Here is a 95749-nt window from a genome sequence, read left to right on the forward strand (position 1 = left end):
TGGACGAGGCGGCGGCGCTGGAGGCGGAGCGCGCCGCCGGGGTGGAGGCGGATGCGGGGCGGCGCCCGGCGCACGACCCGCGCCTGTGAGCGGCGCGTTCCGCCCGCCTTTTGCGCCCCCTGCTCTTTTGCGCCCGTGCTCTTTTGCTTCCCCGCCAGTGTGACTATGTGACCGGACCGTATCAGGAGGGCACCAGATGCAACTCGATCCGCAGGGGGTGGCCCCGGAAGATCTCAGCCATGCCGGGTCCGTGGTGGACAAGGCGATCGAATACATGATCGAGCAGAAGATCGCGCCGATCTCGGTCGCCTCCGCCCTGCTCGGCGGCGCGCTCGGGCTGATGGCGCGCAGCATGCGCGACGAGGCGATCGCCAACGTGCTGCGCAGCGCGCTGGCCTCGGTCGAGGCGGGGGAGCTGGCCGAGATGCGCCAGGGGCCGCCGTCCGGCAACGATCTCTGAAGCCGGCAGGCGCCCGCGCGGCCAGGATTTCCGCCGCCACGGGGCCGTCGAATCCTTGACTCTCGCGGGGGGGCGGGCCATACGCCCCCTCTGTTTTTCACACTGGGTGTGCGGTCTGTGCCGCGACCCCGCTCCGATTGAAGGGTAGCGCCATGGCTCGCCGTTGCGGCATCACCGGCAAGGGCGTGCTGACGGGCAACAACGTCAGCCACGCCAACAACAAGACGCGTCGCCGTTTCCTGCCGAACCTGCAGGAAACCTCGTTCTTCTCCGACGTGCTCGGCACCTCCGTGCAGATCCGCATCTCCACCAACGGCATCCGCACCGTGGAGCACAATGGCGGCCTGGACTCCTTCCTGCTCGGCACCGCCGACCGGAAGCTGCCGGCCGAGGCGCTGACCCTGAAGCGCCGCATCCTGAAGGCGCAGGAGAAGAAGGCCGCCGCCGCGGCCTGACGCGCCTCCCGCGCCCTGCGCGCGGTGCATGGACCGATGATGCGAACGCGCCCCGCCTGAGCGGGGCGCGTTTACTTTTTCTTCGGGTCCGTCGCGCAGCATGAGCGCATGGCGACTTTTTCCCTGATTGTCCTGATGGGCCTGCTTTCCGGCGTGGGCCTGCTGCTCTTCATGGCCGAGCGCGAGCGCCACCGCGCGCAGCGCCGGGTCATCGAGATGGAGCAGGAGGTGGCGCAGCGGACCCGGCATCTCGACCTGTTCGCGCAGGAGCTGCACACGCTCGGCCTGTCCCTGATGGGCCAGAGCCCGCAGCTGGCGCAGGGCGGCGCGGAAGGCCATGCGCGCGCGCTGCTCTGCCTGGCCGCCGACGTGCACGACCTGGCCGCCAGCACCGCCGCTCCTCGCCGGCTGCGGGAGGAGTGCGTCTCCCTGGCGCCGCTGCTGCGCGAGGTGATCGAGCAGGTCTCGCTGGCCATGGCGCCCGGCACGCGGCAATGGCGCGTCGCGCCCGACCTCGCCGCGCTGATCCTGCGGGCCGACCGCCGCGCGCTCCGCGGCGCGCTGCTGCAGGTGCTGACCCGCGCCATCCGCCACACGCGCGAGGGCGACCCGATCATCCTGCAGCTGGTGCAGGCGGAGGAGACGCTGACCATCCTGGTCGAGGATGAGGGGGCGGGGCTGGCCGCCGGGGATCTCGGCCAAAGCGCCGCCGGCGATGGCACGCGGGGGCTGGCCCTGGGGCTGCTGGTGGCCCGCCAGCTCCTGCGCGCCCATGAGGGCGAGCTGACGGTGGAGGCGGTGCAGGGCATCGGGGCCCGCACCTGGATGACCCTGCCACGGCGCTGCTTGCTGCACATCGCGCAGGACGGCCCGCCGGGCACGCCCGCCGTCCTGCTCCCCGCCCCGGCCGGTACCGATGTCGCCCCTGCCGGCAATGCGCCGGAGGCGGTGCAGGCCGGCACCGGGCGGGCGGCCCTGCCCCTCCAGGCCGGAGGCGGCTAGGCGCCGGGAGCGGCGCCGCCGTCGCGGAAGGTGAAGAGCAGCAGCAGCCCCTCCTGGAAGAACAGCTCGTTGTCGTCGGCCAGCAGGGCGACCCAGGTCTGCCCGGCATGGCGGAAGCTGGCCACCCCCTCCCAGTTCTCGCCGGGCAGGGCCGTCTCGGGCAGCAGGGTCTCGGCCTCCAGCACCGTCTTCGCGCGGGCGGTGGCCAGGGCTGCGGCGGGCAGGCGCAGCAGGCGGCCCTGGAAGCCCTGGGGCAGGCCGAAGCGCCGCTCCACCACCAGGGCGCCACCATCGGCCAGGCCGCAGGCACCGGTGGGCACGAAGCCGGGCGTGGGGCGGTAGGCGAGGGGCAGCCACTGCCCGGGCTCGCCCAGCCAGGCGCGCACGTCTCCCCCGTCCTCCGCCCCCGCGCCGCCTGTGGCGGGCAGCGCCTCGGTGATGGCCAGCCATCGCCCGTCGGCCAGCAAAGCCAGGCTTTCCAGCCCGCCATTGTTCGGCGCGAAGCGCAGCGCCGGGGGCATGGCGATCGGCCGGCACGCCTCGCGCAGCGTGTCGTAGGCGCAGACGCGGTGGCGGCGCTCGAACCCCACCAGCCAGCCACCCCCCGGCCGTGGCGCCAGCGATTCGGCATCGCCATCGACGCTGCGGGGCAGGGGGATGGGTAACTCGCCGGCCAGCCGGCCGGTCTCGAGCGCCTCCAGCGCCACCGGCCGCCCTTCCGGCCCGAGCCGGAGACCGGCTCGGAGCCAGCGGCCCAGATCGCTGATGGCGGTCAGCCGCAGGGCCTCATCCACATGCAGGCCGGAGAGGCCGCCGAAGCCGATGACATGCCGGTTCAGCCGCAGCCCGCCGCGCGATTCGAGCGGTGAATCCGGCGGCAGGTCGAGAGGCGGCAGGGGCGTGGCCGGCGCGCCGCCCAGGCGCAGGGCGGCACAGGCCCCGAGCCCGCCCAGCGCGGCCACGGCCAGCAGGCCGCGCCGCCCCGGGCGGTTCACGCGCGCGCCTGCCTGCTCACGCCGCCCGCCGGCTCACGCGAGCAGCGGCGCCCGCTCGGTGGCCGCGCGCTGGAAGGCGGCGGCGGCGTCCTCGTCGAACAGCTCCGCCAGCTTCTTCATCATCGTGCCGCCCAGCTCCTCGGCATCGACGATGGTGACGGCGCGGCGGTAGTAGCGCGTCACGTCATGCCCGATGCCGATGGCGATCAGCTCGACGATGTCGCGGTTCTCGATGTCGCCGATCACCTTGCGCAGGTGGCGCTCCAGGTAGTTGCCCGGATTGACGGAGAGCGTGCTGTCATCGACCGGCGCGCCGTCCGAGATCACCATCAGGATGCGGCGCCGCTCGGGGCGCATCATCAGGCGCTTGTAGGCCCAGTCCAGCGCCTCGCCGTCGATGTTCTCCTTGAGCAGACCCTCGCGCAGCATCAGCCCGAGATTCTTGCGGGCGCGGCGCCAGGGCGCGTCGGCGCTCTTGTAGATGACGTGGCGCAAATCGTTCAGGCGGCCGGGGTTGCGCGGCTTGCCTTCCTGCACCCAGCGCTCGCGGCTCTGCCCGCCCTTCCAGGCGCGGGTGGTGAAGCCCAGGATCTCGACCTTCACCGAGCAGCGCTCCAGCGTGCGCGCCAGGATGTCGCAGCACATGGCGGCCACCGAGATGGGGCGGCCACGCATCGAGCCGGAATTGTCGATCAGCAGGGTGACGACGGTGTCGCGGAAATCCGCCTCCCGCTCCCGCTTGTAGGAGAGGGAGAGCATCGGGTTGACGATGATGCGGGCGAGGCGGGCGGCATCGAGCTGCCCTTCCTCGAGGTCGAACTCCCAGGCGCGCTGTTGCTGCGCCAGCAGGCGGCGCTGCAGCCGGTTGGCCAGCTTGGAGACGACGCCCTGCAGGTGGCTGAGCTGCTGGTCGAGCTGCTGGCGCAGGCGGGCCAGCTCCTCGGCGTCGCAGAGATCCTCGGCCTCGATCTCCTCGTCGAACTTCTTGGTGAAGGCGCGGTAGGCGGAGGCATCGTCGGAGGGGGCCACCTCCTTGCGCTGCTGCGGGCCACCCGGGCGGTCCTCGCCCTCGGCGGCGACGCCTTCCTCCTCCTGGGTCTCGCCCTCCTCCTCGGCGCCCTCGCCCTGCATGGATTCGGGCTGGGCGCCCAGCGTCGGGTCGCTTTCCTGGCTCTGCGCCTCGCCCTCGGCGGAGTTGTCCTGCTGGCTGGAGGTCTCGCTGCCCTCGTCGCCCTGCTCGTCCTCCTCGGCCTCCGCCTCCACCTCGGCCTCGACCAGGTCGAAGGCCGAGAGCAGCTTGCGGGCGGCGCGGGCGAACTTCTCCTGGTCCTCGCTGGCGGTGGCCATCTCGTCGAGCGCGGCCTCGGCCTTGTCGCCCAGCGTGGCACGCCAGAGGTCGAGGATGCGCTGGGCGGCGGCGGGGGCGGCCTGGCCGGAGAGGCGCTCACGCGCCAGCAGGGAGAGCGCGGCGGGCAGCGGCAGCTGGTCCTTCCGCGTCATCCGGTCATAGCCTTCCGACTCGCAGGTCTCGGCCAGCCGGGCATCGAGGTTGGCGGCCACGCCCGGCATCAGCCGGGAGCCGATCACCTCGACGCGGGCCTGCTCCAGCGCGTCGAACACCTCGCGCGCCTCGCGGCGGGCGGGGGTGCGGGCGGCGTGGGCGGCCTCGTCATGGTGGCGCAGGCGCAGCGCGATGGAATCCGCGGCGCCGCGCAGCCGGGCCATCTCGGCCGGCGGCAGGGCGCGGGTCGGCAGCGGCAGCCGCGCCCGCTTGCCGGCGAGGCCGGACGGCCCCGGCTGGTAGGCCACCTGCACCTCGGCGTTGCGCGCGATGGCGCGCAGCGTGCCGGCGGTGGCCCGCTTGAACTCTTCCTGACGTGTCAGGTCCTTGCCGCTACCGCTCATGGCGTACCCCTGCTGGGAGGTCCAGGAACCTCAGGTTCCTGGCGGGGAGGTCCAGGAGGGGCGGCGCCCCTCCTGGCCATGGTTTCAGTTCTTGCGAACCAGCAGCCCGGTGGGAACTTCCTCGTTGAAGCAGCGCTGGTAGTACTCGGCCACGGTGGACCGCTCCGCCTCGTCGCACTTGTTGAGGAAGGAGAGGCGGAAGGCGAAGCCGACATCCCCGAAGATGCGGGTGTTCTCGGCCCAGGTGATGACGGTGCGCGGCGACATGACGGTGGAGATGTCGCCGGCGATGAAGCCGGCGCGGGTCAGGTCGGCCAGCGCCACCATGGCGTCGATGCGCTTCTTGCCCGCCGTGTCGCCTGGCTCGATGCCGAGCTTGGCGGCGACGATGCTGCTCTCCTGCGCGTGCGGCAGGTAGTTCAGCGTGGCCACGATGTTCCAGCGGTCCATCTGGCCCTGATTGATCTGCTGGGTGCCGTGGTAGAGGCCGGTGGTGTCGCCCAGCCCCACCGTGTTGGCGGTGGCGAAGAGGCGGAAGGCCGGGTGCGGGCGGATGACGCGGTTCTGGTCGAGCAGGGTCAGCTTGCCCTCGACCTCCAGCACGCGCTGGATGACGAACATCACGTCCGGCCGGCCGGCGTCGTACTCGTCGAACACCATGGCGCAGGGGTGCTGCAGCGCCCAGGGGAGGATGCCCTCGCGGAACTCCGTCACCTGCTTGCCGTCCTTGAGGACGATGGCGTCCTTGCCGATCAGGTCGATGCGGCTGATGTGGCTGTCGAGGTTGACGCGGATGCAGGGCCAGTTCAGCCGCGCCGCCACCTGCTCGATATGGGTGGACTTGCCGGTGCCGTGGTAGCCCTGGACCATGACGCGCCGGTTGAAGGCGAAGCCGGCCAGGATGGCGAGCGTCGTGTCGCGGTCGAACTTATAGGTGGAGTCGGGCTCCGGCACGTGCTCGGTGCGGACCGAGAAGGCGGGAACCTCCAGGTCGCTGTCGATGCCGAAGACCTCGCGCGCCTTCACGGTGATATCCGGCAGGTTGATCACGGAGGTGGGGCGCGCTTCGGACAATGTTGCGACCTTCGTCATAGGGCTCTCTTCGCTCTCGGCTGTGCGTTCGCGGATCGGGGCGGTGCGGTGTCGGTCTCTCGCGGCTCAGGCTGCCCGGCTGGCGGAGGCCGCGGGCGGCTTCTTCGGCGTCTGCTGTTCCGCCGCCATCATGGCCAGCCGCTTGCGCAGAAGGCTATAGGCTCGGTTGATATCCTTGAGGCGGTCCTCGGCGGATTTGTCGCCGCCGTTGGTGTCGGGGTGGTAGCGCTTGGCGAGCTCCTTGTAGCGGGCGCGCAGCGCATCCTCCTCCAGCGGCCAACCGAGGCCGAGCATGTCGAGCGCGGCACGCAGCTCGGGCGGTGCCTCCTTGGCGCTCTTGCGCGGCGTCGGCGGCGCCTGGCCGAACAGTCCGAGAGGGTCGCGGAACAGCTCGGGGTTCAGCTTGGTGCCGCCGAGCCGGCCCAGGGGCCAGGTCGGGCGCTGCCAGGAGCTGTCCTCGCGCAGGTTCTGCTCGATCTCGTCGGCATTCATGCCTTTATAATAGTCCCATGCCTGGTTGTAGGCGCGGACATGCTCCAGGCAGAAATGGTAATAGTCGCGCAGTCGCGAGCGGTCGCGGGGTGCGCGGAATTCACCCGGAGCCTCACAGCCGGGCGCGTCGCACGGTGTGGTCGGGGTGGATGTGTCGGGTCTGAGACGTTCGCCTCGGCGGGCCATTTGGAGGTTTATGGGCGTCTCGCGGGCATCCCGCAAGGCGGCAGATGCCAAACCTTTCTCTTGGCAGGCGGGTTTCGGCATGGAAAACCTGCCCGTCATGTCAACACGCGAAGAGCGCATGCGGACGATCCTGCTCTCGGCCTTCCCCGGGGCGGATGTCTCGATCCTGGATGAGAGCCACCGCCATGCCGGCCATGCCGGGGCGGCCCCCGGCGGGCAGACCCACTACGCGGTGCGGGTGGTCAGCCCCGCCTTCGCGGGCATGAGCCGCGTCGCCCGCTCGCGCGCCGTGCACGCCGCGCTGGAGCAGGAATTCGGCAGCGGCCTGCACGCCCTCTCGCTGCGCCTGCAAACCCCGGAGGAGGCGGGCCGGGCGGCCTGACGCCACCCGCCCGCAGGATCATGGCCGAGACCCAGCCCGCCGCCACCACCCCGCCGGCCGCTCCGGCGGGCACGATCCTCTACGAAGACGAGCACCTCGTGGTTGTGCACCGGCCCGCCGCCGGCGAGCCCACGCTGATCACCTTCGCCGACCTGACCTTCCGCCCGAAGGGCGACAGCATCTGGGGCCAGGAGGTGGCGCGCAAGCTAAAGGTGAACGCCATCGGCTTCGTGGCCAAGCGGGAGAACTGGTTCCCCGCCGCCTCGGTGGCGGCGGCGGCGGCGGCGGTGCGCGGCGCCCTGCGCGGCCCCGCCGTCACCTACGGCTACAGCATGGGCGGCTATGCCGCGCTGAAATACGCGCGGCTGCTGGGCGCGGCTCATGCCTTCGGCGTCTGCCCGCAGGGCTCGATCGACCCGCGCCAGGTGCCGTGGGACAAGCGCTTCCACCAGCACCACGACGCCGCCCTGCTGCCCGACATGGCGGTGCGGCCGGGCGAGCCGGGCCGCTTCGCCGTGCTGCTGGCCGACCCCTACATGCCGGAGGATGCGCGCCACGCGGCGGCGCTGGCGAAGGGGGCGGGGGTGCACTGGCTGCGCACCCCCTTCATGGACCACGCGCCGGTCTGGCTGCTGGTGGAGAGCGCCTTCCTCCGCCAGATGCTCGACGGCATCCTGGCCGAGGACCTGCCGCGGCTGACGGCGCTGATGCGCGCTCGCCGCCACCAGAGCCCGCACTGGTTCCGCCATGCCGGCAACGCCGCCTTCCGCCGCGGCCATCTGGAGATGGCCAACCGGCTGTGGAAGCGGGCGCTGGAGCTTGGCCTCTCCCCCGGAATCGCCGAGCAGGACATCATGCGCGCCATGCGGCTGCGCATGCGCGCGCTGCGCGATGCCGGCGACCGCGAGGGCGCCATCGCCGTGGCGCTGCGCCAGGCGGCGCTGCGGCCGGAGGATTTCCACAGCCAGGCGCGGGCCGGCCACGCCCTGCTCGGCATGGGCGAGTTCAACGCGGCGGAGGCCCCGTTCCGCGCCGCGCTGGCGCTGCGCAAGAATGTCGGTCACGTCTACCAGGGGCTTTCCCTGGTGCTGGGCAGCCAGAAGCGGATGACGGAGGCGCTGGAGCTGTGCAAGCGCGGCGTGCGCGACGCGCCGGGCGACGGCAAGCTGCATGTGCATTACGGCCACCTGCTGCTGAACAACGGCAAGCTGGACGAGGCCGAGGCGCAGTTCCGCATCGTGCTGCGGCAGAACCCCAGCCATGCCAAGGCGCTGCTCGGCCTCAGCCACGCCCTGGCCGCGCGCGGCGACCGCGCCGAGGCCATCGCCGTCGCCCGCCAGCAGGTGCAGGACGCCGACAAGGACCCGCAGGCCTATCTCTGGCTCGGCCAGCTCCTGCTGTTCGTCGGCGAGCCGGGGGAGGCGGAGCCGGTGTTCCGCGAGGCGCTGCTGCTCGCGCCCGAGCTGGGCGCGGCGCATATCGGGCTGGCCCGCGCGCTGGAGCGGACAGGGCGGCTGGAGCTGGCGCGCCGCACCGCCGCCGAGGCGGCACGCCGCCTGCCCGCCGACGAGAAGGTGCAGGCCCTCTACAGCCGCCTCGGCCCGCCCGACCTCACCGAGGCTGAGGCGGCGGAGCTGGCGCCGCCCGCCTCGCCGCTGCGCCGCTTCCTGCGCGCCTTCTTCAGCCGCGACGAGGACTGACGCCAGCCTTCACTCCGCCGCGCGGTGGCGGCTGGCGGCGTAGTCCGGCCAGTGGCGCGCCACCACGTCGCTGCCCTCGGCATAGGCGAGGCAGGTATCGACCAGGGCGGGGCGGCGGGCGGGCGATGTCTTCGCCTCGGCCTGGCGGCGGGCCTGCCGCGCGTCGTAGGTGGTCTGGAAGGCGACGGTGGCGAGCTGCGCCATCATCTCCCGCAGATGGGTGCAGCCCAGCGTGCCGCCCACCCGCTCCTGCACCGCGCGGTTGAAGCCGGCGCCGATGCGCAGCCCCGCCAGCCGGCCGAAATTCGCCGCCGCGGCGGGGCAGATGGCGTAGGGGCTGAAATCGGTCGAGGCCTCGCAGGCGTGGATCAGCAGCTCGTCATCCACGGTCAGCCGGATCCACATGCCGTGCAGCGGCTCGTCCGGGCCGACGCTGCGGTCCAGCGTCTCGAAGCCATGCGGCTTGGTGTCGACCAGATGGCCCTCGATGTCGAACAGGCCGTCCTCGCGCGCATAGCCGTGCATGTCGATCAGGCGCCGGTGCAGCGGCTGGCGCGCGGCGGGCGGGGAGAGGGGCATGGGCAGGCCTCCCGGCATGATGCGTCGCAACAGAGCCTTCCGCTATGGCATGGCGGCCACGAGGGGGGAAGCCCGGCGCGGGGCATGGCTGCCGCGCGCGGCGGCGCTCAGCCGGTGGCGCCAGCCTCGCGCAGCAGGTCCTCGACCAGGGCCGGCGGCACGTCGCCGCGTGTCAGCGCCTCGCCGGGGCCGCGCAGCAGCACGAAGCGCAGCGCGCCGTCGCGCACCTTCTTGTCCTTGCGCATGCGGCCCATCAGCGCCTCCACGGTGAAGCCGCGCGGCAGGTCGGCGAGGCGCGCGGGCAGGCCAACGGCGGCGATGTGCGCCTCCACCCGCCCCGGCAGCGCCGCGTCGCACAGGCCGAGCCGCGCTGAGAGCCGGGCGGCGAGGCCGAGACCCACCGCCACGCCCTCGCCATGCAGCAGGCTGCCATCGTAGCCGCACTCGGCCTCGATGGCGTGGCCGAAGGTGTGGCCGAGGTTGAGCAGGGCGCGGCCGCCCTCGGGGCTTTCCTCGCGCTCGTCGGCGGCCACCACGGCGGCCTTCAGGCGGCAGCTCTCCAGCACGGCGTGGCGCAGCGCGGCGGCATCGCCCGCCACGGCCTTGGCGCCCTCGGCCTCGCACCAGTCCCAGAGCGGGCCCTGGAGCAGGCCGTGCTTGGCCACCTCGGCATAGCCGGCGCGCAATTCGCGGGCGGGGAGGGTGGCAAGCACCCCGGTATCGGCCAGCACGATGCGCGGCTGGTGGAAGGCGCCGGCCAGGTTCTTGCCCGCCTTCAGGTTAATGCCGGTCTTGCCGCCCACCGAGCTGTCCACCTGCGCCAGCAGGGTGGTGGGCACCTGCACGAAGGGCAGGCCGCGCAGCGCCGCGGCGGCGGCGAAGCCGGCGAGGTCGCCCACCACCCCGCCGCCCAGCGCGACGATGGCGGTGCTGCGGTCGATGCCCGCCGCCAGCAGCGCCTCCATCAGCGTGCCGAACTGGGAGAAACTCTTGCTGGCCTCGCCCGGCGGCACGGAGAGGCTGGCGCGGATCTCGAAGCCCGCCCGCTCCAGCCCGGCGCGCAGCGCCGGCAGGTGCAGCGCCGCCACGCTGGCATCGCTGACGATGGCCACGCGCCGCGCCGGCAGCACCGGGGCGATCAGCCCGCCGGCGCGGGCCAGCAGCCCCTCGCCCACCAGCACCTCGTAGGGGCTGGCGGCGAGCGCCACCGGCAGGCGGTCCGGCATGGCATGGCCCTCCAGCGCGGCCTGCACGCGGTCGGTCGTGGTCTCGGGGGATTCGTCCAGGCAGTTCACCACGATATCGGCCTCGGCATAGAAGGGGTGGCGGGCGGCCATGAGGCGGTTCAGCACCGCCTCCGGGTCCTGGTCGAGGAACATCGGCCGGGTGCTGCGCCCCGCGACGCGCGGCAGCAGCACCGGCACGGTACAGCGCAGCCACAGCGCCACGGCGCCCGAGTCGCGGATGGCGCGGCGCGTCTCGGCATCGGCATAGGCGCCGCCGCCGGTGGCCAGCACGACGGGCGGGCCGGAGAGCAGGCGGGCGATGACCCGCCGCTCCCCCTCGCGGAAATGCGGCTCGCCATAGCGGGCGAAGATCTCGGTGATGGGCTGGCCGGCGGCGGCCTCGATCTCGGCGTCCGCGTCGCAGAAGGGCAGGCCCAGGCGCTGCGCCAGGCGGCGGCCGATGGAGGATTTGCCGGAGCCCGGCATCCCCACCAGCACGACCGAGCGCGGCCGGCCGCCCGGAATGCCCAGGGGAGGCGGCGTGGCCGGTGCCGGCGCGGTCATGGCGGGGCCGGTGGGCTCGGGGGCCGGCGGTGCGGCGGGCGGAATGATGGCGAAGCCGAGGTTGCGTGACACAGGGCCGGACGGTAGCACATCACACTCCGCCGCGCAGGATACCCCCGGCCGCCATGTTCCGCCGTCCCTTGCTTCTCCTCATCCTGATCCTGGTCATCGCCGCCCTGGGCGGGCTGCTGGTGCTGGGCGCCTTCCCGCCGCCCGTGACGCAGCAGCCGGTCGAGCGCACCCTGCCCAACGAGCGCTTCGGCACCCGCTGAGGCCGGCCCCGGCCGTCAGGAACCAGGGATGGACCGCCACCTCGAGGCCTTCCTGGAGATGCTCTCGGCCGAGCGTGGCGCCGCGCGCAACACGCTGACGGCCTACGAGGCGGACCTGACCGATTTCGAGACCTATGCGCGGCGCCGCGGCGAGTCGCTCGCCGCCGCCTCGTCCGAGATGCTGCGCGCCTACCTGGCGCGGCTGACCGATGCCGGTCTCTCGCCGCGCACCGCGGCGCGGCGGCTCTCGGCGCTGCGGCAGTTCTTCCGCTTCCTGGCGCGGGAGAATGTGCGCGCCGACGACCCCACCGAGCTGCTCGACAGCCCCCGCCAGCCGCGCTCCCTGCCCAAGGCGCTGCGCGTGGCGGAGGTGGAGGCGCTGCTGGGCGCCGCCGCGACCATTCCCGGCAAGCGCGGCCCGCTGGCCGTGGCGCTGCTGGAGCTGCTCTACTGCTCTGGCCTGCGCGCCAGCGAGGTGGTCTCGCTGCCGGCGCATGCCCTGGCGCAGGGCAGCGCGCTGATCCGCGTGCGCGGCAAGGGGGGGAAGGACCGGCTGGTGCCGGTCTCGGCCCGGGCGCGCGCCGCCGTGGCCGCGCTGCGGGACCCGAAGAAGCCTTCCAAATGGCTGTTCCCCTCGCATGGCGCGGCCGGGCACCTGACGCGCCAGGGGCTGCTGCTGCTGGTCAAGCAGGCGGCGCTGGCGGCGGGGCTGGACCCGACCAAGGTCAGCCCGCACGTGCTGCGCCATTCCTTCGCCAGCCACCTGCTGGAGGGCGGCGCCGATTTGCGCGCCCTGCAGATGCTGCTCGGCCATGCCGACATCGCCACCACCCAGATCTACACGCGGGTGCTGGAGGAGCGGCTGCGCCAGCTCGTCGAGACGCACCACCCGCTGGCCTGACGGGGCCGGCCATGGCACGCTGCCCCCGCCAGAGGGCGGGGAGGAAGGGCATGACCATGCTGGCCGGGCGCTGCCATTGCGGCGCCGTGCAGTATGCGGTGGCGGCGGCGGATGTGCTGCACCACGCGCTGTGCCACTGCGCCGATTGCCGCCGCCATGCCGGGGCGCCGGTGGTGGGCTGGGCGATGGTGCCGGCCGGGCGGCTCACCGTGCAGGGCACGCCGAAGGTCTATGCCTCCTCCGCCCATGGCCGCCGCAGCTTCTGCGCCGAATGCGGCACCAGCCTGTTCTACGTGAACGAGGCGATGCTGCCCGGCATGGTGGACATCCAGACCGGCACGCTGGACGATGCCGCCCTCCTGCCGCCGGGCGCGCAGATCCAGGTGGCGGAGCGCCTGCCCTGGATGGCCACGCTGCACACCCTGCCGGAATTCCAGCGCTACCCCGGCTGAGGCGGGCGGGATGCGGCGGGCATGCTGGCCTTGACGCCGCATCTGCGCTAGGCCACCCGCTCTCCGCGCCCAGGCCGTGACGGGCGCCGCCAGAGACGGGATCGCGATGCGTCACTTCCTCGACTTCGAAAAGCCCCTCGCCGAACTGGAAGGCAAGATCGAGGAGCTGCGCCGCACCACCGATGCGGGCGGCATCGACGTGGCGGAGGAGGTCGGCCGCCTGTCGGACAAGGCGGAGAAGCTGCTCTCCGCCACCTACGCCAAGCTGACGCCCTGGCAGAAGACCCAGGTGGCCCGCCACCCAGACCGGCCGAAATGCCTCGACTATGTCCGCGCCCTGATCGAGGACTTCACGCCCCTGGCCGGCGACCGCGCCTTCGCCGACGACGCGGCGGTGGTGGGCGGCATGGGCCGCTTCCGCGGCCGCGCCGTGATGGTGCTGGGCACCGAGAAGGGCACCGACACCGAGAGCCGCGTGCGCCACAATTTCGGCATGGCTCGGCCCGAGGGCTACCGCAAGGCCCGCCGCCTGATGGAGCTGGCCGGGCGCTTCGGCCTGCCCGTCCTCTCCTTCGTCGACACCGCCGGCGCCTTCCCCGGCATCGAGGCCGAGGCGCGCGGCCAGGCCGAGGCCATCGCCCGTTCGATCGAGGCCTGCCTGGACGCGCCGGTGCCGATGGTCTCCACCATCATCGGCGAGGGCGGCTCGGGCGGCGCCATCGCCCTCGCCGCGGCCGACCGCGTGCTGATGCTGGAGCACTCCATCTATTCGGTGATCAGCCCCGAGGGCTGCGCCTCGATCCTGTGGCGGGACGCGGCCCAGGCCAGCACCGCCGCCGATGCGCTGAAGCTGACGGCGCAGGACCTCTCGCGCCTGGCGCTGATCGACGCCGTGGTGGCGGAGCCGCTGGGCGGTGCGCACCGCGACGCGGCCGCCGCGATCGCCGCCGTGGGCGACAAGGTGGCGGAATGCCTGGAGCCGCTGCTGGCGCTCGACAGCGGCACGCTGCGCGCCCGCCGCCGCGAGAAGTTCCTGGAGATGGGCCGCAACGGCGTGGCCTGAGGCGCCAGGCGCGGCCCCCCGCCTCAGCGCACCGGCAGGAGCAGGCCGCAGGCGGTGCCGCGCGGCGCCCGTTGCATCTCGAAGCTGGCGCCGAGCTGCGCGGCCAGCGCCCTGACGATGCGCAGGCCGAGGCTCTGCGTGGTCTCCAGGTCGAAATCCGGCGGCAGGCCGGCGCCGTCATCGAGCACGGTGAGCTGTATCGTGGCCGGCTCCAGCTGGCGCAGCTCGATGGCGATCCTCCCCTGGCCCTGGTGCGCGAAGCCATGCTCCAGCGCGTTGGAGACCAGCTCCATCAGGATCAGCGCCATCGGCACCGTCTGCTCGGGCGGCAGCAGCACGCTGTCGGCCTGCAGGTGCACCTTGACGCCCGTGGCGCCGGCGGCATCCAGCAGGTCGTCGCACAGCCGGCCGAGGAAGACGCCGAGTTCCACGCGCTGGCCCGAGGGGTCCTGCAGCCGGCGATGGATGCGGCCGATCAGCTCCAGCCGGGTGGCGGCCTGGTCGATGATGCGGCGGGCCTTCTTGTCCTGCACGGCGCCGCGCTGCAGCGCCATCAGCGCGCCGATCACCTGCAGGTTGTTGGAGATGCGGTGCTGCAGCTCCTGGAACATCACCTCGCGGCTCTCGGCCAGCTGCTGGCTCAGCTCCCGCTCGCGGGACTGGCGGGCGCTCTCGGCGCGCAGGCGCAGCAGCGCCTCCTGCATCAGGTGGATCAGCAGCACGTCCACCGTCACGATCAGGGCGTAGAAGCCCAGCGCCATCGCCGTGGCGCCGTCGAGGGTGAAGCTGTGGAAGGGCTCAATGAAGAAGTACCAGGCGGCGATGCCGGAGGCGGTGGCGGCGGCCACTCCCGGCCACAGGCCGCAGACGAAGGTGGTGACGATCACCGCCGGGAAGAAGGTGAGGTAGGGGAAGCCCGGCGGCAATGCCGGCCCGATCTTCAGCCGGGCCAGAAGCGCCACCAGGAAGACGCCGGCGGCGAAGCTCCAGCGGAACATGGCCGAGCGGGGGCGGATGCTGAACTCCAGCAGCTGGCTCAGGCGGTTCAGCATCGGTGCGTCCGGAGGGGCGGGAGGGGCGGGAGCGGTCTGCGTGCCGGGCCGGCGCCGCCTGGCAGGGCGGGCGACCGGGTCCGTCCCCGGCCCCTTCCGGGAAAAGGCGCCGGGGAGCCGGGTCTCAGCTCCGGTAGGAGCCGTTGATATCGATATAGCCGTGCGTCAGGTCGCAGGTCCAGGCCGTGCCCTTGCCGCGTCCGAGGCCGATATCGACGGCGATCTCGATCTCCCGGCCCTTCATGTGCGCCACCACCGGCGCCTCGTCATAGCCCGGCACCACGCCGCCCTCGCGCGCCATCCAGGTGCCGCCGACGGCGACCGAGAGCCTGTCGCGGTCGGCCGGCTCGCCCGCCTTGCCCACCGCCATGACGATGCGGCCCCAATTGGCGTCCTCGCCGGCGATGGCGGTCTTGACCAGCGGCGAGTTGGCGATGGCCATGGCGATCTTCTGCGCCGAGCGGGCGGTGGTGGCGCCGGTGACGTCGATGCGCACCAGCTTCTGCGCGCCCTCGCCGTCGCGCACCACCTGCAGCGCGAGGTCGAGCAGCAGATCGTGCAGCGCGCGGGCGAAGCCCTTGAGCATCGCGCCGCCCTCGGCCGGCACGCGCGGGTGCTTCGCCTGGCCGGTGGCGAAGACCAGCACCGTGTCGCTGGTCGAGGTGTCGGAATCGACGGTGGTGCGGTTGAAGCTGGCATCCACCCCCTTCTTCAGGATGGCCTGCAGCGCCGCCGCCGGGATCTTGGCGTCGGTGGCGATGAAGCAGAGCATCGTCGCCATGTCCGGCGCCACCATGCCGCTGCCCTTGGCGATGCCGGCGATGGTCACCTCCGTGTCGCCGATCAGCGCGGTGCGGACGCAGGCCTTGGGGAAGGTGTCGGTGGTCATGATGCCGCGCGCGGCACCCTCCCAGCCGTCGGCGGCGAGCTGGCCGTGCAGGGCGGGCAGGGCGGCGGTCAGCTTCTCGTGCGGCAGCGTCTCGCCGATCACGCCGGTGGAGGCGAGGAACACCTCGCGCGGCTTGCAGCCGACCAGGGCGGCGGCGGCGTCGGCCGTGGCCTGCACCGCGTCGCGCCCCGGCTTGCCGGTGAAGACGTTGGCGTTGCCGGCATTCACCACCAGGGCGCGGGCCTTGCCGCCCTTGAGCGCCGCGCGGCACCAGTCCACCGGCGCGCCCGGGCACTTGTTGCGGGTGAACACGCCGGCCACCGTGGTGCCGGGGGCGAACTGCATCAGGGTGAGGTCGTTGCGGCCCTTGTATCGGATGCCCGCCGCCGCCACGCCGAGCGTCACGCCGGCGATGGGCGGCACGGCGGGGAGGGGAACCGCGAGCGGAGAGACGGGCAGAGCCTTAGCGGCCATCAGGGCGCATCCTTGACGTGATCAGGGCGCCGCAGCGTTACCGCAAAGGAAGGGGGCTTGAAAGCAGGCGCGCGGGCCGGCGGCGGCGGAGATCCGCCGCCGCCGGCCCGCGGCAGGATCGCCTCAGCGGCGCGGCTGCCCGGCGGGCGGCGCGGCGCCGTCCAGCAGCGAGGGCGCGGGGGTGCTGGCGCGCGGCGAGCCGTCCATGTTGAAGCGCTCGATCTTGGCCTTGGCCTGCACCTCCTCCACCGCCGCGTTCACCGCCTCCTCGAAGGCGGCCTGGCGCAGCGATTCGGCGCTCTCCTCGAAGCTCGGGGCCGGCGCCATGCGGCGCGCCTCGACCTTGATGACGTGCCAGCCGAAGGGGCTCTTCACCGGCTCGCGGCTGATCTCGCCCGCCTTCAGGCCGAAGGCGGCCTCGGCGAATTCCGGCACCATGTCGGACTTCTTGAAGAAGCCGAGATCACCGCCCTGCTGGGTGCCGGGGCCGGTGGAGCGCTGCTTCGCCACGGCGGCGAAATCGGCGTTCGGCTTGCGCACCTCGGCGAGTGCGGCGCGCGCCTCGGCCTCGGTGGCGGTGAGGATGTGGCGCGCATGCACCTCCTCCTCGCCCGGCTTGCCGGCGATCTCCTTATGGTAGCGGGCGCGCAGCGCCTCCTCCGTCAGGGCGGGGGCGATCTCGCGGCGCAGCAGCGCCTGCTGCAGCTGCTCCTCCTCGGCGCGGCGGATGGCGGCCTGCACCGCCGCGTCCTTGTCGAGCCCCTGGGCGCGGGCGGCGGCGACCAGCGCCTTCTGGGCGATCAGCTGGTCCAGCACGAGGGGGAAGAGCATCGGGCCGGGGGCGCCGCGCAGCTCGGGCGGCAGCTCGCCGATGGCGGCCTGCACGTCGGAGAGGCGGATTTCCTCCTGCTCGACGCGGGCGACCACCGGGTTGCCGGCCGGCTGGCCGGCGGGCGTACCGGGCGCGACCTGGGGCGCGGCCGCGCCGGGCGGTGTTCCCGGCTGTGCCTGACCAGTCTGGGCCTGACCAGTCTGGGCCTGACCGCTCTGGGCCAGGCCAGGCTGGGCCAGGAGGGGCGCCGCGGCGAGCAGCAGGGGAAGAATGAGGGCGGTGGATCGCATTCGGTGCATGTGCCTTCGCGGCTGGACGGTTCAAGATGGCGGATGCCGCCCCACATCACAATCAGGGCAGGCAGGCCAGCCGGGCAGGGCCACCGGGCAGGGCCGCCGCCGCGGCGTGGGCCTGACCTTTCCGCGCTGTCATTCCGGCTTTCGTTGACCCTGAGGCGGGCCGCGCCTATCTGTCTCGGCCAAAGCAGCCTGTTGCCCGCCCCTGTTGCCCGGCCTGGGCGGACCCGGAAGGTCCGGGCCTGGCCTTCCTCCGGACTGGCCCCGTGCCCGGCCGTCGGAGGGGGGGGAGGGGTGCCGGCCGCCCTCGGAGAGTTTCGAAACAGCATGTTCTCCCGCCTCGCCCGCGCCATCTTCGGCACCTCGAACGACCGCGTGCTGAAGCAGTTCAGCGCCCGGCTGCCCGACATCACCGCCTTCGAGCCGAAACTCGCCCCCCTCTCGGACGAGGAGCTGCGGGCGCAGACCCCGAAGCTGAAGGCCCGCCTCGCCGCCGGGGAGAGCCTGGACGATCTGCTGCCCGAGGCCTTCGCCACGGCGCGCGAGGCCTCCAAGCGCGTGCTCGGCATGCGCCATTTCGACGTGCAGATGATCGGCGGCATGGTGCTGCACGCCGGCCGCATCGCCGAGATGAAGACCGGCGAGGGCAAGACCCTCGTCGCCACGCTGGCGGTGTACCTCAACGCCCTCGCCGGCAAGGGCGTGCATGTCGTCACGGTGAACGACTACCTGGCGCAGCGCGACAGCGCCCAGATGGGCCGGCTCTACAACTTCCTCGGCCTCTCCTGCGGCGTCATCGTCCACGGCCTGACGGATGTGGAGCGGCGCGACGCCTATGCCTGCGACATCACCTACGGCACCAACAACGAGTTCGGCTTCGACTACCTGCGCGACAACATGAAGTACCGGCTGGACGAGATGGTCCAGCGCGACTTCAACTTCGCCATCGTCGACGAGGTGGACAGCATCCTCATCGACGAGGCGCGCACGCCGCTGATCATCTCCGGCCCGGCCGAGGACAGCTCCGAGCTGTACCGCCAGGTGGACCTCGTGGTGCGCGAGCTGGTGAAGGACAAGGAGACCTTCGACAAGGACGAGAAGATGCGCACCGCGGCGCTGACCGAGGCCGGCACGGCCACGGTGGAGCGCATGCTGAGCGAGGCCGGGCTGCTCGAGGAAGGCAATCTCTACGACTTCCACAACGTCACGCTGGTGCACCACGTCAACCAGAGCCTGCGCGCGCATGTGCTCTTCGCGCGGGACGTGGACTACATCGTCAACCGCGAGGGCAAGCTCGTCATCATCGACGAGTTCACCGGCCGCATGATGGAAGGCCGCCGCTACTCCGAGGGGCTGCACCAGGCGCTGGAGGCCAAGGAAGGCGTCGAGGTCCAGCCGGAGAACCAGACGCTCGCCTCCATCACCTTCCAGAACTACTTCCGCCTCTACCCGAAGCTCGCCGGCATGACCGGCACGGCCTCGACCGAGGCGGACGAGTTCGCCGAGATCTACAAGCTGGAGGTGGTCGAGATCCCGACCAACCTGCCGGTGGTCCGCCAGGACAGTGACGACGAGGTCTACCGCAGCGCCGCCGAGAAGTACGACGCGGTGGCGAAGCTGGTGAAGGAGGCGCAGGCGCGCCACCAGCCGGTGCTCGTCGGCACCACCAGCATCGAGAAGTCGGAGCTGATCAGCGAGCTGCTGAAGAAGGAAGGCGTGCCGCACAAGGTGCTGAACGCGCGCTACCACGAGCAGGAGGCCGGCATCATCGCCCAGGCCGGCCGCCCGGGCGCCGTCACCATCGCCACCAACATGGCCGGGCGGGGAACCGACATCAAGCTCGGCGGCAATGCCGAGATGCTGGCCGAGGCCGGCTTCCCCGGCCCGAAGGAAGGGCCGGAGTGGGAGGCGCACCTCGCCGCCCTCCGCGCCCAGGTGAAGGCGGATGAGGAGGTGGTGAAGCAGGCGGGCGGCCTCTTCGTCATCGGCACGGAGCGGCATGAGAGCCGACGCATCGACAACCAGCTGCGCGGCCGCTCCGGCCGCCAGGGCGACCCGGGCGCCTCCCGCTTCTTCCTGAGCCTGGAAGACGACCTGATGCGGATCTTCGGATCGGACCGCATGGGCGGGATGCTGCAGAAGCTCGGCCTCAAGGAAGGCGAGGCCATCATCCACCCCTGGATCAACCGGGCGCTGGAGAAGGCGCAGAAGAAGGTCGAGGCGCGGAATTTCGACACCCGCAAGAACCTCCTGAAGTACGACGACGTCATGAACGACCAGCGCAAGGAGGTGTACGCCCAGCGCCGCACCTTCATGACGGCGGCCGACGTCTCGGAGACGGTGGAGGAGATGCGGCGCGAGACGATCGACGCCATGGTCGCCCGCGCCATCCCGGAGAACGCCTATCCGGAGCAGTGGGACATCGCCGGGCTGCAGGAGCGGGTGCGCAACGACCTCGGCCTCGACCTGCCGGTGGAGGAATGGGCGAAGGAGGAGGGCATCGACGAGGTGGCGGTGCGCGAGCGCATCCAGGCCGCCGCCGAGCAGATGGCCGCCAGCCGCGCCGCCAATATCGGCCCCGAGCTGATGCGCATGGTCGAGAAGCAGCTGCTGCTGCAGGTGTTCGATTCGGTGTGGAAGGAGCACCTGCTCTCGCTCGACCACATGCGCCAGGGCATCGGCCTGCGCGCCTATGGCCAGCGCGACCCGCTGAACGAGTACAAGAGCGAGGCCTTCAACCTCTTCAACACCATGCTCGAGGATCTGCGCGAGCGCGTTACCTCGCTGCTGCTGCGCATCGAGCTGAGCCCCGCCTCGCCGCCGCCCCTACCCGAGCCGGTGATGGTGAGCGACATGCGCCACCCGGAGCCGGACATGATGGGCGCGGCCTCCGCGGCGGGGTGGGACCATGCGCCCGCCGAAGGCGGCTTCGCCCCCGCCACGCCGCGCGCGGTGGAGGGTGTCGATCCGCAGGACCCGGCCACCTGGTACCGCACGCCGCGCAACGCCGCCTGCCCCTGCGGCTCGGGGAAGAAGTACAAGCACTGCCACGGCAAGCTGGGCTGACGGCCCGGCAGGCCAGGTAAGGGCGGGGGAAGGAATTCCCCCGCGCCCCCATCTTCTTTCTGTCAGCCGGCGTGGATCATGCCGGCATGGTGCTGGGCCAGCCAGCCATGGATCGCCCGGGTCATCGAGCGGGCGAGCAGGGCGCGGTGCGCGGCGCGGTTCAGCGCCGCCTCGTCCCGCCGGTCCGAGAGGAAGCCCATCTCCACCAGCACGCTCGGCACGTCCGGCGCCTTGAGCACGGCGAAGGAAGCTTGGCGGTGGGTGTTGGGCAGCAGCGTCACGCTGCGGCCGAGCGAATCCACCACGAAGCGCGCCATCCGCGCCGAGCCCACCTTCGTCTCCTGCCGCACCAGCGAATAGAGGATGCGCTCCACCTCGGGCGAGACATCGGGCAGGCGCAGCCCGCCCGCCGCGTCGGCGCGGTTCTGCGTCTGCGCCAGCCGGGCGGAGAGCGCGTCCGAGGCGCGGTCGGAGAGGGTGTAGACGCTGGCGCCGCGCGCCCCCGGCGCGGAATCGGCGTGCAGCGAGACGAACAGCGCCGCCTCCCGCTTGCGGGCGAACTCCACCCGGCCGTCGAGCGAGACGAACGCGTCGCGCCCGCGGGTCAGCGCCACGCGGCAGCGCCCGCCCGCCTCGAGCTGCCGCTTCAGCTCCAGCGCGGCGGCGAGGGTGATGCGCTTCTCCAGCGTGCCGTTGACGCCGATCGTGCCCGGGTCCTTGCCGCCATGGCCGGGGTCCAGCACCACCAGCGGCAGGGAGGAGGCGGCCGCCGCGCCGCCCAGCCGCCCCTCGGCGATGGTGCCGCGCGCCAGCCGCGCGAAGCCGGGCTGGGTGCCGGGCGTGACATGCACCGCGAGCTGCCGCCCGCCCTCCTCCGCCTGCACCGAGACGGGGCCGGCGAGGTCGATCAGCAGCCGCTTGTTGGCGTTGTCCCAGCGCGCGCCGCGCACCAGACCGGCCGCGCCGAGCCGCGCCGGGCCGCGCCAGGTGGTGCCGGGCAGGCTCAGCACCAGCCGGGCGGGGCGGGTGGTGGCGCGCAGCGACCAGCGCGTGGCGCTGTTGACCGCGATGGTCAGGCGGCTGCCGCCATCGGCGCGCGCCAGCCGGGCGGCGGTGACGGCGGCCTCGGCCAGCGCCGGCACCCCGGCGAAGGCGAGCCCCAGCGCCATCTGCAACAATTGCCGGCGGCCGGGTGAATCAGACATGGCGCGGCGAACTCCCCCTCGATGAGCCTGGCGAGGCCGGCGGGCTTTCCCCCTCCCGGCGGCCCCGGCCGGGCGCGGCCCTCCCCAGGGTGCGCGCCCGTCACCGCCGGCGCGGGGCGCGGCGGCGACCGGAAGGCGGGCAGGGGCGCGAAAACGCCGCCACGCCGGCCGGCCCGCGATGGGCCGCACCTTGCCGATACTTCGCCTCTATCATGCCAATGCCGCAGGATCACGGGATTCCTTCATGTAACATGTGAGGAATGCAATGCCTTGTGGAAGGAGCAGCCCCCGCCTATGGTGCCTTGCCCCGGCGGCGAACGCTGTCGGTGGAGGTTCCGGGCACGGCCGCCTGGGCTTTTCCTGGCTCCGCCGCCTTCATGGCGGGCCAGGCCTGAAGCGGCCTGAAGGATCTGGCAAGGGATTGCCCCCTATGATCAGGGGTGCGCGCATCCCGGCTCCGCCAGAGCCCCGTTGTCCGCTCCACCGGCGCGTGCACCATGGCGCGGAGGGATGATGCGGGTTTTCCGCCCGCCATCCTGGCTCGTGCCTGCCGCTGGCCCGTTCGTGCCCGCCCGGCGTCGCTCTGCGATGTGGCGGCACGGTCCCGGGGCCTGCGCGCGGCGCGCCCAACAAGGGCCCCCCCATTCCGGGGCGCGGCCCGCCGAGACGAGAGGTCGAGACCAGAGCCGCATGGCAAGTCCATCGCCACGCCGCCTGCGCGACCCCGCTGCCTCGGGCCTGCCCACCCATTGCCGCCACCGGCAGCGCGACCGCGCCGGTGGCTCGGAGCATCCCGGTTCATGACCAAGCGCATGCTGATCGATGCATCCCACGCCGACGAGACACGCGTGGTGGTGCTGGACGGCAACCGGCTCGAAGAATTCGACATCGAGACCGAGAACAAGCGCCCGCTGAAGGGCAACATCTACCTCGCCAAGGTGGTGCGCGTGGAGCCCAGCCTCCAGGCCGCCTTCGTCGAGTATGGCGGCAACCGCCACGGCTTCCTCGCCTTCGGCGAGATCCACCCCGACTACTACCAGCTGCCCGTCGCCGACCGTGAGCGCCTGCTCGCCCTGCAGGCCGCCGAGGCCGCCGAGGATGAGGCGGACGACGAGGGCGAGGAGGTCAGCGAGGCCGAGGCCGACGCGATGGCCGCCCGCATCGAGCAGATGGCCGATGCCGACCAGGCGCCCCGCGAGACCTCTGGCGAGGCGCTGATCGCCGCCGAGGCCGCTGCCGCCGAGGCCACCGTGCCGCATGAGGGCGTGCCGGTGAGCGAGACCGCCGGCGAGGACGCCGAGGGCGCCGCTCCCGAGACCCCGCCCGAGATGCTCGGCGGCCGTGACAAGGACGAGGAGAACGGCCGCGAGGAGCGCCGCATCCCGCCCCGCTTCCTGCGCCACTACAAGATCCAGGAGGTGATCCGCCGCCGGCAGGTCATGCTGGTGCAGGTCGTCAAGGAGGAGCGCGGCAACAAGGGCGCGGCGCTGACCACCTATATCAGCCTCGCCGGCCGCTTCTCCGTGCTGATGCCGAACAGCCCGCGCGGCGGCGGCATCTCCCGCAAGATCACCTCCATCGCCGACCGCAAGCGCCTGCGCGAGGTGATCGAGGAGCTGAGCATGCCGCGCGGCATGAGCATGATCGTGCGCACCGCCGGCGCCGGCCGGCCGAAGCCCGAGATCCGCCGCGACTGCGAGTACCTGCTGCGTCTGTGGGACGACATCCGCGAGCGCACGCTGGAATCCACCGCGCCGACGCTGGTCTATGAGGAAGCCGACCTCATCAAGCGCTCGATCCGCGACGTGTTCGGCCGCGACATCGAGGAGATCCAGGTGGAGGGCGAGGGCGCCTACCGCCAGGCGCGCGACTTCATGCGGATGCTGATGCCGCAGAACGACCGCAAGATCCGCCTCTACAAGGACCACTCCGTGCCGCTCTTCGCGCGCCACGGCGTGGACCAGCAGCTCGACGCGATGATGTCGCCCACCGTGCAGCTGAAGTCGGGCGGCTACATCGTCATCAACCAGACCGAGGCGCTGGTCGCCATCGACGTGAACTCGGGCCGCGCCACGCGCGACCGGCACATCGAGGACACCGCGCTGCGCACCAACCTGGAGGCCGCCGACGAGGTGGCGCGCCAGCTGCGCCTGCGCGATCTCGCCGGCCTCATCGTCATCGACTTCATCGACATGGAGTCCTCGCGCAACGACGCGCAGGTGGAGCGCCGCCTGAAGGAGGCGCTGAAGCAGGACCGCGCCCGCATCCAGGTCGGCCGCATCAGCCATTTCGGCCTGCTGGAGATGAGCCGCCAGCGGCTGCGCCCCAGCCTTACCGAGCATTCCTTCGCCACCTGCCCGCACTGCCAGGGCCTCGGCATCGTCCGCACGCCGGAGAGCAGCGCGCTGCAGGTGCTGCGCCAGATCGAGGAGGAGGGCGCCCGCCGCCGCGCCGCCGAGATCGTCGTCTCCATCGCGCCGGAACTGGCTCTGCACATCCTCAACCGCCGGCGCGAGCGTCTGGCGGAGATCGAGGCGCGCTACGGCATGGCCGTGCTGTTCGAGCCGGACGCCAAGCTGCTGCCGCCGGCCATCCGCATCGAGCGCACCCGCGCGCAGACCGTGGCCGAGCCGCCCAGCGCCCCCGCCGCGCTGCGCATGGACTACGCCCCCGAGGTGGAGGAGGCCGCGCCGGTGGCCGTGCCGGAGGCGCCCGCCGCCACGGCCGCACCCGCGCCCATGCCTGCCGCCGCCGCCGAGGATGAGGCCGTGGCCGTGCCGGCCGGCGCCGAGGTTCCGCCCGCCGAGGCCGGTGCCGAGGACCGTGGCAACGGCGAGAACCGCCGTCGCCGCCGCCGTCGCCGCCGCCGTGGGGGCCGCCGCGAGGATGGCGCGCCGATGCAGGCCGGCGATCTCGCCGGGCCGGACGACGCCGAGGGCGACAGCGAGGGCGACGAGGCCGAGGCCGAGTCCGAGGGCATGACCCCGGACGAGGCGGTGCCTGAGGCCGCGCCCGCCTCCGCCACGCCGGCGCCCGAGGGCCAGGCCGCCGACGGCGCCGCCTTCGACAGCGAGGAGGAGCAGCGCCGTGGTCGCCGCGGCCGCCGTGGCCGCCGCCGCTTCGGCGAGGGAACGGAGCCGCCGCGCCCGCGTTATGCCGGCCCGACGCCCGCCGACCCCTTCGCCGGCACGCTGGACGACATCTTCGACGCCATGGCGGCGGCCGAGGAAGCCGCGCAGCAGCCGCTGGCGCCGAAGCCCGGTTCCCTGCCGCCGGTGACGCCGGAGGTGGCGCCGGTCGCCGCCATCGACTCGCTGCCGCAGCCGCCGGTGCCGGAGATGCAGGCCGCGCCGCAGCCTGTCGTGGAAAGCGCCGCCCTGCCGGAGCCCGCGCCCCTGCCGCTGACCGAGCCCGCGCCCGTGGTCGAGGCTCCTGTGGAAGCAGCGGTGGAAGCGCCGGTGGAGGCTGCGCCGGCCAAGCCGCGCCGCACGCGCAAGGCGCCGGCCAAGGCCGCCGTGGCCGCGCCGGAGGCGGTGGAAGCCGCGCCGGTGGAGGTGCCTGTGGAGGCGGAAGCCGCGCCGGCCAAGCCGCGCCGCACGCGCAAGGCTCCGGCCAAGGCCGCCGCGGCCGCGCCGGAGGCGGTGGAAGCCGCGCCGGTGGAGGTGCCGGAGGCGGTGGAAGCCGCGCCGGCCAAGCCGCGCCGCACGCGCAAGGCGCCGGCCAAGGCCGCCGCGGCCACGCCGGAGACCGCGGAGGCGGTGCCGGTGGAAGTGCCGGCGGCTGCCCCGGCCAGCGAGGCCGTGGCCGAACCCGCGCCGGCCGTGGAGGCGGCGCCGGCCGCCACGCCGGAAGCCGGCGCACCGGTGCAGCCCGTGCTCGTGGATGCCGTGCCGGATGCGCCGAAGAAGCGCGGCTGGTGGAAGCGCTGAATCCCATGGCCCCGTGGCGCCCTGCGCCACGGGGCCTGGACTTCCCCGCATGAGCGAGCCCGAATTCGCCCCCCTCCGCACCGAGCGGCTGACGCTGCGGCCCCTGCGCGCCGAGGATGCCCCGGCGCTGCACCGCCTGATCAACGACTGGGAGGTGGTGCGCTGGCTCAGCCGCGTGCCCTTCCCCTACTCCCGCGAGCTGGCCGATGAGTGGATCGCCTCCACCCACAAGCGGCTGGCGGAGGGCTCCGCCTGGCACTTGGCCATCGTCGGCCAGGATGGCGACACCGAGGTGCTGGTCGGCTGCGTCGGCCTGACGCGGGAGCCGGATACCCGCCGCGCCGAGCTGGGCTACTGGGTCGGGCGCCGCTTCTGGGGCCATGGCGTGGCCGCCGAGGCGGCCGGGCGGCTGGCCCGCTGGGGCCTCGCCAATCTCGACCTGGACAGCATCTTCGCCCATGCGCTGGAGGAGAATGGCCGCTCCGGCGCCGTGCTGCGGCGCATCGGCCTGCGCGAGACGGGCAAGGGCGAGGTGCCGTTCCTGGCGCGCGGCGCCCGCCTGCCGGTGACGCTGTTCGAGGGCGGGCGCGAGGACCTGACCGCCCCCGTGCCGCTGCCCGAGCCCTTCGTGGCCGAGCCGCCGCCGCCGGATGCCAAGCCCATGCTGCTGGTGGCCGCCTGCGCGCTGATCGACCCCGATGGCCGCGTGCTGCTGGCCCGCCGGCCGGAAGGCAAGCCGATGGCGGGGCTGTGGGAGTTTCCCGGCGGCAAGCTGGACCCCGGCGAGACGCCGGAGCAGGCGCTGATCCGCGAGCTGAAGGAGGAGCTGGATATCGACGTCTCCGCCGCCTGCCTCGCGCCCTTCACCTTCGCCAGCCATGATGCCGGGCGCTTCCACCTGCTGATGCCGCTCTACCTCTGCCGCCGCTGGGAAGGCACGGTCACCGCGCGGGAGGGGCAGGCGCTGGCCTGGGTGAAGCCGCAGAAGCTCTCCGACTACGCCATGCCGCCGGCCGACAGGCCGCTGGTCGCGCTGTTGCGCGATTTCCTGTGAGGCGGGCGGGGGGTAGACTCCCCCCCGACGCCGCCCTTGGGACTCGCACATGACCAACCCCACCGCCTGCCTGCTCATCATCGGCAACGAGGTGCTCTCGGGCCGCACCCAGGATGCCAACCTGAAGTTCATCGCCACAAAGCTCGGCGAGATCGGCATTCCGCTGCGCGAGGTGCGCGTCATCCCCGACGTGCCGGAGACGATCATCGGCACGGTGAACGAGGTGCGGGCGAAGTTCACCTATGTCTTCACCACGGGCGGCATCGGCCCGACGCATGACGACATCACCGCCGAATGCATCGCCGCCGCCTTCGGCTTGCCGTGGGAGCCGCACCCGGAGGCATGGGCGCGGCTGGCCGCGCATTATGCGCGCCAGGACCCGCCGGCCGAGTTCAACGCCGCGCGCCAGCGCATGGCCACCATGCCGCGCGGCGCCGCGCTGATCGACAACCCGGTCTCCGTCGCGCCCGGCTTCATCATCGGCAATGTGCATGTGATGGCGGGGGTGCCGCGCATCATGCAGGCGATGTTCGAGGGGCTGGCGCCGAAGCTGGCCGGCGGCGTGCCGGTGCAGTCCCGCGCGGTGCACGCCGCCGGCATGCTGGAGGGCACCATCGCCGAGGGGCTGGGCGCCATCCAGGCGCGCTACCCCCAGCTCGATATCGGCTCCTACCCGTATTACCGCCCGGAGGGGAACGGCGTGGCGCTGGTGGCCAAGGGCACCGACCTCGCGGAGGTGGAGGCCGCCACGGGCGAGATCACCACCTTCATCACCGAGCTGGGCTACGTGCCAGTGCAGGGCGAGCCGCGCTGAACGAAAGGCCAGGGGAGAAGGAATTCTCCCCTGGAACCCCTCTTCTTTCTTTTGTCAGTCAGGCTTGGCCACGCCGGAAAGCTCGGCCACCAGCTCCCCCAGCGCCGCCGAATCCATGCCCCCCCGCCCGCTGTTGACCAGCGCCTCCATCATCTGCGCGGCCAGCGCGGTGGAAGGCGCGAACACCCCGTGGTCCCGCGCGGCGCCGATCGCCAAGCGCATGTCCTTGCGCATCAGCTCGGCGCGAAAGCCGGGCTGCAGCGCGCCATCGAGGTAGCGCTTGGCATGCGCCTCCAGCACCGCCGAACGGGCGGAGCCGCCGAGCAGCGCCTGGCGCATCGCCTCCGGGTCCAGCCCCGCCTTGCGGCCCAGCGCCAGCGCCTCGAACACCGCCTGCATGGTGGCGGTGATGATGAGCTGGTTGGCCGACTTGCAGACCTGCCCGGCCCCGGCTGGGCCAAGATGCGTGGCGCTGCGCCCCACCGCACCGAACACGGCGGCGGCGGCGTCGAAGGCCGCGCGGTCGCCGCCCACCATGCAGGTGAGGGTGCCGTCCCGCGCCCCGGCGGGGCCGCCGGAGACCGGGCTGTCCAGCAGGTGCGCGCCGCGCTCGGCCAGCAGCCGCGCGGCGAAGCCGGCGGCGGGGGCGGCGGCGATCGAGGAGAAGTCGATCACCACCGCGCCGGGGGCGAGGCCCTCCGCCACGCCGCCGGGGCCGAACAGCACGGCCTCCACATCCGGCGTGTCGGGCACGCAGAGGCCCACGCAGGCGGCGCCGCGCGCCGCCCCGGCGGCATTCTCCGCCCAGTCCGCGCCCTGCGCCTCCAGCGCGGCCGCCTTGGCACGGCTGCGGTTGTGCACCGTGAGGGCGAAGCCGGCGCGGCGCAGGTTGGCGGCCATCGCCGCCCCCATGACGCCGAGCCCAATGAAGGCGACCGGGGCGGGCGGGGTGATCGGGGTCATTCGCGCGTTCTCCTTGCTCAGCTTCGGCGCAGCGCGCCGCGGATGTCGTCCAGCAGCGTGTCCATGGCGCGCTGGAAGTCGGGGCCGCTGGCATAGCCGTCCGCCTCGCGGATGCGCTCCATGAAGCGGATCCAGGCGGGTGCCTTCATGCCCTCGCGGAAGCGGTCGTGGTGGTAGGTCACCATGGCGTCGGTCAGCCCGGCGGGGCCGATCCAGCCCTTCTGGTTGTCGGCCTGCACGTCCCAGCCCAGCTCGCGCAGCGTCGGCACATCGGGCCAGGCGGGGGAGCGCTCGGCGGAGGCGAGGGCGATCGGCACGATGTCGCCCGAGGCGGCGAGCCCGCCCAGCTCGTCGGACGCCTGCACGCCGAGGTCGATCTCGCCCGAGAGCAGGGCCTGCGCCACCGGGCCGCCGCCGGTATAGGGCACGTGCAGGAACTCCACCGCCGCGCGCCGCTCCAGCAGCAGGAACAGCGAGTGGGAGAGGGTGCCGGCGCCGGCCGAGCCGTGCGTGATGCGGCCGGGCTCGGCCTTGGCCGCCGCCATCACCTGCCGCATGTCGGAGAAGCGGCCGCCCTTGCCGCGCACGCAGATGAAATGGCCGTTGCGCGTCAGGCGGATGACGGCGCGGAAGGATGTCTTGGGGTCGTAGGGCACCTCGCGGTGGGCGGGGATGGAGGTGCTCTCGCTGCCGCCGGCCAGCAGCAGGGTGTGGCCGTCCGGCGCCGCGCGGGCGACGAAATCGGCGGCGAGCGCGCCGCCGGCGCCGGGGCGGTTCACCACCACCAGCGGCTGCGGGTAGAGCGGCGCGCAGGCCTCGGCGATGGTGCGGGCGATGATGTCGCTGCCGCCGCCGGGCGCGAAGCCGGCGATGAGCTGCACCGGGCGCGTGGGCTGCCAGCCGGAGGCCTGGGCGGCGGCGGCGCGGGGGCGCAGCAGGGCGGGGGCGGCGAGCAGGCCGGCCATCAGGGCGCGGCGAGGCATCCTGGACATGTGGACATTCTCCCGGTGGTTCTTGCGCAGAGCGGCCGTGTCTTCACGGTCCGCAGCGGGGCGCGGCGGCGGTGCCGCGCCCCGGCAGTGTCAGGCCAGCACGTAACCGGCGCCGCAGCGGGCGCAGATCTCCCGCACATGGCGGTCCAGCGTCTCCGGCACGGGGATGCCGGCGGCGCCGCGAGCGGCGTGCTCGGCATCCTCCGGCTCGCCGGGGATCAGCACGGGGCGCCCCGGCATGGCGGGGGGCGTCGCTCGCATCGTCTCCAGCAGCGTGCCGAGATCGGCCTCGAATTCCTCCGGCGGGCGAAAGGCGGCGGGGTCGATGGCCAGGAAGAAATGGCCGATATTGTCCGGCTCCCCCGGCTTCGCTGTGCGGTTGCGCAGCACGGAGAGGGCGCCGCCGGTCAGCGTGCCGGCCAGGATCTGCACCATCAGCCCCAGGCCGTAGCCCTTGTGGCCGCCGGTGGCCTCGTCGCCGCCGAGCGGGGTCAGGCCGCCCTCGGCCCGCCTGAAGAGATAGGCCATGCCCTCGGCGGCGTCGGTGACGGGGCGACCCTCGCCATCCACCACCCAGCCTTCCGGCATCGGCTTGCCGTTGAGGTCGTAGACCTTGACCTTGTTGCCGGCCACCGTGCTGCTCGACATGTCCAGCACGAAGGCCGGCCGGCCATCGGCCGGCGCGGCGAGGGCGATGGGGTTGGTGCCGAGCATCGGCTGCGCACCGCGCGTCGGTACCACCAGCACGCTGCGCGCCGTGGTCATCACCAGGCCGATGACGCCGCGCTTCGCCGCCAGCCGGGCGTAGTAGCCGGCGGCGCCGAAATGGTGCGAGTTGAACACCCCCACCGCGCCGATGCCGCCCGCCCGCGCCTGCTCCACGGCCAGCTCCATCGCCATGACGGCGACGGGATGGCCGAGCCCGGCGCCGCCATCGACCAGCGCGGTGGCGGCATTGCGCCGCACCACGCGCGGCCGCGCCGCGAGGTCGAGCTGTCCGGCGTTGCGCATCGTCTCGTACATCATCAGCATCGACAGGCCGTGCGAGTCGATGCCCATGAGGTCGGTCTCCACCATGGCCTCGGCCGTGGTGGCGGCCAGCACAGGGTCCATGCCCCAGGCCAGCAGGATGTTCAGGATCTGCCGGTGGACGCGCTCCGCCGGCACCTGCGCCACGGGCGTGGCCATGTTCCCCGTCCTCAGCGCGTGATGGCGAAGCCCTTGGCGGCCAGGGTCTGCTCCACCCAGGCGCGGTCCCAGCCGGCGCCGCGGATGGCGGCGGTGGTGGCCGCCTCCTTCGCCGCATGGCCCTCGGCCGCCGCGATCACCGCCTCCGCCGCCTCGCGGGGCACGACGACGACGCCATCCTCGTCGGCCGCGATCAGGTCGCCGGGGGCGACCACCAGCCCGCCGCAGGCGATGGGGTAGCCGATCTCGCCCGGCCCTTCCTTGTGCGGCCCCGCCGGGGTGGCGCCGAGCGCCCAGACGCCGAGGTCGAGCTGCGCCAGCTCCTTGATGTCGCGCACCGCGCCATCGACCACCAGCGCGCCGACGCGGCGGCTGACAGCGTGGCTGGCCATCAGGTCGCCGGCCACGGCGATGGAGAGGTCGCCGCCGCCGTCGCAGACGATGACATCGCCCGGCTGGGCGAGGTCGATGGCGCGGTGCAGCAGCAGGTTGTCGCCGGGGCGGACGCGCACGGTCAGCGCCGGGCCGACCAGGGCGCGGCGCCCGCCATAGGCCTTGAAGCCGCCGCGCATGGCCTGCATCCGGTTCATGACATCGCCGATATTGGCGACGGGCAGCTTCGCCGCCCGGTCGATCAGCGCGGGCGCGACGCGGGTGAACTGCTCGGCGATGCGCAGGCCAATGGCCATCCTGGAAGTCCTCCGGTGGGGTGTGTCTCTTTGGGCGGGCGGGCGGGGCCTGCCAGCGGGCCGGCAGGGTGGCACGGGCTGTTCACTGTCTGCAATCCCCACTCATCCGATGACCGGCTTGCCGGATGTCCGGCGTGCCGGCCTTTGCGGGGCTTTCAGGCCTCGTCCGGGCCGAGGAAGCGCGCCAGGCGCACGGCGGTGTGGCCGCGCATGGTGCGCGGGCTTGGCATCACCAGCAGGCAGTCATCATGCGGCGTGCGGATCTCGGTCTCGCCATCCAGCGCCAGCAGCGTGTTGCGGTGGGGGATGACGGCGCCGCCCCGGAACGGCGCGACGAAGCTGAAATTGTGCGTGCCGGCGACGACCGTGCGCGTCACCCGCGCCAGGCGTGGCGGGGCGGCAGCGGGCAGGGCGGGGGGCAGGTCCAGCGTGCCGGTCTCGCGCAGCAGGGCGCTGGCGCAGCCCTCCAGCGTGGCCAGCGTCGCCGCCTCCCAGTGCTGGCCGCCTTCCACCAGCAGCGCGGTGCGCTGCCCCTCCGGCGTGCTGAAGCCGCTGTGGTCGATCAGCCGCAGGCCGGTGTTGTGGCCCTGGTCGGCCACCACCAGCGGCGGCACGCCGAGCCGCCGGCCCAGCACCTGCCCGCGCGGCGTGGTGCCGCAGAGGATCAGCGGGTCGGAAGGCCAGAGCATGCTGTGCAGGTCCAGCAGCACATCGACGCTCTCCACCAGCGGCAGCAGCTCCCGCGCGCGCTGCAGCTCGGCGCTCTGGCGCGGGCCGTTCAGCACGCGGCCGCACCAGACGCGGTTCATGTCCTCGTCGATGTAGCGGCTGAGGGTGGGGTCGGCGGGGTCGAAGCGGGCGAAGGCGCGCAGATTGGCGAAGACGAAGGTGAGCCGCCCGCGCGCCGGCCGCAGCCCCCGTGCCAGCCAGCGCGACAGCAGCAGCGCGCCGGCGATCTCGTTGCCATGGATCAGGCTGACCAGCGCCACATGCGGGCCGGGCTCGGCGGCGGTGAAGCTCCACACCCCCGGCAGCAGGTTGCCCGCCAGCCAGGGGCGCAGATCCGGGACCGGCAGCTCCACCGGGAAGTGCGGCAGGAAGGGCCGGTCCGCGCTGCCGCTCACCCTGCGGCACCCCGCGGGGCAGGCGGCGCGACCTCCCAGCCAGGGCACGGCCCCGGCGCCTGCATGGATGCTTGCACCCTCGTCCCCCTGAATCTGTCTCCCGCACGCACTCTATACGCAGGTGCGGGATGGGCAACCGGGCGGGGGCGTGGCGCTTGCGGCGAGGCGGCCCGGCCGGGAGCCGCCCTAGCCGGGGCGGGCCTCCCGCCGCGCCTGGCCGACCAGCTGGCGCAGCGTCGGCAGGTCCACCGCGCCGGGCACCAGCGTGTCGCCGATCACCAGCGCCGGCGTGCCCTGGATCGAGAGCGCCTGCGCCAGCGCCACGTTGCGCTGCAGCCGCGCCTGGATGGCGGGGTCCTCCATGTCGCGCTTCAGCCGGGGCCAGTCCAGGCCCAGCTTCTCGGCCTCCGCCTTCAGCGCCGCCTCGGTGGGCTCGCCGCGCAGCCGCATCAGCGCGTCCTGCAGCGCGGCGTACTTGCCCTGGCGCTGCGCCGCCAGCAGGGCGCGGCTGGCCACCACGCTGGCCGGGCCGAGGATCGGCAGGTCCTTCATCACCACGCGAAGCTGCCGGTCCTCGGCCAGCAGGGCCTGCATCGTCGGGTGCAGCGCCTTGCAGTAGCCGCAGCGCGCGTCGAAGAACTCGACGATGGTGAGGTCGCCCTGCGGGTTGCCCTTCACCGGGTCCGCCGGGTCTCGCAGCAGGGCGGCGGCCTCGGCGCGGATGGCCTCGCGCTGGGCGCCGGCGCGGTCCTGCTGCTCGGCCTGCTCCAGCGCCCCGAAGGCGTCGCGCAGGATGGAGGGGTCGCGCTTCAGCGCCTCGCGCAGGATCTCCACCACCTCGCCGCGCTGCTCGGGGGTGAGGGGCTGCGCCACGGCGGGCGGCGCCATGAGGACCGGCAACAGGGCCAGGGCCAGGAGGCGGGGAGAGAGGCGGGGGGCGAGGCGGGTCGTCAGGGTCACGCGGCTTATCGTCTCCGTCGTTCGTTCTCGCGCTCGGCGGCGCGCTGCTCGGGGGTCAGGTTGTCGCGCCGCGCGGCGTTGCGCAGGTCGGCGGCGCGCAGCCGGGCGGGGCCGGGGGGCAGCGCCTCCTCGGCGCGGCGGGCCAGGAAGCGGGCGGCGGGGAAATCCTCCTCCAGCATCGCCTCCTCCGCCAGGGCCAGGTCGGCCAGCGGCATCTGGCCGAGCCGGCCGCGGGCGATGCCGAGCTGCCGCCAGGTGAAGGCGGAGTCGCGGTCGAGCGCCAGGCTCGCCTCCAGCTCGGCCACGGCGGGCGGCAGTAGGGCCGGGTCGCCCAACTCGATCATCACCCGCGCATGGGCGGTGCGGATCAGCGGCTCGGCGGGAGCGAGGCGGGCGGCGGCGGCGTAGGCGGGCAGCGCCTCGGCGGCGCGGTGGCCCTCGAACAGCACCTGCCCCTTCATCTCGTGCAGCCAGGGATTGCCCGGCTGCGCGGCCAGCAGCGACTCCAGCCCGGCCACGGCCTCGGCGATGCGGCCGGCGCGGAACGCCATGATGGCGCGGGCATAGCGCGCCGGCGCGCCCGAATCCTCCGCCGGGTATTGCCGCAGCACCCGCTGCGGCGGGTCGAGGAAGCCGTGCAGCTTGGCCTTCGCCATGGCGAAGGCACCCTCCAGCGCCGCCGGCATCAGCGCCGGGGTGCTGCGGCTGCGGCGCATCTGCTCGCGCACGAATTCCAGCCGGTCCTGCGAGAGCGGGTGGGTGCGGAAATACGGGTCCTGCCGGCCGACGGCGAGCAGCTCCTGGTCCAGCAGCCGCTCCAGCAGGCGCTCCAGCCCGGCGGCGGACCAGCCCACCGTCTCCAGGTAGTGCAGCCCGGCCTGGTCGGCCGCCTGCTCCTGCCCGCGGGTGAAGGCGAAGAGCCCGCCCATGGCGCTGCTCTGCCCGCCCAGGGCGATGGCACCGAAGGCGCCGCCCTGGCCGGTGGCCACCGCCGCCCCGGCGCCGAGCAGCATGGCGGCGACGGAGCGGATCGTCGCCATCCGCATCTCCTCCGGCAGCCGCGCGAGGTGCCCGCCGGCGATGTGGCCGGTCTCGTGCGCCAGCACCCCGGCCAGCTCGGCGGCCGACCCGGCCTGCAGGATGAGCCCCGTGTGGATGAACATGCGGTTGCCGGTGGTGACGAAGGCGTTTATGGCGCGGTTCTGGATGAGGGTGATGTCCACCCGGCCAGGGTCGATCCCGGCGGCGCGGAACAGGGGGTTGGCGAAGCCGCGGACCATGCGTTCGGTCTCGGCGTCGCGGATCACCACCACGCCCCGCCCGCCCTCTCTTCCGCCCTGGGCCGCAGCGGCCCCGGGAACCAGCACCGGAGTGAAGAACGCCAGCATGAGCAGCAGCGCGCGGAACGGGGCCAGCAGCTTTCCCATGCCGGCCATTCTAGCCCGAGCCGACCGGGAGCGGCCAGCACGGCACGCCCGCCGGGGCGCCCCCGCCACGCTGGCGGCCCTGGGCCTGCTGGCGCTGGCCGGCTGCGGCACCGTGAGCAACGCGGTGAGCGGCCTGACCGGCGGCGGCCCGGCCCCCGGCCAGCCCGGCTATGTCAGCGGCTTCCTCGGCGGCGCGGTGGCCGATGAGCCGCGCGCCGCGCTGGTGGCGCGCGAGGTGCTCTCGGTCGGCGGCACGGCGGCGGATGCGGCGGTGGCGGCGGGCTTCGCCATGGCCGTCACGCTGCCCTCGCGCACCGGGCTCGGCGCCGGCGGCGCCTGCCTCGTCTACACCCACAGCCGCAACATCACCGAGGCGCTGCTGTTCCTGCCGCCCGCCGGCACCGCCGCCGGCGGCGACCGCCCGGCCGCGGTGCCGATGCTGGCGCGCGGCCTGTTCGCCCTGCACACCCGCAACCCGCGCCGGCCTTTCGAGGAATTGATGGCGCCGGCCGAGCAGCTCGCCCGCTTCGGCGCCACCGTCTCGCGCGCCTTCGCGCAGGACCTCGCCGCCGTCTCCGGCCCGCTCTTCGCCGATCCGCGCGCCCGCGCCCTCTACGCCGACGCCGCCGGCCGGCCGCTGGCCGAGGGCGAGCGGATGACCCAGGCCGATCTCGGCGCCACGCTGGGCGCGCTGCGCGTCTCCGGCGTGGGCGACCTGCACCAGGGCGCCCTGGCCCGCCGGCTGGAGGCGGCGAGCCCCGGCATCGGCGGCCCGCTGACCGTGGAGCAGCTCCGCCCGGCCCTGCCCAACGTCACCGCGCCGCTGCAGGTGAGCGTGGGCAGCGACATCCTCTCCTTCCTGCCGGCGCCGGCCGATGGCGGGCTGGCCTCCGCCGCCGCCTTCCAGGCGCTGCAGGCGGGCGAGGGGGTGGACGCCGCCTCGCAGCGCGGCCTCGCCGTCTCCCATGCTTGGCGCCAGGGCGGGGCCGACCCCGCCGCGCTGCTCGCGCGCCCGCCGGCCTTCCCCGCCGCCGCGCCGCTGCTGCCGGCCTCGGCCGGGCTGATGACGCTGGACCGCGACGGCAACGCCGTCTCCTGCGTGTTCACGCTGAACAACCTGTTCGGCACCGGCCGCGTGGTGCCGCAGATGGGCTTCCTGCTGGCCGCCGCCCCCGGCGTCGGGCGCGTCGAGCCGCCTCTGCTGGCGGCCGCCCTGGCGCACAACGCCAATCTCCGCGCCTTCCGCTACGCCGGCACCGGCACCGGGCAGGCGGCGGCGCCGATCGCGCTGGCGCTGCCGGCGGCCCGCCACCTGCTGAACCGCACCGGCATCGACGCCGCCGTGGCCGGGGTGCCGGAGCCGGGGCGGGCCAATGCCATCGGCTGCCCGGCCTACCTGCCGGGCAATTCCGCCCAGTGCGCCGCCGCCACCGACCCGCGCGGGGCGGGGCTGGCCATCGGCGGCGGGCTCTGAGGCCCAGGCCGGGGAGGGTGCCGCCCTCCCCGGGCACCCTCCCGCCGGGGTGACGGCGCCAGGAGTATCGAGACAGATGTTGAAGACGGAATGTTGAAGACGGGCCGCGGGGCGGAAGCGCCGCCCTTCCTGGTGATGGACGTCATCGCCGCCGCCAATGCGCGCGCGGCCGCGCTGCCGCCGGGCGCGCCGGGGGTGCTGCGCATGGAGGTGGGGCAGCCCTCCACCGGCGCCCCGCGCATCGCGGTCGTGGCGGCCCAGCGCGCCCTCTCGGCCGGCGCGCCGATGGGCTACACGGAGGCCTTTGGCCTGCGCAGCCTGCGCGAGCGCATCGCCCGGCACTACGAGGACAAGTACGAGGTCACCGTGGCGCCCGGCCGCGTGGCGGTGACGGTGGGGGCCTCGGGCGCCTTCCCGCTGGCCTTCCTCGCCGCCTTCGACCCGGGCGACAGGGTGGCGATGGCCGCCCCCTTCTACCCGCCCTACGCCAACATCCTCACCGCCCTCGGCATGGTGCCGCAGCTGCTGCCCTGCGACGCCTCCACCCGCTTCCAGCCCAGCATCGCCATGCTGGAGGCGCTGGACCCGCGCCCCGAGGGGCTGATCGTCGCCTCGCCCTGCAACCCGGCGGGCACCATGCTCTCGGCGGAGGAGCTTGGCGCCATCGCCCGCTGGTGCCACGAGAACGGCGTGCGGCTGATCTCGGACGAGATCTACCACGGCCTCTCCTACGGCATGGCCGAGACCACCGCCGCCGCGCTGAGCGACAGCGCCGTGGTGATCAACAGCTTCTCCAAGTATTTCTCGATGACCGGCTGGCGCATCGGCTGGATGGTGCTGCCCGAGGACCTGATCCGCCCCGTCGAGTGCCTGGCGCAGAACATGTTCATCAGTGCCCCGCATGTGGCGCAGGTGGCGGCGGAGGCCGCCTTCGAGGGGGTGGAGGAGCTCGAGGGCAACAAGGCCGCCTATGCCCGCAACCGCGACCGGCTGCTGGCCGGACTGCCGGCGGCGGGGTTCGACCGGCTGGCGGCGGCGGACGGCGCCTTCTACCTCTGGGCCGATATCGGCCACCTGACCAATGACAGCGTGGCCTTCGCCGCCCGCATGCTGGCCGAGGCCGGCATCGCCGCCACGCCGGGGGTGGATTTCGACCCGGCGCGCGGCGGCCGCTTCCTGCGCTTCTCCTATTGCGGCGCCGAGGATGCCATGGCCGAGGCGCCGGGGCGGCTGCGCGCCTGGCTGGGGCGCTGAAGGCGCCGCCTCAGACGACGGCCGCCATCCCGCCCGGCCCCTGCGCCAGCAGCGCCGCCAGGGCGCGCAGCCTCTCCTCCAGCGTCGCCCGGTCCGGCGCCGCGCCGAGGGCGATGCGCAGCCCGCGCCCGCCCTCGCCGAAGGTGCCGCCCGGCACCAGCGCCAGCCCTCCTTCATGCTGCTCACCTGCATTCCGCCCCGGCGGCCGCTGAAGGGGTGGCGGGTGGCCAGCCGGTATTTCTACAAGGCCGAGGAGGCGCGCTTCGGCCAGCGCCGGGCGCCCAACGCCGGCTGAGCGCCGCCCGCCGGGCAACCCGGCCGCCGCTCTGTCCGTTCATTCCCTCGCCGGGCAGATGGAGCCCGGCGGGGATGGAGGGCGACGATGATCATGGGTTCCAGCGGCCGGCGCCTGCCGGGCTTCCTCTCGCGGCGGCTCTTCCTGCGCCAGGCCGGCGCGGAGGCCCCCGCCACGCCGCCCCGGGCGGCCACCCAGGCCGAGGCGCCATCCGGCGCGGCCACACGCCGCCCCCGGCCGACATGGCGCCTGCCCGCCGCTGAGGCGCCGCCCGGGTGCGGGCAGGTCCGCTAGTTCGGCGCGAAGAAGCGCTGCAGCCGCTGCAGCATGTCCCGCAGGTTGAAGGGCGGCGGCGGCTCCTCGGCCTGCTCGGCCGGGGCCTGGGCGCGGAAGGCGGCCAGCGCCGCCGGAGTCTCGGAGAGCGGCAGCTCGCGCGGCTCGCTCTCTGCCGTGGCGCTGCCCAGCCCCAGCACCCGCACCAGCACGCGGTCCGCCGCGGCCAGCTCGGTGGCGGCGCGGGCTGCATCCTCCGGGCGCGGGGCGCAGACCACGGAACGCCCTTCCAGCCCGCAGGGCATCTCGAACAGGGCATTGGGCGGGAAGCGGAGCTGCACCGTGCCGGTCAGCGCCAGCAGGCCGCGTGTGGCGCTCTCCAGCCCCAGCTCGCGCGCCGTCACCACCGGCACCAGCCGGCCGCGCCGCGGCGCCACCTCCAGCGCCAGGGCGCCCTGGCTCTCGGTGGCCGGCTCCACGGGCTGGTTGTGGGTCATGCGGCAGGTGGCGCGGTCGGTCATCGGGTCCGCCGCGCAGGCCAGGATCCAGGGACCGTAGCTGTCCGTGGCGGCGCGGGCGGGCGCGGCGGCGAGCGGCCCGAGGCCGGCCAGCAGCAGGGCGAGCGGGGGGAGGATGGCGATGGGGCGCATGTCGCGCAACATAGGGATGCAGAGAGGAGCTTGCCATGAATACGATCACCCTGCCGGATGGCCGCAGCATTCCCGTGCTCGGCCAGGGCACCTGGCGCCTGGGCGAGCGCGGCGCCGACCGCGCGGCGGAGGCGCGGGTGCTGCGCCTCGGCCTCGACCTCGGCCTGACGCTGGTCGACACCGCCGAGATGTATGCCGAGGGCGGCGCCGAGGAGGTGGTGGCCGAGGCCATCGCCGGCCGGCGGCAGGAGGTGTTCCTGGTCAGCAAGGCCTACCCGCAGAACGCCTCCCGCGCCCGGCTGCCGCAGGCCTGCGAGCGCAGTCTGAAGCGGCTCGGCACGGACAGGATCGATCTCTACCTGCTGCACTGGCGCGGCGGCGTGCCGCTGGCCGAGACGGTGGAGGCGATGCACCGGCTGGTCGAGCAGGGCAAGATCGGGGCCTGGGGCGTCTCCAACCTCGACGTCCCGGACCTGGAGGAGCTGGGCCCCGCCCTCTCCGAATGCGCCACGGACCAGGTGCTCTACAATCTGGAGGCACGCGGCGTGGAGTTCGACCTGCTGCCCTACGCGGCACGGCTGAAGATGCCGGTGATGGCCTATTCGCCCGTGGGGCAGGGCGGCGACCTGCTGGGCCACCCGGCGCTGAAGAAGGTGGCACGGCGCCAGGGCATCAGCCCGGCCCAGGTGGCACTGGCCTGGACGCTGCGCCAGCCGGGCGTCATCAGCATCCCCAAGGCCGCCTCGGAGGCGCATCTGCGCGAGAACGCCGATGTCTGGAAGGTGGTGCTGACGCCGGAGGACCTGTCCGAGCTGGACGGCGCCTTCCCGCCGCCCCGCCGCAAGCAGCCGCTGGAGATGCTCTGAGATGCCGCCGCGCCCGCCCCGGCGCCGGGCGGCGGCGGCGCACACCGCTTTGTCGCTTCCGGCGCCGGGGGGCGGCGCCTATCCTGCCGGCGTGACATGTCCTGACATCCGCGCGCCGTGACCGCGGCGCCCGTACTGCTCCTCTGCCTCCTGCTGCTGCTGGCTGCCGCCGGGGCCTTCGCCGGGCGCTGGCCGGCGCCCTTCGGCATTGCCATCGCCCGGCTGGTGCATGGGGGCTGCGCCGCCGTCTCGGCGGGCTTCGCGCTGCTCGCCATCCTGGCGCTGGCCACGGGGGGCATGGCGCCGGTGCTGCTGCCCTTCGGCCCGCCCTGGGCGCCGCTGAGCCTGGGGCTGGACGCGCTCTCGGCCTGGTTCCTGCTGCTGCTGGGCCTGGCCGGGCTGGCCGCCGGGCTGTTCGCGCTGGAGCGCGAGGTGGCGGTGCCGCCGCGCCGGCTGCTGCCCTGGCCGCTGTTCCTGGCCGGCATGGCGCTGACCCTGCTGGCGGCCGACGCCTTCACCCTGCTGCTGGGCTTCGAGCTGATGTCGCTCGCCTCCTGGGCGCTGGTGGCCTCCAGCCCGGCCGATGCGGAGGCGCGCGCGGCGGCGCGGCAATACCTGGGCTTCGCGCTGTTCGCCGCCGCCTGCCTGGTGCCGGCGGTGGGGCTGATGGGCGGGCTGGCGGGCGACCTCTCCTTCGCCGGGCTGCGCGCCGCGCCGCCGCAGGGCTGGGCGGCGGTGGCGGTGCTGGCGCTGGTGCTGGCCGGGGCGGGGGCCAAGGCGGGGCTGGTGCCGCTGCATGGCTGGCTGCCGCTGGCCCACCCGGTGGCGCCGGGGCCGGTCTCGGCGCTGCTCTCGGGCGTGATGACCAAGGTGGCGCTCTATGTCATGGCGCGGCTGCTGCTCGATCTCGGCGGCCTCGGCCAGCCGCTCTGGTGGGGCGTGCCGCTGATGGTGGCGGGCGCCGCCTCCGCCGTGCTGGGCGCGCTGCGCGCCGGGCAGGAGCGGGACACCAAGGTGCTGTTGGCGTGCTCCACCATCGAGCATGTCGGGCTGGTCACGCTGGGGCTCGGCCTCGCCGCCACGCTGCGCGCGGCCGATCTCGGCCCGCTGGCGGCGCTGGCGGCGGCGGCGGCGCTGCTGCACGCCCTGGCGCACGGCCTGTTCAAGACCCTCCTCTTCCTGGTGGCGGCCGAGGTGCAGCACGCCGCCGGCTCCCGCCGGCTCGACAGCCTCGGCGCCCTGGTCCACGCCATGCCGGCGGTGGCGCGCGCCGCGCTGGAGGCCGCCGCCGCCGCCGCGGCGCTGCCGCCGCTCTCGGGCTTCGCGGGGGAGTGGCTGCTGCTGCAGGCGCTGCTCGGCGCCTGGCGGGTGGGGGAGCTGGGCTTCCAGGTGCTGGTGGCCGCCTGCACCGCGCTCGCCGCGCTGGCGGCGGCGCTGGGGGCGGCGGCCATGCTGCGGTTCTGGGGGCTGGCCTTCCTCGGCCGCCCGCGCGGCCCCCGCCCCCTCGGCGCGCAGGACGCGCCGCCGCTGGTGCGCGCCGCCCTGGCCGGCCTTGCCGGGCTGGCGGTGCTGATCGGTCTGCTGCCCGGGCCGCTGCTGATGCTGGGGGCGGGGGCCATCGGCGCGCTCAGCGGCCATCCCGGCCTGCCGGAGGCGGCGCCGCTCTCGGTCAGCCCCTCAGTGCAGGGCGCGGATTACGCGCCGCTGCCGCTGGCGGTGCTGCTCGGCCTGCTGGGGGCGGGGCTGGTGTGGCTCTGCCGGCGCCTCTCGCCGCAGCCCGCGCGGCGCGGCCCGGCCTGGGATGGCGGCTTCCAGGCGCCGCCGCCGCACCTGCCCTTCGGCGACCCCGCCACCCAGCCCGGCGCCGATGGCTTCGCCCAGCCGCTGCGGCGGATGCTGGGTGGCCGCCTGCTGGCGGCGCATGAGGCGGTGCACAGGCCGCACCCCGGCGACACCGCCCCCGCCCGGCTGGAGAGCGGCTTCCACGACCCGCTGCCGGGAAGCCTGCTCGCCCCCCTGGTGGCCCTGCGCGAGCGGCTCTCGGTGGCGGCGGAGCGGCTGCGGGACCTCAGCCTGCGGCGATTGCTGATGCTGGGCTTCGGCACGCTGGTGCTGCTGCTCCTGCTGCTGGCGCTGCTGCCGGGCGGGGGGGCGCGCTGATGCTGTTCCCCGCCATCGTCACGCAATTGCTGCACGCGGCGCTGCTGCTGGCCCTGGCGCCGCTGCTGGTGGGGGTGGTGCGCTGGCTCAAGGCGCGGCTGCTCGGCCGGCGCGGCGCGCACCCCTTCCAGCCCTGGCGGGACCTGCGGAAGCTGCTGCGCAAGCAGCCGGTGCTGGCCGAGGGCGCCTCCCCCGTCACCGCCGCCGCGCCCTATGTGGCGCTGGCGGCGACGCTGGCGGCGGCGCTGATGGTGCCCGGCTTCGCCCGCGGCATGGCGCTGGCGCCGATGGGCGACCTGATCCTGATCGGCGGCCTGCTGGCGGTCTCGCGCTTCGCCCTGGCCCTGGCGGGGATGGATGCCGGCACCGCCTTCGGCGGCCTCGGCGCCGCGCGCGAGATGAGTTTCGCGAGTCTCGCCGAGCCGGCCTTCGTGCTGGCGGTGATGGTGCTCGCCATGCTGGCCGGCACCACCAGCCTCGACGGCATCGGCGCCGTGCTGCAGGAGGGGGCGGTGGGGCTGCGCGTCTCGCTGGGCCTGGCGCTGCTGGCGCTGCTCGCCGTGGCCCTGGCCGAGAATGGCCGCCTGCCGGTGGACAACCCCGCCACCCACCTCGAACTCACCATGGTGCACGAGGCGATGCTGCTGGAGGCCTCGGGCCGCCACCTCGCCCTGTGGGAGATGCAGGGGGCGCTGCGCCTCGCCCTGTGGCTGGCGCTGCTGGCGGCGGTGTTCCTGCCCTTCGGCACGGCGCCGGCCGAGGCCGGGCCGCTCGGCTGGCTGCTGGGCCTCGCCGCCTGGGCGCTGAAGCTCGGCCTGCTGGCGGTGGCGCTGGCGGTGTTCGAGACGGCCATCGCCAAGATGCGCGTCTTCCGCGTGCCGGAGTTCCTCGGCGCGGCGCTGCTGCTGGCGCTGCTCGGGGTGGTGCTCCTGTTCCTCTCCACCGGCCTGGCCTGAAGGGCGCGCGGCATGGGCTTCGGCCAGCTTCCCTACGACATGGCGCACCTGCTGGGCGGCGGCGTGCTGCTGTTCTCCTTCGTGCTGCTCTACCAGCGGCGCCTTTCCGGCGTCATCGCCGCCTTCGCCGCGCAGGGGGCGCTGCTGGCGCTGGCCGTGGCGTGGCAGGGCTGGGCGCAGGGGGCGCCGGGCCTCTACCTCACCGCGCTGCTGGCGGCGGTGGCGCAGGCGGTGCTGCTGCCGCTGGCGCTGCGCCGCCTTGTCCGCCATCTCGCGGTGCAGCGCGCGGTGGAGCCGGCGCTCGGCATCGGCGCCAGCATGGTGGCGGGCGTCGCGCTGGTGGCGCTGGCGCTGATGGTGGTGCTGCCGGCCACCGCCGGCGCCGGCCTCCAGGCGCGGGAGGATCTGGCGCTGGCCCTTTCCGTGGTGCTGCTCGGCATGCTGATGATGATCACGCGGCACAACGCCATCAGCCAGCTGGTGGGGCTGCTCAGCCTGGAGAACGGGCTGGTGCTGGCCGCCTCCGGCGTGCGGGGCATGCCGCTGGTGCTGGAGCTGTCCACCGCCGCGCTGGTGCTGATGCTGGCGGCCGTGGCCGGCTTCTTCGTCTTCCGCCTGCGCGAGAGCCTCTCCAGCCTCGACGTCTCCGCCCTGCACGCGCATCGCGGCGAGCGGGAGGGGGAGGGCGCATGATGCACCCCGCCTTCCTGGTGCTGCTGCCCTTCCTGGGCGCGGTGGTGCTGGCCGCGATCCCCCGCCAGCCGGTGGCGGCGCTGGCCAATATCGGCTTCTCGGCCGGCGGCTTCCTGCTGGCGCTGGCGCTGCTCGCCCTGCCGCGCGAGGTCGAGGGGCTGCTGCATCTCGACGCGCTGAACCTGCCGCTGCTGCTGCTCTCGGGGCTGGTCGGCCTCACCACGGCGGTGTTCTCGGCCGCCACCCTGCCGGCGGAGGGCTTCGGCCCGCGCGCCGGGCGGGCCTACCACGCCGCCTTCCAGCTTTTCCTCGGCGCCAACCACCTGGCGCTGCTCTCCGACAATCTCGGCCTGATGTGGGTGGCGATCGAGCTGGCCACGCTGGCCAGCGTGCTGATGGTGGCGCTGCACCGCACCCCCGCCGCCATCGAGGCGGCCTGGAAGTTCCTGATGCTGTGCGGCGTCGGCATCGGGCTGGCGCTGTTCGGCACCATCGTGCTGGCGCTGGCGGCGCAGCCGCTCACCGGGGGTGGTGCCGCCTCCCTCTCCATCGCCGCCCTCGGCCGCGTGGCGCGGGAGGCCGATCCGGCGCTGATGACGCTCGCCTTCGTCTTCCTGCTGGTGGGCTACGGCACCAAGGCGGGGCTGGTGCCGCTGCATTCCTGGCTGCCCGATGCCCATGCCGAGGGGCCGATGGCCATCTCGGCGGTGCTCTCCGGCCTGCTGCTGAACGCGGCGCTGCACGCCATCCTGCGCGCCAAGGCCATCGTGGCGCTGAACCCCGGGCCGCTGCCGCCCGGCGCGCTGATGGTGGCGATGGGCCTCGCCTCGCTGCTGCTGGCCGCCTTCGCGCTGTGGCGGCGGCGGGATGCGCGGCGCCTCTTCGCCTGGAGCAGCATCGAGCACATGGGCCTCGCCGCCTTCGCCTTCGGCCTGGGCGGGCCGGCGGCGATGGCGGGGCTGCTGCACATGCTCGGCCATTCGCTGGTCAAGAGCGCTCTGTTCTTCGCCCTTGGCCGCGCCATCGTGCTGAAGGGCGGGCAGCGCCTCGCCGCCATCGGTGGGCTGAACCTCTCCCATCCGGTGCTGGGCTGGACGCTGGCGCTCGCCATCCTCGCCACCGCCGGGCTGCCGCCCTTCTCCCTCTTCGCCAGCGAGTTCCTGATGGCGCAGCAGAGCGCGGCGCGGCTGCCCTGGCTGGCCCTGCCGCTCGGCCTCGGCCTGCTGGTGGCGGCGCTGGCGCTGCTGCGCACCCTGCAGGATCTCTGCTTCGGCCCGGCCACGGCCGACGCGCCCGGCGCCCCGCCGCCCGCGCTCGGCGAATGGGCGGTGCTGGCCCCGGCGCAGCTCCACCTGCTGCTGGCGCTGGCGCTGGGGATGGCGCTGCCCGCGCCGCTCGCCGCCCTGCTGGCCGAGGCCGCGAGGATCGCCGGATGACCCCCGCGAGGTTCGCGCCATGAATGGCCCCGCCACCCGCCTGATCCAGTCCGGCACCCGCCGTTCGCCCTTGCGCTGGCGGCTGGACGAGGGCGGCTGGGCGGCGCTGCCCGCCGCGCTGCGGCAGGAGCCGGAGTTGGAGTTCCTGGGCCTGTGGGGCGAGGCCGAGCGGGTGCACGCCGCCTTCCGCCATGCCGGGGGCGGCCCGCCGCTGCTGGCCACGGCCGATGCCACGGGCGGCCGCTACGCCGCCCTCTCCCCCGCCCGCCCCGCCGCCAGCCGCTTCGAGCGCATGGTGGCCGATCTCTGGGGGCTGCGCGCCGAGGGGGCGGTGGATTCCCGCCCCTGGCTGGACCACGGCGTGTGGCCGCTCCACGCCCCGCTCGGCAAGTCGCCCAGCCCGCCGGTGGGCGAGCTGCCGCAGCCCGCCTTCCTGCCCGCCGAGGGGGAGGGGGTGCACCAGATCCCGGTCGGGCCCGTGCATGCGGGCGTGATCGAGCCGGGGCATTTCCGCTTCCATGTGCAGGGCGAGACCATCGTCCGGCTGGAGACGCGGCTGGGCTACGCGCACAAGGGCGTGCTGGGGCTGATGCGGGGCAAGTCGCCCCGGCTGGCGGCGCGGCTGGCGGCGCGGCTCTCGGGCGATTCCACCGTGGCGCATGCCTGGGCCTTCGCCGCCGCCGCCGAGGCCGCCACCGGCGTCACGCCGCCGCCGCGTGCCACCCTGCTGCGCGGCGTGATGGCGGAGCTGGAGCGCATCGCCAACCACCTCAACGATATCGGCTTCCTCTGCAACGACGCCGCCTTCGCCTGGCCGCATGCCCGCTGCGGCCTGCTGCGCGAGCGTGTGCTGCGCGCGGCGGACGCCGCCTTCGGCCACCGGCTGATGATGGACCGCGTGGTGCCGGGCGGCGTCTCCATCGACATCGCGCCGAGCGGGCCGGAGGCGATCCTGGCCGCGCTGGCGGCGGTGGTGGCCGGGCTGCCGGCGCTGCGCCGCGCGATCGAAGGCCATGCCAGCCTGCAGGACCGGCTGGCCGGCACCGGCACGCTGCGCCCTGGCCTGGCGGCGGGCTTCGCCGCCGGCGGCTATGTCGGCCGCGCCTCGGGGCGGGATTTCGACGCGCGGCGGGACATGCCCTACGCGCCCTATGACCGCCTCGGCTTCACCGTGCCGCTGCGCCAGGCGGGCGATGTGGAGGCGCGGCTGCAGATCCGCCTCGACGAGCTGGCCGAGAGCCTGGCCATGGTGGCCGCCCTGCTGGCGCGGCTGGAGGCGGGCGAGACGCTGCTGCCCATTCCCGCCCGGGCGGGGGAGGGGGTCGGCGTGGTGGAGGGCTTCCGCGGCGAGGTGCTGTGCTGGATGGCGCTGGACGAGGCGGGGCTGATCCGCGCCATCTTCCCGCGCGATCCCTCCTGGCTGCACTGGCCGCTGCTGGAGGCGGCGGTGGAGGGCGACATCGTGGCCGACTTCCCGCTCTGCAACAAATCCTTCAACGCCTCCTACAGCGGGGTGGACCTGTGACCCCGCCCCGGCAGGGAGACTGACCGATGCCCTGGCCAATGCCCTGGCCCCGCCCGCTGCTCGCCGATCTGGCGCGCACCGTGTTCCGCCGCCCGCTGACCGACCCGCCGCCGGAGAGCACGCCCGAGATCGTCGCCGCCCTGGTGGAGCGGCTGGACGCCATGGCCCGCGGCCGCCTCGGCCGCAGCCTGGCGATCCGCCATGTCGATGCCGGCTCCTGCAATGGCTGCGAGCTGGAGGTGAACGCCCTCTCCGGCGTGGCCTACGACCTGGAGCGGTTCGGGCTGCGCTTCGTCGCCTCGCCGCGCCACGCCGATGTGCTGCTCGTCACCGGGCCGGCCGCGCGCAACATGAACGAGGCCCTGCTGCGCACCCATGCCGCCATGCCTGACCCGAAATGGGTGGTGGCGGTGGGCGACTGCGCGGTGGATGGCGGCGTGTTCCAGGGCAGCCCGGCGGTGGAGGAGGGCGGCGTCGGCCAGGTCGTGCCGGTGGACCTGCTGATCCCCGGCTGCCCGCCCAGCCCGACCCTGCTGCTGGAGGGGCTGCTGGCGCTGCTGGAGGCGGAGGTCTCGGCGCCGCCGCCGGTGCTGCCGCCGCGGCCCGTGGAGCCGTCCCTGGAGGACTGGGCGCAGCCGCAGCCCAGGGACCCGGCGCAGGACCTTGCCTGGAAGCAGGACCCCACCTGAAAAAATGGGCCGGCCGGACGAGCCGGCCGGCCCAACAGCCGGCCCCCGGAAGGGCTGGCTGATCGGACGGCGGCCTGCCGGGAAATAAGGCCGCCGCCGAATCCGGGCGCCCTGCTCAGCCGGCCGTGCGGGCGGCGCGGCGGGCGCGGGTGGCGTGCTGGCGCTGGCTGCGCTTGGCGGCGCTGGCGTGCTGGCGCTGGCGGGTGGTGCTCCGCGCGCTGTGGCGGCGGGTGTGCTGGCGCGCCGCCGCCGGCTGCGCCTGGGTGCCTGCCGTGACGGCCTGGCCACGCGGGGCGCGGGCCTCGGCGGTGTTGGAAAGGGCAGTCAGGGCCAGCGGTGCGGCCAGGGCGAAGGCCGCGAGCAGGAGGCGGAACGAGCGGAGCATTGCGGTGGATTCCTGATGGCGAGGGAAGCACGCCCCTCAGCCAACAGGCTGCGCAAGCTGGCCTCTCGCCAGGATGGGCCGGCGCTGAATTCACCGTAATGAAGTGTTTGCCTTCAGAGCAGGCAGAGCAGCTGCAACTCGCGCCGCAGCGCCTCGGGCAGGGCGGCGATGCCGTCATCCGCCGCGCCGTCGGGGCGGGCGGCGATGTCGGGCGGCGCGGCCTCGGGCGCCAGGTAGCGCCAGCCCTGGAAGGCCTTCACCGGCCGTGCCGCCACCGCCACCAGCGCCGGGTCCAGCACCAGGGCGGCGTACGCCGTGCCGTCCTCCGCCGCCTCGGTGCGGATGTCGAGGATACGCTGGCGGACGCAGGCGAAGCCGGCCACCACCCAGTAGAGCGAGCCGCCCGCCAGCACCTCCTCCGCCCGCTTGGGCTGCATGCGGGTGAGGTGGCGGAGCGGCGGGTCGAGGACGGCGCGCCGCTCCTGCGCGGCGCGGAGGGAGGCCACGTCGCGCGGGCCGACGCAGAGCTTGATGATGTGCAGCACGCCGCCTGATCTACGCCCCCCGCGCCGCGCCGCAAGGGGGGTCGATCGTGGTGCTTCCTTTGTGTGGCGCGCTGCGGCACGCTGCTCCCCGGCCACACCCGGCGGCATGATCGGGGCCGGGCCAGGACGGCGGCCGCGGCCGCCGCGGACAGGGAAGGAAGACCGATGCAACGACGCGAGATGCTCTTCGCCGGCGCGCTGGCGGCCACGCTGCCGGTGCTGGCGCCACGCCTGGCGGCGGCGCAGCCCAAGCAGGCCGGCTGGCCGCGCGCGCTCACTATGGGCACGGCGGCGCCGGGCGGCACCTACGCGCTCTACGGCCCGGCCTGGGGGCAGATGGCGCAGGCGGCGACGGGGGTCGCCATCTCCTACCGGACCACCCAGGGACCGAACCAGAACATCCTGCTGGTGGAGCGCAAGGAGGTGGAGATCGCCATGACCACCATGGGCGTGGCGCTGCAGGCCTGGGAGGGCAAGGGCGATTGGACCCAGGGCAAGCAGTTCCGCGAGATCCGCGCGCTGTTCCCGATGTATGACACGCCCTTCCACGGCATCGCGCTGAAGCGCAGCGGCATCACCCGCTTCGCGCAGCTGGAGGGCAAGAACATCGGCGTCGGCCCGCGCGGGGGCACGCCCGGCACCTACTTCCCCATCATCATGAACACGCTGGGCTACAAGCCGGGGGCGGTGCGCTACGGCTCCGGCTCCGACATGGCGGGGCAGCTGCAGGACGGGCTGCTGGATGCCTACCTCTTCGCCTCCGGCATCCCCGTGCCCTCCTTCAGCGAGGCCGAGACCCAGGGCGATGTGGTGTTCCTCGACTTCACCGAGGCGGAGGTGGCGAAGCTGACGGCGGCGCTGCCCGAGCTCTCCCCCGGCACCATCCCGGCCAGCACCTACCGCACCGCCGGGCGCGATCTGCGGGTGGTCGGCATGTTCAACTTCGCCATCGCGCATCGCAGCCTGGACGAGGGCCTGGTCTATGCCATCGTCAAGGCGGTGATGGACGGCAACGCGCAGCTGGTGCAGGCGATCGCGGCGGCGCGCGAGACGGTGCCGGCCAATGCCGCCAAGAACGGCTTCCTGCCCTTCCATCCCGGCGCGGCGCGCTACTTCCGCGAGAAGGGCATCAACCTGCCGGACAAGCTCGTGGCAGCCTGAGGGCGGCGGCACGGCGCGGCGGGGGAGGGCGGGCGGCGGGCTGAAACAGTGGCGTTTCACAAGGCCTTAAGCCTGGCGGGGCATTCTGCGGCCGAACCAGACGCTGGAGGGCCGCCAATGCGCATACTGCTGAACCTGCCCGTCGCACAGAAGCTGCTCCTTTCGGCTCTGTTGGCGATTGGCCTGCTGGGGCTGCTGGTGGCCCGCAGTGATGCGGGGCTGTCCGCCGTGGCGCAGGAAAGCCAGACGCTCAAAGTCGCCGCCGAGGCCGATGCCGCGTTGCGGGAGGTGCGTTTCGCGCTGGCGCGTGCGGGAATCGCCACCCGCAGCGCCATCGCCGCGCAGTCGCCCGCAGCCGTGGAGGGGGCCACGCGGGAGCTGGAGCAGTGGCTCGCCGAGGCGCGCCGCCTGCTGAGCCAGGGCGGCCAGGGCGACCCGAAGAGGGCCGAGGCGCAGATGCTGCTGGAGCGCTACCAGACCCTGGCCATGGAGCTGGCGCGGCTGCGCCGGGATTTGCTGGAGGCGCGCGACCAGCAGCTTTTCCCCGCCTTCCGCGCCTATGGCAGGCAGTTGGAGCCCGCCCTCGGCATGGTCGAGTACGCGGCCCTGCCGGGGGAGGAGCGCGGCGCGCTGCGCGACCGCCTGCAGTCTCTCCACATGGCGGCCGGCGAACTGCGCAACGCCGTGCAGCACCACCTGATCACCGACGAGGACGCGCCGCTGCAGCGGATGCGGCAGGCCGTGGCGCAGATCGAGGCGCACCGGCAAGGGCTTGAGCGTAGCCTGCCCGGCCTGCGCGATGCGGGGCTGGCGGCGGATCTGCGGCAGCTTTCCGGCCTGACGGAGCGCATGGGAACCCTGGCCGCGGATGTGGCGGCGCTGAATCTGCGCCGGCAGGCCATGGTGCAGGAGGCGGTGGCGGTGCGCGTCTCGATCGACCGCCAGATGGACGGGCTGAGCGAGGCACTGGCCGCCACGGCGCGGCGCACCGAGGTGGCGCTGCAGGAGGATCTCCTGTCGCTGCGGCAGGGCGGGCAGTGGACCGGCGGCGCCGTGGTGCTGGTGCTTCTGCTCTCGGCCTGGGGGATGGGCCGGCTGGTGGGGGCGCCGATGCGGCGGCTGGCGGCGGCGCTGGGGCGGATCACCGCCGGGGAGGCGGCGCAGCCCGTGCCGGAGCAGCACCGGCGGGACGAGATCGGCGCCATCGCCTCGGCGGCCGAGGCGCTGCGCGTCCACATGCGGCAATCCTACCTCCAGAAGCAGATGATGGAGCAGCTGCCGATCGCCATCGTCACCGCCGATCCGCGCGACGATTTCCGCATCAACTACATGAACGCGGCGATGCGCGGGGTGCTCAAGGACCGCATCGCCCACCTCCTGCCCTGCCGGCCGGAGGAGGTGCTGGGCAAGAGCTTCGACATCTTCCACCGCGACCCGGCCCGCCAGCGCGCCCTGATGGCCGATGGCTCGCGCCTGCCCTACCGCGCCCGCATCACCGCGGGCGGCGAGACGATGGAGCTCAATGTCAGCGCCATCCGCGACCCTTCCGGCGCCTATGTCGGGCCGATGCTGGTCTGGACCATGGTGACCGAGCAGGCCCGGCTGGCCGACACCTTCGAGGCCGACGTCAAATCGGTGGTGGAGACCTTCGTCACCCGGGCCGGGGAGATGCAGGAGGCGGCCGGCCGGCTCACCGCCACCGCCCGCCAGTCGCAGGAGGAGGCCAGCACCGTGGCCGACGCGGCCAGCCGCGCCAACTCGGACGTTCAGGCGGTGGCGGCGGCGGCGGAGGAGATGGCGGCCTCGATCGTCGAGATCACCCGGCGGGTTTCCGAGGCGGCGGGGGTGACGCAGCAGGCGGTGGCCGAGGCGCAGGCCACCGACGCCACCATGCGCAGCCTGACCGAGGCGGCGGCGCGCATCGGCGACGTGGTGAAGCTGATCGGCGACATCGCCGGGCAGACCAACCTGCTGGCGCTGAATGCCACGATCGAGGCGGCGCGGGCGGGGGAGGCGGGCAAGGGCTTCGCCGTGGTGGCGTCCGAGGTGAAGAACCTAGCCGGGCAGACCGCCCGCGCCACCGAGGAGATCAGCAGCCAGATCGCCGAGATGCAGGCCGCCACCAGCCGCGCGGTGGAGGCGATCCGCGGCATCGGCAGCACGGTGGAACGGACCAACGGCATCGCCACCGCCATTGCCGCCGCGGTGGAGGAGCAGGGGGCGGCGACGCAGGAGATCGCGCGTGCCGCCGCGCAGGTGGCGGAGGCCACCGGCACCGTCAGCTCCCGCATCGGGAGCGTGCGGATGGCGGCGGCGGAGACCGGCGGCTCGGCCGGGCATGTGCTGGAGGCGGCGCGCGAGCTGTCCGGCCAGGCCAGCGCCCTGCGCAGCCGCTCCGACAGCTTCCTGCAGGCGGTGCGGGCCTGAGCGGGGCAGGGCGCGCGCGGGAAGGCGGGTGCAAAACAGTTGCGCCGCCCCGCGCGCCGGCGCTAAGCCAGCCCGCTTTTTCGCCCGCGAACGATTGCAGGGCACCGATTTCAGGGGGATGGACACCATGGGCTACCGGGTCGCGGTCGTCGGCGCCACCGGCAATGTGGGGCGCGAGATCCTCAAGACCCTCGCGGAGCGGGACTTTCCCGTCAGCGAGGTCATCGCCCTCGCCTCGGGCCGCTCGGCGGGCCAGGAGGTGTCCTTCGGCGAGAAGGGCGTGCTGAAGGTGCAGAACCTGGAGAAGTTCGACTTCGCCGGCACCGATATCGCCCTGTTCTCGCCCGGCGCCTCGGTCTCCGCCATCCATGCGCCGCGCGCGGCGGCGGCGGGCTGCGTGGTGATCGACAACACCAGCCAGTTCCGCATGGACCACGACGTGCCGCTGGTGGTGCCGGAGGTGAACCCGCAGGCGCTGAAGGGCTTCCGCCGGCGCAACATCATCGCCAATCCCAACTGCTCCACCATCCAGATGGTGGTGGCGCTGAAGCCGCTGCACGAGATCGCCACGGTGCGGCGCGTGGTCGTCGCCACCTACCAGTCGGTCTCCGGCGCGGGGAAGGAGGCGATGGACGAGCTGTTCACCCAGACCCGCGGCGTCTTCGTCAACGACGCGGCCACGCCCGAGGTGTTCACCAAGCCCATCGCCTTCAACTGCATCCCGCACATCGACAAGTTCATGGATGACGGGGCCACCAAGGAGGAGTGGAAGATGGCGGTCGAGACCCGCAAGATCCTCGACCCCGACATCCAGGTGGTGGCCACCTGCGTCCGCGTGCCGGCCTTCATCGGCCATGGCGAGGCGGTGCATGTGGAGTTCGAGCGGCCGATCACGGTGAACCAGGCCTGGGCGGCGCTGCGCGAGGCGCCGGGCATCACCGTGCTCGACCACCGCGAGGATGGCGGCTACGCCACCCAGGTGGAGATCGCGGGCGAGGACCCGGTCTTCGTCTCCCGCCTGCGCGCCGATCCCACCGTGCCGAACGGCCTGGCCTTCTGGTGCGTGGCCGACAATCTGCGCAAGGGCGCGGCGCTGAACGCCGTGCAGATCGCCGAGGAGCTGGTGCGCCAGGGCCTGCTGGAGAAGCAGGCGGCCTGAGGCGCCGCCCCCGCCGGGCGCATCACGCGAAAGTATGGGATTGCGGCGGCACGGCCACGTTGCCGCCGCATCTTTGTCCGGCATCCGGGCGGAACCTCCGGGTGTTGTTCAAGCCAGGAGGATTCATCATGCGGAAGACCCTGATGCGCGTCGGGCTGGCGGCCGGGCTGGTGCTTGGTCTGGCGGCCTGCACCGACCCCTACAGCCCGGGCCAGCGCGCCCTGGGCGCTGGCGCGCTGGGCGCCGGCGCCGGCGCGGGCATCGGCTCGCTGAGCGGCAATGCCGGCACCGGCGCGCTGATCGGTGGTGCTCTGGGCGCCGTGGGCGGCGCCGTGACCACGCCGGAGCGGCCGGTGGACCCCTATTATGACCGCCGCCCGCCCCGTGGCGGCTATTACGGCTACTGAGCCGGTGCCGGCGGCCCCTGCGGGGCGCCGCCGGGCTTCGCTCCCTTCCGCCGCGCGGCCATGGCGGCGAGTCGGAAGGAAAGCGCCTATCCGCCCGGCAGGAGGGGCGGGAGCCTGCCCACCCTCGGGACGGTCGCCTGGACGGCTGAAAAGGCGAAAACGTTAACCCGCAATTTTACCGCACCGTGGCATGGGCGGGGTGGGCGCGTTGACGCTGCATGGCGGCGCACCATAAAAGGTTCCACCGCTTCCCCCCGGCCGCTTGCCCAGGCCGGGCCGGGAGCGTTTCAGAATAGGCGGAGCGGGATCGGTCCATGGCCAGTACGAAAGACGCGCGCGAGGCGACCATGGTGGGGCGCCGCACGGACGGGACGCCGGTGAGGCGCCCCCTGTCCCCGCACCTGCAGGTCTATGACATGATGCAGATCACCAGCGGCCTGTCGATCGCGAACCGCGCGACCGGCATCGCCTGGACGGTCGGCCTGCTCTTCCTGGTGTGGTGGCTGGTGGCGGCTGCGGCTGGCCCGCGGGCCTTCGCCGCGGCGCAGTGGTTCTTCTCCTCCTTCCTCGGCATCCTCATCCTGTTCGGCATGACGGCCGTGGCGTGGTTCCACACCCTGGGCGGCGTGCGCCACCTGATGTGGGACGCCGGCTATGGCTACGACCTGCCGACCACCTACCGCACCGGCCGGGCCGTGCTGATCGGCACCGCGGTGCTGACGGTGCTGACCTGGTTCATCGTCATCATCGCCTGGGGCTGAGGAGCGGCACATGAGCGACACCCCGACCCGCGTTCCCCTGCAGTCGCCGCTCGGCCGCGTCCGTGGCCTCGGCTCCGCCAAGCAGGGCTCGCACCACTGGTGGATCCAGCGCGTCAGCTCGATGGCGCTGCTGCCGCTGATGCTGTGGTTCATCCTCTCGGTCGCCACCATGGGCGGCAAGGAATACGCCGAGGTTGTGGCGTGGATCGCCCACCCGCTGAACGCCACGCTGCTGCTGCTGTCCATCGGCCTCGCCTTCCAGCACGCCGCCTCGGGCATGCAGGTGGTGATCGAGGACTACACGCGCAGCGAGATGGTGCGCATGGCGGTGATCCTGGCGGTGAAGGCCGCCTGCGCGCTGTTCGGCGTGCTGGCCGCCGTGGCCGTGCTGAAGATCGCGATCTGAGCCAGCGGTGGGGGGTGGCAAGGCGCCACTCCCGCCCATCTTCACGCTGAGTGCTTTCTGGAAAGGCGGCGGCTCCCTGTGCCCGCTGCGCAAGTGACGGACGGATCGGGACGATGAACGCGATCACCATGCCCTCCTCGGGCGCCTACCGCGTGGTGGACCACACCTACGACGTCGTCGTCGTGGGCGCCGGTGGTGCCGGGCTGCGCGCCACCTTCGGGATGGGTGCGGCGGGGCTGAAAACCGCCTGCATCACCAAGGTCTTCCCGACCCGCAGCCACACCGTGGCAGCGCAGGGCGGAGTCGGCGCGGCCCTCGGCAACATGGGCGAGGATGACTGGCGCTGGCACATGTACGACACCGTCAAGGGGTCGGACTGGCTGGGCGACCAGGACGCCATCGAGTACATGTGCCGCGAGGCGGTGCCGGCCATCATCGAGCTGGAGCACTTCGGCGTGCCCTTCAGCCGCACCGAGGATGGCCGCATCTACCAGCGCCCCTTCGGCGGGCACATGCAGAACTACGGCAAGACCCCGGCCATGCGCGCCTGCGCTGCGGCCGACCGCACGGGCCATGCCATCCTGCACACGCTCTACCAGCAGTCGCTGAAGCACCAGTGCGAGTTCTTCATCGAGTATTTCGCGCTCGACCTGATCATGGAGGACGGCGCCTGCCGCGGCGTTATGGCCTGGAACCTGGAGGATGGCAGCCTCCACCGCTTCCGTGCCCAGACCGTGGTGCTGGCCACCGGCGGCTATGGCCGCGCCTACTTCTCCTGCACCTCCGCCCACACCTGCACGGGCGATGGCGGCGGCATGGTGCTGCGCGCCGGCCTGCCGCTGCAGGACAATGAGTTCGTCCAGTTCCACCCCACCGGCATCTACGGCTCGGGCTGCCTCGTCACCGAGGGCGCCCGCGGCGAGGGCGGCTACCTGACCAACTCCGAGGGCGAGCGCTTCATGGAGCGCTACGCGCCGACGGCGAAGGACCTCGCCTCGCGCGACGTCGTCAGCCGCGCCATGTCGATGGAGATCCGCGAGGGGCGGGGCGTCGGCCCGCACAAGGACCACATCCACCTGCACCTCGAGCATCTCGGCGCCGACCTGCTGCATGAGCGGCTGCCCGGCATCTCCGAGACGGCGAAGATCTTCGCCGGCGTGGACGTGACGAAGGAGCCGATCCCGATGCTCCCGACCGTCCACTACAACATGGGCGGCATCCCGACGAACATCCACTGCGAGGTGCTGGCGGCGACCGGCACCGACCAGGACCGGGTGGTGCCCGGCCTGATGGCGGTGGGCGAGGCGGCCTCCGTCTCGGTGCATGGCGCCAACCGCCTCGGCACCAACTCGCTGCTCGACCTGGTGGTGTTCGGCCGCGCCGCCGCGCTGCGCGCCGCCGAGACGATCAAGCCCGGCGCCACCCAGGCGCCGCTGCCGCCCAAGGCCGGCGAGGCCGCGCTGGACCGGCTGGACCGCGTCCGCCACGCCAAGGGCGGCACCTCGGTGGCCGATCTGCGCCTGCAGATGCAGCGCACCATGCAGACCCATGCCGCCGTCTTCCGCACCTCCGACCTGCTGAAGGAAGGCGTGGAGAAGATGGAGAAGGTGGCCGCCGGCTATTCGGACATCCGCATCGCCGACCGCAGCCTGATCTGGAACAGCGACCTGGTCGAGGCGCTGGAGCTGGACAACCTGATCGGCAACGCGCTGACCACCGTGGTCGGCGCCGAGGCGCGGCACGAGAGCCGCGGTGCCCATGCGCATGAGGATTATCCGGAGCGCGACGACGCGAACTGGATGAAGCACACCCTTGCCCGCATGGACGACAAGTACAAGATCAGCCTCGACTACCGTGACGTGAAGATGCGGACCCTCACCAACGAGGTTCAGGTCTTCCCGCCCAAGCCGCGCGTTTACTGAGGGAAGGAGCGGGACTCATGGCCACCTTCACGCTGCCCAAGAATTCCACCATCGGCACCGGCAAGACCTACAAGGCCGAGGCCGGCGCCAAGAACGTCAAGGCGTTCAAGATCTACCGGTTCGACCCCGACACGGGGGAGAACCCGCGCTACGACACCTACGAGATCGATCTCGACAAGTGCGGCCCCATGGTCCTGGACGCGCTGATCAAGATCAAGAACGAGGTGGACACCACGCTGACCTTCCGGCGTTCCTGCCGCGAGGGCATCTGCGGCTCCTGCTCGATGAACATCGACGGGATGAACACGCTGGCCTGCCTGAAGCCGATCGAGGATGTGAAGAAGGACGTGCGCATCACGCCGCTTCCGCACATGCCGGTGGTGAAGGACCTGGTGCCGGACCTGACGCATATCTACGCGCAGCTGCGCTCCATCGAGCCCTGGCTGAAGTCCGACACGCCGCCGCCGCCGGATGAGGAGCGCCGCCAGTCGAAGGACGAGCGCGCCAAGCTCGACGGGCTGTGGGAGTGCATCCTGTGCTTCTGCTGCTCCACGGCCTGCCCCTCCTACTGGTGGAATGGCGACCGCTATCTCGGCCCGGCCGTGCTGCTGCAGGCCTATCGCTGGATCGCGGATTCGCGCGACGACCACACGGGCGAGCGCCTCGACGACCTCGAGGATCCGTTCCGCCTGTATCGCTGCCACACCATCATGAACTGCGCCGCGACCTGCCCGAAGGGGCTGAACCCGGCCCAGGCCATCGGCAAGATCAAGCAGATGATGGTCGAGCGCCAGGGCTGACGCCCTTCACCGGAACGGTCCGGAACAAGAAAGGCCCGGGGGAAGGAATTCCCCCGGGCCTTTTCAATTCCGATTCGCCCTCAGGACTGGGCCTGGAAATTCGGCCCGATCCCGGGCTCCGGCGCGTCCTGCAGGAGGGACTGCGCGGCTTTGTGATTGACCACCGTGGTCACCCGTCCCGGCTCGGTCGAGGCCACCGCCGAGATCGGCAGGTATTTGTGCTGACCATCTGTGGAATCGTTGCGCGTCAGCTTGATGAAGTCGCCCTCCAGATGGTCGACGGTGCCGAGATGGTTGCCACAGGAGCCGACGATTTCAGCCCGTTCCGTGATCGTGGACTTGTCGATCATTGGGCGTCGCTCCGTTCTGTTGTTTCGCCTGATTTGTAAACGCAGCCATGCAGGCAGGGGATGCGCCGCCGGAACATGACGCTGCTTTCATCACTTCACGAAATCTAAAAAACCCACCCTTTCCGTAGGTTGTGGAACGTTGTGAAAGTGCGGTTGCCGGTTTCGGCCACCCAGGCTATGCCGCATTGCGATGGATGGCCCCTTAAAGCCGGGCGGTGCCGCAAGCCCCCCGTCCCCCGCTGAAGGTCCTCTGCCGGCCTACCGTGCGAAGGTGGCGGCGGGGGAACTCCGCGCCGACCCCGCCCAGGCGCTCGCCGCCGAGACGTTGCAGGATCTGTGGCGCCGCACCCGCGGCTACGAGCCGCGGCAGGAGCAGCCCACGGCCGAGGGTGGCGGCTTCATGAGCCGCTTCTTCCGCCGCAAGCCGGTGGAGGAGGCGCCGGGCAACGCGCCGCAGGGCCTCTACCTCGTGGGCGAGGTGGGGCGCGGCAAGTCCATGCTGATGGACCTGTTCTTCCTCTGCGCCGACGTGCCGCGGAAGAAGCGCATCCACTTCCACCAGTTCATGCAGCAGTCGCACCAGCGCATCCATGCCTGGAAGAAGCAGCATGGCGACGCGGCGGACCCGATCCCGCCGCTGGCCGACCAGATCCTCGCCGAGGCCTCGCTGCTCTGCTTCGACGAGTTCCAGGTGCACGACATCGCCGACGCGATGATCCTGGGGCGGCTGTTCGAGGCGCTGTTCGCGCGCGGCACCGTCATCGTCGCCACCAGCAACACGGCGCCGGACGATCTGTTCAAGGGCCGACCCGGGCGGGACGCCTTCCTTCCCTTCATCGCGCTGATCAACAGGAACGTGGCGGTGCTGCACCTGCAATCGGCGCAGGATTACCGGCGTGACCGCATCCAGGGCCTGCCGACCTGGCACGCGCCGGCCGATGGCCGGGCGGAGCGGGCGCTGGATGCCGCCTTCCGGGAGCTGACCGGCAAGCCGCATGGCGCCCCGGAGGTGATCTCGGTGCTCGGCCGGCGGGTCGAGATCCCGCAGGCGGCGGGCGGCGTGGCGCGGGCGGATTTCGACGCGCTCTGCGGCAAGCCGCTGGGGCCGGCCGACTACCTGGCTATCTCCACCCACTACCACACGCTGGTGCTGGACGGCGTGCCGCGGCTGGGGCCGGACAATTTCGACAAGGCCCGCCGCTTCATCACCCTGATCGACACGCTCTACGAGCACCGCTGCAAGCTGGTGGCCTCGGCCGCCGCCCTGCCGGACCAGCTCTACGAGCAGGGCGAGAACGCGGCGATGTTCCAGCGCACCGCGTCGCGCCTGATGGAAATGCAAAGCCACGACTATCTGGGCCTGCCGCACCTCACCTGAGGAGCGGGGCCGCCACCGGAAAGGAGTTGCCATGCGACTGATCCCGCTCTGCCTGCTCGGCCTCCTGGCCGCCTCCACCGCCCCAGGCATGATCTCTGGCGCGGAAGCCGCGCCGAATCGCGGCGAGGGGCGCACCGTCTCCGCCAAATCCGCCAAGGCGGGCAGCGTCCTCCGCACGGCAGCCCGGCCGGCCGCGCAGCCGCAGCGCAGCGCGGTCCGCCCGGCTGCCGCCAAGGGCAACCAGCTGCTGCGCCGCCCCGCCATGCAGCCGCAGCGCACCGCCGTGCGGCCAGCCGCCCGCCCGCCGGCCGGCGGCGCGCGCCTCACCTCCTGGCAGGCCGGCCTGCCGCTGGCCTCCGGCACGCAGCGTGAGTGCCCGGTGGGCACCCTGGCCACCCTGGCCCGCGGCCATGATGACGTGATCCGCTGCATGCCGCTTTGAGCGGCAATCCTCCGGCCCCTGGCGTTCCGATTGTCCTGAAACGGCACCAGCCCGCCTTGCCCATGCGGGTGGGGCGGAGTAGGTAGCCGCTGCAAGATTTCCCTGATCTCGCCCATCGACGAACGCCTCGGGAAGGAGCCTCCTATGGCCCGTAAGAAGATTGCGCTGGTCGGCGCCGGCAATATTGGCGGCACGCTCGCTCACCTGATCGGCCTCAAGGAACTGGGCGATGTCGTCCTGTTCGACGTGTTCGCCGGCGTGGCCGCCGGCAAGGCGCTGGACATCATGCAGTCCGGCCCGGTCGACGGGTTCGACAGCAAGATGGTCGGCGCCGCCGACTACGCCGCCATCGAGGGCGCCGACGTGGTGATCGTCACCGCCGGCTTCCCCCGCCTGCCGGGCATGACGCGCGACGACCTGCTGACCAAGAACGCCGAGGTCATCACCAAGGTCGCCGAGGGCATCAAGACCTATGCCCCGAACGCCTTCGTCATCTGCATCACCAACCCGCTCGACGTGATGGTGTGGGTGCTGCAGCAGAAGTCCGGCCTGCCGCCGGAGAAGGTCGTCGGCATGGCCGGCGTGCTGGATTCCGCGCGCTTCCGCCTGTTCCTGGCCGAGGAGTTCGGCGTCTCGGTCGAGGACGTGACGGCCTTCGTGCTGGGCGGCCATGGCGACACCATGGTGCCGCTGACCCGCTACTCCACCGTCGCCGGCATCCCGGTGCCGGACCTGGTGAAGATGGGCTGGACCACCCAGGACAAGATCGACGCCATCGTGACCCGCACCGCCAATGGCGGCGGCGAGATCGTCAAGCTGCTGGAGAAGGGCTCGGCCTTCTATGCCCCGGCGGCCTCGGCCATCGCCATGGCGGAGAGCTACCTGAAGGACAAGAAGCGCGTCCTGCCCTGCGCCGTGCTGCTGAACGGCGAGTACGGCATGAACGACTTCTATGTCGGCGTGCCCGTCGTCATCGGCGACAAGGGCGTGGAGAAGATCGTCGAGGTCCAGTTCACCGACGCCGAGAAGGCCGCCTTCGACAAATCCTGCGACGCGGTGAAGAAGCTCATCGCGGACTTCAAGAAGCTCGGCGTCTGAGCCTCCCGCGGCCGGGGCGGTCGCCCCGGCCGCTCCCCATCCGGCCGCGCCCCGGCCGTCCAGCCCAGCAAAGGGTGAGCGGATGAATATTCACGAATATCAGGGCAAAGAGCTGCTGCGCCGCTACGGCGTCGCGGTGCTCGACGGCCATGTGGCCTGGACCGCCGAGGAGGCGGCCGAGGCAGCAAGCAAGCTGCCCGGCCCCGTCTATGTGGTGAAGAGCCAGATCCATGCCGGTGGGCGTGGCGCCGGCCGCTTCGCCGAGGACCCGAACGGCAAGGGCGGCGTCCGCGTCGTCAAGTCGGTCGAGGACGTCCGCGCGGCGGCCGAGGCGATGATCGGCAAGACCCTCGTCACCAAGCAGACCGGCCCGGCCGGCAAGCTGGTGAGCCGTGTCTATGTCGAGGATGGCTGCGACATCAAGCGCGAGCTGTACCTCTCGCTGCTGGTGGACCGTGACACCTCCCGCATCGTCATCATGGCGTCCACCGAGGGCGGCATGGAGATCGAGGAGGTGGCCGAGCACCACCCCGAGAAGATCCTGAAGGCGGTCATCGACCCGGCCTCGGGCGTCTCCGGCTTCCACTGCCGCAAGCTGGCCTTCGGGCTGGGCCTCGAGGGCAAGCAGGTCGCCTCCTTCACCAAGTTCGTCACGGCCATGTACCAAGCCTTCGTCGAGCTGGACTGCGCCATCGTCGAGATCAACCCGCTGGTCGTCACCGGCGCGGGCGAGATCGTGGCGCTGGATGCCAAGGTCTCCTTCGACGACAACGCGCTGTTCCGCCACAAGGACCTCGAGTCCCTGCGCGACGACAGCGAGATGGACCCGAAGGAGCTGGACGCGATCAAGAACGACCTGAACTATGTGGCGCTCGACGGCGAGATCGGCTGCATGGTGAACGGCGCGGGCCTGGCGATGTCTACCATGGACATCATCAAGCTCTACGGCTCCAGCCCGGCGAACTTCCTCGACGTCGGCGGCACGGCGACGGCCGAGCGCGTGACCGAGGCGTTCCGGATCATCACCTCCGACAGCAACGTCAAGGCGATCCTGGTCAACATCTTCGGCGGCATCGCCAAGTGCGACATGATCGCGACCGGCGTGGTGCAGGCGGCCAAGAACCTGACCCTTTCGGTGCCGCTGGTGGTGCGCCTGGAAGGCACCAATGTGGAGCTCGGCAAGAAGATCCTGGCCGAGAGCGGCCTGAAGATCATCCCGGCCGACAACCTGGCCGACGCCGCCGAGAAGGTGGTCGCCGCCGTGAAGGGAGCCAAGTAAGATGGCCATCCTCGTCGACGCGAACACCAAGGTGATGACCCAGGGCTTCACCGGGAGCCAGGGCACCTTCCACGCCGAGCAGGGCATCGCCTACGGCTCGACCTATGTGGGCGGCGTGACCCCGGGCAAGGGCGGCCAGACGCATCTCGGCCTGCCGGTGTTCAACACCGTGGCGGAATGCGTGGAGGCCACCGGCGCCAACGCCTCCGTCATCTATGTGCCGCCGCCGTTTGCCGCCGACTCCATCCTGGAGGCGATCGACGCCGAGGTGCCGCTCATCATCTGCATCACCGAGGGCATCCCGGTGCTGGACATGGTGAAGGTGAAGCGCGCCCTCTCCGGCTCCAGGTCCCGCCTGATCGGGCCGAACTGCCCGGGCGTGATCACGCCGGACGCCTGCAAGATCGGCATCATGCCGGGCCACATCCACAAGCGCGGCTCTGTCGGCATCGTGTCCCGCTCGGGCACGCTGACCTATGAGGCGGTGGCGCAGACCACGGCGGCCGGCCTCGGCCAGTCCACCTGCGTCGGCATCGGCGGCGACCCGGTGAAGGGCACCGACTTCACCGAGGTGCTGGAGATGTTCCTGGCCGACCCCGAGACCCAGTCGATCATCATGATCGGCGAGATCGGCGGCCAGTCGGAGATCCAGGCGGCCGAGTTCCTGGGGCGCGAGAACAAGCCGGGCTCCAAGAACTACAAGCCCGTGGTCGGCTTCATCGCCGGTGCGACCGCCCCTCCGGGCCGCCGCATGGGCCATGCCGGCGCCGTCATCTCCGGCGGCAAGGACACGGCCGAGGCCAAGATGAACGCCATGCGCGAGGCCGGCATCCATGTCGCCGAGAGCCCGGCGGCGCTGGGCTCGACCATGGTGAAGGCGCTGCGCGGCTGATGCCCGACCCGTCGTGGCAAGGCGAGCAAGGCCAACCGGGCGGGTCTGTCATGCAGGCCCGTCAGTGCTGGCTGCCATGCCGCGACTTTAACCTCTATGTTAATCAGCGCCGTCCCTATATCGGGGACGGCGCTGCGTTTTGTGACGCCCGGTAGTGAACGGATGCCGCCGCGCCCGACGAGGTGCGGGCGAGGAGGAGATGATGGCCGGTATCGATATCCTGGCAAGCGCGATGACGGGGGCGAACGCCACCTTCCTCGCCGACCTGTATGCGCGCTGGGTGGAGAATCCGGACAGCGTGGACGCCTCGTTCCAGGAGCTGTTCGCGGCGCTGAACGACGATGCGCGCGCCGTTCTGCACGACGCCACCGGCGCTTCCTGGTCGCCCCGCCCGCGCGGCGGCTTCGCGCCCGAGCCCGAGGCCCCGAAGGCCGACCCGAAGAAGGGCGCCAAGCCGGCCCCCGCCGTGGCGGCCGACCCCGCCGCCTCGCGCCAGCAGGTGCTGGATTCGATCCGCGTCCTGATGCTGATCCGCGCCTACCGCGTGCGCGGCCATCTGGAGGCGCAGCTCGACCCGCTCGGCCTGCAGCAGGCCAAGCCGCACCCGGAGCTGGACCCCAAGACCTACGGCTTCACCGACGCCGACATGGACCGGCCGATCTTCATCGACCGCGTGCTCGGCAAGGAGACGGCCTCGCTGCGCGAGATCGTGCAGATCCTGCGCGCGACCTATTGCGGGCCGATCGGCGTCGAGTTCATGCACATCCAGGACCCGGAGCAGAAATCCTGGATCCAGCAGCGCATCGAGGGCGCGCCCTGGACGCGCGCCTTCGACAATGACGGCCGCCGCGCCATCCTGCAGCAGCTGACCGAGGCCGAGGGCTTCGAGGCCTTCTGTGCCCGCAAGTATGTCGGCACCAAGCGCTTCGGGCTGGAGGGCGGCGAGGTCACCATCCCGGCGCTGCAGGCCATCATCGAGACCGCGGCGGGGCAGGGCGTCAACGAGATCGCCATCGGCATGCCGCATCGCGGCCGGCTGAACACGCTGGTCAATGTGGTGAAGAAGCCCTTCACCCAGGTCTTCTCCGAGTTCAAGGGCACGCCGGCGCACCCCGACGACGTGCAGGGCTCGGGCGACGTGAAGTACCACCTCGGCACCTCGACCGATGTCGAGATCAACGGCCGCCAGGTGCACCTCTCGCTGCAGCCCAACCCCTCGCATCTCGAGGCGGTGGACCCGGTGGTGGTGGGCAAGGTGCGCGCGCGCCAGGACATGGCGGGCGACACCCGCACCCGCCGCTCCGTCATGGGCATCCTGCTGCATGGCGACGCCGCCTTCGCCGGCCAGGGCCTGGTCTATGAGACGCTGGCGATGAGCCAGCTCATCGGCTACCGCACCGGCGGCACCGTGCATGTGGTGGTGAACAACCAGATCGGCTTCACCACCGTGCCGCTGCACGCCTATTCGGGCCTGTATTGCACGGATGTCGCCAAGTCGATCCAGGCGCCGATCCTGCACGTCAATGGCGACCAGCCGGAGGCCGTGGTGTTCTGCGCTCGGCTCGCCGCCGAGTACCGCATGCAGTTCGGCGCGGACATCGTGCTGGACATCGTCTGCTACCGCCGCCACGGCCACAACGAGACGGACGAGCCCGCCTTCACCCAGCCGACCATGTATGGCCGGATCAAGGAGATGAAGACGACCCGCACGAAATACGCCGAGGCGCTCGCCGCCTCCGGCGCCGTGCCGGCCGAGGATGGCAAGGCGATGCTCGACGCCTTCTATGCCAAGCTCGAGGAGGCCTACCAGGCCGCCCAGACCTTCAAGCCGAACAAGGCGGACTGGCTGGAGGGCCACTGGGCCGGCCTCAAGGCCGCCGGCTCGGATGACGAGGAGAAGGAGGACGGCACCGCCGTCGACCTCGCCACGCTGCGCGAGGTGGGCGGCGCCCTCTCCCGCGTGCCGGAGGGCTTCAACGCCAACTCCAAGATCGTCCGCCAGCTCGAGGCCAAGAAGAACGCCATCGAGACGGGCGAGGGGATCGACTGGGCGACCGGCGAGGCGCTGGCCTTCGGCACCCTGCTGCTGGAGGGCCACCGTGTCCGCCTCTCGGGCGAGGACGTGCAGCGCGGCACCTTCTCCCACCGCCATTGCGTGCTGATCGACCAGCAGAGCCAGGCGGAGTACATGCCGCTGAACAACATCCGCGACGGACAGGCGCGGATGGAGGCCTTCAACTCGCTGCTCTCCGAGATGGGCGTGCTGGGCTTCGACTACGGCTACACCCTGGCGGACCCGCAGACCCTGGTGCTGTGGGAGGCGCAGTTCGGCGACTTCGCCAATGGCGCGCAGGTCATCATCGACCAGTTCATCGCCAGCGCCGAGACCAAGTGGCTGCGCATGTCCGGCCTCGTGATGCTGCTGCCGCACGGCTATGAGGGGCAGGGGCCGGAGCACTCCTCCGCCCGCCTCGAGCGCTACCTGCAGCTCTGCGCCGAGCGCAACATGGCGGTGTGCAACTTCACCACGCCGGCCAACTACTTCCACGCCCTGCGCCGGCAGCTGAAGCGCAACTACCGCAAGCCGCTGGTGGTGATGACGCCGAAGTCCCTGCTGCGCCACAAGCTGGCGATCAGCAGCCTCTCGGAGTTCGCGCCCGGCTCCACCTTCCGCACCGTGATCCCGGAGGTGGACGCCATCGCCCCCGCCGAGCAGGTGAAGCGCGTCGTGCTCTGCACCGGCAAGGTCTATTACGACCTGCTGCAGGAGCGCCGCGACAAGGGCGTGCAGGACGTGGCCATCGTGCGGGTGGAGCAGATCCATCCCTTCCCGCGCGTCAGCCTCGCCAAGGCGCTCGCCGAGTACAAGAATGCCGAGGTGGTCTGGTGCCAGGAGGAGCCCGAGAACATGGGCGCCTGGACCTTCGTCGACCGGCGCATCGAAAAGGTGCTGAAGGACCTCGATATCAAGGCCAAGCGGCCCGACTATGTGGGCCGCGCCGAGGCGGCGAGCCCGGCCACCGGCCTGGCCAAGGTCCATCAGCAACAGCAGGAGGCCCTGGTGCGCGAAGCGCTGGGCCTCGACTGACCCATTCCTGAGCATCGCACCGGCAAGAAGGCGACGGCAGAATGACCGAAATTGTGGTGCCCACACTGGGCGAGAGCGTGTCCACCGCGACGGTGGCCAAGTGGATGAAGAAGGCCGGTGACGCGGTTGCGGCCGACGAGCCGCTGGTGGAGCTGGAGACCGACAAGGTCACGGTGGAGGTCAACGCGCCCTCCGCCGGCGTGCTGGAGTCGATCACCGCCGATGAGGGCGCCGAGGTCGAGCCGGGCGCCGTGCTCGGCGTGATCGGCGCCGGCGACGGCAAGGCCGCCGCGCCGAAGCCCGCCGCCGACAAGGCCGCGAGCGCCCCCGCGGCGCCCGCCGCCGCCCCCGCCGGCCCGAAGGTGGAGGCGCCGCGCGCCGAGACCGGCCCGGTCGGCCGCCCCGGCGTCGGCCACGCGCCGCTGCCCGCCGCCGCCAAGATGATGGCCGAGAACAAGGTGTCGGCCGAGCAGGTCGGCACCGGCACGGCGAAGGACGGTCGCATCAGCAAGGGCGACGTGCAGGCTTTCCTGGCCCGCCCGGCGCCCGAGGCGGCGAAGCCCGCCGCGCCGAAGGCCCCGCGCGCCCTGGAGGGCGGCGAGGAGCGGGTGAAGATGACCCGCCTGCGCAAGACCATCGCCAACCGGCTGAAGGAGGCGCAGAACACCGCCGCCATGCTGACCACCTTCAACGAGGTGGACATGGGCGCGGTGATGGCGCTGCGGAACGAGTACAAGGACGTGTTCGAGAAGAAGCAGGGCACCAAGCTCGGCTTCATGTCCTTCTTCGTGAAGGCCTGCGTCTCGGCGCTGAAGGAGTTCCCGGCCGTCAACGCCGAGATCGACGGCGACGATCTGGTCTACAAGAACTTCGTGCACATGGGCATCGCGGTGGGCGGCCCGTCCGGCCTCGTCGTGCCGGTGCTGAAGCACGCCGACCAGATGTCCTTCGCCGAGATCGAGAAGAGCATCTCCGGCTTCGGCCGCAAGGCGCGTGATGGCCAGCTGAAGCTCGACGAGCTCTCGGGCGGCAGCTTCACCATCACCAATGGCGGCATCTACGGCTCGCTGATGTCGACGCCGATCCTGAATCCGCCGCAGTCCGGCATCCTGGGCATGCACAAGATCCAGGAGCGCCCGATGGTGGTGGGCGGCAAGATCGAGATCCGCCCGATGATGTACCTGGCGCTCTCCTACGACCACCGCATCGTCGACGGGAAGGAGGCGGTGTCCTTCCTGGTGCGCGTGAAGGAGAGCATCGAGGACCCGCGCCGGCTGATGCTGGACATCTGAGGCCCGGCCCTTCCGGGCCCGGGATGAAGGGGCGGGGGCCGCGTTGCGCGGCCCCCGCTTCGCGTTTCAGCCGTCGATGCTGAGGTTGAGCCGCGCCACCATCGCCTTCTCATAGGCGGCGCGGCGCACCGTGAAGTCGCGATAGGCCTCGGTGTCCATGTAGTTCAGCGGCATGTCCCATTTCTCGCGGATCGCCGTGTTCTCGGGGCTCATCAGCGCGGCCTTGAAGGCGTCGTGCAGCACGCGCACCACGCCCGGGTCCATGCCCTTCGGCCCGGCGATGCCGTAGGGCGAGGTGACGGCGAGGTCGATGCCCAGCTCCCGCAGCGTCGGCACATCGGGGAAACGCTTGGCCCGCTCGGGCGACCAGACGCTGAGCAGGCGGAACTGCCCCGCCTCCACCTGCGGCACCCAGGCCGAGCTGTCGGCGATGCTGTCGATCTGCCCGCCGAGCAGCGCCGTCACCCCTTCCGTGCTGCCGCGGAAGGGCACATGCGTCATCTGCATCCCCAGCCGGTTGCAGATATCCTCCATGGCGAGGTGGTTGGTGGTGCCGATGCCGCTGGTGGAATAGGTCATCATCCCCGGGCGCGCCTTCACCGCCGCCACGTAGTCGGCCCAGCTCTTGATCGGGCTGTCCGTCCGCACCACCACGCCGAACAGCCAGCCGGTGAGGCCGATGACCGGGGTGAAATCCTCCACCGGGTCCCAGGACTTCGCCTTGGTCATGTAGGGATGGCGGATCACCGAGAGGTGGTGCTGGGCCAGGGTGTAGCCATCGGGCGCCGCCTGCAGCAGCGCCTGGGCGGCCAGCAGCCCGCGCGCGCCGGAGCGGTTCTCGATCACCACCGGGTGGCCCAGGCTGCGCGTGGCGAGATCGGCCATCGAGCGGAGCTGCGCGTCGGCCGAGCCGCCAGGGGGCCAGGGCACCATCAGGCGGATCTGCCGGGCGGGGAAGCCCTGTGCCAGGGCAGGGCGCGCCAGGGCGCCGGCGGCGGCAGCGCCGGCGGCGAGAGCCAGGACGTTGCGGCGCGGCAGCGCCCGGTCGGAGCGGGTGGGCATTCTCGTCATTCCTCCACGGGGGAGGCTTCGTTTTGGCCCCCTCCCATTGCGGGCAGCGTGGCAGAGGCGGGGCATGGCGCGCAACATCCCTGCGCGGGCCCGGCCCCATGCCCGCCCCTGTGGCGGCCGGGGCGCATGCGGGGCGGGAGGGGCAGGATCGCGCCGCCAGGGGCCGGCTCCGGCACGCTGCCCCCTTGCCCGATGGCGCCGGCCGCGCCAGTTTGCCCGTCACATTCCATTGCCAAGCAGGACTTTTGCCCCATGTCCGACAGCTTCGACGTGATCGTGATCGGCGCCGGCCCCGGCGGTTATGTGTGCGCCATCCGCGCCGCGCAGCTCGGGCTGAAGGTGGCCTGCGTCGAGAAGCGGGAGACGCTGGGCGGCACCTGCCTCAACATCGGCTGCATCCCCTCGAAGGCGCTGCTGCAATCCTCGGAGAGCTTCGAGGAGACCAAGCACAAATTCGCCGACCACGGCATCATCGTCGAGGGCGTGAAGCTCGACCTGGCGCGCATGCAGGCGCGCAAGGGCGAGGTGGTGGCCGCCAACACCAAGGGCGTCGAGTTCCTCTTCAAGAAGAACAAGATCACCTGGCTGAAGGGGGCCGGGAAGATCGTCGCCCCCGGCAAGGTGGAGGTCGCCGGCCAGACCTACGAGACGAAGAACATCGTCATCGCCACCGGCTCGGACAGCGCGCCGCTGCGCGGCGTCGAGGTCGATGAGAAGCAGGTCGTCACCTCCACCGGCGCGCTGGAGCTGGAGAAGGTGCCGGGCCACCTCGTCGTCATCGGCGGCGGCGTCATCGGGCTGGAGCTGGGCAGCGTGTGGCGCCGCCTCGGCGCCGAGGTGACGGTGATCGAGTATCTCGACCGCCTGGCCCCCGGCATGGATGCCGAGACGGCCAAGCAGTTCGAGCGCGTGCTCGCCAAGCAGGGCATGAAGTTCAGGCTGAAGTCCAAGGTGACCGGCGCCGCCAAGTCGGCCGAGGGCGTGACCCTGACGGTGGAGCCCGCCGCCGGCGGCGCGGCCGAGGAGATCAAGGCCGATGTGGTGCTGCTGGCCATCGGCCGCCGCGCCTACACCGAGGGCCTCGGCCTCGCCGAGGTCGGCGTCGAGCTGGACGAGCGCGGCCGGGTGAAGACCGACGGCCACTTCGCCACCAACATCCCCGGCATCTACGCGATCGGCGACGTCATCGCCGGCGCCATGCTGGCCCACAAGGCTGAGGATGAGGGCGTGGCGCTGGCCGAGATGCTGGTGGGCCAGGCCGGCCACGTGAACTACGGCGTCATCCCCGCCATCGTCTACACTTGGCCCGAGATTGCCAGCGTGGGCGAGAGCGAGGAGGAGCTGAAGGCGCGCGGCCAGGCCTACAAGGTCGGCAAGTTCCCCTTCATGGCCAATGGCCGCGCCCGCGCCATGGGCGATGTGGACGGCTTCGTGAAGATCCTGGCCGACAAGGAAACGGACCGCGTGCTGGGCTGCCACATCCTGGGCCCGGATGCCGGCACGCTGATCGCCGAGGTCGCCATCGCCATGGAGTTCGGCGCCAGCGCCGAGGATGTGGCCCGCACCTGCCACGCCCACCCGACGCTGAACGAGGCGGTGAAGGAAGCCGCCCTGGCCGTCGACGGCCGGCCGCTGCACATCTGAGCGGCGCGGCGCGGGTGGGCTCGCTTCACCCGCGCCCGCCCCTGGCCGGCCTCGCCCGCGCAGGATTGAGCGAGGCGGGGCTGAGCCTCTGCCTCGCCGCCGTGGCGGGGGCGGTCAATGCCGGCGGCTTCCTGCTGGCCGGCGCCTACACCTCGCACATGTCCGGTATCGTCTCGGCCATGGCGGACCATCTGGTGCTCGGCGCCGTGCCCGTGGTGCTGGCGGGGCTGCTCGCGCTGCTGGCCTTCACGGGCGGCGCCATGGCCTCGGCCATGCTGATCAACCATGGCCGCCGGCGCGGGCGGCCCAACCCCTACCTGGCGCCGCTGCGGCTGGAGGCGGGGCTGCTGCTGGCCGGCGGCGGCGCCGGCTGGCTGGTGGCGCAGCGATCGGGCGGGCTGCCGCCCGCGGCGCTGGCGACGCCGCTGCTCTGCTTCCTGATGGGGCTGCAGAACGCCACCATCACCAAGATCTCCGGCGCGCGGATGCGCACCACCCATGTCACCGGCATCGTCACCGACATCGGCGTGGAACTGGGCAGGCTGCTCTACTGGAACCGCGCCGGCACGCTGGAGGGCCGCCCCTTCGTGCGGGCGGACCGCGCCAAGCTGCGCCTGCTGCTCGGATTGCTGGGCGGCTTCTTCCTGGGCGGGGTGGCGGGGGCGGCGGGCTTCCTGGTGCTGGGCTTCGCCTTCTGCCTGCCGGTGGCGGCGCTGCTGCTGCTGACGGCCGGGGCCATGCGCCAGCCATGAGGCAGGCTTCTTGAGCCGAGGCCGGGGCAGGGCCATCTGCCATGCCATGCTCGTCTATCGCCCGTCCTGGAAACGCAAGCTGGCCGGCTGGTTGCTGCTGCTGCTTGGCGTGATCGGCCTGATCCTGCCGGTGATGAACGGCACCGTCTTCCTGCTGCTCGGCATCTTCGTGCTGCGCGAGCAGCATGCCTGGTCGCAGCGCGCGCTGGGCTGGTGCCAGGCACGCTGGCCAGCCCAGGTGAACGGGCTGGGCTCGCTGGAGGGCCGCATGCTGAGCCGCTGCGGCGCGTGGTCGGACTGGATGATGCGCCGCCTCGGCCGGCGCTGAGGCGAGGGGCGCGGCCTAGTCGCTGCGCGGATGCGCCTTCTGCCAAGTCTCCAGCAGCTTCACCGCATCGACGCTGGTGTAGCGCTGGGTGGTGGAGAGGCTGGCATGGCCGAGCAGTTCCTGGATGGCGCGCAGGTCGCCCCCCGCGCCCAGCAGGTGGGTGGCGAAGGAGTGGCGCAGCGCGTGCGGCGTGGCGCTCTCCGGCAGGCCGACGAGGCGGCGATAGGTGCGCAGCGCCTTCTGCGCCACGCCCGGGTCCAGCCTGTCGCCCCGCGCGCCGAGGAAGAGCGGTTCCTCCGGCAGGGCGGCGCCGCGCAGCCGCAGATAGGCCGCCACCGCCTCGGCCACCGCGGGCAGCACCGGCACCAGCCGCTCCTTCTCGCCCTTGCCGGTGATGCGGAGCGCCTGCCGGGCCTTCGGCGCGTCCTTCACATCCAGCGCCAGCGCCTCCGAGATGCGCAGGCCGCAGCCATAGAGCAGGGTGAACAGCGCCGTGTCGCGCGCCGAAAGGAGGGGGCTGTTCTCCACGTCGCCGGCGGCGCGGGAGACGTCGATCGCCTGCTCCGGCGTCAGCGGGCGGGGCGCGGGGGGCACCACGCGCGGGCCGCGCAGCCCGGCCAGCGCCAGCGGCGGCAGGCCGTGGTGGCGGGCCAGGAAGCGCAGGAAGCCGCGTATGGCGGCGAGCTGCCGCGCGCGGGTGGCGTTGCCCACGCCGTCGCGCGTCGCGCGCTCGGCCAGGAAGGCGCGCAGGTCGGCCGGCCGCAGCGCGGCGAAGCTGGCCATGGTGGGTTCCTCGCCATGGTGGCGGGTGAGGAAGTCCAGGAAGTCCGAGAGGTCGCCGCCATAGGCGATCAGGGTGTGGCGGCTGGCCCGGCGCTCCCGCGCCAGCCAGTCCAGCCAGAGCTGGCGGGCCTCGAAGCCGGTCATGACGGGGTTCTCGCTCATCGCAGCAGGGCCGCGGCCAGGGCGCGCGCCAGGAACAGCAGGTCCGGCCCGGCGCCGCGCGCCGGCAGGCCGGTGGCGCCGCGCGCGCCCAGCACCAGCATGCAGGGCGCGCCGGGCAGGGGCAGCCGGGCCAGCGCGTCGCACCGCACCAGGCCGGCCGCCTCGGCGTGCAGCAGGGGAAGGTCGGTGGGGGCGGGGCGGACCAGCGCGTCGCGCCCGGCGGGCAGCAGCCGCGCCACGGTGCCGGCGGGCAGGCTCAGCCGGTGCGCGGCGGGCATCCCCTCATCGGCCAGGGCGCAATGCTCGAGGCCGAGCAGGGCGGGCCATTCCTGGCTCACCGTCTCGGCCGGGTCGGCGCTCGGGATCAGCGCCAGCACGGCGGCGCGGGCGCGGGCGGCGAAGCCCGCCCCCTCGCGCGCCGCGTCCGCCATCTCGCGGCTGGCGGCGCGCTCGGCGGAGAGCATCGCCGCCATGTGGTCGGCCAGCTCCTCGCCATGGACGCGGCGCGGCGGCGCAAGCAGCCGGTACAGCTCGGGCTGCTCGGCCAGGAAGCCGGGATGGGCCCGCAGCCAGGCGGCCACATCCTCGGGTGTCATGCCGCCCTCCGCGCCCCGCGCCCGGCTCAGAGGATGCTCTGGCCGGTCTTCTTCCAGTCGGCCAGGAAGGCCTCCAGGCCGCGGTCGGTCAGCGGGTGCTTGATGAGCTGGCGGATCACGGCGGGCGGCAGGGTGGCCACGCCGGCGCCGAGCTTGGCCGCCTGCGCCAGGTGCAGCGGGTGGCGGATGGAGGCCACCAGCACCTCGGTCCGGATCGCGGGGTAGTTGCGGTAGATCTGCACGATGTCGGCGATCAGCTGCATGCCGTCCTGCGCCAGGTCGTCCAGCCGGCCGACGAAGGGCGAGACGTAGGTGGCCCCCGCCTTGGCCGCCAGCAGCGCCTGGGTGGGGGAGAAGCACAGCGTGACGTTGACCGGCGTGCCCTCGTCGGAGAGCGCGCGGCAGGTGCGCAGCCCGGCCTCGGTCAGCGGCACCTTCACCGCCACGTTCGAGGCGATGCCGCGCAGGAAGCGGCCCTCGGCCAGCATGGTCTCGTAGTCGGTCGCCGTCACCTCGGCGGAGACGTGGCCGGGCGTCACGGTGCAGATCTCGGCGATCACCTCGGCCATGTTGCGGCCGGACTTGGCGATCAGCGAGGGGTTGGTGGTGACGCCGTCGACCATGCCGAGCTCGGCAAGCGCGCGGATCTCGGACACCTCGGCGGTGTCGACGAAGAACTTCATGAGGCGGTTTCCTGTGGCGCGGCGACATGCGCCGGTTGCGAGGAGGAGGGGGTGCGTCCCGGGGTCGTGTCACCCTATCTAGCGGATGGCGGGTGCCGGGCGAAAGGCCGTGCCGCCCGGGGAAGGTCTTGGAGAAGGGGCTCGATGGCTCGTCTGCGTGTGCTGCTGCCCCTGCCGCTGGCCGGGGCCTATGACTACCGGGTGCCGGCCGGCCGGGACGTGCCGCCGGCCGGCAGCTTCGTGGTGGTGCCGCTCTCGGGCCGGCAGCTCTACGGCGTGGTGTGGGATGGCGAGGCCGATCCCGACCTGCCGGAACGCCGCCTGCGCGACATCGTGGAGGTGCTGCCGGTGCCGCCGATGACGGCCAGCCTGCGCCGCTTCGTCGAATGGGTGGCGGCCTATACGCTGAGCCCGCCCGGCGCGGTGCTGCGCATGGCGATGAGCAGCCCCTCGGCGCTGGAGCCGCCGGCGCAGAAGGCCGGCTGGCGCCTCGCCGCCGCCGGGCGGCGCGCGGCCCAGGGGGAGGGCCAGGGGGAGGGGCGGCTGACCGAGGCGCGCCGCCGCGTGCTGGACGCGATGGAGCCGGGCGAGGTCTACACCGCCGCCACCCTGGCCGCCGAGGCCGGCGTCTCCGCCGGCGTGGTGCGCGGCATGGCCGGGGCCGGGCTGCTCGAGCCCGCCCTGCTGCCGGCCGGCGCCGAGTTCCCACGCCCCGACCCCGCCCACCCCGGACCCACCCTCGGCACCGAGCAGGGGCAGGTGGCGGCGGCGCTGCGGGAGGCCACCGCGGCGCGGGCCTTCGGTGTCACGCTGCTCACCGGCGTCACCGGTTCGGGCAAGACGGAGGTGTATCTGGAGGCGGTGGCGGAATGCCTGGAGCAGGGCCGCCAAGCGCTGGTGCTGCTGCCCGAGATCGCCCTCTCCACCCAGTGGCTGGAGCGGTTCGAGCGGCGCTTCGGCGGCCCGCCCGCCCTGTGGCACTCCGAGCTCGGCAGCCGGCTGCGGCGGGACACCTGGCGCGCCGTGGCCGAGGGGCGGGCGCCGGTGCTGGTGGGCGCCCGCTCGGCCCTGTTCCTGCCCTTCCCGGATCTCGGCCTGATCATCGTGGACGAGGAGCACGAGACCGCCTTCAAGCAGGAGGAGGGCGTCATCTACCACGCGCGGGACATGGCGGTGGTGCGCGCACGCCTCGCCGGCGCCGCCTGCGTGCTGGTCTCCGCCACGCCCAGCCTGGAGACGCTGACCAATGCCGGGACTGGCCGCTACGCCGCGCTGCACCTGCCGGTGCGGCATGGCGGCGCCAGCCTGCCCGAGGTGGCGGTGATCGACCAGCGGCGCACGCCGCCCGAGCGCGGCCGCTTCCTCAGCCCGCCCCTCGTCGAGGCGGTGCGGGAGACGCTGGCGGCGGGACAGCAGGCCATGCTGTTCCTCAACCGGCGGGGCTATGCGCCGCTGACGCTCTGCCGCAGCTGCGGCCACCGCATGCGCTGCCCCAACTGCACCGCCTGGCTGGTGGAGCACCGGGTGCGCCGCACCCTGCAATGCCACCATTGCGGCCATGCCGAGCCGATTCCCGAGACCTGCCCCGAATGCGCCGCCGAGGGCAGCCTGACGCCGCTCGGCCCTGGCGTGGAGCGGGTGCAGGAGGAGGCGGCGCTGCTCTTCCCCGAGGCGCGGCGGCTGGTGATGGCTTCCGACACCATCCCCGGCCCCGCCGCGGCGGCCGAGGCGGCGCGCGCCATCCAGGAGCGCGAGGTGGACCTCATCATCGGCACGCAGATCGTCGCCAAGGGCTGGCACTTCCCGCACCTGACCCTGGTGGGGGTGGTGGATGCCGATCTCGGCCTCGCGGGCGGCGACCTGCGCGCCGCTGAGCGCACGGTGCAGCTGCTGCACCAGGTGGCCGGCCGCGCCGGCCGGGCCGAGGCGCCGGGGCGGGTGCTGCTGCAGACCTGGAGCCCCGAGCATCCGGTGCTGGAGGCGCTGGTCTCGGGCGATCTCGACGCCTTCATGGAGGCCGAGGCGGAAAGCCGCCGCCCCGGCCACTGGCCGCCCTTCGGCCGGCTCGCCGCGCTGATCGTCTCGGCCGAGGATGAGCGGGAGGCGGACCGCGCGGCGCGCGACCTGGGGCTCACCGCGCCGCAGGCGGAGGGGGTGGAGGTGCTGGGCCCGGCGCCGGCGCCGCTTGCCCTGCTGCGCGGGCGGCACCGGCGGCGGCTGCTGCTGAAGGCGCGGCGGGACGTGGCGGTGCAGCCGCTGCTGCGGGAGTGGCTCTCCCGCGCCGGGGTGCCGGCCGGGGTGCGAGTGCAGGTCGATATCGACCCCGTCAGCTTCCTGTGACGCGGCGCGGCAAAGCGACAAATTGCGACAGGCTGGTGAAGACCCGGTAACGAATCCGCCGCACCCCCCGTTGCCGCGCCGCAATACCTTGTGTTAATGCCGGGCCGCCGCGGCGGACGATGTCCGCGCGCGTCGAAATCATGTCCAACCGCCGGAATGCCCTCCGGGGCACCGCGCGGCGGGACGCCGGGATAGCAGAGAACGGGATCCTCCGTGGCCTCCGAAGCGACCAACGTCTCGCCCAACGCGACCCAACCTTCCGGCCTCGCGCAGCGCTACGCGCTGGCGCTGCTGGAGCTGGCCAAGGACAAGAAGGCGGTCGATTCCGTCGCCGCCGACCTGGACAGCCTGAACGGCCTCTGGTCGAAGGACGCGGCCTTCCGCGCCTTCGTCGAGGATCCGCGCCTCGACAGCGGCGCGCAGCGGCGCGGCGCTCTCGCCGTGCTGGAGCGCGCCGGAATCTCCGGCGAGGTCCGCAACCTGGTCGGCGTGATGATCGCCAACCGCCGCCTCGCGGCGCTGCCGCAGGTGATCGCCGCCTTCGGCACGCTGCTCGCCGAGCAGCGCGGTCAGCAGACCGCCGAGGTCGCCACCGCCCATCCGCTTTCCGACACGCAGCGCACGCAGCTCGTCGCGCGGCTGACGGAAGCCGGGTATTCCAACGTGAAGCTGGTCGAGCGCGTCGACACCACCCTGCTGGGTGGCCTGGTCGTCCGTCTCGGGTCCCGCCTCTACGACAGCTCGATCAAGTCCAAGCTGCAGCGCCTGCAGTACGCCATGAAGGGGGCCGCCTGATATGGAGATCCGTCCCGCCGAGATCTCGGAGATCCTGAAGCAGCAGATCGCCGGTTTCGACGCCGATGCGAATGTTGCCGAGGTCGGCACCGTGCTGACCGTGGGCGACGGCATTGCCCGCGTCTACGGCCTGCAGAATGTCATGGCCGGTGAGCTGGTGGAGTTCCCCTCCGCCGGCCTCAAGGGCATGGCGCTCAATCTCGAGACCGACAACGTCGGCGTCGTCATTTTCGGCAACGACCAGCAGATCCGCGAGGGCGACACCGTCTCCCGCACGGGTGACATCGTCGACGTGCCGGTCGGCCGCGGCCTGCTCGGCCGCGTGGTCGATGGCCTGGGCAACCCGATCGACGGCAAGGGTCCGCTGGTCGACGTGACCCGCGCCCTGGTCGAGGTGAAGGCGCCCGGCATCATCCCGCGCAAGTCGGTGCACGAGCCGATGCAGACGGGCGTGAAGGCGATCGACGCGCTGATCCCGATCGGCCGCGGCCAGCGTGAGCTGGTCATCGGCGACCGCCAGACCGGCAAGACCGCCGTCATCATCGACACCATCATCAACCAGAAGCAGATCAACGCTTCCGGGGATGAGTCGAAGAAGCTCTACTGCATCTACGTCGCCATCGGGCAGAAGCGCTCGACGGTGGCGCAGCTGGTCCGCACGTTGGAAGAGAACGGCGCGATGGAATACTCCATCGTCGTCGCCGCCACGGCGTCCGACCCGGCGCCGATGCAGTTCCTGGCGCCCTACACGGGCTGCGCCATGGGCGAGTTCTTCCGCGACAGCGGCAAGCACGCGGTCATCTTCTACGACGATCTGTCGAAGCAGGCCGTGGCCTACCGCCAGATGTCGCTGCTGCTGCGCCGCCCGCCGGGCCGCGAGGCCTATCCGGGCGACGTGTTCTACCTGCACTCGCGCCTGCTCGAGCGCGCGGCCAAGATGGGCGAGGCCGCCGGCCTCGGCTCGCTGACCGCGCTGCCGGTGATCGAGACGCAGGCGGGCGACGTCTCCGCCTACATCCCGACCAACGTGATCTCGATCACGGACGGGCAGATCTTCCTGGAGACCGAGCTGTTCTTCAAGGGCATCCGCCCCGCCGTGAACGTCGGCCTCTCGGTCTCCCGCGTCGGCTCCGCCGCCCAGATCAAGGCGATGAAGCAGGTCGCCGGCAAGATCAAGCTGGAGCTGGCCCAGTACCGCGAGATGGCGGCCTTCGCCCAGTTCGCCTCGGATCTCGACGCCTCCACCCAGGCCCTGCTGGCCCGTGGCGCGCGCCTGACCGAGCTGCTGAAGCAGCCGCAGTTCAAGCCGGTGCCCGTCGAGGAGCAGGTGATCTCGCTCTTCGCCGGCGTCCGCGGCTACCTGGACAAGATCCCGGTCGCCAAGGTCGGCGCCTTCGAGACGCAGCTGCTTTCCTCGATCAAGGCCAATGCGCCTGAAATCGTCGCCAGCATCCGCGACAAGAAGGAGATCACCAAGGAGAACGAGGCGAAGCTGGTGTCCTTCATGGACGACTTCGCCAAGTCCTTCGCGGTCTGAGATCGGGCCGGGGCAGACAGCATGGCCAACCTCAAGGAACTCCGGGGACGCATCAACAGCGTCAAATCCACCCGGAAGATCACCCAGGCGATGAAGATGGTCGCGGCGGCGAAGCTCCGCCGCGCCCAGCAGCAGGCCGAGGCCGCCCGCCCCTATGCCGAGCGCATGGCCCGCATGCTGGGCGCGCTCGGGCAGGCGGTGGCCGGCAACCCGGACGCGCCGAAGCTCCTCGTGGGCACCGGCGCGGACCAGGTGCACCTGCTGGTCGTCGTCACCGGCGACCGCGGTCTGGCCGGCCCCTTCAACACCAATGTGAGCCGCTTCGCCCGCGCCCGGATCCGGGCGCTGGAGTCGGAAGGCAAGACGGTCAAGATCCTGACCGTCGGCCGCAAGGGCGCCTCCTACCTGAAGCGTGAATTCGCCTCCCGCGTGGTGGGCGAGGTCAGCTTCCAGGGCAAGAAGCGCGTCGGCTTCGAGGATGCGAACGAGATCGCCACCCGCGTCACCGCGATGCTGGAGGCGGGCGAGTTCGACGTCTGCACGCTCATCTACAACCGCTTCCGCAACGTGATCAGCCAGACCCCCACGGGCCAGCAGCTGATCCCGGCGGAGCTGCCGGAGGCCAAGGCCGAGGCGGGTGACGCGCAGGCGTGGTACGAGTACGAGCCGGACGAGGCGACGATCCTGGCGCAGCTGCTGCCGAAGAATCTGGCCATCCAGATCTACCGCGCGCTGCTGGAGAATTCCGCTGGCTTCTTCGGCAGCCAGATGAACGCCATGGACAACGCCACGCGCAACGCCGGCGACATGATCAACAAGCTGACCCTGACCTACAACCGTACGCGTCAGGCGAACATCACCCGCGAGCTGATCGAGATCATCTCGGGTGCGGAAGCCCTCTGAGGGGAATGACGGCCATGAAGAACAACGTTGGCAAGGTCACGCAGGTCCTGGGCGCTGTCGTGGACGTGCAGTTCCCCGCCGAACTGCCGAGCATGCAGAACGCCCTGAAGGTGATGATCGGCGACCGCACCCTGGTGCTGGAAGTCGCGCAGCACCTCGGTGAGCGCACCGTCCGCACCATCGCCATGGACACGACCGACGGCCTGGTCCGCGGCGCCGAGGTGGTGGACACGGGCGCCGGCATCTCCGTGCCGGTGGGCGAGGGCACCCTCGGCCGCATCCTGAACGTCATCGGCGAGCCGATTGACGAGCGCGGCCCGGTGGCCGCAACCAAGAGCTACACCATCCACCGCGATGCTCCCGCCTTTGAGGACCAGGCCACCTCGGCCGAGATCCTGGTGACGGGCATCAAGGTCGTCGACCTGATGTGCCCCTACCTGAAGGGCGGCAAGATCGGCCTGTTCGGCGGCGCCGGCGTCGGCAAGACGGTGACCATCCAGGAGCTGATCAACAACATCGCCAAGGGCCATGGCGGCGTGTCCGTGTTCGCCGGCGTCGGCGAGCGCACGCGCGAGGGCAACGATCTCTATCACGAGATGATCGATGCCGGCGTCATCAAGCTCGGCGAGAACGGCTCCACCGAGGGCTCGAAGGTGGCGCTGGTCTATGGCCAGATGAACGAGCCGCCGGGCGCCCGCGCCCGCGTCGCGCTCTCCGGCCTGTCCATGGCGGAGTATTTCCGCGATGAGCAGGGCCAGGACGTGCTCTTCTTCATCGACAACATCTTCCGCTTCACCCAGGCGGGCGCCGAGGTCTCGGCCCTGCTCGGCCGCATCCCCTCCGCGGTGGGCTACCAGCCGACGCTGGCCACCGACATGGGCGCCCTGCAGGAGCGGATCACCTCGACGAAGAAGGGCTCGATCACCTCGGTGCAGGCCATCTACGTGCCCGCCGACGACCTGACCGACCCGGCCCCCGCCGCCTCCTTCGCCCACCTCGACGCGACCACCGTGCTGTCGCGCTCGATCGCCGAGCAGGCCATCTTCCCGGCCGTGGACCCGCTGGACTCCACGAGCCGCGCGATGGACCCCCGCGTCATCGGCGACGAGCACTACAACACGGCCCGCGAGGTGCAGCGCATCCTGCAGACCTACAAGTCGCTGCAGGACATCATCGCCATCCTGGGCATGGACGAGCTGTCCGAGGACGACAAGCTGATCGTGGCGCGCGCGCGCAAGATCCAGCGCTTCCTCAGCCAGCCCTTCCACGTCGCCGAGGTCTTCACGGGCACGCCGGGCGTGTTCGTCAAGATCGAGGACACGGTCCGCTCCTTCGCCGCCATCTGCAAGGGCGAGTACGACCACCTCCCCGAGGCCGCCTTCTACATGGTCGGCACCATCGAGGACGCGGTGAAGAAGGCCGAGACCCTCAAGGCCGCGGCCTGAACCGGGCAGGGGGAGCTGATCCATGGCGACCTTCGACCTGGAACTGGTGAGCCCGGAGAAGCTCCTTCTCTCCCGCCCCGTCGAGATGGCCATCATCCCGGCGGCGGAGGGCGAGATGGGGGTGCTCCCCGGCATGGCGCCGATGATCGTGGCCCTCAAGGGCGGCGTCATCCGCGTGCAGGAGAACGGGCAGACCACCGAGAGGCTGTTCGTGCTCGGCGGCTTCGCCGAGATCACGCCGACCCGCGTCACGGTGCTGGCGGATGAGGCGACGCCCGTCGCCTCGCTCTCCCGCGCCGCCGCCGCCGCCCGTGTGAAGGAGGCCGAGGCCGCCTACGACGCGGCCGGCAGCGAGACGCCGGAGACGCGCGAGGCGGCGATGGACCGCCTGCTTGCCGCGCGCGAGATGGCCGCCGCGGCCGAGGCCGCTTGAGGCACCGCGCCACCGGTCCTGTCCGGGCTGTGACTTGATTCCCGACGCCGTTCGCAGATCATCCCTGCGGACGGCGTTTTTCTATGTCCCTGGGCTGGCGCGTGCCCCGGGCGGTGGGGGCAGCGGCATGAAGCACTGGCAGATCGCGCAGGTGGCCTGGAACCGGTTCGATCCGGCGCGGCTCGACGCCGGACTGATCCCCCTGGTGAAGGCGGCGGCGATGGTGGAGAAGAACGGCGTCGATTACGCCCTCTATCTCAACCGCGTCTTCCAGGACGACCCGGATTTCCGCCAGGCCGCCGACAACTGGGCGGTGGAGGAGGTGCAGCATGGCGACGCGCTGGGCCGCTGGGCCATGCTGGCCGACCCCGGCTGGAGCTTCGACGACGCCTTCGAGCGCTACCGCAACGGCTACCGGATCGACGTCAACGCCGATGCCTCCATCCGCGGCAGCCGCACCGGCGAGCTGATCGCCCGCTGCATGGTGGAGACAGGCACCTCCAGCTACTACACGGCCCTGGGCGAGGCGACGGAGGAGCCGGTGCTGAAGGAGATCTGCCGCCTCATCGCGGCGGACGAGTACCGCCACTTCAAGCTCTTCTACGACCACATGAAGCGCTACCTGGCGCGGGAACGGCTCTCCTTTCCGCAGCGCCTGCGCGTCGCCGCCGGCCGCATCGGCGAGTCGGAGGATGACGAGCTGGCCTATGCCTATCACTGCGGCAACGAGCCGGAAGGCGCGGCCTACGACCATGAACGGTGTATCGCCGGCTACATGGGGCGTGCCATGGGCTACTATCGCTACCGGCATATCGAGCGTGGCATGGGCATGGTTTTCAAATCGATCGGGCTGACGCCCCGGGGCCGCCTGGCGGGCCTCGCCGCGCAAGGGGCGTGGCGGCTGCTGCGCTGGCGGCACGGGCGCTACCAGCAATGGCTGGCGCGCTCCGATGCCACCAAGGGGAAGCTCGCCGCACGCAGCCCGGCCGCGGCTTGAGCATCGCCATGCTTCGCCGCCGCACCCTGCTGGCCGCCACGGCCGCCGGCACGCTGTCCCCATCCCTGGGCCGGGCCCAGGCCGCGCCCGATCTCTCCGGCCTGCCCAGCCTGGGCGCCCTGGCGCGCAGCCAGGGCCTCACCTTCGGCGCCGCCGTGCAGGGCCAGCTCCTGGAGACCGACCCGGACTACCACCGCGCCTTCGAGACCGAGGCCGCCATTGTGGTGCCGGAATGGGAGGCCAAATGGTCCGCCCTGCAGCCGCAGGAGGGCCGCTTCGACACCGCCCCGCTCGATTCCATCCTGCGCTGGGCGCAATCCCGCGCCCGCCCGGTGCGCGGCCATGCGCTGATCTGGCACAACGACCTGCCGGACTGGACCCGCGCCGCCCTGGGCGAGGGGCGGGACCGCGCCCTGGCCGTGATGGCCGCGCATTTCGACCGCGTCCTGTCCCATGCCCGCGGCCAGATCCGCGACTGGGACGTGGTCAACGAGCCGGTGGCCAACCCGCCCGGCAGCGACGTGCCCCAGGCCGGCCCCGGCGAGCTGCGCGACACGCCCTGGCTGCGCGCGCTGGGGCCCAACTACATCGACATCGCCTTCCGCATGGCGCGCGAGCGCGACCCCACCCTGCGGCTGACGCTGAACGAATACGGCATCGAGGAGGACACGCCCGACGCCACCGAGAAGCGCCGCCGCCTGCTGGCGCTGCTGCGCTCCCTCCTGGCGCGGGGCACGCCGCTGGATGCGGTGGGCATCCAGGCGCACCTGCAGATGGTCCGCCCCTTCCGCCCGGCGCCCTTCGCCGCCTTCCTGGCCGAGCTGCGGCAGATGGGCCTGGCCGTGCTGATCACCGAGCTGGATGTGCGGGAGGCGCCGAGCCCGCCACAGGACATGGGGGCGCGCGACGCGCTGGTGGCCGAGCGTGCCCATGCCTTCGTCGCCACGGCGCTGGAGGGCGGGGTGCGCACCATCCTCACCTGGGGCCTGTCCGACAAATACTCCTGGCTGGCCACCGAGCCCGCCGTGGCGCTGCGCGACGGCCGCACCCATCGCGGCCTGCCGCTCGACGCGGAATGGCGCCGCAAGGCGTTGTGGGAAGCCCTGGCCCGCGCCTTCCAGGGCCGCTGAACGGCGGCGAAGCCGCGCGAGGGGGCGACAGCGGCGCCGATCGGGTGTTTCCTGGCGGGCATGTCTCGCGCTGGAGCCCCGATGGATCTCGCCACCCTCGAAACCCCCGTCCCCGTCGTCGACCTCGCCGTGGTCGAGGCCAACCTGGCGCGGATGCAGGAATACTGCGACCGCCACGGCCTGGCCCTGCGGCCGCACATCAAGACGCACAAGATCCCGGCCCTGGCCCAGCGGCAGGTGGCGCTCGGCGCCCGCGGCATTACCTGCCAGAAGCTGGGCGAGGCGGAGGTGATGGCCGATGCCGGGCTGGACGACATCCTGATCTCCTACCCGCTGCTGGGGCAGGGCAAGGCCGCGCGCCTCGGCGCGCTGGCGGGCCGGGCGCGGATGCGCGTGGCGGTGGACAACCCGCTGGCCCTGCGCAACGCCGCCGAGGCCGCCGCCGCCGCGGGGGCCGAGATCGGCGTGCTGGTGGAGTTCGACAGCGGCGCCCGGCGCACCGGCGTCACCAGCGTGGAGGCGGCGCTGGAGCTGGCCCGCGCCGCCCGCGCCACCCCCGGCCTGCGCTTCGACGGGCTGATGACCTACCCCGTCTCCGCCGCCAGCGCCGTGTTCCTGGAGGCCATCCTGCCGCGGCTGCGGGCGGAGGGGCTGGAGCCCGCCATCCTCTCCGGCGGCGGCACGCCGGATGCCTTCCGCACCCATGAGCTGGCGCCGGTCAACGAGCTGCGCGTCGGCACCTACATCTACAACGACCGGATGATGGTGGCGGCCGGCCATGCCGGCTGGGCCGATTGCGCCCTGCACCTGCATGTCACGGTCATCAGCCGCCCCACGGCGGAGCGCGGCATCATCGACGCCGGCACCAAGAGCTTCGCGGCCGACCCGATGCCGGGGGGCGCGGAGCTCGGCCACGGCTACTTCCCCGACTACCCGGAAGCGCGGCTGGAGCGGCTGAGCGAGGAGCACGGCATGCTCGACCTCTCCGCCTGCGCCCGGAAGCCGGAGTTGGGCGAGCGGCTGCGCGTGGTGCCCAACCATGTCTGCCCCGTCAGCAACCTGCATGACCGTATCGCCTTCGTGCGCGGGGGGGAGTTCCTGGGGTTCCAGGATGTCGCGGCGCGGGGGAAGACCCTTTGAGAGCGCGGCCCGCAGCGCGGGACGAGCGCCCGAACGGGCGCCGCCGCCTGTGCGGCGGAGCCAGGCCGGCGGATGCTGGCGCCGGCGTTTGAGGGCGGCTGTGCGTCAGCACAGGCGCAACTGAAAAGAATCCGGGGGGAAGGAATTCTCCCCGGACCCCTCTTCTTTTTCTTCTTCGAGTTCAAGGGACACATCATGACCGAGACCGCCGAGCAACGCCTGGAGGCGCTGGGGCACAGCCTGCCGAAGGTGGGCAAGCCGCTGTTCAGCTACGTGCCGTTCCGCCGCGTGGGCGATGTCGCCTACCTCTCCGGGCAGGTGCCCCGGCTGGCCGATGGCTCCGTCATTCAGGGCAAGGTGGGCGCGGAGATGGGGGTGGAGGAGGCGCGCAAGGCGGCCGAGCTCTGCGCGCTGCATCTCCTGGCCGTGGCGCGCGAGGCCGCGGGCTCGCTGGAGCGGGTGGAGTTCCTCAAGGTGTTCGGCATGGTCAACGCCACGCCGGAATTTGGCGAGCAGCCCAAGGTGATCGACGCCTGCTCGCAGCTCCTCGCCGCCGTGCTGGGCGAGCGTGGCCACCATGCCCGCTCGGCCGTCGGCATGGGGTCGCTGCCCTCCAACGTGCCGGTCGAGATCGAGGCCGTCATCCGCATCCTGCCGTGAGAGGAGGATTGAAGGAAGGAACCTTCTTTTTCTGAAGAAAAAGAAGCAAAAAGACTTTTCGAGTTTGGCGTCACGCTCCCGGCCAGCGGCCGCTAAGTGAGCACGCGGGCAAGCCGGCCCAGCCCCTCCGCCAGCCTTGCCCGTTCCGCCTCGCCGCCCAGCGAGAGGCGGAAGAAGGGCGCCTCGCCCCCGGCATGGCGGAAGGGCGTGGCGGGGGCGAGCGAGACCTCCGCCGCCCGCGCCCGCGCCAGGAAATCCGCCTCCGCCTCGCCGGCGGGGCGGTGCATCCAGATGTGCCAGGAATCGCCGGGCTCGGTGGCGAAGCGCGCCGTGCCCAGAATCTCCCGCGCCAGGGCACGGCGCGCGGCGCCCTCGGCGCGCTTCTCCGCCACCAGCCGGGCGGCGGTGCCATCCTCCGCCAGCCGCGCCGTGGCGGCGGCGATCACCGGATTGGCCGTCAGGCCGCGGATGCGGATCTGCTCCGCCGCCACCTCGGCCAGCGCCGCGGGCGCCGACACCGCCCCCAGCCGCAGCGAGAGCGAGACCATCTTGGACAAGCTCCACATGCCGAAGACCCGCTCCGGCAGCAGGCTGGCGAGGCTGGGCGGCCGCAGCTCGGGCGCGGCGAGGAAGGCATAGGCCTCGTCCTCCACCACCCAGAGGTCGTGCCGTGCCACGATCGCGGCCAGCGCCGCCAGCCGCGCCGCGCTGTAGGTGAGGCCGAGCGGGTTGTGCACCACCGGCATCACATAGAGCACGCCGGGCGGCTCGGGGCTGGCCAGGGCCTGTTCTAGCGCGGCGAGGTCCATGCCTTCGGCATCCATCGGCAGGCCGAGGGTCGGCACGCCTTCCAGCGCCAGGAAGTGCCGCGCCATGGGGAAGGTGTGCGCCTCCATGGCGATGCGCCGCCGCCCCGGCCCGGCCGCCGCCAGCGCCGCCGTGAAGGCCACGCTCAGCGCCGACTGCCCGCCGCAGGTCAGCGCCAGCGCCTGCCCCGGCGCCAGCCCGAGCAGCGGCGCGATGGCCCGGCGTGCCGCCTCCGCCCCCTGGGGCGGGCCATAGGCGGCAGGCAGGGGAGCGCCGCCCTCCAGCAGGCCGCGCAGCGCGCCGGAGACCGCCGCCTCCTGCGCCGGGATGGCGGGGTAGTTCACCCAGAGATCGTACATGCCCGCCCTCAGCCCTTCAGGTGCCGCGCCAGGAAGGCCAGCACGGCCCGGTAGACCCGCCGCCGGTTGTCGCGCTTGGTGAAGCCGTGCCCCTCATCGGGGAAGGTGAGGTATTCCACCGGCACGCCGCGCCGCTCCAGCGCCGCCACGATCTGCGCGCTCTCCTGCGGCGGCACGCGCGGGTCGGTCATCCCCTGCGCCACCAGCAGCGGGCAGGCGATGCGCTCCGCCCGCAGCAGCGGCGAGAGGCGCTCCAGCAATTCGGCGTCCCGCACCGGGTCGCCATATTCGGCGGCGCGGTGGCCGATGCGCCAGGGGCCGGTGCGCTCGAAGAAGGTCTTCCAGCGGGCGATGCCGTAGAAATCCACGCCGCAGGCCCAGAGCGCCGGGTATTCGGTGGTGGCGGCCAGCACCATCCAGCCGCCATAGCTCTGCCCCATGATGCCGATGCGCGCCCCATCCACCCCCGGCCGGGCGGCGAGGAAGGCATGGGCGGCGGCGAGGTCGGCCACGCTGTCCAGCCGCTTCTCCCGGTCGTCCAGCGCGGCGTAGTCACGGCCATAGCCGGTGGAGCCGCGCACATTCGGCACCAGGACGCCGATGCCCATGGCCAGCACCGCCTGCAGGTCGGGCCGCCAGTTGGGCAGCGCCTGCGCCGCCGGGCCGCCATGCACCCAGACCAGCATGGGCCAGCCGGAGGCCGGCGCCTCGCCTTCCGGCAGGGCCAGGAAGGCGGGAATCTCCCGCCCGTCATGGGTGGGGTAGGTGATGCTTTCCCATTGCCGCAGCCCGCGCGGGACGTCGGCCGGGAACAGCGGCTCGCTCTCCGCCCGGCCCGGCCAGGCGTGGTGCAGCCCGGCGGGAAAGGCGAAGCCCGCCAGGTCGAAGGCCACATGGCTGCCATCCGGCGCCCAGCTGACCTTGGTGATGACGCCGCGCGGGTGCCAGGGCGCGGCCCGCACCGCGCCGCTGGCCGCATCCAGGAAGCGCAGGCGGGAGTAGCCGCCCTCGTTCACCACCACCGCCAGCAGCGACTCGTCCGGCGAGAGCTGAAGCACCTCCACGTCATGCGGCGGGGCGTAGAGGAAGCGCGGCGCCGCCCCGGGCTCCTGGAAGGCCACGCCCAGAAAATCCCGCCCTCGGTCGGTCAGCAGCCAGAAGCCGCCGCCACCGGCCTTGCCGCGCGGCACTTGGTGGCGCCAGTCGCCCTCATGCGGGGTGAGGGGGGTGCGGGCACCATCGGCCAGGGCCACGCGGTCGAGGCTGGATTCGAAGGTGCGGGGGGCGGTGGCCAGCAGCAGCGCGTCGCCCTCCGGCGCCCAGGCGGGCAGTTCGTGCGGGCCTTCCACCTCGGCCACGCAGCGGGCTTGGCCGGTTGCGAGGTCCATCACCCAGGCATCGGTGTGCGCCGGGTCGCGCGCATTGGCGGTGTAGGCGATGCGCTGCCCGTCGGGCGAGACGGCGCCCCAGCCATGGATCACCTCCGGCGCCTCGGTCAGCGCGCGGGCCTCGCCCTCGGGCGGGAGGTGGTGCAGCTGCACCCGCTCGTCGCCGGCGCCGTCGCGGCCGAACACGGCGCCGCCATCCGGCAGGCCGGCGACGTGCGAGACGGCGTCGCGGTGGCGGGTGCGCGGCCGGGGCGCGCCGCCGCCGGCCGGGATCTCCCAGACCTGCGCGGAGCCTTCCGCGTCGTGCAGGAAGTAGAGCCGGCCATCCCCGGCATGGGTGGGGGCGCTGGCGGCGGGGGTGGCGAGCAGCCGCTCGAGCAGGGCGGCGGCATCGGCGGGCGCGGCATCGGAGGACATGGGCGCCACGGTGAACCCGATCGGCCCGCGCGCCAAGGCGGTGGAGCGCGGCAAATGCGCGCAACCGGCATGGCCGGATGCCGCGCCAGGGCCTAATCTGCCCGCATCATGCGCTATGTCTCGACCCGGGGCGCCGCCCCCGCCCGCGATTTCGAAGGCGTCCTCCTGGCCGGGCTGGCCGAGGATGGCGGCCTGTTCATGCCGGAAACCTGGCCGCTGCTCTCGGCCGCCGAATGGCGCGGCCTGCGCGGCCTGCCCTATCCGGAACTGGCCGCGCACCTCATGGCGCGCTTCACCGGCGGCACGCCGGACGAGGCCACGCTGCTGCGCATGGCCCACGCCGCCTATGGCGGGTTCGGCCATGCCGCCACGGCGCCGCTGGTGCAGGTGGAGCCGGGGATCTTCTCGCTGGAGCTGTTCCACGGGCCGACGCTGGCCTTCAAGGACATGGCGATGCAGCTGCTCGGGCAGCTCTTCGACCATGCGCTGGCGAAGCGCGGCGAGCGTGTCACCATCGTCGGCGCCACCTCGGGCGACACCGGCTCCGCCGCCATCGAGGCCTGCCGCGACCGCGCCGCGATCGACGTGGTGATCCTGCACCCGGAGGGCCGCACCTCCGCGGTGCAGCGCCGGCAGATGACCACGGTGCTCTCGCCCAACATCCACAACATCGCCGTCCAGGGCAGCTTCGACGACTGCCAGGACCTGGTGAAGGCGATGTTCAACGACGCGCCCTTCCGCCAGGAGATGCGCCTCTCGGCGGTCAATTCCATCAACTGGGCGCGCATCGCGGCGCAGGTGCCCTACTACGCCTATGCCGCGCTGGCGCTCGGCGCGCCGGACCGCCCGGTGGCCGTCTCCGTCCCCACCGGCAATTTCGGCAATGTGCTGGCCGCCTGGGTGGCGCGCCGCATGGGCCTGCCGATCGAGCGGCTGATCATCGGCGCCAACCGCAACGACATCCTGGCCCGCTTCCTCGCCGCCAACGACATGTCGGTGCAGGGGGTGGCGCCCTCGCTCTCGCCGAGCATGGACATCCAGGTCTCGTCGAATTTCGAGCGGCTGCTGTTCGAGCTGCTGGGACGGGACGCGGCGGCCACGGCCACGACCATGCAGCGCTTCCGCGCCGAGGGCCGCATGCCGGTGCCGGACGCCGCCTGGAAGAAGGCAACCACCCTGTTCCACGGCCACACCCTCTCCGACGAGGGGACACTGGAAGAAATCCGCCGCCTGTGGCGGGAGAGCGCCTATCTGGCCGATCCGCACACCGCCATCGGCATGGCGGCGGCGCGGGCGCACCGTCCGGAGGACAAGGGCATCCCGGTGATCGTGGCGGCCACGGCGCATCCGGCCAAGTTCCCGGATGCGGTGGAAAAGGCCACCGGCTTCCGCCCGCCCCTGCCGGCACGGCTGGCCGATCTCTATGAGCGCGAGGAGCGCTTCAGCGTGCTGCCAAACGATCTGGAGGGCATCGAGGCCGCCGTGCGCGGCCATGCGCGGCGCAACGCCGCCTGACAGCCCGGAAGCCGGGAGAGGCCATGGCGCCTTTCCCGGCTGTCAAAGGCCGGTTCAGCCCGGGTTGCTGGGAATGCTGAGCGGCACCACCTCGACCATCACCACCCCGTCCTCGCGCATGCCGAGCTGGGTGGCGATGCGGGGGCTGACATCGATCACCCGCCCGCGCTTGAACGGCCCGCGATCCTGGATGGTGACGACGGCGGTGCGGCCATTCTCCAGGTTCTTCACCCGTGCCTCGGTGCCGAGCGGCAGGGTGCGGCTGGCCGCCGCGTTGGAGTTGCGGTTGAAGCGGCGGCCATTGGCCATGCGCTTGCCGTGGAAATGATTGGCATAGAACGAAGCCCGCCCCCGCTGCACCCGGTGCGCCGCACGCGGGGCCGGCTTGCCCGCGGTGGCGCTGCGGGCAGTGGTCTCCCGCTTCACCTCGCGGCTTTCGACGGGGGAGAGAATGGCGGTGAGGCCAAGGGCGGCGCAGATTGCGGCCAGCTTCAATCCTCTCATGATGGGTGGCCCTCCTTGTCTTGCGATGGGCCATGGGGCGGCACCGCCGCCCATGACCAGGTCTGTCTCAGATGGGGCGCCCGTCGCCCCGGGCAATGCGGCCGGGCTGGGTGGGTCGGCCCAGGCCGCCGGGACCGGCGGTCAGTCCTGCCGGTTTCCGGGCAGCGGCCGCACCTCCACGGGCGCGGTGCCATCCTCCATCATGTCCAGCTTGCGGGCGGTGCTCTTGCTCAGGTCGATCACCCGGCCGCGCGCATAGGGGCCACGATCCTCGATGGTCACCTCGGCGGTCCGGCCATTCTCCAGGTTCCGCACCTGCGCCCGGGTGCCGAGGGGCAGGGTACGGCTGGCGGCGGAATCCGATTCCTGCCGGAAGGTCTCCCCATTGGCCATTTCCCGCCCATGGAAGCGGTCATGGTAGAAGGAGGCCTCGCCACGATGCGGGCGCGCATTCTCTTCGCGCACCGGCAATGCCATGCTTCCCGTTGTGGCCGCCGCCGCGAGAGGCGCGGCGCTGCGGGCCTGGGCAGGGGGCGTCGCGAGCAGGGCACCCGCCAGCAGGGCGGGCAGGCAAGACAGGGCCAGGGGCAGGCCACGCATGGATCGTGTTCCTCGTCAGTTTCCAGGGGGCAAGGCCCTCGGAACGTCTCTCGCGGCGTCCGTCGGGGCCTTACAGAACCTTAACGAAGCGGGGGCCGAGACGTTGTGGCACCACACCGCCCCGTGAACGGGCGCAGCAGGGCGGCCGGACGCAGGCAGTGCTTGCCATGCGGCCCAGGCATGGCGGCGGGCGGGGTCGCACGCGGCGCATTTCGACACTACATTCGGAATCAAATGGGTTTCCGCCCGCCATCCCCCTCTCCGCGCGGGCCGATCACAGGAATGCTTGCTCATGACTGAAGCGGTGCGGCTGACGCGCCTTGCCAACGGGCTGACCATTGTCTCCGAGGCCATGCCACGGGTCGAGACCGTGTCGATCGGCGCCTATGTCCATGCCGGCACGCGGGACGAGACGGGGGCCGAGAACGGTGCCTCCCACTTCCTGGAGCACATGGCCTTCAAGGGCACCGAGAAGCGCGACGCCGCCTCCATCGCGCGGGAGATCGAGAATGTCGGCGGCCACCTGAACGCCTACACGGCGCGCGAGCAGACCGCCTACTACGCCAAGGTGCTGAAGGAGGACATGCCGCTCGCCGCAGACATCATCGGCGACATCCTGACGCACTCCACCTTCATCCCCGAGGAGATGGAGCGCGAGCGCGGCGTCATCCTGCAGGAGATCGGCCAGGCGAACGACACGCCGGACGACATCATCTTCGACCACTTCCAGTCCACCGCCTTCCCCGACCAGCCGATGGGCCGCCCGACGCTCGGCACCGAGGAGAGCATCGCCGCCATGGGGCGCGAGGTGCTGACCGGCTACATGCGCCGCCACTACGGCCCGAGCCGCATGGTGGTGGCCGCCGCCGGCGCGCTGGAGCACGAGCACCTCGTGGGCCTGGTGGAGCGCCACTTCGCCGACCTGCCGGTGGTCAGCCCCACCCCCTCGGAGGTGGCGCGCTACGGCGGCGGCGAGTTCCGCGAGGAGCGGGAGCTCGACCAGGTGCATGTGGTGCTGGGCTTCGAGGGCCCGGCGGTGGCCACGCCGATGCACTACCCCACCATGCTGCTTTCCACCCTGCTCGGCGGCGGCATGTCCTCCCGCCTGTTCCAGGAGATCCGCGAGAAGCGCGGGCTGGTCTATTCCATCTACTCCTTCGCCCAGCCCTTCCGCGATGGCGGCCTCTTCGCCATCTATGCCGGCACGGGCGAGGCGCAGGCGGCCGAGCTGGTGCCGGTGGCGCTGGAGGAGCTGCGGCGCGTGCAGCACGACGTGACGGAGGAGGAGCTGGCCCGCGCCAAGGCGCAGCTGCGCGCCTCGGTGCTGATGTCGCTCGAATCCACCGGCAGCCGCTGCGAGCAGCTGGCGCGGCAGATCCAGGTGCATGGCCGCCTCATCCCCGTCGAGGAGACCAAGGCCAAGATCGCCGCCGTCACGGTGGAGCAGGTGCAGCAGGCGGCGGCGATGATCTTCCGCTCGCGCCCGACGCTGGCCGCCCTCGGCCCCGCCGGCAAGGTGCCGGGCCTGCCCGCCATCGTGGAGAAGCTCGCCGCATGAACCGGCTGGAGCGCCTGGAATCCCTCGTCGCCGCCGCCCGCGCGGCGGGGGCGGATGCGGCGGATGCGCTGATGATCGTGGGCACCGCGCTCTCGGTGCACCGGCGCCTGGGCAAGCTGGAGCATCTGGAGCGCTCCGAGGGGCTGGATCTCGGGCTGCGCGTGCTGGTCGGCCAGCGGCAGGCCATCGTCTCCGCCACCGATGCCGAGCCGCGTGGCTTCCAGGCGCTGGCCGAGCGCGCCGTGGCCATGGCCCGCGCCGTGCCGCCGGACCGCTTTTCCGGCCTGGGCGAGCCGCACCCGGTGCCGGCGCTGGACCTGGCGCTGAACGACAGCGCCGAGCCGGATGCCGAGGCGCTGATCGCCCGCGCCGCCCTGGCGGAGGAGGCGGCGCTGGCGGTGCCCGGCGTCACCAACAGCGAGGGTGCCGAGGCCGGCTTCGCCCGCACCGAGGTGGCGCTGTTCAGCTCCGCCGGCTTCGCGGGCGAATACGGGCGCAGCGGCCATTCCATCTCGGTGACGGCGGTGGCCGGCCAGGGCACCGGCATGGAGCGCGACTACGACTACAGCAGCGCCGTCCATCTCGCCGACCTGGAGGACCCCGCCGCCCTGGGCCGCGCCGCGGCCGAGCGCGCCGTGCGCCGCCTGAACCCCATCCGCATGAAGACCGGCCGCCGCCCCGTGGTCTATGACCCGCGCGTGGCCGGCTCACTCGCCGGGCATCTGGCGGCGGCGCTGAATGGGGCGGCGGTGGCGCGCGGCACCTCCTTCCTGCGCGACCGCATGGGCCAGGCGGTGCTGAGCCCCGGCCTCAGCCTGCGCGACGACCCGCTGCGCCCCCGCGGCCTGCGCTCCCGCCCCTTCGACGGCGAGGGGATGCCCGGCGCGCCCCTGGCGCTGGTGGAGGATGGCGTGCTGCGCTCCTGGGTGCTGGACTGGCGCAGCGCGCGGCAGCTCGGCCTGCGTTCCACCGGTCATGCCAGCCGTGGCATCTCCAGCCCCCCGGCGCCCGCCACCACCAACCTGTGGCTGGAAGGCGGCAGCGGCACGCCGGAGGCGCTGATCGCCGATATCGGCGAGGGCCTTTACGTCACGGAGATGATCGGCTCCGGCGTGAACGGCGTGACGGGCGACTACAGCCGCGGCGCCGCCGGCTTCGTGATCCGCGACGGGCAGCTGGCCGAGGCGGTGAGCGGCATCACCGTGGCCGGCAATCTGAAGGACATGTTCCTCAACATGCGGGCCGCCGGCGACCTGCGCTTCCGCCGCGGCACCGATGCGCCGACCCTGCGCGTCGATGGGCTGACCATCGCCGGCAGCTGAGCCGCCGGCGCAGGCAGCCGCGGCCGCCTGCGCCGATGCTCAGGCGGCGCGCACCTGGGTGATGAACTGCCCCACCTCGGACCGGAGCCGCTCCGACTGGCGGGACAGCTCGCCCGAGGCCTGCAGCACCTGGCGGGCCGAGGCGCCGGTCATCTCGGCGCCCTGATTCACCTCGGCGATGCTGCCGCTGACGCTGTCCGTGGCCTGCGCGGTGCGGGTGACGCTGCTGGCGATCTCGCGCGTCGCCAGCCCCTGCTCGTCGATGGCGGCGGCGATGGTGGAGGTGATGTCGCTGATCGAGCCGATCGTGCCGGTGATCGCCTGGATATCGACCACAGCCTGCTGCGTGGCGCTCTGGATCTGCGTGATCTGGCTGCGGATCTCATCCGTGGCCCTGGCGGTCTGGCTCGCCAGGTTCTTCACCTCGCTGGCCACCACGGCGAAGCCCTTGCCGGCTTCTCCCGCCCGCGCCGCCTCGATGGTCGCGTTCAGCGCCAGCAGGTTGGTCTGCCCGGCGATGGTGTTGATCAGCCCCACCACCTCGCCGATGCGCGCCGCGCTCTCGGCCAGGGCGCGCACCGTGTCGTCGGTGCGCTGCGCGTCGCTCACCGCCCGCGCCGTCACGGCGGTGGCCTGCGCCACCTGGCGGCTGATCTCGCCGATCGAGGCGGTCAGCTCCTCGGTGGCGGAGGCGACGGTCTGCACCCCCTGGCCCGCCTCCTGCGAGGAGGAGAGTACGCGCTCCACCTGCTGGCCCGTCTCGCTGGCGGTGCCGGCCATGGATTGCGCGGTGGCTTCCAGCTGGGTCGAGGCGGCGGCGAGCATATCCACCATGTCGCCCACCTTGCCCTCGAACCGCGCCATCAGCGCCGTGAGCTGGGTGGCGCGCTGTTCCTTCGCCTGCCGCTCCGCCTCCTGCGCGGCGGCCAGCGCGTCGGCCTCGCGCAGGCCGCGGCGGCATTCCTCCAGGGCCTTCGCCATCTCGCCGATCTCGTCCTGGCGGTCGCGCTCGGCCAGCGTGAAATCGTAGTCCCGCCGCGCCACCTTGCGCAGCGCGCCGGAGAGCCGCACCACCGCCCGGCCCAGGTTGCGGTCCATCCACAGCGCCATGCCGAGGCCGGCCAGCAGCGCCAGCGTGGCGGTGGTGAAGATGCCCGTCATGGCCATGCCATAGGCTTCCTCGGCCATGGTGCTGGCGGCCATGAAGCCGGCGCGGTTGAGCTTCAGCATCTCGTCCAGCGTGCCGAAGGCGACGCGGATGGCGCGGGCGGATTCGTTGTTGAACAAGCTTTGCGCCGCGGCCTCGTCCTTCCGCAGGAGATCGTCGTTGATCGTGTTGTAGGCGCGGTACTCGGTCAGGAAGCGGTCATACAGCGCCCGTTCCTGCGGGCCCGAGATCATCGGCGGATAGGCGTCGATCTGCCGCCGCACCTCCCGCACCATGGAGTCGAACTCGGCCTGCACCTGCGGCCGCTCGCGCGCATCCCGGGTGGCGAGCAGGCGGGAGAGGCGGATGCGCTCCCGCGCCAGGCCGTATTGCAGTTCGCCCAGGGCCCGCACCGAGGGCATCCAGTTGTCCCGCATCTCGATCATGTCATGGTTGATGGTGCGGAGCTGGGCCGCGCCGTAGAGCCCGTTGCCGATGAAGAACATCAGCAGCACGCCGAAGGAGAGCAGCACCTTGCCGCGGATGCTCAACCGGTTGAGGAAATTTGCCATGACGCCCACTGCCGTTTCCAGCGGCAGTGGACAGCCGGTTTCCTTACCGGGCGCCTAATGTTGCCGGGCCGGTGGTGTCACAGCCCCGCGAGATGCGAGAATTCCCGGACCAGCCGCTCATAGACCGGCCGCCGGAACGGCACCACCAGCGCCGGCAGCGCCGCCAGCGCCTCCCACCGCCAGGCGTTGAACTCGGGATGCGGGTCGAGGTCGAGGCGGATCTCCTCGTCCCGCCCCAGGAAGCGCAGGGCGAACCATTTCTGCATCTGGCCCCGGTAGCGGCCGCCCAGCGCCTTGCCCACCAGCTCCGCCGGCAAATCATAGCGCAGCCATTCGGGCACCTCGCCGATGATCTCGGCCCGCGCGGTGCCGATCTCCTCGGCCAGCTCCCGCAGCACGGCGTCCCGCGGCTCCTCTCCCTCGTCCAGCCCGCCCTGGGGAAGCTGCCAGGCATCCTGCGCCACGTCGGCGCGCCGGGCGATCAGCACCTGGCCGGCATGGTTGAACAGGGCGGCGCCGACATTGCGGCGGTAGGGCAGCTCGGCCATGGCGGATCGGTCTCTAGCGGGAAGCGGAAGGGATCGGCGTGTTGTCGGGCGCGTGCAGCACGGCGCTGGCGGGCGCCAGCACCAGGCCGCGCGCCTCCAGCCCGGCCGCCCAGGCGGCGATGCGGTCCACCAGCAGCGGCGTCGGCTCGGCGGCCAGGCCGACCGCCCGCCCGTGCCGCTGCGCCAGGCTCTCCAGCTGGGACAGGCGGTGCTCCACCTCGCCACGGGTCGGCAACTCGTCCAGCAGCAGGTCGGCGGCGGCGTGCCAGGCCAGGGCGGTGGCGCCGGGGCGGGGGTCCACATAATAGAGCCCGCGCGCGCGCACCTCCTCCTGCACCACGGCCAGCGCCTCGGGGCTGGCCAGGAAGCGCTCCCCGCGCTGCGCGCCCAGCGCGCCGACGACGCCGGCATAGCCGGCGAAGCGGCCCATGGCGCGGTGCAGCCGCTCCAAATTCTCGCCCGGCGGCAGGCTGGCGCGCAGCAGGTGCCCGGCCGGCAGGTCGCCGGGCGATTCCAGCGGCAGCGCCAGCACCACCTCCATGCCGCGCCGCCGCGCCGGCTCCAGCAGCAGGTCCGGGCGCAGCGCCAGGGGGCTGATGGCGAGGGTGGCGGCGGGCGGCAGGCGGCGCAGCGCCTCCTCGGCGCGCAGCCCCGCGCCGCCGAAGCCGCCGATCACCAGGGCGATGCGCGGCCTGGCATCCGCTGCGTCGAAGGGGCGGGCATAGGCGGTGCGGGGTTCGGCGCCACCCGGGCCGATGCGCGGCAGCGGGCCGTGCGGGCTCTCCTCCAGCAAGGCGGGGATGCCGGTCTCCCGCGCGCCCTGGTTGATGTCATGCGCCACATCCTCGGCGAGCAGGGCCAGCATGCCCT

The 95749-nt window shown here is 72.6% G+C and carries 86 protein-coding genes; 53 read left to right on the forward strand and 33 right to left on the reverse strand.

Annotated elements, in window-relative coordinates; all coding sequences use genetic code 11:
• Positions 1-196: 196 nt before the first annotated feature.
• The 3 genes from ACFOY6_RS05335 (at position 197) to ACFOY6_RS05345 (ending at position 1917) form a co-directional block, all read left to right on the forward strand.
• Positions 197-460, forward strand: coding sequence for a hypothetical protein (locus ACFOY6_RS05335; RefSeq protein ID WP_109516352.1), 264 nt, complete (start codon positions 197-199; stop codon positions 458-460).
• Between the two features lie 152 nt (positions 461-612).
• Complete coding sequence (rpmB, locus tag ACFOY6_RS05340) at positions 613-915, forward strand: 50S ribosomal protein L28 (protein ID WP_109516351.1); 303 nt, start codon at positions 613-615, stop codon at positions 913-915.
• A 108-nt stretch (positions 916-1023) separates the two neighbouring features.
• Positions 1024-1917, forward strand: a complete 894-nt coding sequence (locus tag ACFOY6_RS05345; protein WP_379649374.1) for a sensor histidine kinase — start codon at positions 1024-1026, stop codon at positions 1915-1917.
• On the opposite strand, the gene ACFOY6_RS05350 is transcribed toward ACFOY6_RS05345, so the two are convergent.
• The 4 genes from ACFOY6_RS05350 to ACFOY6_RS05365 all read right to left on the reverse strand — a co-directional run bounded on the left by ACFOY6_RS05350 (position 1914) and on the right by ACFOY6_RS05365 (position 6587).
• Positions 1914-2912, reverse strand: a complete 999-nt coding sequence (locus ACFOY6_RS05350) for an esterase-like activity of phytase family protein (RefSeq protein ID WP_379649376.1) — start codon at positions 2910-2912, stop codon at positions 1914-1916. The two genes, ACFOY6_RS05345 and ACFOY6_RS05350, sit on opposite strands and share 4 nt — an antisense overlap.
• 33 nt (positions 2913-2945) lie before the next feature.
• Complete coding sequence (gene cobT, locus ACFOY6_RS05355; RefSeq protein WP_109516348.1) at positions 2946-4817, reverse strand: cobaltochelatase subunit CobT; 1872 nt, start codon at positions 4815-4817, stop codon at positions 2946-2948.
• Between the two features lie 84 nt (positions 4818-4901).
• Positions 4902-5909 (reverse strand): cobaltochelatase subunit CobS, encoded by a 1008-nt coding sequence (gene cobS / locus ACFOY6_RS05360; RefSeq protein ID WP_109516347.1) that lies wholly within the window; start codon positions 5907-5909, stop codon positions 4902-4904.
• A gap of 66 nt (positions 5910-5975) precedes the next feature.
• Complete coding sequence (locus ACFOY6_RS05365; RefSeq protein WP_109516346.1) at positions 5976-6587, reverse strand: J domain-containing protein; 612 nt, start codon at positions 6585-6587, stop codon at positions 5976-5978.
• A 97-nt stretch (positions 6588-6684) separates the two neighbouring features.
• On the opposite strand from ACFOY6_RS05365, the gene ACFOY6_RS05370 reads away from it, so the two are divergent.
• The gene (locus ACFOY6_RS05370; protein ID WP_109516345.1) at positions 6685-6969 is read left to right on the forward strand and encodes a BolA family protein; all 285 of its coding nucleotides are present in this window, start codon (positions 6685-6687) and stop codon (positions 6967-6969) included.
• Positions 6970-6989: 20 nt separating this feature from the next.
• A complete protein-coding gene (locus ACFOY6_RS05375; protein WP_379649379.1) occupies positions 6990-8669 on the forward strand; it encodes a tetratricopeptide repeat protein in 1680 nt (559 codons plus the stop codon).
• Positions 8670-8678: 9 nt separating this feature from the next.
• Here the strand turns inward: ACFOY6_RS05375 and ACFOY6_RS05380 are convergent, their stop codons facing one another.
• Entirely contained in the window at positions 8679-9248 is a 570-nt protein-coding gene (locus tag ACFOY6_RS05380; protein WP_109516422.1) for a DUF2889 domain-containing protein, read from the reverse strand.
• 107 nt (positions 9249-9355) lie between these two features.
• Positions 9356-11038, reverse strand: a complete 1683-nt coding sequence (gene aroB / locus ACFOY6_RS05385; protein ID WP_379649456.1) for a 3-dehydroquinate synthase — start codon at positions 11036-11038, stop codon at positions 9356-9358.
• Positions 11039-11163: 125 nt separating this feature from the next.
• Between aroB and ACFOY6_RS05390 the strand changes: the two genes are divergently transcribed.
• The 4 genes from ACFOY6_RS05390 (at position 11164) to ACFOY6_RS05405 (ending at position 13726) form a co-directional block, all read left to right on the forward strand.
• Positions 11164-11310: a hypothetical protein gene (locus tag ACFOY6_RS05390; protein ID WP_181378041.1), complete on the forward strand. Its 147-nt coding sequence runs from the start codon at positions 11164-11166 to the stop codon at positions 11308-11310.
• A gap of 28 nt (positions 11311-11338) precedes the next feature.
• Complete coding sequence (locus ACFOY6_RS05395) at positions 11339-12211, forward strand: site-specific tyrosine recombinase XerD (protein ID WP_379649381.1); 873 nt, start codon at positions 11339-11341, stop codon at positions 12209-12211.
• 50 nt (positions 12212-12261) lie between these two features.
• On the forward strand, positions 12262-12663 hold the full coding sequence (locus tag ACFOY6_RS05400; protein ID WP_379633016.1) for a GFA family protein: 402 nt from the start codon (positions 12262-12264) through the stop codon (positions 12661-12663).
• A gap of 106 nt (positions 12664-12769) precedes the next feature.
• Positions 12770-13726 carry an acetyl-CoA carboxylase carboxyltransferase subunit alpha gene (locus tag ACFOY6_RS05405; protein ID WP_379649383.1) on the forward strand — a complete coding sequence of 319 codons (957 nt, stop codon included), beginning with the start codon at positions 12770-12772 and terminating at the stop codon, positions 13724-13726.
• Positions 13727-13749: 23 nt separating this feature from the next.
• Here the strand turns inward: ACFOY6_RS05405 and ACFOY6_RS05410 are convergent, their stop codons facing one another.
• The 3 genes from ACFOY6_RS05410 to ACFOY6_RS05420 all read right to left on the reverse strand — a co-directional run bounded on the left by ACFOY6_RS05410 (position 13750) and on the right by ACFOY6_RS05420 (position 17263).
• Complete coding sequence (locus tag ACFOY6_RS05410) at positions 13750-14778, reverse strand: sensor histidine kinase (RefSeq protein WP_245906213.1); 1029 nt, start codon at positions 14776-14778, stop codon at positions 13750-13752.
• Positions 14779-14902: 124 nt separating this feature from the next.
• On the reverse strand, positions 14903-16141 hold the full coding sequence (gene argJ / locus ACFOY6_RS05415) for a bifunctional glutamate N-acetyltransferase/amino-acid acetyltransferase ArgJ (protein ID WP_379649386.1): 1239 nt from the start codon (positions 16139-16141) through the stop codon (positions 14903-14905).
• A gap of 123 nt (positions 16142-16264) precedes the next feature.
• Positions 16265-17263: a peptidylprolyl isomerase gene (locus ACFOY6_RS05420; protein ID WP_379649388.1), complete on the reverse strand. Its 999-nt coding sequence runs from the start codon at positions 17261-17263 to the stop codon at positions 16265-16267.
• A gap of 333 nt (positions 17264-17596) precedes the next feature.
• Here ACFOY6_RS05420 and secA point away from each other — a divergent pair, with 333 nt between their 5' ends.
• A complete protein-coding gene (gene secA / locus ACFOY6_RS05425; protein WP_109516338.1) occupies positions 17597-20335 on the forward strand; it encodes a preprotein translocase subunit SecA in 2739 nt (912 codons plus the stop codon).
• A gap of 62 nt (positions 20336-20397) precedes the next feature.
• Here secA and ACFOY6_RS05430 read toward each other — a convergent pair whose 3' ends face one another.
• Entirely contained in the window at positions 20398-21540 is a 1143-nt protein-coding gene (locus ACFOY6_RS05430) for an N-acetylmuramoyl-L-alanine amidase (protein ID WP_379649390.1), read from the reverse strand.
• Between the two features lie 800 nt (positions 21541-22340).
• On the opposite strand from ACFOY6_RS05430, the gene ACFOY6_RS05435 reads away from it, so the two are divergent.
• Genes ACFOY6_RS05435 through ACFOY6_RS05445 form a run of 3 tightly spaced genes read left to right on the forward strand, consistent with a single transcriptional unit; the run spans position 22341 to position 27337 of the window.
• Positions 22341-25469: an Rne/Rng family ribonuclease gene (locus ACFOY6_RS05435; RefSeq protein WP_379649392.1), complete on the forward strand. Its 3129-nt coding sequence runs from the start codon at positions 22341-22343 to the stop codon at positions 25467-25469.
• A 49-nt stretch (positions 25470-25518) separates the two neighbouring features.
• The gene (locus tag ACFOY6_RS05440; protein WP_379649394.1) at positions 25519-26523 is read left to right on the forward strand and encodes a bifunctional GNAT family N-acetyltransferase/(deoxy)nucleoside triphosphate pyrophosphohydrolase; all 1005 of its coding nucleotides are present in this window, start codon (positions 25519-25521) and stop codon (positions 26521-26523) included.
• Between the two features lie 49 nt (positions 26524-26572).
• On the forward strand, positions 26573-27337 hold the full coding sequence (locus ACFOY6_RS05445; RefSeq protein WP_379633028.1) for a competence/damage-inducible protein A: 765 nt from the start codon (positions 26573-26575) through the stop codon (positions 27335-27337).
• 54 nt (positions 27338-27391) lie between these two features.
• Here the strand turns inward: ACFOY6_RS05445 and ACFOY6_RS05450 are convergent, their stop codons facing one another.
• The 7 genes from ACFOY6_RS05450 to ACFOY6_RS05480 form a co-directional block, all read right to left on the reverse strand.
• Entirely contained in the window at positions 27392-28300 is a 909-nt protein-coding gene (locus ACFOY6_RS05450) for an NAD(P)-dependent oxidoreductase (RefSeq protein ID WP_379649396.1), read from the reverse strand.
• A 17-nt stretch (positions 28301-28317) separates the two neighbouring features.
• Complete coding sequence (locus ACFOY6_RS05455) at positions 28318-29292, reverse strand: tripartite tricarboxylate transporter substrate binding protein (RefSeq protein ID WP_379633031.1); 975 nt, start codon at positions 29290-29292, stop codon at positions 28318-28320.
• A gap of 90 nt (positions 29293-29382) precedes the next feature.
• The gene (locus ACFOY6_RS05460) at positions 29383-30480 is read right to left on the reverse strand and encodes an Ldh family oxidoreductase (RefSeq protein ID WP_379633033.1); all 1098 of its coding nucleotides are present in this window, start codon (positions 30478-30480) and stop codon (positions 29383-29385) included.
• An 11-nt stretch (positions 30481-30491) separates the two neighbouring features.
• A complete protein-coding gene (locus tag ACFOY6_RS05465; protein ID WP_379633035.1) occupies positions 30492-31169 on the reverse strand; it encodes an RraA family protein in 678 nt (225 codons plus the stop codon).
• A 155-nt stretch (positions 31170-31324) separates the two neighbouring features.
• The gene (locus ACFOY6_RS05470; protein ID WP_379633037.1) at positions 31325-32293 is read right to left on the reverse strand and encodes a M14 family metallopeptidase; all 969 of its coding nucleotides are present in this window, start codon (positions 32291-32293) and stop codon (positions 31325-31327) included.
• A 186-nt stretch (positions 32294-32479) separates the two neighbouring features.
• Positions 32480-33253: a DsbA family protein gene (locus tag ACFOY6_RS05475; protein WP_379649398.1), complete on the reverse strand. Its 774-nt coding sequence runs from the start codon at positions 33251-33253 to the stop codon at positions 32480-32482.
• 5 nt (positions 33254-33258) lie between these two features.
• Positions 33259-34680, reverse strand: a complete 1422-nt coding sequence (locus ACFOY6_RS05480; RefSeq protein ID WP_379649400.1) for a M48 family metalloprotease — start codon at positions 34678-34680, stop codon at positions 33259-33261.
• Here ACFOY6_RS05480 and ACFOY6_RS05485 point away from each other — a divergent pair.
• Both ACFOY6_RS05485 and ACFOY6_RS05490 read left to right on the forward strand, forming a co-directional pair.
• Positions 34679-36154, forward strand: a complete 1476-nt coding sequence (locus ACFOY6_RS05485) for a gamma-glutamyltransferase (protein ID WP_379649402.1) — start codon at positions 34679-34681, stop codon at positions 36152-36154. The two genes, ACFOY6_RS05480 and ACFOY6_RS05485, sit on opposite strands and share 2 nt — an antisense overlap.
• 90 nt (positions 36155-36244) lie before the next feature.
• Positions 36245-37408, forward strand: coding sequence for a pyridoxal phosphate-dependent aminotransferase (locus ACFOY6_RS05490; protein WP_109516327.1), 1164 nt, complete (start codon positions 36245-36247; stop codon positions 37406-37408).
• A gap of 10 nt (positions 37409-37418) precedes the next feature.
• On the opposite strand, the gene ACFOY6_RS05495 is transcribed toward ACFOY6_RS05490, so the two are convergent.
• Both ACFOY6_RS05495 and ACFOY6_RS05500 read right to left on the reverse strand, forming a co-directional pair.
• On the reverse strand, positions 37419-37565 hold the full coding sequence (locus ACFOY6_RS05495; RefSeq protein WP_379633049.1) for a hypothetical protein: 147 nt from the start codon (positions 37563-37565) through the stop codon (positions 37419-37421).
• Between the two features lie 428 nt (positions 37566-37993).
• Positions 37994-38626, reverse strand: a complete 633-nt coding sequence (locus tag ACFOY6_RS05500; protein WP_146201848.1) for a hypothetical protein — start codon at positions 38624-38626, stop codon at positions 37994-37996.
• 35 nt (positions 38627-38661) lie between these two features.
• On the opposite strand from ACFOY6_RS05500, the gene ACFOY6_RS05505 reads away from it, so the two are divergent.
• The 7 genes from ACFOY6_RS05505 (at position 38662) to ACFOY6_RS05535 (ending at position 46951) form a co-directional block, all read left to right on the forward strand.
• Positions 38662-39492: an aldo/keto reductase gene (locus tag ACFOY6_RS05505; RefSeq protein ID WP_379649405.1), complete on the forward strand. Its 831-nt coding sequence runs from the start codon at positions 38662-38664 to the stop codon at positions 39490-39492.
• A gap of 117 nt (positions 39493-39609) precedes the next feature.
• Positions 39610-41652: a proton-conducting transporter transmembrane domain-containing protein gene (locus tag ACFOY6_RS05510; RefSeq protein WP_379649407.1), complete on the forward strand. Its 2043-nt coding sequence runs from the start codon at positions 39610-39612 to the stop codon at positions 41650-41652.
• The gene (locus ACFOY6_RS05515) at positions 41652-42608 is read left to right on the forward strand and encodes a respiratory chain complex I subunit 1 family protein (protein WP_109516321.1); all 957 of its coding nucleotides are present in this window, start codon (positions 41652-41654) and stop codon (positions 42606-42608) included. Before ACFOY6_RS05510 ends, ACFOY6_RS05515 begins: the two co-directional genes overlap by 1 nt.
• A gap of 12 nt (positions 42609-42620) precedes the next feature.
• Entirely contained in the window at positions 42621-43301 is a 681-nt protein-coding gene (locus ACFOY6_RS05520) for a hydrogenase-4 component E (RefSeq protein WP_379649410.1), read from the forward strand.
• Positions 43298-44737 carry a proton-conducting transporter transmembrane domain-containing protein gene (locus ACFOY6_RS05525; protein ID WP_379633065.1) on the forward strand — a complete coding sequence of 480 codons (1440 nt, stop codon included), beginning with the start codon at positions 43298-43300 and terminating at the stop codon, positions 44735-44737. The genes ACFOY6_RS05520 and ACFOY6_RS05525 overlap by 4 nt, the downstream gene beginning before the upstream one ends.
• A 19-nt stretch (positions 44738-44756) precedes the next feature.
• The gene (locus tag ACFOY6_RS05530; protein ID WP_109516319.1) at positions 44757-46262 is read left to right on the forward strand and encodes a hydrogenase large subunit; all 1506 of its coding nucleotides are present in this window, start codon (positions 44757-44759) and stop codon (positions 46260-46262) included.
• A gap of 26 nt (positions 46263-46288) precedes the next feature.
• On the forward strand, positions 46289-46951 hold the full coding sequence (locus tag ACFOY6_RS05535; protein WP_379649412.1) for an NADH-quinone oxidoreductase subunit B family protein: 663 nt from the start codon (positions 46289-46291) through the stop codon (positions 46949-46951).
• 115 nt (positions 46952-47066) lie between these two features.
• Here ACFOY6_RS05535 and ACFOY6_RS05540 read toward each other — a convergent pair whose 3' ends face one another.
• Entirely contained in the window at positions 47067-47336 is a 270-nt protein-coding gene (locus ACFOY6_RS05540; protein ID WP_379649414.1) for a hypothetical protein, read from the reverse strand.
• 113 nt (positions 47337-47449) lie between these two features.
• Positions 47450-47881, reverse strand: coding sequence for a DUF1489 family protein (locus ACFOY6_RS05545; protein WP_379649416.1), 432 nt, complete (start codon positions 47879-47881; stop codon positions 47450-47452).
• Between the two features lie 165 nt (positions 47882-48046).
• Between ACFOY6_RS05545 and ACFOY6_RS05550 the strand changes: the two genes are divergently transcribed.
• From ACFOY6_RS05550 to ACFOY6_RS05585, 8 genes are all read left to right on the forward strand, one after another.
• Positions 48047-49042, forward strand: coding sequence for a TAXI family TRAP transporter solute-binding subunit (locus ACFOY6_RS05550; RefSeq protein ID WP_379649418.1), 996 nt, complete (start codon positions 48047-48049; stop codon positions 49040-49042).
• A 117-nt stretch (positions 49043-49159) separates the two neighbouring features.
• Entirely contained in the window at positions 49160-51469 is a 2310-nt protein-coding gene (locus ACFOY6_RS05555) for a methyl-accepting chemotaxis protein (RefSeq protein ID WP_379649420.1), read from the forward strand.
• A gap of 127 nt (positions 51470-51596) precedes the next feature.
• A complete protein-coding gene (locus ACFOY6_RS05560; protein ID WP_109516417.1) occupies positions 51597-52628 on the forward strand; it encodes an aspartate-semialdehyde dehydrogenase in 1032 nt (343 codons plus the stop codon).
• A 128-nt stretch (positions 52629-52756) separates the two neighbouring features.
• Positions 52757-53035, forward strand: a complete 279-nt coding sequence (locus ACFOY6_RS05565) for a hypothetical protein (RefSeq protein WP_379633083.1) — start codon at positions 52757-52759, stop codon at positions 53033-53035.
• A gap of 314 nt (positions 53036-53349) precedes the next feature.
• Positions 53350-53796 carry a succinate dehydrogenase, cytochrome b556 subunit gene (sdhC, locus tag ACFOY6_RS05570; protein ID WP_379633085.1) on the forward strand — a complete coding sequence of 149 codons (447 nt, stop codon included), beginning with the start codon at positions 53350-53352 and terminating at the stop codon, positions 53794-53796.
• 10 nt (positions 53797-53806) lie between these two features.
• Complete coding sequence (sdhD, locus tag ACFOY6_RS05575) at positions 53807-54202, forward strand: succinate dehydrogenase, hydrophobic membrane anchor protein (protein ID WP_379633087.1); 396 nt, start codon at positions 53807-53809, stop codon at positions 54200-54202.
• A 113-nt stretch (positions 54203-54315) separates the two neighbouring features.
• Positions 54316-56124 carry a succinate dehydrogenase flavoprotein subunit gene (gene sdhA, locus ACFOY6_RS05580; RefSeq protein ID WP_109516310.1) on the forward strand — a complete coding sequence of 603 codons (1809 nt, stop codon included), beginning with the start codon at positions 54316-54318 and terminating at the stop codon, positions 56122-56124.
• A 17-nt stretch (positions 56125-56141) separates the two neighbouring features.
• Positions 56142-56924 carry a succinate dehydrogenase iron-sulfur subunit gene (locus ACFOY6_RS05585; protein ID WP_109516309.1) on the forward strand — a complete coding sequence of 261 codons (783 nt, stop codon included), beginning with the start codon at positions 56142-56144 and terminating at the stop codon, positions 56922-56924.
• An 80-nt stretch (positions 56925-57004) separates the two neighbouring features.
• On the opposite strand, the gene ACFOY6_RS05590 is transcribed toward ACFOY6_RS05585, so the two are convergent.
• Positions 57005-57274: a DUF2171 domain-containing protein gene (locus ACFOY6_RS05590; protein WP_379633089.1), complete on the reverse strand. Its 270-nt coding sequence runs from the start codon at positions 57272-57274 to the stop codon at positions 57005-57007.
• A gap of 190 nt (positions 57275-57464) precedes the next feature.
• Between ACFOY6_RS05590 and zapE the strand changes: the two genes are divergently transcribed.
• From zapE to odhB, 7 genes are all read left to right on the forward strand, one after another.
• Positions 57465-58652 (forward strand): cell division protein ZapE, encoded by a 1188-nt coding sequence (gene zapE, locus ACFOY6_RS05595; protein ID WP_109516307.1) that lies wholly within the window; start codon positions 57465-57467, stop codon positions 58650-58652.
• Positions 58653-58683: 31 nt separating this feature from the next.
• A complete protein-coding gene (locus ACFOY6_RS05600) occupies positions 58684-59094 on the forward strand; it encodes a hypothetical protein (RefSeq protein ID WP_379649423.1) in 411 nt (136 codons plus the stop codon).
• A gap of 144 nt (positions 59095-59238) precedes the next feature.
• Positions 59239-60192, forward strand: coding sequence for a malate dehydrogenase (gene mdh / locus ACFOY6_RS05605; protein ID WP_109516305.1), 954 nt, complete (start codon positions 59239-59241; stop codon positions 60190-60192).
• Positions 60193-60274: 82 nt separating this feature from the next.
• The gene (sucC, locus tag ACFOY6_RS05610; protein WP_109516304.1) at positions 60275-61471 is read left to right on the forward strand and encodes an ADP-forming succinate--CoA ligase subunit beta; all 1197 of its coding nucleotides are present in this window, start codon (positions 60275-60277) and stop codon (positions 61469-61471) included.
• Position 61472: 1 nt separating this feature from the next.
• Positions 61473-62363 (forward strand): succinate--CoA ligase subunit alpha, encoded by an 891-nt coding sequence (sucD, locus tag ACFOY6_RS05615; RefSeq protein WP_379633093.1) that lies wholly within the window; start codon positions 61473-61475, stop codon positions 62361-62363.
• A 202-nt stretch (positions 62364-62565) separates the two neighbouring features.
• A complete protein-coding gene (locus ACFOY6_RS05620; protein ID WP_379649426.1) occupies positions 62566-65451 on the forward strand; it encodes a 2-oxoglutarate dehydrogenase E1 component in 2886 nt (961 codons plus the stop codon).
• Positions 65452-65492: 41 nt separating this feature from the next.
• Entirely contained in the window at positions 65493-66743 is a 1251-nt protein-coding gene (gene odhB, locus ACFOY6_RS05625; protein ID WP_109516302.1) for a 2-oxoglutarate dehydrogenase complex dihydrolipoyllysine-residue succinyltransferase, read from the forward strand.
• A 66-nt stretch (positions 66744-66809) separates the two neighbouring features.
• Here odhB and ACFOY6_RS05630 read toward each other — a convergent pair whose 3' ends face one another.
• On the reverse strand, positions 66810-67805 hold the full coding sequence (locus ACFOY6_RS05630; RefSeq protein ID WP_109516301.1) for a tripartite tricarboxylate transporter substrate binding protein: 996 nt from the start codon (positions 67803-67805) through the stop codon (positions 66810-66812).
• A gap of 135 nt (positions 67806-67940) precedes the next feature.
• Between ACFOY6_RS05630 and lpdA the strand changes: the two genes are divergently transcribed.
• From lpdA to ACFOY6_RS05645, 3 genes are read left to right on the forward strand one after another with little or no spacing between them, the layout of a single operon-like run.
• Positions 67941-69458, forward strand: coding sequence for a dihydrolipoyl dehydrogenase (lpdA, locus tag ACFOY6_RS05635; RefSeq protein ID WP_379649428.1), 1518 nt, complete (start codon positions 67941-67943; stop codon positions 69456-69458).
• Between the two features lie 14 nt (positions 69459-69472).
• Positions 69473-70210, forward strand: a complete 738-nt coding sequence (locus tag ACFOY6_RS05640; protein WP_379649430.1) for a YoaK family protein — start codon at positions 69473-69475, stop codon at positions 70208-70210.
• A 10-nt stretch (positions 70211-70220) separates the two neighbouring features.
• Entirely contained in the window at positions 70221-70538 is a 318-nt protein-coding gene (locus ACFOY6_RS05645; RefSeq protein ID WP_146201847.1) for a PGPGW domain-containing protein, read from the forward strand.
• Positions 70539-70553: 15 nt separating this feature from the next.
• Here the strand turns inward: ACFOY6_RS05645 and ACFOY6_RS05650 are convergent, their stop codons facing one another.
• Genes ACFOY6_RS05650 through fsa form a run of 3 tightly spaced genes read right to left on the reverse strand, consistent with a single transcriptional unit; the run spans position 70554 to position 72762 of the window.
• Positions 70554-71483 carry a tyrosine recombinase XerC gene (locus ACFOY6_RS05650; protein WP_245906206.1) on the reverse strand — a complete coding sequence of 310 codons (930 nt, stop codon included), beginning with the start codon at positions 71481-71483 and terminating at the stop codon, positions 70554-70556.
• Positions 71480-72079, reverse strand: coding sequence for a hypothetical protein (locus ACFOY6_RS05655; RefSeq protein WP_109516296.1), 600 nt, complete (start codon positions 72077-72079; stop codon positions 71480-71482). The genes ACFOY6_RS05650 and ACFOY6_RS05655 overlap by 4 nt, the downstream gene beginning before the upstream one ends.
• 26 nt (positions 72080-72105) lie before the next feature.
• On the reverse strand, positions 72106-72762 hold the full coding sequence (gene fsa / locus ACFOY6_RS05660; protein ID WP_109516295.1) for a fructose-6-phosphate aldolase: 657 nt from the start codon (positions 72760-72762) through the stop codon (positions 72106-72108).
• A 144-nt stretch (positions 72763-72906) separates the two neighbouring features.
• On the opposite strand from fsa, the gene ACFOY6_RS05665 reads away from it, so the two are divergent.
• The 10 genes from ACFOY6_RS05665 (at position 72907) to ACFOY6_RS05710 (ending at position 84142) form a co-directional block, all read left to right on the forward strand.
• Positions 72907-75102 (forward strand): primosomal protein N', encoded by a 2196-nt coding sequence (locus ACFOY6_RS05665; protein ID WP_379649434.1) that lies wholly within the window; start codon positions 72907-72909, stop codon positions 75100-75102.
• Positions 75103-75315: 213 nt separating this feature from the next.
• Entirely contained in the window at positions 75316-75897 is a 582-nt protein-coding gene (locus ACFOY6_RS05670; RefSeq protein ID WP_109516293.1) for a F0F1 ATP synthase subunit delta, read from the forward strand.
• Position 75898: 1 nt separating this feature from the next.
• The gene (gene atpA, locus ACFOY6_RS05675; protein WP_109516292.1) at positions 75899-77434 is read left to right on the forward strand and encodes a F0F1 ATP synthase subunit alpha; all 1536 of its coding nucleotides are present in this window, start codon (positions 75899-75901) and stop codon (positions 77432-77434) included.
• A gap of 21 nt (positions 77435-77455) precedes the next feature.
• Positions 77456-78337: a F0F1 ATP synthase subunit gamma gene (locus ACFOY6_RS05680; protein WP_109516291.1), complete on the forward strand. Its 882-nt coding sequence runs from the start codon at positions 77456-77458 to the stop codon at positions 78335-78337.
• Between the two features lie 14 nt (positions 78338-78351).
• Positions 78352-79782, forward strand: a complete 1431-nt coding sequence (atpD, locus tag ACFOY6_RS05685; protein ID WP_379633103.1) for a F0F1 ATP synthase subunit beta — start codon at positions 78352-78354, stop codon at positions 79780-79782.
• Positions 79783-79804: 22 nt separating this feature from the next.
• Complete coding sequence (atpC, locus tag ACFOY6_RS05690) at positions 79805-80215, forward strand: ATP synthase F1 subunit epsilon (RefSeq protein WP_109516289.1); 411 nt, start codon at positions 79805-79807, stop codon at positions 80213-80215.
• 127 nt (positions 80216-80342) lie between these two features.
• Positions 80343-81212: a ferritin-like domain-containing protein gene (locus ACFOY6_RS05695; RefSeq protein ID WP_109516288.1), complete on the forward strand. Its 870-nt coding sequence runs from the start codon at positions 80343-80345 to the stop codon at positions 81210-81212.
• A gap of 8 nt (positions 81213-81220) precedes the next feature.
• Positions 81221-82342 carry an endo-1,4-beta-xylanase gene (locus tag ACFOY6_RS05700; RefSeq protein WP_379649437.1) on the forward strand — a complete coding sequence of 374 codons (1122 nt, stop codon included), beginning with the start codon at positions 81221-81223 and terminating at the stop codon, positions 82340-82342.
• A gap of 81 nt (positions 82343-82423) precedes the next feature.
• A complete protein-coding gene (locus ACFOY6_RS05705; RefSeq protein ID WP_109516287.1) occupies positions 82424-83482 on the forward strand; it encodes an alanine racemase in 1059 nt (352 codons plus the stop codon).
• Between the two features lie 195 nt (positions 83483-83677).
• A complete protein-coding gene (locus ACFOY6_RS05710; protein ID WP_379633113.1) occupies positions 83678-84142 on the forward strand; it encodes a RidA family protein in 465 nt (154 codons plus the stop codon).
• A gap of 92 nt (positions 84143-84234) precedes the next feature.
• Here ACFOY6_RS05710 and ACFOY6_RS05715 read toward each other — a convergent pair whose 3' ends face one another.
• Together ACFOY6_RS05715 and ACFOY6_RS05720 are read right to left on the reverse strand one after the other, a co-directional pair.
• Positions 84235-85308, reverse strand: coding sequence for an aminotransferase class I/II-fold pyridoxal phosphate-dependent enzyme (locus ACFOY6_RS05715; protein ID WP_379649439.1), 1074 nt, complete (start codon positions 85306-85308; stop codon positions 84235-84237).
• Between the two features lie 8 nt (positions 85309-85316).
• Positions 85317-87167 (reverse strand): S9 family peptidase, encoded by a 1851-nt coding sequence (locus ACFOY6_RS05720; RefSeq protein ID WP_379649441.1) that lies wholly within the window; start codon positions 87165-87167, stop codon positions 85317-85319.
• Positions 87168-87221: 54 nt separating this feature from the next.
• On the opposite strand from ACFOY6_RS05720, the gene thrC reads away from it, so the two are divergent.
• Positions 87222-88628, forward strand: coding sequence for a threonine synthase (gene thrC / locus ACFOY6_RS05725; RefSeq protein ID WP_379649443.1), 1407 nt, complete (start codon positions 87222-87224; stop codon positions 88626-88628).
• A gap of 54 nt (positions 88629-88682) precedes the next feature.
• Here the strand turns inward: thrC and ACFOY6_RS05730 are convergent, their stop codons facing one another.
• Together ACFOY6_RS05730 and ACFOY6_RS05735 are read right to left on the reverse strand one after the other, a co-directional pair.
• A complete protein-coding gene (locus ACFOY6_RS05730) occupies positions 88683-89132 on the reverse strand; it encodes a septal ring lytic transglycosylase RlpA family protein (protein WP_379649445.1) in 450 nt (149 codons plus the stop codon).
• Positions 89133-89273: 141 nt separating this feature from the next.
• Positions 89274-89732: a septal ring lytic transglycosylase RlpA family protein gene (locus ACFOY6_RS05735; protein ID WP_379649447.1), complete on the reverse strand. Its 459-nt coding sequence runs from the start codon at positions 89730-89732 to the stop codon at positions 89274-89276.
• Positions 89733-90024: 292 nt separating this feature from the next.
• On the opposite strand from ACFOY6_RS05735, the gene ACFOY6_RS05740 reads away from it, so the two are divergent.
• Both ACFOY6_RS05740 and ACFOY6_RS05745 read left to right on the forward strand, forming a co-directional pair.
• On the forward strand, positions 90025-91290 hold the full coding sequence (locus ACFOY6_RS05740) for a M16 family metallopeptidase (protein WP_109516282.1): 1266 nt from the start codon (positions 90025-90027) through the stop codon (positions 91288-91290).
• On the forward strand, positions 91287-92612 hold the full coding sequence (locus ACFOY6_RS05745; RefSeq protein ID WP_379649449.1) for a TldD/PmbA family protein: 1326 nt from the start codon (positions 91287-91289) through the stop codon (positions 92610-92612). The genes ACFOY6_RS05740 and ACFOY6_RS05745 overlap by 4 nt, the downstream gene beginning before the upstream one ends.
• A gap of 39 nt (positions 92613-92651) precedes the next feature.
• On the opposite strand, the gene ACFOY6_RS05750 is transcribed toward ACFOY6_RS05745, so the two are convergent.
• The 3 genes from ACFOY6_RS05750 to ACFOY6_RS05760 all read right to left on the reverse strand — a co-directional run.
• A complete protein-coding gene (locus tag ACFOY6_RS05750) occupies positions 92652-94331 on the reverse strand; it encodes a methyl-accepting chemotaxis protein (RefSeq protein ID WP_379649451.1) in 1680 nt (559 codons plus the stop codon).
• A gap of 77 nt (positions 94332-94408) precedes the next feature.
• Positions 94409-94879 carry an RNA pyrophosphohydrolase gene (locus ACFOY6_RS05755; protein ID WP_109516279.1) on the reverse strand — a complete coding sequence of 157 codons (471 nt, stop codon included), beginning with the start codon at positions 94877-94879 and terminating at the stop codon, positions 94409-94411.
• A gap of 13 nt (positions 94880-94892) precedes the next feature.
• On the reverse strand, positions 94893-95749 hold an 857-nt coding region (locus tag ACFOY6_RS05760), incomplete at its 5' end, for a divergent polysaccharide deacetylase family protein (protein WP_379649453.1).

It is taken from the genome of Teichococcus aestuarii (assembly GCF_042651065.1).
Lineage (GTDB): Bacteria > Pseudomonadota > Alphaproteobacteria > Acetobacterales > Acetobacteraceae > Pseudoroseomonas > Pseudoroseomonas aestuarii.

Excerpts from the sequence above, each read along its gene's own strand:
- ACFOY6_RS05490 (WP_109516327.1), top strand. The coding sequence starts at position 36,245 with ATGTTGAAGACGGGCCGCGGGGCGGAAGCGCCGCCCTTCCTGGTGATG.
- ACFOY6_RS05365 (WP_109516346.1), bottom strand. The coding sequence starts at position 6,587 with ATGGCCCGCCGAGGCGAACGTCTCAGACCCGACACATCCACCCCGACC.
- ACFOY6_RS05345 (WP_379649374.1), top strand. The coding sequence starts at position 1,024 with ATGGCGACTTTTTCCCTGATTGTCCTGATGGGCCTGCTTTCCGGCGTG.
- ACFOY6_RS05565 (WP_379633083.1), top strand. The coding sequence starts at position 52,757 with ATGCGGAAGACCCTGATGCGCGTCGGGCTGGCGGCCGGGCTGGTGCTT.
- ACFOY6_RS05375 (WP_379649379.1), top strand. The coding sequence starts at position 6,990 with ATGGCCGAGACCCAGCCCGCCGCCACCACCCCGCCGGCCGCTCCGGCG.
- ACFOY6_RS05745 (WP_379649449.1), top strand. The coding sequence starts at position 91,287 with ATGAACCGGCTGGAGCGCCTGGAATCCCTCGTCGCCGCCGCCCGCGCG.
- atpA (WP_109516292.1), top strand. The coding sequence starts at position 75,899 with ATGGAGATCCGTCCCGCCGAGATCTCGGAGATCCTGAAGCAGCAGATC.
- ACFOY6_RS05520 (WP_379649410.1), top strand. The coding sequence starts at position 42,621 with ATGGGCTTCGGCCAGCTTCCCTACGACATGGCGCACCTGCTGGGCGGC.
- ACFOY6_RS05505 (WP_379649405.1), top strand. The coding sequence starts at position 38,662 with ATGAATACGATCACCCTGCCGGATGGCCGCAGCATTCCCGTGCTCGGC.
- ACFOY6_RS05450 (WP_379649396.1), bottom strand. The coding sequence starts at position 28,300 with ATGACCCCGATCACCCCGCCCGCCCCGGTCGCCTTCATTGGGCTCGGC.
- ACFOY6_RS05715 (WP_379649439.1), bottom strand. The coding sequence starts at position 85,308 with ATGTACGATCTCTGGGTGAACTACCCCGCCATCCCGGCGCAGGAGGCG.
- odhB (WP_109516302.1), top strand. The coding sequence starts at position 65,493 with ATGACCGAAATTGTGGTGCCCACACTGGGCGAGAGCGTGTCCACCGCG.
- ACFOY6_RS05515 (WP_109516321.1), top strand. The coding sequence starts at position 41,652 with ATGCTGTTCCCCGCCATCGTCACGCAATTGCTGCACGCGGCGCTGCTG.
- ACFOY6_RS05405 (WP_379649383.1), top strand. The coding sequence starts at position 12,770 with ATGCGTCACTTCCTCGACTTCGAAAAGCCCCTCGCCGAACTGGAAGGC.
- ACFOY6_RS05410 (WP_245906213.1), bottom strand. The coding sequence starts at position 14,778 with ATGCTGAACCGCCTGAGCCAGCTGCTGGAGTTCAGCATCCGCCCCCGC.
- ACFOY6_RS05445 (WP_379633028.1), top strand. The coding sequence starts at position 26,573 with ATGACCAACCCCACCGCCTGCCTGCTCATCATCGGCAACGAGGTGCTC.
- ACFOY6_RS05435 (WP_379649392.1), top strand. The coding sequence starts at position 22,341 with ATGACCAAGCGCATGCTGATCGATGCATCCCACGCCGACGAGACACGC.
- cobS (WP_109516347.1), bottom strand. The coding sequence starts at position 5,909 with ATGACGAAGGTCGCAACATTGTCCGAAGCGCGCCCCACCTCCGTGATC.
- atpD (WP_379633103.1), top strand. The coding sequence starts at position 78,352 with ATGAAGAACAACGTTGGCAAGGTCACGCAGGTCCTGGGCGCTGTCGTG.
- argJ (WP_379649386.1), bottom strand. The coding sequence starts at position 16,141 with ATGGCCGCTAAGGCTCTGCCCGTCTCTCCGCTCGCGGTTCCCCTCCCC.
- ACFOY6_RS05370 (WP_109516345.1), top strand. The coding sequence starts at position 6,685 with ATGTCAACACGCGAAGAGCGCATGCGGACGATCCTGCTCTCGGCCTTC.
- ACFOY6_RS05555 (WP_379649420.1), top strand. The coding sequence starts at position 49,160 with ATGCGCATACTGCTGAACCTGCCCGTCGCACAGAAGCTGCTCCTTTCG.
- ACFOY6_RS05695 (WP_109516288.1), top strand. The coding sequence starts at position 80,343 with ATGAAGCACTGGCAGATCGCGCAGGTGGCCTGGAACCGGTTCGATCCG.
- aroB (WP_379649456.1), bottom strand. The coding sequence starts at position 11,038 with ATGACCGCGCCGGCACCGGCCACGCCGCCTCCCCTGGGCATTCCGGGC.
- ACFOY6_RS05650 (WP_245906206.1), bottom strand. The coding sequence starts at position 71,483 with ATGAGCGAGAACCCCGTCATGACCGGCTTCGAGGCCCGCCAGCTCTGG.
- atpC (WP_109516289.1), top strand. The coding sequence starts at position 79,805 with ATGGCGACCTTCGACCTGGAACTGGTGAGCCCGGAGAAGCTCCTTCTC.
- ACFOY6_RS05655 (WP_109516296.1), bottom strand. The coding sequence starts at position 72,079 with ATGACACCCGAGGATGTGGCCGCCTGGCTGCGGGCCCATCCCGGCTTC.
- lpdA (WP_379649428.1), top strand. The coding sequence starts at position 67,941 with ATGCGGGGCGGGAGGGGCAGGATCGCGCCGCCAGGGGCCGGCTCCGGC.
- sucD (WP_379633093.1), top strand. The coding sequence starts at position 61,473 with ATGGCCATCCTCGTCGACGCGAACACCAAGGTGATGACCCAGGGCTTC.
- sdhD (WP_379633087.1), top strand. The coding sequence starts at position 53,807 with ATGAGCGACACCCCGACCCGCGTTCCCCTGCAGTCGCCGCTCGGCCGC.
- ACFOY6_RS05680 (WP_109516291.1), top strand. The coding sequence starts at position 77,456 with ATGGCCAACCTCAAGGAACTCCGGGGACGCATCAACAGCGTCAAATCC.
- ACFOY6_RS05380 (WP_109516422.1), bottom strand. The coding sequence starts at position 9,248 with ATGCCCCTCTCCCCGCCCGCCGCGCGCCAGCCGCTGCACCGGCGCCTG.
- thrC (WP_379649443.1), top strand. The coding sequence starts at position 87,222 with ATGCGCTATGTCTCGACCCGGGGCGCCGCCCCCGCCCGCGATTTCGAA.
- ACFOY6_RS05560 (WP_109516417.1), top strand. The coding sequence starts at position 51,597 with ATGGGCTACCGGGTCGCGGTCGTCGGCGCCACCGGCAATGTGGGGCGC.
- ACFOY6_RS05420 (WP_379649388.1), bottom strand. The coding sequence starts at position 17,263 with ATGCGATCCACCGCCCTCATTCTTCCCCTGCTGCTCGCCGCGGCGCCC.
- ACFOY6_RS05730 (WP_379649445.1), bottom strand. The coding sequence starts at position 89,132 with ATGAGAGGATTGAAGCTGGCCGCAATCTGCGCCGCCCTTGGCCTCACC.
- ACFOY6_RS05710 (WP_379633113.1), top strand. The coding sequence starts at position 83,678 with ATGACCGAGACCGCCGAGCAACGCCTGGAGGCGCTGGGGCACAGCCTG.
- ACFOY6_RS05755 (WP_109516279.1), bottom strand. The coding sequence starts at position 94,879 with ATGGCCGAGCTGCCCTACCGCCGCAATGTCGGCGCCGCCCTGTTCAAC.
- ACFOY6_RS05455 (WP_379633031.1), bottom strand. The coding sequence starts at position 29,292 with ATGTCCAGGATGCCTCGCCGCGCCCTGATGGCCGGCCTGCTCGCCGCC.
- mdh (WP_109516305.1), top strand. The coding sequence starts at position 59,239 with ATGGCCCGTAAGAAGATTGCGCTGGTCGGCGCCGGCAATATTGGCGGC.
- rpmB (WP_109516351.1), top strand. The coding sequence starts at position 613 with ATGGCTCGCCGTTGCGGCATCACCGGCAAGGGCGTGCTGACGGGCAAC.
- sucC (WP_109516304.1), top strand. The coding sequence starts at position 60,275 with ATGAATATTCACGAATATCAGGGCAAAGAGCTGCTGCGCCGCTACGGC.
- ACFOY6_RS05480 (WP_379649400.1), bottom strand. The coding sequence starts at position 34,680 with ATGGGAAAGCTGCTGGCCCCGTTCCGCGCGCTGCTGCTCATGCTGGCG.
- ACFOY6_RS05400 (WP_379633016.1), top strand. The coding sequence starts at position 12,262 with ATGACCATGCTGGCCGGGCGCTGCCATTGCGGCGCCGTGCAGTATGCG.
- ACFOY6_RS05390 (WP_181378041.1), top strand. The coding sequence starts at position 11,164 with ATGTTCCGCCGTCCCTTGCTTCTCCTCATCCTGATCCTGGTCATCGCC.
- ACFOY6_RS05465 (WP_379633035.1), bottom strand. The coding sequence starts at position 31,169 with ATGGCCATTGGCCTGCGCATCGCCGAGCAGTTCACCCGCGTCGCGCCC.
- ACFOY6_RS05550 (WP_379649418.1), top strand. The coding sequence starts at position 48,047 with ATGCAACGACGCGAGATGCTCTTCGCCGGCGCGCTGGCGGCCACGCTG.
- ACFOY6_RS05740 (WP_109516282.1), top strand. The coding sequence starts at position 90,025 with ATGACTGAAGCGGTGCGGCTGACGCGCCTTGCCAACGGGCTGACCATT.
- ACFOY6_RS05585 (WP_109516309.1), top strand. The coding sequence starts at position 56,142 with ATGGCCACCTTCACGCTGCCCAAGAATTCCACCATCGGCACCGGCAAG.
- ACFOY6_RS05335 (WP_109516352.1), top strand. The coding sequence starts at position 197 with ATGCAACTCGATCCGCAGGGGGTGGCCCCGGAAGATCTCAGCCATGCC.
- sdhA (WP_109516310.1), top strand. The coding sequence starts at position 54,316 with ATGAACGCGATCACCATGCCCTCCTCGGGCGCCTACCGCGTGGTGGAC.
- ACFOY6_RS05600 (WP_379649423.1), top strand. The coding sequence starts at position 58,684 with ATGCGACTGATCCCGCTCTGCCTGCTCGGCCTCCTGGCCGCCTCCACC.
- ACFOY6_RS05665 (WP_379649434.1), top strand. The coding sequence starts at position 72,907 with ATGGCTCGTCTGCGTGTGCTGCTGCCCCTGCCGCTGGCCGGGGCCTAT.
- ACFOY6_RS05540 (WP_379649414.1), bottom strand. The coding sequence starts at position 47,336 with ATGCTCCGCTCGTTCCGCCTCCTGCTCGCGGCCTTCGCCCTGGCCGCA.
- ACFOY6_RS05430 (WP_379649390.1), bottom strand. The coding sequence starts at position 21,540 with ATGTCTGATTCACCCGGCCGCCGGCAATTGTTGCAGATGGCGCTGGGG.
- ACFOY6_RS05620 (WP_379649426.1), top strand. The coding sequence starts at position 62,566 with ATGGCCGGTATCGATATCCTGGCAAGCGCGATGACGGGGGCGAACGCC.
- ACFOY6_RS05750 (WP_379649451.1), bottom strand. The coding sequence starts at position 94,331 with ATGGCAAATTTCCTCAACCGGTTGAGCATCCGCGGCAAGGTGCTGCTC.
- fsa (WP_109516295.1), bottom strand. The coding sequence starts at position 72,762 with ATGAAGTTCTTCGTCGACACCGCCGAGGTGTCCGAGATCCGCGCGCTT.
- ACFOY6_RS05485 (WP_379649402.1), top strand. The coding sequence starts at position 34,679 with ATGCCGGCCATTCTAGCCCGAGCCGACCGGGAGCGGCCAGCACGGCAC.
- ACFOY6_RS05590 (WP_379633089.1), bottom strand. The coding sequence starts at position 57,274 with ATGATCGACAAGTCCACGATCACGGAACGGGCTGAAATCGTCGGCTCC.
- ACFOY6_RS05705 (WP_109516287.1), top strand. The coding sequence starts at position 82,424 with ATGGATCTCGCCACCCTCGAAACCCCCGTCCCCGTCGTCGACCTCGCC.
- ACFOY6_RS05440 (WP_379649394.1), top strand. The coding sequence starts at position 25,519 with ATGAGCGAGCCCGAATTCGCCCCCCTCCGCACCGAGCGGCTGACGCTG.
- ACFOY6_RS05735 (WP_379649447.1), bottom strand. The coding sequence starts at position 89,732 with ATGCGTGGCCTGCCCCTGGCCCTGTCTTGCCTGCCCGCCCTGCTGGCG.
- ACFOY6_RS05630 (WP_109516301.1), bottom strand. The coding sequence starts at position 67,805 with ATGCCCACCCGCTCCGACCGGGCGCTGCCGCGCCGCAACGTCCTGGCT.
- ACFOY6_RS05535 (WP_379649412.1), top strand. The coding sequence starts at position 46,289 with ATGCCCTGGCCAATGCCCTGGCCCCGCCCGCTGCTCGCCGATCTGGCG.
- ACFOY6_RS05460 (WP_379633033.1), bottom strand. The coding sequence starts at position 30,480 with ATGGCCACGCCCGTGGCGCAGGTGCCGGCGGAGCGCGTCCACCGGCAG.
- ACFOY6_RS05395 (WP_379649381.1), top strand. The coding sequence starts at position 11,339 with ATGGACCGCCACCTCGAGGCCTTCCTGGAGATGCTCTCGGCCGAGCGT.
- ACFOY6_RS05500 (WP_146201848.1), bottom strand. The coding sequence starts at position 38,626 with ATGCGCCCCATCGCCATCCTCCCCCCGCTCGCCCTGCTGCTGGCCGGC.
- sdhC (WP_379633085.1), top strand. The coding sequence starts at position 53,350 with ATGGCCAGTACGAAAGACGCGCGCGAGGCGACCATGGTGGGGCGCCGC.
- secA (WP_109516338.1), top strand. The coding sequence starts at position 17,597 with ATGTTCTCCCGCCTCGCCCGCGCCATCTTCGGCACCTCGAACGACCGC.
- ACFOY6_RS05700 (WP_379649437.1), top strand. The coding sequence starts at position 81,221 with ATGCTTCGCCGCCGCACCCTGCTGGCCGCCACGGCCGCCGGCACGCTG.
- zapE (WP_109516307.1), top strand. The coding sequence starts at position 57,465 with ATGGATGGCCCCTTAAAGCCGGGCGGTGCCGCAAGCCCCCCGTCCCCC.
- ACFOY6_RS05530 (WP_109516319.1), top strand. The coding sequence starts at position 44,757 with ATGAATGGCCCCGCCACCCGCCTGATCCAGTCCGGCACCCGCCGTTCG.
- cobT (WP_109516348.1), bottom strand. The coding sequence starts at position 4,817 with ATGAGCGGTAGCGGCAAGGACCTGACACGTCAGGAAGAGTTCAAGCGG.
- ACFOY6_RS05525 (WP_379633065.1), top strand. The coding sequence starts at position 43,298 with ATGATGCACCCCGCCTTCCTGGTGCTGCTGCCCTTCCTGGGCGCGGTG.